The organism is Cytobacillus sp. Hz8 (assembly GCF_042263505.1).
Classification (GTDB): domain Bacteria; phylum Bacillota; class Bacilli; order Bacillales; family Cytobacillaceae; genus Bacillus_BE.
Map to the genome: position 1 here is coordinate 461373 of NZ_JBHKFI010000001.1, position 115343 is coordinate 576715.

At 35.9% G+C, this 115343-nt stretch carries 120 protein-coding genes, 2 pseudogenes and 4 riboswitches (2 of these 126 cut by a window edge); of the genes and pseudogenes, 79 read left to right on the forward strand and 43 right to left on the reverse strand.

The features are described 5' to 3' along the window. Nucleotides 1-21, forward strand: partial view of a DUF1836 domain-containing protein gene (locus ACE38V_RS02250; RefSeq protein WP_375839507.1) — the end only. Its footprint begins 573 nt before the window's first position; the window shows 21 of its 594 coding nt (coding positions 574-594); its start codon lies beyond the left edge, outside the window; its stop codon occupies nt 19-21. 81 nt (nt 22-102) lie between these two features. Here ACE38V_RS02250 and queF read toward each other — a convergent pair whose 3' ends face one another. The 5 genes from queF to ACE38V_RS02275 form a co-directional block, all read right to left on the reverse strand. Further along, a complete protein-coding gene (gene queF / locus ACE38V_RS02255) occupies nt 103-600 on the reverse strand; it encodes a preQ(1) synthase (protein ID WP_375839508.1) in 498 nt (165 codons plus the stop codon). Nucleotides 601-946: 346 nt separating this feature from the next. Beyond that, nucleotides 947-1549, reverse strand: coding sequence for a DedA family protein (locus tag ACE38V_RS02260; protein WP_375839509.1), 603 nt, complete (start codon nt 1547-1549; stop codon nt 947-949). 281 nt (nt 1550-1830) lie between these two features. Beyond that, complete coding sequence (locus ACE38V_RS02265) at nt 1831-1989, reverse strand: type II toxin-antitoxin system antitoxin (RefSeq protein WP_375839510.1); 159 nt, start codon at nt 1987-1989, stop codon at nt 1831-1833. 12 nt (nt 1990-2001) lie between these two features. After that, nucleotides 2002-2751: an SPFH domain-containing protein gene (locus tag ACE38V_RS02270; protein WP_375839511.1), complete on the reverse strand. Its 750-nt coding sequence runs from the start codon at nt 2749-2751 to the stop codon at nt 2002-2004. Further along, nucleotides 2745-2867 (reverse strand): DUF4006 family protein, encoded by a 123-nt coding sequence (locus ACE38V_RS02275; RefSeq protein ID WP_375839512.1) that lies wholly within the window; start codon nt 2865-2867, stop codon nt 2745-2747. The genes ACE38V_RS02270 and ACE38V_RS02275 overlap by 7 nt, the downstream gene beginning before the upstream one ends. A gap of 292 nt (nt 2868-3159) precedes the next feature. Here ACE38V_RS02275 and ACE38V_RS02280 point away from each other — a divergent pair, with 292 nt between their 5' ends. Further along, nucleotides 3160-5340 carry a malate synthase G gene (locus tag ACE38V_RS02280; protein WP_375839513.1) on the forward strand — a complete coding sequence of 727 codons (2181 nt, stop codon included), beginning with the start codon at nt 3160-3162 and terminating at the stop codon, nt 5338-5340. 124 nt (nt 5341-5464) lie between these two features. Then, nucleotides 5465-6235, forward strand: a complete 771-nt coding sequence (locus ACE38V_RS02285) for an IclR family transcriptional regulator (RefSeq protein WP_375839514.1) — start codon at nt 5465-5467, stop codon at nt 6233-6235. 285 nt (nt 6236-6520) lie between these two features. Here ACE38V_RS02285 and ACE38V_RS02290 read toward each other — a convergent pair whose 3' ends face one another. The 5 genes from ACE38V_RS02290 to ACE38V_RS02310 all read right to left on the reverse strand — a co-directional run bounded on the left by ACE38V_RS02290 (nt 6521) and on the right by ACE38V_RS02310 (nt 11141). Then, complete coding sequence (locus ACE38V_RS02290; RefSeq protein WP_375839515.1) at nt 6521-7696, reverse strand: ABC transporter permease; 1176 nt, start codon at nt 7694-7696, stop codon at nt 6521-6523. After that, complete coding sequence (locus ACE38V_RS02295) at nt 7693-8391, reverse strand: ABC transporter ATP-binding protein (protein ID WP_375839516.1); 699 nt, start codon at nt 8389-8391, stop codon at nt 7693-7695. The genes ACE38V_RS02290 and ACE38V_RS02295 overlap by 4 nt, the downstream gene beginning before the upstream one ends. Continuing rightward, complete coding sequence (locus ACE38V_RS02300) at nt 8391-9413, reverse strand: efflux RND transporter periplasmic adaptor subunit (protein ID WP_375839517.1); 1023 nt, start codon at nt 9411-9413, stop codon at nt 8391-8393. The genes ACE38V_RS02295 and ACE38V_RS02300 overlap by 1 nt, the downstream gene beginning before the upstream one ends. Nucleotides 9414-9655: 242 nt before the next feature. Then, nucleotides 9656-10165 carry a DoxX family membrane protein gene (locus ACE38V_RS02305; RefSeq protein WP_375839518.1) on the reverse strand — a complete coding sequence of 170 codons (510 nt, stop codon included), beginning with the start codon at nt 10163-10165 and terminating at the stop codon, nt 9656-9658. A gap of 250 nt (nt 10166-10415) precedes the next feature. Further along, entirely contained in the window at nt 10416-11141 is a 726-nt protein-coding gene (locus ACE38V_RS02310; RefSeq protein ID WP_375839519.1) for a GntR family transcriptional regulator, read from the reverse strand. A gap of 315 nt (nt 11142-11456) precedes the next feature. On the opposite strand from ACE38V_RS02310, the gene ACE38V_RS02315 reads away from it, so the two are divergent. The 5 genes from ACE38V_RS02315 to chbG are packed head-to-tail and all read left to right on the forward strand — an operon-like array spanning nt 11457 to nt 15524. Next, on the forward strand, nt 11457-11765 hold the full coding sequence (locus ACE38V_RS02315) for a PTS sugar transporter subunit IIB (RefSeq protein WP_375839520.1): 309 nt from the start codon (nt 11457-11459) through the stop codon (nt 11763-11765). 3 nt (nt 11766-11768) lie between these two features. After that, nucleotides 11769-13133 (forward strand): PTS sugar transporter subunit IIC, encoded by a 1365-nt coding sequence (locus tag ACE38V_RS02320; RefSeq protein WP_375839521.1) that lies wholly within the window; start codon nt 11769-11771, stop codon nt 13131-13133. Nucleotides 13134-13149: 16 nt separating this feature from the next. Further along, nucleotides 13150-13476, forward strand: coding sequence for a PTS sugar transporter subunit IIA (locus ACE38V_RS02325; protein ID WP_375839522.1), 327 nt, complete (start codon nt 13150-13152; stop codon nt 13474-13476). Nucleotides 13477-13487: 11 nt separating this feature from the next. Continuing rightward, entirely contained in the window at nt 13488-14801 is a 1314-nt protein-coding gene (locus ACE38V_RS02330; RefSeq protein WP_375839523.1) for a 6-phospho-beta-glucosidase, read from the forward strand. Between the two features lie 18 nt (nt 14802-14819). Beyond that, nucleotides 14820-15524 (forward strand): chitin disaccharide deacetylase, encoded by a 705-nt coding sequence (chbG, locus tag ACE38V_RS02335; protein ID WP_375839524.1) that lies wholly within the window; start codon nt 14820-14822, stop codon nt 15522-15524. A gap of 109 nt (nt 15525-15633) precedes the next feature. On the opposite strand, the gene ACE38V_RS02340 is transcribed toward chbG, so the two are convergent. Both ACE38V_RS02340 and ACE38V_RS02345 read right to left on the reverse strand, forming a co-directional pair. Beyond that, entirely contained in the window at nt 15634-16068 is a 435-nt protein-coding gene (locus ACE38V_RS02340; protein WP_375839525.1) for a hypothetical protein, read from the reverse strand. A 384-nt stretch (nt 16069-16452) separates the two neighbouring features. Further along, complete coding sequence (locus tag ACE38V_RS02345) at nt 16453-17733, reverse strand: ArsB/NhaD family transporter (protein WP_375839526.1); 1281 nt, start codon at nt 17731-17733, stop codon at nt 16453-16455. Between the two features lie 385 nt (nt 17734-18118). Here ACE38V_RS02345 and ACE38V_RS02350 point away from each other — a divergent pair, with 385 nt between their 5' ends. The 11 genes from ACE38V_RS02350 to ACE38V_RS02400 all read left to right on the forward strand — a co-directional run bounded on the left by ACE38V_RS02350 (nt 18119) and on the right by ACE38V_RS02400 (nt 28929). After that, complete coding sequence (locus tag ACE38V_RS02350) at nt 18119-19225, forward strand: ABC transporter ATP-binding protein (RefSeq protein WP_375839527.1); 1107 nt, start codon at nt 18119-18121, stop codon at nt 19223-19225. Then, nucleotides 19215-20006, forward strand: a complete 792-nt coding sequence (locus tag ACE38V_RS02355) for an ABC transporter permease (RefSeq protein ID WP_375839528.1) — start codon at nt 19215-19217, stop codon at nt 20004-20006. Before ACE38V_RS02350 ends, ACE38V_RS02355 begins: the two co-directional genes overlap by 11 nt. 10 nt (nt 20007-20016) lie before the next feature. Further along, the gene (locus tag ACE38V_RS02360; protein WP_375839529.1) at nt 20017-20820 is read left to right on the forward strand and encodes an ABC transporter permease; all 804 of its coding nucleotides are present in this window, start codon (nt 20017-20019) and stop codon (nt 20818-20820) included. Next, the gene (locus ACE38V_RS02365; protein ID WP_375839530.1) at nt 20817-21890 is read left to right on the forward strand and encodes an ABC transporter substrate-binding protein; all 1074 of its coding nucleotides are present in this window, start codon (nt 20817-20819) and stop codon (nt 21888-21890) included. The genes ACE38V_RS02360 and ACE38V_RS02365 overlap by 4 nt, the downstream gene beginning before the upstream one ends. 355 nt (nt 21891-22245) lie before the next feature. Further along, entirely contained in the window at nt 22246-22623 is a 378-nt protein-coding gene (locus ACE38V_RS02370) for a GntR family transcriptional regulator (RefSeq protein WP_375839531.1), read from the forward strand. A gap of 3 nt (nt 22624-22626) precedes the next feature. Continuing rightward, nucleotides 22627-23316 carry an ABC transporter ATP-binding protein gene (locus ACE38V_RS02375; RefSeq protein ID WP_375839532.1) on the forward strand — a complete coding sequence of 230 codons (690 nt, stop codon included), beginning with the start codon at nt 22627-22629 and terminating at the stop codon, nt 23314-23316. Between the two features lie 104 nt (nt 23317-23420). Then, on the forward strand, nt 23421-24149 hold the full coding sequence (locus ACE38V_RS02380; RefSeq protein WP_375839533.1) for a hypothetical protein: 729 nt from the start codon (nt 23421-23423) through the stop codon (nt 24147-24149). Between the two features lie 10 nt (nt 24150-24159). Beyond that, nucleotides 24160-25362: a hypothetical protein gene (locus tag ACE38V_RS02385; protein ID WP_375839534.1), complete on the forward strand. Its 1203-nt coding sequence runs from the start codon at nt 24160-24162 to the stop codon at nt 25360-25362. Nucleotides 25363-25628: 266 nt separating this feature from the next. Next, a complete protein-coding gene (gene dat / locus ACE38V_RS02390; protein WP_375839535.1) occupies nt 25629-26468 on the forward strand; it encodes a D-amino-acid transaminase in 840 nt (279 codons plus the stop codon). Nucleotides 26469-26504: 36 nt separating this feature from the next. Then, nucleotides 26505-27431: a dipeptidase gene (locus tag ACE38V_RS02395; RefSeq protein WP_375839536.1), complete on the forward strand. Its 927-nt coding sequence runs from the start codon at nt 26505-26507 to the stop codon at nt 27429-27431. 244 nt (nt 27432-27675) lie between these two features. After that, a complete protein-coding gene (locus ACE38V_RS02400; protein ID WP_375839537.1) occupies nt 27676-28929 on the forward strand; it encodes a methyl-accepting chemotaxis protein in 1254 nt (417 codons plus the stop codon). A gap of 80 nt (nt 28930-29009) precedes the next feature. On the opposite strand, the gene ACE38V_RS02405 is transcribed toward ACE38V_RS02400, so the two are convergent. Both ACE38V_RS02405 and ACE38V_RS02410 read right to left on the reverse strand, forming a co-directional pair. Continuing rightward, nucleotides 29010-29546 carry a hypothetical protein gene (locus ACE38V_RS02405; RefSeq protein WP_375839667.1) on the reverse strand — a complete coding sequence of 179 codons (537 nt, stop codon included), beginning with the start codon at nt 29544-29546 and terminating at the stop codon, nt 29010-29012. Between the two features lie 160 nt (nt 29547-29706). Then, nucleotides 29707-29757, reverse strand: a pseudogene (locus ACE38V_RS02410) (hypothetical protein); the annotation flags it as partial. A 230-nt stretch (nt 29758-29987) separates the two neighbouring features. Between ACE38V_RS02410 and ACE38V_RS02415 the strand changes: the two are divergent. The 6 genes from ACE38V_RS02415 (at nt 29988) to ytvI (ending at nt 36627) form a co-directional block, all read left to right on the forward strand. Further along, nucleotides 29988-31076, forward strand: a complete 1089-nt coding sequence (locus ACE38V_RS02415; RefSeq protein WP_375839538.1) for a CotH kinase family protein — start codon at nt 29988-29990, stop codon at nt 31074-31076. 341 nt (nt 31077-31417) lie between these two features. After that, on the forward strand, nt 31418-32416 hold the full coding sequence (locus tag ACE38V_RS02420; protein WP_375839539.1) for a spore coat protein: 999 nt from the start codon (nt 31418-31420) through the stop codon (nt 32414-32416). Between the two features lie 102 nt (nt 32417-32518). After that, nucleotides 32519-33184: a DUF2642 domain-containing protein gene (locus tag ACE38V_RS02425; RefSeq protein ID WP_375839660.1), complete on the forward strand. Its 666-nt coding sequence runs from the start codon at nt 32519-32521 to the stop codon at nt 33182-33184. Nucleotides 33185-33367: 183 nt separating this feature from the next. Next, the gene (locus ACE38V_RS02430; RefSeq protein ID WP_375839540.1) at nt 33368-34873 is read left to right on the forward strand and encodes a diguanylate cyclase domain-containing protein; all 1506 of its coding nucleotides are present in this window, start codon (nt 33368-33370) and stop codon (nt 34871-34873) included. A gap of 229 nt (nt 34874-35102) precedes the next feature. After that, nucleotides 35103-35402: a hypothetical protein gene (locus tag ACE38V_RS02435; protein WP_375839661.1), complete on the forward strand. Its 300-nt coding sequence runs from the start codon at nt 35103-35105 to the stop codon at nt 35400-35402. A 193-nt stretch (nt 35403-35595) separates the two neighbouring features. Next, complete coding sequence (ytvI, locus tag ACE38V_RS02440) at nt 35596-36627, forward strand: sporulation integral membrane protein YtvI (RefSeq protein WP_375839541.1); 1032 nt, start codon at nt 35596-35598, stop codon at nt 36625-36627. Nucleotides 36628-36656: 29 nt separating this feature from the next. On the opposite strand, the gene ACE38V_RS02445 is transcribed toward ytvI, so the two are convergent. Then, nucleotides 36657-36959 (reverse strand): hypothetical protein, encoded by a 303-nt coding sequence (locus ACE38V_RS02445; protein WP_375839542.1) that lies wholly within the window; start codon nt 36957-36959, stop codon nt 36657-36659. Nucleotides 36960-37404: 445 nt separating this feature from the next. Here ACE38V_RS02445 and ACE38V_RS02450 point away from each other — a divergent pair, with 445 nt between their 5' ends. Both ACE38V_RS02450 and ACE38V_RS02455 read left to right on the forward strand, forming a co-directional pair. Beyond that, the gene (locus tag ACE38V_RS02450) at nt 37405-37509 is read left to right on the forward strand and encodes a YjcZ family sporulation protein (protein WP_375839543.1); all 105 of its coding nucleotides are present in this window, start codon (nt 37405-37407) and stop codon (nt 37507-37509) included. A gap of 23 nt (nt 37510-37532) precedes the next feature. After that, nucleotides 37533-37667 carry a YjcZ family sporulation protein gene (locus tag ACE38V_RS02455; protein ID WP_375839544.1) on the forward strand — a complete coding sequence of 45 codons (135 nt, stop codon included), beginning with the start codon at nt 37533-37535 and terminating at the stop codon, nt 37665-37667. Between the two features lie 59 nt (nt 37668-37726). Here the strand turns inward: ACE38V_RS02455 and ACE38V_RS02460 are convergent, their stop codons facing one another. The 5 genes from ACE38V_RS02460 to ACE38V_RS02480 are packed head-to-tail and all read right to left on the reverse strand — an operon-like array spanning nt 37727 to nt 41312. After that, nucleotides 37727-38506, reverse strand: a complete 780-nt coding sequence (locus ACE38V_RS02460; protein ID WP_375839545.1) for a TatD family hydrolase — start codon at nt 38504-38506, stop codon at nt 37727-37729. Beyond that, nucleotides 38496-39251 carry an ABC transporter ATP-binding protein gene (locus ACE38V_RS02465; protein WP_375839546.1) on the reverse strand — a complete coding sequence of 252 codons (756 nt, stop codon included), beginning with the start codon at nt 39249-39251 and terminating at the stop codon, nt 38496-38498. The genes ACE38V_RS02460 and ACE38V_RS02465 overlap by 11 nt, the downstream gene beginning before the upstream one ends. Nucleotide 39252: 1 nt before the next feature. Continuing rightward, complete coding sequence (locus ACE38V_RS02470) at nt 39253-40014, reverse strand: ABC transporter permease (protein WP_375839547.1); 762 nt, start codon at nt 40012-40014, stop codon at nt 39253-39255. Continuing rightward, the gene (locus ACE38V_RS02475; RefSeq protein ID WP_375839548.1) at nt 40014-40304 is read right to left on the reverse strand and encodes a thiamine-binding protein; all 291 of its coding nucleotides are present in this window, start codon (nt 40302-40304) and stop codon (nt 40014-40016) included. The genes ACE38V_RS02470 and ACE38V_RS02475 overlap by 1 nt, the downstream gene beginning before the upstream one ends. A gap of 12 nt (nt 40305-40316) precedes the next feature. Next, a complete protein-coding gene (locus ACE38V_RS02480) occupies nt 40317-41312 on the reverse strand; it encodes an ABC transporter substrate-binding protein (RefSeq protein ID WP_375839549.1) in 996 nt (331 codons plus the stop codon). A gap of 70 nt (nt 41313-41382) precedes the next feature. After that, nucleotides 41383-41495, reverse strand: a riboswitch (TPP riboswitch). Nucleotides 41496-41664: 169 nt separating this feature from the next. Here ACE38V_RS02480 and ACE38V_RS02485 point away from each other — a divergent pair. Beyond that, on the forward strand, nt 41665-42297 hold the full coding sequence (locus ACE38V_RS02485; RefSeq protein WP_375839550.1) for a nitroreductase family protein: 633 nt from the start codon (nt 41665-41667) through the stop codon (nt 42295-42297). Here the strand turns inward: ACE38V_RS02485 and ACE38V_RS02490 are convergent. Beyond that, nucleotides 42257-43015: a thermonuclease family protein gene (locus ACE38V_RS02490; protein WP_375839551.1), complete on the reverse strand. Its 759-nt coding sequence runs from the start codon at nt 43013-43015 to the stop codon at nt 42257-42259. The two genes, ACE38V_RS02485 and ACE38V_RS02490, sit on opposite strands and share 41 nt — an antisense overlap. Nucleotides 43016-43243: 228 nt before the next feature. On the opposite strand from ACE38V_RS02490, the gene ACE38V_RS02495 reads away from it, so the two are divergent. The 5 genes from ACE38V_RS02495 (at nt 43244) to ACE38V_RS02515 (ending at nt 48612) form a co-directional block, all read left to right on the forward strand. Continuing rightward, a complete protein-coding gene (locus ACE38V_RS02495) occupies nt 43244-44824 on the forward strand; it encodes a peptide chain release factor 3 (protein ID WP_375839552.1) in 1581 nt (526 codons plus the stop codon). Between the two features lie 92 nt (nt 44825-44916). Then, nucleotides 44917-45064, forward strand: a riboswitch (yybP-ykoY riboswitch). Between the two features lie 70 nt (nt 45065-45134). After that, nucleotides 45135-45905, forward strand: coding sequence for a TerC family protein (locus ACE38V_RS02500; RefSeq protein ID WP_375839553.1), 771 nt, complete (start codon nt 45135-45137; stop codon nt 45903-45905). A 154-nt stretch (nt 45906-46059) separates the two neighbouring features. Beyond that, nucleotides 46060-46677: a hypothetical protein gene (locus ACE38V_RS02505; RefSeq protein ID WP_375839554.1), complete on the forward strand. Its 618-nt coding sequence runs from the start codon at nt 46060-46062 to the stop codon at nt 46675-46677. Between the two features lie 121 nt (nt 46678-46798). After that, nucleotides 46799-47554, forward strand: coding sequence for an RNA polymerase sigma factor SigI (gene sigI, locus ACE38V_RS02510; RefSeq protein WP_375839555.1), 756 nt, complete (start codon nt 46799-46801; stop codon nt 47552-47554). After that, a complete protein-coding gene (locus ACE38V_RS02515; RefSeq protein ID WP_375839556.1) occupies nt 47551-48612 on the forward strand; it encodes an anti-sigma factor domain-containing protein in 1062 nt (353 codons plus the stop codon). Before sigI ends, ACE38V_RS02515 begins: the two co-directional genes overlap by 4 nt. Nucleotides 48613-48652: 40 nt before the next feature. Here ACE38V_RS02515 and ACE38V_RS02520 read toward each other — a convergent pair whose 3' ends face one another. Then, nucleotides 48653-48853, reverse strand: coding sequence for an alpha/beta-type small acid-soluble spore protein (locus ACE38V_RS02520; protein WP_375839557.1), 201 nt, complete (start codon nt 48851-48853; stop codon nt 48653-48655). A gap of 212 nt (nt 48854-49065) precedes the next feature. Beyond that, the gene (locus tag ACE38V_RS02525; RefSeq protein ID WP_375839662.1) at nt 49066-49383 is read right to left on the reverse strand and encodes a DUF3905 domain-containing protein; all 318 of its coding nucleotides are present in this window, start codon (nt 49381-49383) and stop codon (nt 49066-49068) included. A gap of 182 nt (nt 49384-49565) precedes the next feature. Here ACE38V_RS02525 and ACE38V_RS02530 point away from each other — a divergent pair, with 182 nt between their 5' ends. Together ACE38V_RS02530 and ACE38V_RS02535 are read left to right on the forward strand one after the other, a co-directional pair. Continuing rightward, entirely contained in the window at nt 49566-49727 is a 162-nt protein-coding gene (locus ACE38V_RS02530) for a hypothetical protein (protein ID WP_375839558.1), read from the forward strand. Then, nucleotides 49728-49859 (forward strand): hypothetical protein, encoded by a 132-nt coding sequence (locus tag ACE38V_RS02535; protein ID WP_375839559.1) that lies wholly within the window; start codon nt 49728-49730, stop codon nt 49857-49859. Nucleotides 49860-49903: 44 nt separating this feature from the next. Here the strand turns inward: ACE38V_RS02535 and ACE38V_RS02540 are convergent, their stop codons facing one another. After that, nucleotides 49904-51661 (reverse strand): B12-binding domain-containing radical SAM protein, encoded by a 1758-nt coding sequence (locus tag ACE38V_RS02540; protein WP_375839560.1) that lies wholly within the window; start codon nt 51659-51661, stop codon nt 49904-49906. Nucleotides 51662-51852: 191 nt separating this feature from the next. On the opposite strand from ACE38V_RS02540, the gene ACE38V_RS02545 reads away from it, so the two are divergent. The 3 genes from ACE38V_RS02545 to ACE38V_RS02555 are packed head-to-tail and all read left to right on the forward strand — an operon-like array spanning nt 51853 to nt 54748. Then, nucleotides 51853-52569 (forward strand): (Fe-S)-binding protein, encoded by a 717-nt coding sequence (locus ACE38V_RS02545; RefSeq protein ID WP_375839561.1) that lies wholly within the window; start codon nt 51853-51855, stop codon nt 52567-52569. A gap of 32 nt (nt 52570-52601) precedes the next feature. Further along, nucleotides 52602-54029, forward strand: coding sequence for a LutB/LldF family L-lactate oxidation iron-sulfur protein (locus tag ACE38V_RS02550; protein WP_375839562.1), 1428 nt, complete (start codon nt 52602-52604; stop codon nt 54027-54029). Continuing rightward, nucleotides 54029-54748 carry a LutC/YkgG family protein gene (locus tag ACE38V_RS02555; protein WP_375839563.1) on the forward strand — a complete coding sequence of 240 codons (720 nt, stop codon included), beginning with the start codon at nt 54029-54031 and terminating at the stop codon, nt 54746-54748. Before ACE38V_RS02550 ends, ACE38V_RS02555 begins: the two co-directional genes overlap by 1 nt. Before the next feature lie 41 nt (nt 54749-54789). On the opposite strand, the gene ACE38V_RS02560 is transcribed toward ACE38V_RS02555, so the two are convergent. Next, nucleotides 54790-55833 (reverse strand): acyltransferase family protein, encoded by a 1044-nt coding sequence (locus ACE38V_RS02560; protein WP_375839564.1) that lies wholly within the window; start codon nt 55831-55833, stop codon nt 54790-54792. Nucleotides 55834-56139: 306 nt separating this feature from the next. Here ACE38V_RS02560 and ACE38V_RS02565 point away from each other — a divergent pair, with 306 nt between their 5' ends. The 4 genes from ACE38V_RS02565 to ACE38V_RS02580 all read left to right on the forward strand — a co-directional run bounded on the left by ACE38V_RS02565 (nt 56140) and on the right by ACE38V_RS02580 (nt 62078). Continuing rightward, nucleotides 56140-57153 (forward strand): 2-oxoacid:acceptor oxidoreductase family protein, encoded by a 1014-nt coding sequence (locus tag ACE38V_RS02565; RefSeq protein WP_375839565.1) that lies wholly within the window; start codon nt 56140-56142, stop codon nt 57151-57153. Further along, entirely contained in the window at nt 57153-59447 is a 2295-nt protein-coding gene (locus ACE38V_RS02570; protein WP_375839566.1) for a thiamine pyrophosphate-dependent enzyme, read from the forward strand. Before ACE38V_RS02565 ends, ACE38V_RS02570 begins: the two co-directional genes overlap by 1 nt. A gap of 188 nt (nt 59448-59635) precedes the next feature. After that, a complete protein-coding gene (locus ACE38V_RS02575) occupies nt 59636-61432 on the forward strand; it encodes a methyl-accepting chemotaxis protein (protein WP_375839567.1) in 1797 nt (598 codons plus the stop codon). A gap of 145 nt (nt 61433-61577) precedes the next feature. After that, on the forward strand, nt 61578-62078 hold the full coding sequence (locus ACE38V_RS02580; RefSeq protein ID WP_375839568.1) for a methylated-DNA--[protein]-cysteine S-methyltransferase: 501 nt from the start codon (nt 61578-61580) through the stop codon (nt 62076-62078). Between the two features lie 76 nt (nt 62079-62154). On the opposite strand, the gene mtnK is transcribed toward ACE38V_RS02580, so the two are convergent. Together mtnK and ACE38V_RS02590 are read right to left on the reverse strand one after the other, a co-directional pair. Then, the gene (gene mtnK, locus ACE38V_RS02585; protein WP_375839569.1) at nt 62155-63330 is read right to left on the reverse strand and encodes an S-methyl-5-thioribose kinase; all 1176 of its coding nucleotides are present in this window, start codon (nt 63328-63330) and stop codon (nt 62155-62157) included. A 94-nt stretch (nt 63331-63424) separates the two neighbouring features. Continuing rightward, a riboswitch (SAM riboswitch) is annotated at nt 63425-63578 on the reverse strand. Nucleotides 63579-63689: 111 nt separating this feature from the next. Beyond that, nucleotides 63690-64478: a carbon-nitrogen family hydrolase gene (locus ACE38V_RS02590; RefSeq protein WP_375839570.1), complete on the reverse strand. Its 789-nt coding sequence runs from the start codon at nt 64476-64478 to the stop codon at nt 63690-63692. Between the two features lie 110 nt (nt 64479-64588). Between ACE38V_RS02590 and ACE38V_RS02595 the strand changes: the two genes are divergently transcribed. From ACE38V_RS02595 to ACE38V_RS02620, 6 genes are all read left to right on the forward strand, one after another. Next, nucleotides 64589-65770: a pyridoxal phosphate-dependent aminotransferase gene (locus ACE38V_RS02595; RefSeq protein ID WP_375839571.1), complete on the forward strand. Its 1182-nt coding sequence runs from the start codon at nt 64589-64591 to the stop codon at nt 65768-65770. A gap of 83 nt (nt 65771-65853) precedes the next feature. After that, nucleotides 65854-65959, forward strand: a riboswitch (SAM riboswitch). Nucleotides 65960-66077: 118 nt separating this feature from the next. Beyond that, complete coding sequence (mtnW, locus tag ACE38V_RS02600; protein WP_375839572.1) at nt 66078-67298, forward strand: 2,3-diketo-5-methylthiopentyl-1-phosphate enolase; 1221 nt, start codon at nt 66078-66080, stop codon at nt 67296-67298. After that, nucleotides 67299-67961 carry a 2-hydroxy-3-keto-5-methylthiopentenyl-1-phosphate phosphatase gene (locus ACE38V_RS02605; RefSeq protein ID WP_375839573.1) on the forward strand — a complete coding sequence of 221 codons (663 nt, stop codon included), beginning with the start codon at nt 67299-67301 and terminating at the stop codon, nt 67959-67961. Next, a complete protein-coding gene (locus tag ACE38V_RS02610; RefSeq protein WP_375839574.1) occupies nt 67958-68599 on the forward strand; it encodes a methylthioribulose 1-phosphate dehydratase in 642 nt (213 codons plus the stop codon). Before ACE38V_RS02605 ends, ACE38V_RS02610 begins: the two co-directional genes overlap by 4 nt. 59 nt (nt 68600-68658) lie before the next feature. Continuing rightward, nucleotides 68659-69192, forward strand: coding sequence for a cupin domain-containing protein (locus ACE38V_RS02615; RefSeq protein WP_375839575.1), 534 nt, complete (start codon nt 68659-68661; stop codon nt 69190-69192). A gap of 425 nt (nt 69193-69617) precedes the next feature. Beyond that, a complete protein-coding gene (locus ACE38V_RS02620) occupies nt 69618-69848 on the forward strand; it encodes a Spo0E family sporulation regulatory protein-aspartic acid phosphatase (protein ID WP_375839576.1) in 231 nt (76 codons plus the stop codon). A gap of 157 nt (nt 69849-70005) precedes the next feature. Here ACE38V_RS02620 and ACE38V_RS02625 read toward each other — a convergent pair whose 3' ends face one another. Both ACE38V_RS02625 and ACE38V_RS02630 read right to left on the reverse strand, forming a co-directional pair. Continuing rightward, nucleotides 70006-71235: an MFS transporter gene (locus ACE38V_RS02625; protein ID WP_375839577.1), complete on the reverse strand. Its 1230-nt coding sequence runs from the start codon at nt 71233-71235 to the stop codon at nt 70006-70008. A gap of 262 nt (nt 71236-71497) precedes the next feature. Continuing rightward, nucleotides 71498-73024 (reverse strand): ATP-binding protein, encoded by a 1527-nt coding sequence (locus ACE38V_RS02630; protein WP_375839578.1) that lies wholly within the window; start codon nt 73022-73024, stop codon nt 71498-71500. Nucleotides 73025-73261: 237 nt separating this feature from the next. On the opposite strand from ACE38V_RS02630, the gene ACE38V_RS02635 reads away from it, so the two are divergent. Beyond that, complete coding sequence (locus tag ACE38V_RS02635; RefSeq protein WP_375839579.1) at nt 73262-73696, forward strand: MarR family winged helix-turn-helix transcriptional regulator; 435 nt, start codon at nt 73262-73264, stop codon at nt 73694-73696. Nucleotides 73697-73715: 19 nt separating this feature from the next. Beyond that, the gene (locus ACE38V_RS02640; protein ID WP_375839580.1) at nt 73716-75410 is read left to right on the forward strand and encodes a M3 family oligoendopeptidase; all 1695 of its coding nucleotides are present in this window, start codon (nt 73716-73718) and stop codon (nt 75408-75410) included. A 47-nt stretch (nt 75411-75457) separates the two neighbouring features. Here the strand turns inward: ACE38V_RS02640 and ACE38V_RS02645 are convergent, their stop codons facing one another. Next, nucleotides 75458-77596 (reverse strand): ATP-dependent Clp protease ATP-binding subunit, encoded by a 2139-nt coding sequence (locus tag ACE38V_RS02645; RefSeq protein ID WP_375839581.1) that lies wholly within the window; start codon nt 77594-77596, stop codon nt 75458-75460. Nucleotides 77597-77800: 204 nt separating this feature from the next. Here ACE38V_RS02645 and ACE38V_RS02650 point away from each other — a divergent pair, with 204 nt between their 5' ends. Further along, on the forward strand, nt 77801-78838 hold the full coding sequence (locus ACE38V_RS02650; protein WP_375839582.1) for a YkvI family membrane protein: 1038 nt from the start codon (nt 77801-77803) through the stop codon (nt 78836-78838). A 7-nt stretch (nt 78839-78845) separates the two neighbouring features. Here ACE38V_RS02650 and ACE38V_RS02655 read toward each other — a convergent pair whose 3' ends face one another. Next, a complete protein-coding gene (locus ACE38V_RS02655; RefSeq protein ID WP_375839583.1) occupies nt 78846-79457 on the reverse strand; it encodes a CPBP family intramembrane glutamic endopeptidase in 612 nt (203 codons plus the stop codon). A 300-nt stretch (nt 79458-79757) separates the two neighbouring features. Here ACE38V_RS02655 and ACE38V_RS02660 point away from each other — a divergent pair, with 300 nt between their 5' ends. Next, on the forward strand, nt 79758-79883 hold the full coding sequence (locus ACE38V_RS02660; protein ID WP_375839584.1) for a DUF6254 family protein: 126 nt from the start codon (nt 79758-79760) through the stop codon (nt 79881-79883). A 101-nt stretch (nt 79884-79984) separates the two neighbouring features. On the opposite strand, the gene ACE38V_RS02665 is transcribed toward ACE38V_RS02660, so the two are convergent. Continuing rightward, complete coding sequence (locus ACE38V_RS02665; RefSeq protein WP_375839585.1) at nt 79985-80176, reverse strand: YkvS family protein; 192 nt, start codon at nt 80174-80176, stop codon at nt 79985-79987. 266 nt (nt 80177-80442) lie between these two features. Between ACE38V_RS02665 and ACE38V_RS02670 the strand changes: the two genes are divergently transcribed. After that, nucleotides 80443-80637 (forward strand): hypothetical protein, encoded by a 195-nt coding sequence (locus tag ACE38V_RS02670; protein ID WP_375839586.1) that lies wholly within the window; start codon nt 80443-80445, stop codon nt 80635-80637. 250 nt (nt 80638-80887) lie between these two features. After that, nucleotides 80888-81487: a cell wall hydrolase gene (locus ACE38V_RS02675; protein WP_375839587.1), complete on the forward strand. Its 600-nt coding sequence runs from the start codon at nt 80888-80890 to the stop codon at nt 81485-81487. A 374-nt stretch (nt 81488-81861) separates the two neighbouring features. Here the strand turns inward: ACE38V_RS02675 and ACE38V_RS02680 are convergent, their stop codons facing one another. Then, nucleotides 81862-82149 carry a PilZ domain-containing protein gene (locus tag ACE38V_RS02680; RefSeq protein WP_375839588.1) on the reverse strand — a complete coding sequence of 96 codons (288 nt, stop codon included), beginning with the start codon at nt 82147-82149 and terminating at the stop codon, nt 81862-81864. A 610-nt stretch (nt 82150-82759) separates the two neighbouring features. Between ACE38V_RS02680 and ACE38V_RS02685 the strand changes: the two genes are divergently transcribed. The 6 genes from ACE38V_RS02685 to ACE38V_RS02710 all read left to right on the forward strand — a co-directional run bounded on the left by ACE38V_RS02685 (nt 82760) and on the right by ACE38V_RS02710 (nt 87434). Beyond that, entirely contained in the window at nt 82760-83026 is a 267-nt protein-coding gene (locus tag ACE38V_RS02685; RefSeq protein ID WP_375839589.1) for a phosphocarrier protein HPr, read from the forward strand. Further along, nucleotides 83026-84741, forward strand: coding sequence for a phosphoenolpyruvate--protein phosphotransferase (gene ptsP / locus ACE38V_RS02690; protein WP_375839590.1), 1716 nt, complete (start codon nt 83026-83028; stop codon nt 84739-84741). The genes ACE38V_RS02685 and ptsP overlap by 1 nt, the downstream gene beginning before the upstream one ends. A 173-nt stretch (nt 84742-84914) precedes the next feature. Next, nucleotides 84915-85697 carry an SDR family oxidoreductase gene (locus ACE38V_RS02695; protein ID WP_375839591.1) on the forward strand — a complete coding sequence of 261 codons (783 nt, stop codon included), beginning with the start codon at nt 84915-84917 and terminating at the stop codon, nt 85695-85697. Between the two features lie 62 nt (nt 85698-85759). Beyond that, nucleotides 85760-86218 (forward strand): hypothetical protein, encoded by a 459-nt coding sequence (locus ACE38V_RS02700; protein ID WP_375839592.1) that lies wholly within the window; start codon nt 85760-85762, stop codon nt 86216-86218. A 75-nt stretch (nt 86219-86293) separates the two neighbouring features. Then, entirely contained in the window at nt 86294-87169 is an 876-nt protein-coding gene (locus tag ACE38V_RS02705) for an NAD(P)-dependent oxidoreductase (protein WP_375839593.1), read from the forward strand. Nucleotides 87170-87254: 85 nt separating this feature from the next. After that, the gene (locus ACE38V_RS02710; RefSeq protein ID WP_375839594.1) at nt 87255-87434 is read left to right on the forward strand and encodes a hypothetical protein; all 180 of its coding nucleotides are present in this window, start codon (nt 87255-87257) and stop codon (nt 87432-87434) included. 27 nt (nt 87435-87461) lie between these two features. Here the strand turns inward: ACE38V_RS02710 and ACE38V_RS02715 are convergent, their stop codons facing one another. Continuing rightward, entirely contained in the window at nt 87462-88619 is a 1158-nt protein-coding gene (locus tag ACE38V_RS02715) for an aminotransferase A (RefSeq protein ID WP_375839663.1), read from the reverse strand. A 180-nt stretch (nt 88620-88799) separates the two neighbouring features. On the opposite strand from ACE38V_RS02715, the gene corA reads away from it, so the two are divergent. Then, on the forward strand, nt 88800-89798 hold the full coding sequence (gene corA, locus ACE38V_RS02720) for a magnesium/cobalt transporter CorA (protein WP_375839595.1): 999 nt from the start codon (nt 88800-88802) through the stop codon (nt 89796-89798). Nucleotides 89799-89910: 112 nt separating this feature from the next. Continuing rightward, nucleotides 89911-90816 carry a chemotaxis protein gene (locus ACE38V_RS02725; RefSeq protein ID WP_375839596.1) on the forward strand — a complete coding sequence of 302 codons (906 nt, stop codon included), beginning with the start codon at nt 89911-89913 and terminating at the stop codon, nt 90814-90816. 63 nt (nt 90817-90879) lie between these two features. Here ACE38V_RS02725 and ACE38V_RS02730 read toward each other — a convergent pair whose 3' ends face one another. After that, nucleotides 90880-91350, reverse strand: coding sequence for a YkyB family protein (locus tag ACE38V_RS02730; protein WP_375839597.1), 471 nt, complete (start codon nt 91348-91350; stop codon nt 90880-90882). Nucleotides 91351-91609: 259 nt separating this feature from the next. Between ACE38V_RS02730 and ACE38V_RS02735 the strand changes: the two genes are divergently transcribed. Then, nucleotides 91610-93739 (forward strand): sensor domain-containing protein, encoded by a 2130-nt coding sequence (locus tag ACE38V_RS02735; RefSeq protein ID WP_375839598.1) that lies wholly within the window; start codon nt 91610-91612, stop codon nt 93737-93739. A gap of 38 nt (nt 93740-93777) precedes the next feature. Here ACE38V_RS02735 and ACE38V_RS02740 read toward each other — a convergent pair whose 3' ends face one another. Together ACE38V_RS02740 and ACE38V_RS02745 are read right to left on the reverse strand one after the other, a co-directional pair. Further along, a complete protein-coding gene (locus ACE38V_RS02740) occupies nt 93778-94647 on the reverse strand; it encodes a metallophosphoesterase (RefSeq protein ID WP_375839599.1) in 870 nt (289 codons plus the stop codon). A 202-nt stretch (nt 94648-94849) separates the two neighbouring features. Further along, a complete protein-coding gene (locus tag ACE38V_RS02745) occupies nt 94850-95677 on the reverse strand; it encodes a C39 family peptidase (protein WP_375839600.1) in 828 nt (275 codons plus the stop codon). A 180-nt stretch (nt 95678-95857) separates the two neighbouring features. On the opposite strand from ACE38V_RS02745, the gene ACE38V_RS02750 reads away from it, so the two are divergent. The 3 genes and pseudogenes from ACE38V_RS02750 (at nt 95858) to ACE38V_RS02760 (ending at nt 98092) form a co-directional block, all read left to right on the forward strand. Next, on the forward strand, nt 95858-97075 hold the full coding sequence (locus ACE38V_RS02750) for an EAL domain-containing protein (protein WP_375839601.1): 1218 nt from the start codon (nt 95858-95860) through the stop codon (nt 97073-97075). Between the two features lie 87 nt (nt 97076-97162). Next, the gene (locus ACE38V_RS02755; RefSeq protein WP_375839602.1) at nt 97163-97402 is read left to right on the forward strand and encodes a hypothetical protein; all 240 of its coding nucleotides are present in this window, start codon (nt 97163-97165) and stop codon (nt 97400-97402) included. 191 nt (nt 97403-97593) lie between these two features. Next, a pseudogene (locus tag ACE38V_RS02760) lies at nt 97594-98092 on the forward strand (DUF3993 domain-containing protein). A 361-nt stretch (nt 98093-98453) separates the two neighbouring features. On the opposite strand, the gene ACE38V_RS02765 reads toward ACE38V_RS02760, so the two are convergent. After that, nucleotides 98454-98696 (reverse strand): glutaredoxin family protein, encoded by a 243-nt coding sequence (locus ACE38V_RS02765; protein ID WP_375839603.1) that lies wholly within the window; start codon nt 98694-98696, stop codon nt 98454-98456. A gap of 54 nt (nt 98697-98750) precedes the next feature. Further along, a complete protein-coding gene (locus ACE38V_RS02770; protein ID WP_375839604.1) occupies nt 98751-99704 on the reverse strand; it encodes an MBL fold metallo-hydrolase in 954 nt (317 codons plus the stop codon). 186 nt (nt 99705-99890) lie between these two features. On the opposite strand from ACE38V_RS02770, the gene ACE38V_RS02775 reads away from it, so the two are divergent. From ACE38V_RS02775 to ACE38V_RS02810, 8 genes are all read left to right on the forward strand, one after another. Then, nucleotides 99891-100127: a YkuJ family protein gene (locus ACE38V_RS02775; protein WP_375839605.1), complete on the forward strand. Its 237-nt coding sequence runs from the start codon at nt 99891-99893 to the stop codon at nt 100125-100127. Between the two features lie 90 nt (nt 100128-100217). After that, the gene (locus ACE38V_RS02780; protein WP_375839606.1) at nt 100218-100361 is read left to right on the forward strand and encodes a hypothetical protein; all 144 of its coding nucleotides are present in this window, start codon (nt 100218-100220) and stop codon (nt 100359-100361) included. A gap of 79 nt (nt 100362-100440) precedes the next feature. Continuing rightward, a complete protein-coding gene (gene cbpB / locus ACE38V_RS02785) occupies nt 100441-100884 on the forward strand; it encodes a cyclic-di-AMP-binding protein CbpB (protein ID WP_375839607.1) in 444 nt (147 codons plus the stop codon). An 85-nt stretch (nt 100885-100969) separates the two neighbouring features. Next, nucleotides 100970-101854, forward strand: a complete 885-nt coding sequence (locus ACE38V_RS02790; RefSeq protein WP_375839608.1) for a transcriptional regulator CcpC — start codon at nt 100970-100972, stop codon at nt 101852-101854. A gap of 69 nt (nt 101855-101923) precedes the next feature. Next, the gene (dapD, locus tag ACE38V_RS02795) at nt 101924-102634 is read left to right on the forward strand and encodes a 2,3,4,5-tetrahydropyridine-2,6-dicarboxylate N-acetyltransferase (protein ID WP_375839609.1); all 711 of its coding nucleotides are present in this window, start codon (nt 101924-101926) and stop codon (nt 102632-102634) included. Nucleotides 102635-102693: 59 nt separating this feature from the next. Beyond that, nucleotides 102694-103815, forward strand: coding sequence for an N-acetyldiaminopimelate deacetylase (locus ACE38V_RS02800; protein ID WP_375839610.1), 1122 nt, complete (start codon nt 102694-102696; stop codon nt 103813-103815). 77 nt (nt 103816-103892) lie between these two features. Then, on the forward strand, nt 103893-104342 hold the full coding sequence (locus ACE38V_RS02805) for a TlpA family protein disulfide reductase (protein WP_375839611.1): 450 nt from the start codon (nt 103893-103895) through the stop codon (nt 104340-104342). Nucleotides 104343-104514: 172 nt separating this feature from the next. After that, the gene (locus ACE38V_RS02810) at nt 104515-105177 is read left to right on the forward strand and encodes a potassium channel family protein (protein ID WP_375839664.1); all 663 of its coding nucleotides are present in this window, start codon (nt 104515-104517) and stop codon (nt 105175-105177) included. A gap of 57 nt (nt 105178-105234) precedes the next feature. Here the strand turns inward: ACE38V_RS02810 and rnjA are convergent, their stop codons facing one another. From rnjA to def, 3 genes are all read right to left on the reverse strand, one after another. Further along, nucleotides 105235-106902, reverse strand: coding sequence for a ribonuclease J1 (rnjA, locus tag ACE38V_RS02815; RefSeq protein ID WP_375839612.1), 1668 nt, complete (start codon nt 106900-106902; stop codon nt 105235-105237). Between the two features lie 3 nt (nt 106903-106905). Further along, the gene (locus tag ACE38V_RS02820; protein ID WP_375839613.1) at nt 106906-107118 is read right to left on the reverse strand and encodes a DNA-dependent RNA polymerase subunit epsilon; all 213 of its coding nucleotides are present in this window, start codon (nt 107116-107118) and stop codon (nt 106906-106908) included. 877 nt (nt 107119-107995) lie between these two features. Next, the gene (def, locus tag ACE38V_RS02825) at nt 107996-108550 is read right to left on the reverse strand and encodes a peptide deformylase (RefSeq protein ID WP_375839614.1); all 555 of its coding nucleotides are present in this window, start codon (nt 108548-108550) and stop codon (nt 107996-107998) included. A gap of 407 nt (nt 108551-108957) precedes the next feature. On the opposite strand from def, the gene ACE38V_RS02830 reads away from it, so the two are divergent. From ACE38V_RS02830 to lpdA, 5 genes are all read left to right on the forward strand, one after another. Beyond that, nucleotides 108958-109620: a YkyA family protein gene (locus ACE38V_RS02830; RefSeq protein ID WP_375839615.1), complete on the forward strand. Its 663-nt coding sequence runs from the start codon at nt 108958-108960 to the stop codon at nt 109618-109620. A gap of 590 nt (nt 109621-110210) precedes the next feature. Next, nucleotides 110211-111326, forward strand: a complete 1116-nt coding sequence (pdhA, locus tag ACE38V_RS02835; protein WP_375839616.1) for a pyruvate dehydrogenase (acetyl-transferring) E1 component subunit alpha — start codon at nt 110211-110213, stop codon at nt 111324-111326. Between the two features lie 3 nt (nt 111327-111329). Further along, nucleotides 111330-112307 carry an alpha-ketoacid dehydrogenase subunit beta gene (locus ACE38V_RS02840; RefSeq protein WP_375839617.1) on the forward strand — a complete coding sequence of 326 codons (978 nt, stop codon included), beginning with the start codon at nt 111330-111332 and terminating at the stop codon, nt 112305-112307. 105 nt (nt 112308-112412) lie between these two features. After that, nucleotides 112413-113714, forward strand: a complete 1302-nt coding sequence (locus ACE38V_RS02845; protein ID WP_375839618.1) for a dihydrolipoamide acetyltransferase family protein — start codon at nt 112413-112415, stop codon at nt 113712-113714. 3 nt (nt 113715-113717) lie between these two features. Then, the gene (gene lpdA, locus ACE38V_RS02850) at nt 113718-115130 is read left to right on the forward strand and encodes a dihydrolipoyl dehydrogenase (RefSeq protein WP_375839619.1); all 1413 of its coding nucleotides are present in this window, start codon (nt 113718-113720) and stop codon (nt 115128-115130) included. 101 nt (nt 115131-115231) lie between these two features. Here lpdA and ACE38V_RS02855 read toward each other — a convergent pair whose 3' ends face one another. Then, a protein-coding gene (locus ACE38V_RS02855; protein ID WP_375839620.1) for a small peptidoglycan-associated lipoprotein crosses the window boundary here: on the reverse strand, nt 115232-115343 show its end. Its footprint extends 272 nt past the window's final position; 112 of the gene's 384 nt are visible here — the last part of the coding sequence; the start codon falls outside the window, past its right edge; its stop codon occupies nt 115232-115234.

Here is a 115343-nt window from a genome sequence, read left to right on the forward strand (position 1 = left end):
CCAAGCACAAAAAAAGGTTAGACAAGTAGGAAATCCCTCTTTTGTCTAACCTTTTTCTATTATGGCGAAATTAACATATGAAGTTTTATGGTTCCTTTTTGATTACCGATTATCAATTTTTTCGGGATATAAATCATGATTCATCAAGCGGTATTCGGCCATTTCCTCGTATTTCGTATCTGGTTTTCCATAGTTGGTATAAGGATCGATAGATATTCCTCCTCGAGGAGTGAATTTTCCCCAAACCTCAATATAATGAGGGTCCATTAATTCGATTAGATCATTCATAATAATATTCATGCAATCCTCATGGAAATCGCCATGGTTTCTGAAACTAAATAAATAAAGTTTTAAGGATTTACTTTCGACCATTTTTTTGCCTGGAATATAACTAATATAAATTGTAGCAAAATCAGGTTGACCTGTTTTAGGACAGAGACTTGTAAATTCCGGACAGTTAAATTTAACAAAATAGTCACGATTTGGATGTTTATTATCAAAGACTTCAAGGATTTCCGGGGAGTATTCAAATAAGTACTTTGTTCCCTGATTTCCTAATAGAGTAATATCCTTTAATTCTTCATCATTTCTTCCTTGCATAAAAAATCCTCCCATGATGCTCCGAATGAAACAGGGGAGGCTAGAGCTCTTGAAATAATAAAAACCATATCATTCTCGGATATGGTTACATTCAAAAACCATAGTTTTTTATAGAGGGTTTCAGCTATGAACCTCTCCCGTTCAAAAGGGTTCTTATTTAATAGACTTATTACTAATCATAAAAAATGAATAAGCCTCTGTCAATCCCTTTCAATAAAACTAGACCATATTTAAGGGTCTTTTTGTGATAGGAATTGGACCATTGACTGCTAATAATAAAAAAATATTATATATAAACTTTTATACAAAATTCGCCATTTCTCGGGAAATGACAAATGTCCTACAGTCAGTTCTCATAAAATGTTTTGTTTTTTTTCATAAAAAAATAAGAAACAATTGCCAAAATGATAATGATTAAAGAAGCTATTAATCCGAAGTGATGAGAAAAATCTCTTATAGAAGTCCATTTTTTTCCAAGTTCTCTGCCGATCGTTATAAAAAAGAATATCCAAATAAATCCCCCAGAATAGGCATAAAACGCAAATTTACGATATGCAAGCTTACTAATTCCTGCTAAATAGGCACTAATATATCTCACTCCTGGAATAAAATAACCAATAATTAAAATGAAAGGTCCGAATTTTTCGAAAAGTTTATGGGCTGAATTTATTTTTTTATGATCAATTCCAATTTTTGATCCGTATTTTTGTAAAAAAGGAGCTCCAAGCCAAATTCCTAACAGATAGCTCACGGTAATTCCGATAAATGCACCTATACATGCACAAATTAGAGCTAGGCCATAGACTAAGTTACCTGTGAAAATATTGTATCCAACATAAGTGAGAAGAAATTCATCCGGTAAAGGAAGACCAATTATCCCTCCAACAAGGGCAAGAATGATTCCCCAATAGCCGAAATGGGAAATCCAGTAATTTAACTGATGTTCCATGTAAACAGCTCCTTAAATTTAAAGCATGATCTAGGATGAGTTCATACGAAGATTATTGTATTTTGATTTGCATTTTTATTCAATATTAATAGGCACAAGAGAGATTAATTCTTCAATAAAAATTGATTAAAAATGCATGAAGATTTTAATTTGCTATTATATCCAAATATTTGTAATTAATACAAAAAGGCCCCTTATAAGAAAGAGACCTTTTATGTCAATATCATAGGTTCGAGATCCTTAATCGCTGAAAAGGTGCGCCTTTGAAAGGAAAGAGTTTCTTATTCCTCTTTCTTCAATCTTCCTGCTTCTTTCAGAGCTTTTTTTAAAAGGATTTCAATTTGGGCATTAACACTACGAAATTCATCGTCAGACCATTTTTCCAGTGCATCATAAATTTTAGGGTCTATTCGGAGCAAAAAGCGTTTTTTTTCAGCCACATAATCACAACCTTAATAAATGCTACCTGTATTTACGATTGGCTGATTTCCTTTTTCGGAAACTAATGCAACCATCAAATTATTGACCATTTGGGCTTTCTTTTCTTCATCTAAATCTACAACCCCTTCAGCACTCAATTGGTCAATAGCTGATTTTACCATAGAAACCGCCCCATCAACAATGACCTTACGTGCAGCAAGGACGGCTTTCGCTTGTTGTCTTTGTAACATGGAGGAGGCAATTTCACTTGAATAGGCAAGGTGCATAATTCTTGCTTCAATAATTTCAACTCCAGCAACAGATAATCTTTTTTGTAAGTCCTCTGTTAACTCATCTCCGACTTCATCAGAATGTTGTCTGAGGGAAATTTCATAATCATTGTTGAAGTTATCATATGGATACTGACTGGCGATATGACGTAAACCTGTCTCGCTTTGTGTATGAACAAATTTATGATAATCTTCCACATCAAAAACCGCTTTCGCTGAATTGACAACCTTATAGACAACCACAGCTGCAATTTCGATTGGATTTCCTTCTAAATCATTAACCTTTAGTTTGTCGCTATTAAAGTTGAGGACACGCAAAGAAACCTTATTACGATTGGTTAATGGAATAGTAAACCAAAAGCCTGCATGTTTAATTACACCTAAATAATTTCCAAACAGAGTGAATACCTTTGATTGATTTGGTTGCACAACTGCAAAGCCTGTTGAACCGATGATAATTATTACTCCCAATACAATGGTTAAAATTAACATTGAGACATTTTCAGTATCGATAAATTGTTTAAAGGAAAGAAGCGTTGCAGCAATAAAATAATAAAAACGATAGCACCTACATAGCCATTAAGTTTGAAAATATTTTTTTCATTCATATGGAACCCTCCTGAAAATAAAATATTAATTTGTTATCATTATGATATCAAATTTATATCAAAAATGATAGGGTATTTTATTTTTTATTGAAATAAAAAATGAAAATTCACAAAATTGTTGAACTAGAAAATAATCCATGATATTATCTTTTTATAAATTATTGAAACGGTGTTTTGTAATAGCGAACAAGATGGTGATTTCTAACTGAAAGCTTATTACTTCATCCACTTCATAGACACATATAAACGTTGTTTCAACGAAATTTTTTGGGGTATAGGGGGAGTTTTTTCAATGACTGAATACGTAAAAGTAGGAAACTTACAGGTAGCAGGATTGCTTTATGATTTTGTTAATAATGAAGCACTGCCTAAAAGCGGAGTAGATCGTGAAAAGTTTTGGGCAGAACTAGAAGTTCTCGTCCATGATTTAGCACCAAAGAATAAGCAATTATTGCAATTTCGTGATGAGATTCAAAGCAAGCTTAATAAGTGGCATATTGAAAACAAAGAAAACTTTGATTTTGAAGCTTATAAAACATTTTTAGAAAGCATTGGTTACCTTGAAAAAGAAGTCAAGGATTTCCAAATATCTACTAAAGGTGTAGATAATGAAATTGCGCTTCAAGGTGGTCCACAATTAGTGGTTCCTGTTGATAACGCACGCTATGCCATTAATGCAGCTAATGCTAGATGGGGAAGTCTTTACGATGCTTTATATGGTACAGATGCTATCAGTGAAGAGGATGGAGCAACAAGAGCAGGTGCCTATAACCCAATCAGGGGTGATAAGGTTATTCAATTTGCAAAAGACTTTTTGGATCAAGCTGCTCCATTAAAGGGTTATTCTCATAAGGAAGCAGCTAAATATACAATTGAAAATGGCAAACTTGTCGTTAAATTAATTAATGGTGAGAATGCTAGACTTGCAGATGAAAATAAATTTGTTGCTTATCAAGGGAATGTTGAAGAACCAACAGCTGTATTATTGAAAAATAATCGTTTGCATTTTGAAATTCAAATTGATTGGAATCATCCAATTGGAAAAACAGATAAAGCCGGAGTGAAGGATGTCCTTCTTGAAGCGGCTACAACTGCGATTATGGATTGTGAAGATTCGATTGCAGCTGTAGATGCTGAGGATAAAGTGGATGTCTATCGTAATTGGTTAGGACTCATGAAAGGAGATATCACAGCCACTTTTGTTAAAAATGGAAAAACTATGACGCGGGCTATGAATCCGGACCGTGTCTACAAGACAGTAAATGGTGGAGAACTTACACTTTCAGGAAGATCGATGATGTTTATCCGTAATGTGGGTCATTTAATGACTTCAGATGCGATATTGGACAGAAATGGTGAAGAAATTCCTGAAGGTATTATGGATGCAGTGGTAACTAGTTTAATTGCTAAGCACACATTAATAAGAAATGGTAAATATCAAAATTCAAAAAAAGGATCTATTTATATTGTCAAACCAAAAATGCATGGCTCTAAAGAGGTAGCATTTGCTTCGGAATTATTTGACCGGGTTGAGGATTTATTAGGTTTAGAAAGAAATACAATTAAGATTGGTGTAATGGATGAAGAACGAAGAACTTCATTAAATCTTAAAAATGCCATTTATGAAGTGAAAGATCGAGTTGTCTTTATTAATACCGGTTTCTTAGATCGTACAGGTGATGAAATGCATACCTCGATGGAAGCGGGTCCAATGATTCGTAAAAATGAAATGAAAAATACTACTTGGCTTCAATCTTATGAAAAATCAAATGTCTTTGTAGGCTTAAGTGCTGGATTTCAAGGAAAAGCGCAAATTGGAAAAGGAATGTGGGCGATGCCAGATTTAATGGCTGACATGATTAAACAGAAAATTGGTCACCTAAAGGCAGGGGCCAATACGGCATGGGTACCATCTCCAACTGCTGCAACTTTGCATGTCTTACATTATCATCAAGTAGATTTTAAAGAGGTTCAAGATGGATTAATCAAGGAATGCCAGGATGTTAAAGATGATATTCTAAAAATTCCAGTTGCAAAAAATCCTCATTGGTCACCTGAAGAAATCCAACAAGAACTTGATAATAATGCACAAGGTATTTTAGGTTATGTTGTCCGTTGGGTAGAGCAGGGTGTTGGTTGCTCTAAGGTTCCTGATATCAATAATATCGGACTTATGGAAGATCGTGCGACTCTCCGCATTTCTAGCCAACATATGGCGAACTGGCTCCATCATGGAATAAGTACAGAGGAACAAGTTTTTGAAACCTTTAAGCGGATGGCAAAAGTAGTGGATGAACAAAATGCAGGGGATCCTCATTATCATCCAATGGCACCGGACTATGAAAATTCTGTTGCTTTTCAAGCAGCTTGCGATTTAGTATTTAAGGGCTATGATCAACCGAATGGCTATACAGAGCCAATCTTACATCAACGCAGAATTGAAGCAAAAGCAAAATTTGCCGTTAAACAATAATTGTCAAGTATTGGAGGGCATTTTATTTTTTAGAATGCCCTCAGATAGTAGATGAAGATATTTTAGGAACCTTCACTATTTCTAAAAATTGAACTTAAGAATCGAGCATTAGAGGTGATAAATAGTGGAAAGGGAAAATATGGTTAAATCCGTTAGTCGTGCATTGGACATTATTTCAATCGTGAGTATGAAAAAGGGCGGGCTTGGAGTTACAGAAATTGCGAATCAAATGGATATTAATAAGAGCTCGGTCCACCGAATTCTTTCAACTCTTACAGAATATGGATATATTGAACAAGATATTGAAACAGGTCGTTATAAACTGGGCTATAAATTTTTAGAAATTAGTTCAAAGCTATTAGATTCAATTGATCTTCGTACAGAGGCAAGACCATTTTTACAAGTGCTTGAAACCGTTACAAATGAAGTGATTCATTTAGTAGTCTATGATCAAGGTGAGGTTGTCTATATAGAAAAACTGGAAGGCAATGAAACATTAAGAATGCATTCTAGAGTAGGGAAACGGGCTCCAATGCACTGCACTTCAGTAGGGAAAGCGATTTTAGCTCATTTGCCAACTAATGTAGTTCTGGAAATTATCAATCGAAAAGGGCTTCCTGCTCATACAAATCATACCTTTACGGATAAAGAAGAGTTTTTTCAGGAATTAGCAAAAATAAAGGAAAATGGCTATGCATTGGATTTAGAAGAAAATGAATATGGAATCATATGTATCGCAGTACCAATTTATGATCACTTAGGTAGAGTTGTCGCAGCTGTTAGTATTTCAGGACCTTCAATAAGAATGATACCGAATAGGCTCGATGAATTAAAAGATAGATTAATCGAGATTGGAAGGAAAATTTCTGAACGACTTGGGTATGTGAACCGATAAAGCATTAAGCCCTCTTTTTAGAAGGATGGTAGCCTATTTTCTCTATATTGTTCCTGGTCATTTAAAGAAAACTCGCCGATTGGCGAGCCTTCAGGCGAAGACAGAGGCGTAGTTCACCGAAAAAAGAAAAGCGCTTTTTTCGGCTGCGAAGCATCTCTCGGAAGCCTCCCTTTGTGCACTTATACTTAATTCCTAAAATTGGCTTCTACGTCGAATTTTCATCATTGCTGCCAATTTATACTTTCTTTAAGTATAAAAAAATCAAGAGGATGATCCTCTTGATTCTTATTGATATCTTAATGCATCTAGTGAACTTAAATTTGCTGCTTTATTGGCTGGAAATATTCCGAAAATGATTCCGATAAGGACAGAGAAGGTTACGGCAATGGCTACAGAAATCCAAGAAACTGCCACAGCTAAATCTAAAATTCCAGATAAAAGCTGTGCGCTGCCGATGCCCAGTGCAACTCCAAGAATACCACCTAATCCACTTAATACAATAGCTTCAATTAGAAATTGTGTAAGAATGTCTATCTTCTTAGCCCCAAGTGCCTTTCTGATTCCTATTTCCCTTGTTCTTTCAGTCACTGATACAAGCATGATATTCATTATGCCAATCCCGCCAACAATTAAGGATATTCCGGCAATTCCAGCCAGAAGCATGGTCATTGTTTCAGTGACAGAGGAAAGTGCTTCCGCAATATCAGCTTGGTTACGGACATTATATTTTGTATCATCCTGATTAAATTGGTTGTACAATATTCGTTCAATTTTTGCCATTCCCAATTCTACTGTACTTTCAGATTTCATTAAAACATCAGCACTTGTAATAGTTGTTTGTCCAAGAAATCGTTGAGCAGTGGAGAAAGGAATGAGGACTTGATCATCAATTGAACCCTGCAATTTCTCTCCCTTAGAGGCAAGAATGCCAATGACCTTAAAGGAAGTTCCATCTATTTTAATTGTATTTCCGATTGGATTTGTAAAACCAAATAGATCAGAAGCCACATTAGATCCGAGTAATATGACTTTGTTTCGATTGTCTTCATCAATTGGCAAAATAAATCTTCCTGATTGAACATGGGTGTCTTTTACTTCTTCATAGGAAGGGGTAATGCCGATAATCGATACATCATCAGATGAGGTGTTACCGTTTTTTAAGGTACCACTACCTGAGACTGTTGGTGAGACTGCATTCACTTCAGGTAGATCCTTCAATGACATGAGTTCATCATAATCAACGACTTCTTCATCGGCATTTCCTTGGAGCGAAATGGAAACCATTGTTGTCCCTAAGCCAGAAACTTCATCAGCGACTGATTTGGAAGCACCTTGGCCAAGAGAAGTCAAAGTGATAACGGCAGCAACTCCAATGATAATACCAAGCATTGTCAAAATGGATCTTAATTTGTTGGCAATAATGTTTTGGAAGGCAATTTTTATTGCTTGACTTGTTTTCAATGAATCAATGCCTCCTCATGTTCTGATATTTTTCCATCCTGAATATGAATAATACGTTTAGCTTGTCTTGCGATGTCAAGGTCATGAGTAATTAAAATGATCGTATGTCCCTGTTTATTTAAATCCTTCATTAAGTTCAATACATATGCCCCTGTTTTACTGTCTAGTGCACCTGTTGGTTCATCTGCCAGTAAAATTGGAGGATTTCCAGCGAGAGCACGCGCAATGGCAACACGTTGCTGCTGCCCACCTGATAATTCAGTTGGTTTATGTCCAGCCCTGTCGATAAGTCCAACCTTTTTTAAGGCAGAGAGGACAATTTCTCTGCGTTCACTGTTATGCATTCCGCGATAAATAAGTGGCAACTCCACATTTTCATAGGCAGTTTGCTTAGCAAGAAGGTTAAAGGATTGAAAAATAAAACCAATTTTTTGATTTCGTACATCAGCTAATTGCTTATTTTTTAAAGAAAAGACATTCTTCCCCTCTAAAATATATTCACCTGAATCTGGCAGATCCAGGCAGCCAATCATATTCATTAATGTTGATTTGCCAGACCCTGAAGAACCTATTATGGCGATGAAATCCCCTTTATTAACAGTAAAACTAACATCATCAAGAGCCTTTACCGTTTCTCCGCCAAGGGAATAATATTTACATAAATGGTTAATTTGCACGATAGGCTGTTCCTTCATTATTTATTATTCCCTCCTTGGCTTCCACCAAATGAACCGCCTTGGGATTGCAAATTGCCACCTTTACGCATGCCTCCACCTGGGAATCCACCTTGTTGAACTTTACTTGTGCTAGAATCACTACTAATGGATGGTAAAATAACCTCGTCTCCTTCAGCTAGTCCACTAATAATTTCAGCTACTTCATCATTTTGCAAGCCAACCTCAACCTCTTGTTGGGTCCGTTGAGTTTGGGGTCCTAGCTGAGAATCGCTGCCACTACTTTCATTTTTGGACTTTATTGTTTTGGACTCTTGTGCATCGGCAATTCTTACATAATATTTATCCCCTTGTTTTTGAACCGCTTCAATTGGTACAGTAAGTACATCATTTTTACTATTTGTCGTAATCGTTGCTTCTGCGGTCATCCCAATTTTTATTCCTTTAGGATTACTTATTTTTACATGAACAGCAAACTTGGCTACAGAGCTGTCTGAATCTTCATTTGCTTCCTTTGCCACACTGGTTACAGTTCCTGTAAATGTTTTATCAGGGAGGGCAGAAACTTCCACCTTAGCCTTCTGTCCAACTTTTACTTTTGAAATATCTAGTTCATCAATATTGACAATCATTTCAAGATTATTGTAATTAGTGATACCAACCAATTCCGTTGCAGGTGAAACATTTTGATTTTCTTCAACATTTAATGAAGTAATTTCTCCAGAAAATGGAGCTTCAATCGGATTGATATCCCCGTTAAAGGTAATTAAGTCATCACCTTCTTCAACAGTATCACCTTCACTTACATGCACTTTATTTACTGTTCCATTTTTTTTTGCAGTCAATATTTCTTTATGAATGGCGGATATATTGCCTGTCCCACTTACAGTAACCGTTACGTCGCCTTTCTCCGCAATGGCGGTTTGTGTTTGGGCAACAACCGTATTTTTGCTTTCGTTCTTCTTATTGATAAAGTAATAGGTGCCGCCTCCGATTCCTATGATCAAGACAACAATTACGATATTAATAATCCATTTTTTCAATTTTCTACTTCCTTTCTTTTTAATGGAATAAGTCCTAGAGTAGAGCTTTATATTGTGAAGTTATACCGAAAAAGGTTCAGCTAAAGTTCTTTAATTAAGGATATTAGGCGGATATGAAAAAATTATGAACAGTGGTTAAATAAACTGTGAATGAATTGAGAAAAGTTCAGGCATTAATTGGGGGAGAAAAGAAGGGACAAAAAAACGGCCATCCTAAGATGGCCGTTTATACAGTTATTCTTTTAAGATCTTACTGGATCTCTTCCAGCAGCTTTATCTTTTCCAAATTGCTTGCGGATAAATGGAATTACATAATAATCAAGTCCAAATCTTCCTGCATTTGCTCCAGCCACAAGAATAAATATAGTTAATAATACCATTTGGCCGTTTGTACTTACTGTTCCAGAGAATAAGAAAGAAAAGTTCATAACGGCTGCAAAGAAGGCAGCTGCAGTTGTTAAACAACCTAAAATTAAGCCTAACCCAACTAAAAATTCACCAATTGGAATTAATGTACTAAATAAATGTGCATTTGGAAGAGCAAAATGTTCTAGAAATGCTCCCCACCAGCCTTGAACACTTGGATGGTCACCAGTTGCTCCTGCTAATGCTCCTTTTAAAAATCCTGATGCATCAAATCCATCAGCAAATTTATGATAGCTTGCGGTAATCCACTCATAGCCTAAATATAAACGGACTAGGAGCAATAGTGCAGAAGCTATAACGTTTTCTCTTAAAAATTTTACTACCATGATTTTCTCATCCTTTCACCTTAGAAAAGGTATTAATGATTACATCTATAAGATAACAGAATGGACAAGCTAAATGTTGAATAAGTGATTTAGTTCACAAAGTTGTAATAGCATATTGACAAACTTATGAATAGTGGTAATGTCTGAAAAATTAATAAAATATAAAAAAGGATGTATGATCAACATCCTTTTTACGCTGGATTAACTGTAATATTTGCTGATATTCATTCTTTTATTCAAGTGGGTTTTTTCAATAATTTCTTTCTATCACAAAGTTTACCAGATCAGAACGATAGATGGTTGTGGAATATTCGATAATGGAACCATCATTTAAGTAGGCATATGTTTCAAGTGAAAAGCAGGGAGATCCCTTACTAATACGTAATAAATTAGCAAATTCAAGATTTGCCATTACAAGTTCTAATTGCTCCACTGTTTTTTTTATGGGCAGCTGATATTGTGTTTGTAAAATATTATATAGTGATTTTTCACAAGCATCTTTGTTTAGACCGGGAGTCTTTTTCCACGGCAGATAGGCTATTTCATATTGCAAGGGTTCTCCATTCACATAGCGAATTCGAACAAGCTTATTGACAGGATCTCCTTCTGCAATATTAAATATTTTCTCAAGAAATCCACTGGCTGGAATGACATCCAGACTAACGACTTTTATTGCTGGCTTATAACCTTGCATCATGATTTGTTCAGAAAACTGCCCAACCGTTGCTGTTAAGTTTTGTTTGACTTTATTTGCAGCTACAAATGTGCCTTTCCCTTGCTTACGATAGACATAACCTTCTATTGTTAATTGCTGCAATGCTGTACGAATGGTTGTCCGACTTACCCCATATTTTTGGCAAAATTCTGCCTCAGTTGGTAACTTAGTATTTGGTTTAAATTCACCTGATGAGATTAAGTTGACAATAGCATTCTTAACTTGAATATGTAGGGCATTCTCTTCATTACCTATCTCCATCAAAAACCCTCCAAAAAAGTTCTTTTATAGTTTTATATCATAGATTGAAGAAGGAGCCAATATATATATACTAAAGTTGTAGTAACAAATTTAAATTTGTATTGATTTTGTAAGTTTCAGTTATTACAACATAAACAAAGCAGCAGGAGTTTTGACATACTTTTACTAAAGCGCTTACAAAATAAAAAAAAGGGAGGTAATGGAGAAAAAAACTTTATCTAATTATGTATATGATTTTTTTTGAAGTAATAAATAACAGAATTGTCAAAAAATAACTTGCAATTATTATTTCTTGTTATGTAAGGGGATGGAAGATTGAATATTTTACTTTGTTGTTCTGCAGGTATGTCTACGAGCTTATTAGTATCTAAGATGGAGCGAAGTGCAAAAGTGCAGGGGATTGATTGTAAGATTTGGGCAGTAGGGTCCAACGACATTTCCAATCATTTTGATCAGGCAGATGTTATTCTTCTTGGTCCTCAGGTTCGTTTTCTCCTTTCTAAATTAAAAAAAGAAGGAGAACGAAAGGGAATTCCAGTTGAAGCGATTAACCAAGTGCATTATGGACTTTGTAATGGGGAAGAGGTTTTACGGCAAGCAATAAATCTAATAAAGGGGAAATAGGACATGAATATAATTGAAAAATATATTATGCCATTTGCCAATAAGCTAGGAAACCAAAGACATTTGCTGGCAATTCGTGATGCTCTAGTTGGAATGATTGCAATTACGATTATCGGATCATTAGCTACCTTGTTAAATAATCTTGGTCAGGTTCCGGGGATTGGAAAGTATTATCAAAAATTGATGGAAAGTATTTTTGGACCGACCTGGGGAACTCTTTTCAGTGATATATGGTGGGGAACACTTGCATTTTTTACGATCTTTGCCGTTATTGGTGTCTCCTATAAACTTGCGAAATCTTATGGAGATGATGGATTTGAAGCAATGCTGGTTGCAGCAGCCTGTTTCTTTTTACTTGTTCCTCAGACCGGAAATGTAACGATTACTCCTGAAGGTGGTGACGCAGTTTCAGGTGGAGCGTGGGGGTTTATTAGTTGGAACTATTTTAATGCGACCGCTCTTTTCACTGGGATAATTGTGGCCATTGTTGCAACTGAAATTTTTGTACGTTTATCAAAAGTAAAGGGACTCATTATTAAATTACCGGATGGTGTTCCTCCAGCAGTTTCTCGTTCATTTGCGAAGCTTGTTCCGGGAATGTCTACGATTTTCATTGTCTCTTTATTAGGTCTTCTTTTACGTAAATTTATTAGTGATGGCATGTACTTTAATGATTGGTTAAATAAAGTATTAGTCACTCCTCTTACTGGCGCAGTAGATTCCATGCCATTTGCCTTATTAATTGTGCTATTAGTTCATGGTTTCTGGGCAATTGGATTGCATGGCCCCAATATTTTAGGTGGCATCACATCACCGCTTCTCGAAAAACTTGGTCAGGAAAACATTATTATGTATGCAAAAGGAGGAGCCAATTTAGATCAATATCATATCTTGGCTGGAAAGTTCTTAGATGCCTTTGTGTATTTGGGAGGATCCGGAGCGACTTTAGGCCTTATTATTGCTATGTTCATAACAGCTAGAAAAAGGAATAAACAAATTCTTGCTTTAAGTACAGGTCCTGGGGTTTTCCAAATTAATGAGCCGATTCTCTTTGGTCTTCCAGTTGTGCTAAATCCACTATGGATTATTCCTTTCGTATTAGGTCCCATTATTATGACGATTGTTGCATATATCAGTATCAGTCTAGGTCTTGTACATCCAATTGTTGCGGATATCCCTTGGGTTACTCCTGCTATTATCGGAGGTCTTATGGCTACGGGAGGACACATATCTGGTGCGATATTAGCGGCAGTTAATTTAGTCATTTCCATTGTGGTCTATCTTCCATTTGTTATCATTCAGGGTCGGATGGACTCGAAAAGAATTCAGGAGCAGACACAGGGTAATGACACTACCTTAAATATATAAGTGAGCGTGGGAAATCATGAAAAAAGAGGAGCTTTATCAGTTAGCATTTCAATTAATTTTACACAGTGGAAATGCAAGAAGCAGTGCAATGGAAGCTATGCAAGCAGCTAAAAAAGGGGATTTCTCTTTGGTAAAATGTAGATTAGCAGATTCAGATAAGGAATTAATTGAGGCCCATCAATTACAAACGAAGCTCATGCAAAACGAGGCAGCTGGTGAAAAGTATGATATTCCTATCATTCTTGTTCATGCCCAAGATCATGTAATGACAGCAATGACCTTAAAGGAAATGGCAGATGAAATTATCGAGCTATGGCAAGAAATAACTAGGCAAAGAAAGTAAGGGGAATTAGCATGAAACAAGGATTAAAAATTACCACAATTGGCGGAGGATCCAGCTATACGCCAGAGTTGATAGAAGGTTTTATTAAGTATCATCATGAGCTACCAGTTCGTGAAATTTGGTTAGTTGATGTCTTAGAAGGGAAGAAAAAATTAGAAATTGTTGGGAATTTAGCGAGACGGATGGTCAAACAAGCTGGTGTCCCGATTGAGATTCATCTTACTCTTAATCGGAGAGAAGCTTTAAAAGATGCGGATTTTGTCACCACTCAATTTCGTGTTGGAAGGCTGGAAGCAAGAGCCAAGGATGAAAAAATCCCTTTGGCTCATGGCGTACTAGGGCAAGAGACAAACGGACCAGGAGGATTATTTAAAGCATTAAGGACGATTCCGGTGATTCTAGAAATATGCCGTGAAATGAAGGAGCTTTGTCCAAAGGCATGGCTTATCAATTTTACCAATCCGGCAGGGATGATCACGGAAGCGGTTCTTCGCTATAGCCCGATTAAGCAGGTGGTTGGACTTTGTAATGTTCCAATCGGGATGGAAATGGGCGTTGCAAGATTATTGGATGTTGATCATGAACGGGTTCGTATTCATTTTGCTGGATTGAATCACATGGTGTATGGATTAGATGTTTTTGTTGATGGAATCAGTGTGAAGGATCAAGTTATTGATTTAATTACGAATCCGAAAAATACCATAACAATGAAAAACATTCATGCAATGGGGTGGGAACCGGAATTCTTAAGGGCATTAAACCTTTTACCTTGTCCTTATCATAACTATTATTACAAATCTGGTGAGATGCTTGCAAAGGAATTGAAGAATGCGAAAGACGGAGGAACGCGTGCAGAAATTGTCAAACAACTGGAGGAAGAATTATTTGAGCTTTATAAAGATCCGGACCTTGCTATAAAGCCTCCACAACTAGAACAACGCGGTGGTGCTTACTATAGCGAAGCAGCTGTTCGATTGATTCATTCGATGTATACAGATAAAAGGGATATTCAAGCTGTGAATACAAGAAATAATGGAGCAATTGCAAGTATTCCAAATGAATCCGCTGTTGAAGTAAGTTGTGTAATTACGAAGGAGGGACCAAGCCCAATTGTGATCGGGGATCTCCCCGTTCCGGTTCGCGGTTTAGTGCAACAAATTAAGTCTTTTGAACGTGTTTCCATTGAAGCAGCGGTTATGGGAGATTATGATACGGCACTTCTTGCGATGACGATTAATCCATTGGTTCCAAGTGACCGAGTAGCAAAAGAGATTCTAGATGAAATGTTAGTAGCTCATAAAGACTATCTCCCTCAGTTCCATTAATGGAAGGAAGATCATAAAATGATCCAATTAATTGTCAATGCAGATGATTTTGGGCTTTCTAAAGGAGTCAATTATGGCATTTTGGAAGTGCACAAAAATGGAATCGTCAATTCTGCCACCATGTTAATGAATGGATTAGGAACGAATCATGCGATTGAAATGGCGAAAGAGCATCCTTCGTTAAAAGTAGGTATTCACTTAGTTGTCACTTATGGGAACCCTTTATCTAAGAATGTCTCAAGTTTAATCAATCAAGACGGAAGATTTAAATCACAAGCGCAAATTTTGGCAGCCAATGATCTTGATTTAGATGAGCTTGAACAGGAATGGTCATCACAAATTGATGCTTTTTTGAAAACAGGGTTAAGACCAACTCATATCGACAGTCATCATCATATTCATGGATTAAAAGAGTTTTATCCAGTCGTTCAATATCTTTCCGACAAATATCAACTGCCAGTAAGAAATATTTCTCATGCGTTTACACATATTCTCTCTTTTTCAGATGTATTTTTGGATACTTTTTATGGGGAAGGAGTTACACCAGATTTTTTTAGAGGGCTAGCAGACACAAGTGAAGATGGAAGGATTGTAGAAGTCATGTGTCATCCAGGGTACGTTGATCATGAATTGCTGCGAGAATCTTCGTATAATATTGCCAGAATAAATGAAACATCGATATTAACAAGTATTCATTTGTCGGGAAAAATTAAACTGCTTTAAAAGAAGGCTACCATCAGTGGGGAGCTGTTTAATCTTGTAGAAAATAGTTAGCTAAAGAAGGAAGCTAGCTTTAGTGCTTACAAGTGTTTATTTCCACTGATGGTTTTTTCTAGGCATTGATTGGCGTAATTTCTACATTAATAACTCCAGCACTCGGGGATATGCCTAATGCTTCAAAAGCAACCCGATGAAGACTAATTTTATTAGCTGGGTAATTTGGTACTTCATCCACGACCGTTACTTCCACTTCGGTATATGGTGTGACTGAGATGTTTTTCACCTTTAGACGTTGCCCACATTGGAAGGGACTATTTCTTCCAACTGCAGCTGTCATATTATGATTGAATGACCACGGGATGCTGCATTTAGTGGTCATTCCACCCCAAGTCCATGTTGCCTTTCCTTTTATAGGAGTCTCAAGGGTCCGTCCATATGGGACATAAAAGTAAGGGTAGGGTGGTTGAGAATAGACGCTATACATCGGAGAGTATAATGGCTGACTGCAACAAACAGGATAGTGTAAAACTGGGTTATAATAGTACATTTATCTTCTTCATTCCTCTCTTCATTTTATGAATGATTGGGTATTATATTTTACATTATGAAGAAGGGTGAAAAATGAAACTTGTCTATGCCCTAGTATTTGAGAAGCCTCAGTTTAGCTTAAGACTATTTTCTTCAGCCCGATGAATCGTATGTAATTTTACTTCCCTTGGCAGAACAAGAAAATAAAAGAAGACGATGAGAATAAGTAAAATTCCAATGGCATAATAAAGAGTATTGATATTTACAATAGAAGGAATTAATAAAATCTAACGAAATGAGTGGATTCAAAAATTATGGGAAGATTATTAGCAGGAATAGAAATATTTTGATTTTGATAAAAATCTGAGCACAAAGGCTCAGATTTTTTTTATCATAAAGAAATTCAGATTAAATATCTCAAGTAAATATATATGGATGAAAGAATGATGGATAATATCATCAATGGAAATCCGTACATTAGGTATTTAGCAAATGTAATTTTATGCCCCTCAGCTGCTGCAAGGCCAGCAACTACCAAGTTGGCACTGGCACCAATTAAGGTTCCGTTTCCACCTAAGCAAGCTCCAAGTGCCAAACTCCACCAAAGGGGTTCCAAGTTGGATATCCCCATTGAACCCATCTCATGAATAAGAGGAATCATGGTGGCAACAAATGGAATATTGTCCACAAAAGCAGAAGCTAAAGCACTAACCCATAAAATAAGAAATGTGGTTTTATCTAAGCTCCCTTGTGTCAGATGTAAGGCACTTTTGGCTAATGAGCTGATAACACCAGTTTCCACTAAACCGCCAACGATGACAAATAAGCCAATGAAAAAGAAGAGGGTTGTCCACTCTACACGTTCAAGTGAATATTCCAGATGTTTCTCTCCAGTAATCATTAACAGTAAAAAGGCTCCAAATAAAGCAATTGTAGCCGATTCAATATGTATATATTGGTGGACAAAAAATCCGCAAATCGTAATCGTAATAACAAAAAGGCATTTTGTTAAAAGTAAAGAATCTGTTAATTCACTCTTTTCATCACTTTTCATTAACTCAAGCTTTAATTCGTTTGTTGTTTTAAGTTGCTTTCTAAAAATCAACGCAAAAATAGCAATGGTCACAATTAAAATGACAATGCAAATACCAGCAAGATTATTAATGAAATCTAAAAAGGAAAGCTCTGGCACAGCACTACCTATCATAATATTAGGAGGATCCCCAATCATTGTGGCCGTTCCGCCAATATTAGAAGCCATGATTTGTGATAATAAAAAAGGCATAGGATTTACTTTCAGCTTAGAAGTAATACTCAATGTAACAGGAATAACAAGTAAAACTGTTGTTACATTATCAAGAAAAGCAGAAGCAAATGCAGTTAATAAGGCCAATAGTATTAGGATTTTTAACGGATCCCCTTTAGCAATCTTCGCTGTTTTAATCGCTAAATATTTAAATACTCCTGTTTGAGCGGTAATCGACACAATTATCATCATCCCGATTAAAAGCCCAATCGTATTAAAATCAATATGATGAAGGGCTGTTTCCTGATCGATAACCCGAAGCATAATTAACATAATTCCACCAAAAATGGCGACGATAGTGCGGTGAATTTTTTCAGTAATAATGACAGCATAGGTGATTAAAAAAATTATGACTGCCAGAAGGGCTTGACTATCCATTTAATTTTTTCACTTCCTGAATGTAAAATTAGCGTGTCAAAGTATAGGATAAGTATACCACATAGGGATTATTTTCATTTTTTCAAGAAAGATTGATTTTTTTTTCGATATGATAAAAGAAAGTGGAGAAAAGTAAAATTGTGGAATTCACCATTTCCTCTTTTTTTTGAAATTGAAAAAATACAAAAGAAAATAAACTAAAACACTTGCTAATCTCTCGAAAGATAGGATAATAATTGAGAAGGATTTTGTCACATCTTGTCAATTATTGAGTGCGAGATTTTGTGAAGAATTCAAAAAAACGATCATTCATGTTTTATTTGAACATAATTAAGCATCGTTCAAGGTATAACCTTTTAATCTGTTAAGGGAAAGGAGAATCTAAATGGCAGAAAATCCAATTATTCGATTTGAAGGCGTCACAAAACAATATGATGATGATCCAGTCGTGTTGGATAATGTTAGTTTTGAAATTGAGCGAGGGAAATTTTATACATTACTAGGACCTTCCGGTTGTGGGAAAACCACGATACTTCGAATTATTGCCGGCTTTATAGAACCAACTAAAGGCAAAGTCTATCTTCATGGAAAGGTTATTAATAATATTCCCGCTAATAAACGTCAAGTTAATACTGTATTTCAGGATTACGCCTTATTCCCACATTTAAATGTATTTGAAAATGTGGCTTTTGGTTTGCGTATAAAAAAGATGAAAGAAAATGTTATTCGTGAAAAGGTGAAGGAAGCCCTGCGTTTTGTTAACCTTGTAAACTATGAGACAAGAGAAATTAGTGAAATGTCTGGTGGTCAAAGGCAAAGGGTCGCTATTGCCCGTGCAATTGTGAACGAACCAGAGGTGATTCTTCTTGATGAACCATTATCAGCACTGGACTTAAAGCTAAGGACAGAAATGCAGTATGAGTTAAGAGAATTACAGCGCAGATTAGGGATTACCTTTATTTTTGTAACTCATGATCAAGAAGAAGCGCTTGCGATGTCAGATGAGATTTTTGTCTTAAACAATGGGAAAATTGAACAAAGCGGAACACCGACTGATATTTATGATGAACCGATTAATCGTTTTGTTGCTGACTTTATTGGAGAATCCAATATTGTTTCAGGAAAAATGATTGATGATTTTTTTGTTGAATTTGGCGGAAAGGAATTTCAATGTGTTGATAGAGGATTTCATAAGAATGAACCTGTTGAGGTTGTCATTCGTCCAGAGGATTTGGAGATTACCACTTTAGGTAATGGAAAGCTTAGTGTAAGAGTGGATTCCCAGTTATTCCGTGGAGTTCACTATGAAATTTGTTGCTATGATGAGACAGGGAATGAGTGGCTAGTCCATTCAACGAAGAAGGCGAATGTCGGTTCAGAAATTGGGCTTAATTTTGATCCAGAGGCCATCCATGTTATGCGTTTTGGGGAGACAGAAGAAGAGTTTGATCGACGCTTGGAAGCATATGAAGAGGTCCATCATGCAAAATAGAACCAAAAACCTTTATACGATTCCCTATCTTTTATGGATTTTACTTTTTGTTATTGCTCCTATCCTTCTCATCATTTATTATTCTTTGTTTGATATTGAAGGACATTTGACGCTAGCAAACTATAAGAAATTTTTTACGCCTGTCTATATGAACATGACGGTAAGTTCGTTTTGGTATGCGTTTTTGATTACATTTTTTTCTTTACTTATTGCTTATCCAACCGCCTATCTGTTGACAAAAACAAAGCATAAACAGCTTTGGCTCTTGCTTATTATTTTGCCGACTTGGATTAATTTACTTTTGAAAGCATACGCTTTTATTGGAATATTTGGTACGTTTGGAATGGCTAATGCTTTTCTAGAATTGATTGGTATTGGAACAAAGCAAATATTATTTACGGATTTTAGCTTTATTTTTGTTTCTGTTTATATTTTTATTCCGTTCATGATTTTACCAATCTTTAACTCATTGGAAAAATTTAATTCTTCTTTGATTGACGCAGCAAGTGACTTAGGAGCATCAGGGTGGACAACTTTTCGCCGCGTTATCTTTCCATTGACGATTGACGGGGTAAAGTCGGGATGTCAGGCCGTATTTATCCCAGCATTATCCTTATTCATGATTACAAGATTGATTGCTGGGAATCGCGTCATTACGTTAGGGACGGCCATTGAACAACATTTTCTAGTCACTCAGGATTGGGGCATGGGGGCAACTATTGCCGTATTCTTAATTATTGCGATGGCAGTCATTATGATATTGACAGGAAATCGGAAGTGAGGGATGAAATATGAGAGGAAAAAGAACACTTGCCAATACCTATTTAATCATCATTTTCATTCTTTTATATGCTCCGATTTTCTATTTAATGTACTATTCCTTTAATAAAGGAGGTACTATGAGTGGATTTGATGGCTTTACATTTGAATGGTATAAAGAGGTATTTGCAGATACTCGTTTATTTATTATCTTTTTAAACACGCTTATTATTGCTCTTCTTTCTTCTGCTTTTGCGACAATCATCGGTGTATTTGGGGCATTAATGATATCGTCAACGAAAAAGCGAAGAATCAGAAATACATTGCTGACCTTTAATAATGTTCTTATTGTCAGCCCAGATGTTATTATAGGTGCTTCATTTTTAATCTTTTTTACGATTTTGGGTATCAAGCTTGGATTCACGTCTGTGCTTTTATCTCATATTGCTTTTAGCATCCCCATTGTTGTTTTAATGGTGCTACCGAAAATTCAGGAGATGAGCACAACATTAATTGATGCTGCCCGGGACTTAGGGGCAAGTAGTTTTCAAGTGATTACCAAGGTTGTTTTACCATATATATCACCAGGGATATTTGCTGGCTTTTTTATGGCATTAACATATTCACTGGATGATTTTGCCGTAACCTTTTTTGTAACAGGAAATGGATTTTCAACGTTATCTGTAGAGATCTATTCGCTAGCAAGACAAGGGATTTCATTAACCATTAATGCCCTATCGACATTAATCTTCCTATTTACGATTTTACTAGTTATTGGTTATTACTTTATTAATCAACTAAATCATCGGCCAAAAAGAATGGGGGCGAGAAAATGAAGAATCTCATTCGTGCGTTTGCTGCCATTATGATCGTTGCGGTGGTTTTGCTTTTTACCACTTCTCGGCTCAATTCGAGTCAAGGCTTTTCAAGCAAGGATACGTTAACTGTCTATAACTGGGGGGACTATATTGACCCGGATCTAATAAAGAAGTTTGAGAAGCAAACAGGATTAAAGGTGATTTATCAAACCTTTGATTCGAATGAAGCAATGATGACAAAAATAGCTCAAGGAGGAACGACCTTTGATGTTGCCGTTCCATCGGAATATGCCATTAGTAAAATGAAGGAAGACGATTTGCTTCTTCCATTAGATCATGCAAAAATTCCAAACTTAAAATATATTGATCCACGGTTCTTAAATTTATCTTTTGATAAAAATAATCAATATTCGATCCCATATTTTTGGGGGACGGTTGGGATTGTTTATAATCCTGAAATGCTCGGAGGAAAGAAAATTACAAGTTGGAATGACCTCTGGGATAAAAGTCTTAAAAATCAAATTTTGCTTGTCGATGGAGCCCGTGAGGTTATGGGGATGGGACTAAATAGCCTGCATTATTCTTTAAATGATACAAATGAAGAGCATTTAAAAGAGGCTAAGAAAAAGCTCGATCGCTTGACGCCAAATATAAAAGCAATTGTCGGGGATGAAATTAAGATGCTTCTTGCAAACGAAGAAGCCGCAATTGGTCTTGTATGGTCCGGTGATGCAGCGGAAATTATGTGGGAAAATGAAAAGCTAGATTATGTCGTTCCAAAAGAAGGATCCAATTTGTGGTTTGATAATATGGTGATTCCAAAAACGGCGAAAAATATTAAAGGGGCCCATGAGTTCATTAACTTCATGCTTGATCCAAAAAATGCTGCGCAAAATACGGAGTATGTTGGTTATTCGACACCAAATAAAAAGGCACTTCAGTATTTGCCAAAGGATATTTCTAAAGATACTCGATTTTATCCAGATTCAGAAATGACAAGTAAATTGGAAGTATATGAAAACCTGGGGAAAAAGATGCTGGCACATTATAATGAGCTCTTCCTTGAGTTTAAAATGCATAAAAAATAATAAGATTTATCGTGAAGAGGGCTGACTAAAGGGATCAGTCCTTTTTTTTGTACGTTAAGAAAGCATAAATTGGCAGCAAAGAAGGAACTCGACGTAGTGACCAATTTTAGGAATTAAGTATAAGGGCATAAGGGAAACTTCCGAGAGACGCTTCGCAGCCGAAAAAAGTGCTTTTCTTTTTTCGGTGAACTACGCCTCTGTCTTCGCCCTTAGGGGCTTGCCAATCGGCGAGTTTTCTTTAAAAGAAGGGTTGACAATTATGGTGTATTATATGTATAGTACACATATGGTGTATGAACCATGTAGTACACACACTAATAAAAGGAAATAGGCTTCTAAATTAGGAGATGTTGTGATGAACATTACATTTAATAACAGGGATCCTGTTTATTTGCAGGTTGTCCGTTACTTCAAGGAACAAATTGCCATCGGACATTTTGCTGCAGGTCAGGAAATTCCTTCTCGTCGCGAGTTAGCAGCACTGCTAAAAATTAATCCCAATACGGCCCAGAAAGCGTATAAAGAAATGGAGGAGCAAGGTTTGATTCATACAGAGCGTAATTTTCCCAGCCGAATCACTTCAGATGAGGCGATGTTAAGTTCAGTGAGAGAAGAGCTTATTCATGAGGCAGTAGAAACCTTCGTTCAAGCGATAAAACCCATTAAAGTTCCCGTAAATGAGCTGTTAGATATCATTAAAGAAAAGTATGAAAGGGAAGAGAAGGAGGGATGACTGATGATTCAGATCGAAAATATTTCTAAAAAATATGGACGGAAAAAAGTATTAGACGATGTTTCCTTTACAGCCAACAAAGGGGAAATCACTTGCCTAATCGGAATTAATGGTGTAGGGAAAACGACTATTTTAAAGGCGATTATGGGGCTGACTCCTATTAATAGCGGAGAAATCTTTTTAGATAACGAGAAAATCTCGAAGAAAAGCTATGAGAAAATCACCTTCATACCGGATGCATTTATCATGCCGCCCAATTTAACGATTCAAGAAGCAATGGAATTTATGGCTGACCATTATTTGAATTGGAATGAGGAACGGGCAGAGGAATTATTAAAGTTTTTTAAATTGCAAAAAGAAAATAGAATTGGGGAACTTTCCAAAGGAAATACAGCAAAAGTAAATTTACTTTTGGGACTAGCAATAGATGTTGATTATTTATTGATGGATGAACCTTTTTCAGGTATTGATATCTTTAGTCGAGAGCAAATCGCAGATGTGTTCACAAGCCATCTCATTGAAGATCGTGGGGTTATTATTACCACACATGAGATCAATGATATTGAGCATTTAATCGATAAAGTGGTTCTGCTTGATAATGGCAAAGTATTAAAGGAATTCGATGCAGAAACTGTCCGCCAAAACGAAGGGAAATCCGTTGTCGATGTAATGAGAGAGGTGTATCAATCTTGAATCATTATTTAAAACTATTAAATATGGAGCTTAATCGTACTAGTAAAATGTATTTTAGTCTTATGGGTCTGACGCTAGTATTTGAGTTTTTGGGAGTTTTGATTATGTCGAAAAGACATATGGGAGAGGCTAATCGAATGATTTATGAAGAAGGTCTTTCGAAAGCTGAATATATTAATCAGTTTGGGAAATTTAGCTTTTTAACTATATCAGAGTCATTATGGTTTTTGGGGCCAATTGCGCTTTGTGCTGCGGCACTTCTGATTTACGTTTTTATTATTTGGTATCGTGATTGGTTTGGAAAAAATACGTTTATCTACCGACTTTTAATGCTTCCAACCTCGAGAATGAACGTTTATTTGGCGAAGGCGTCTGCCATATTCTTGATGGTTTTAGGTTTAATAGCTTTTCAATTAATTCTTTTCCCGATTGATAATTTGATTTTTAAAGGAATCATCCCAAGTGAATTTCGCTATGCAACAGATGTTAGAAGTTTATTAACGATAAATCCATACTTTCAATTGATAATCCCGACCTCATTTGAACAGTTTCTCATGTCTTATGGGCTAGGCCTGTTAGCAGTTTTTGTTGTTTTTACAGCTATTCTTTTTGAAAGAAGCTTTCGCATCAAAGGGATTGTTCTCGGAGTATTATTTTGTATTGCCGCGATGGTTATTTTCCTTTCACCAGCTTTGATTCTTGGCTTGCTTCACATAGACAATTATCTTTATCCGGTAGAATTTTTCATGTTAGAGCTCTTTATGTACTTACTAATGATGGGTGCAACCCTTTGGGTGAGTCATTATTTAATTACGAAAAAAGTTACAGTGTGAGGTGAAAAGAATGCTTAAATACAAAAATTTAATGATGATCGCCATATTGATTGTTGGAAGTATTGGGACTTTTTATGTCCAATCAGCATTTGCCAAGGATGATTTACCACGTTATACCATTCATTCACTTAAAGGAGATAAAAATGCCGTTAAGGATATCCGTTTAATTGGGTCAATGGAAAGTGATGAACATTATAGTGAATCGGTATTAATTACAAATGATGAAACAAAATATCAGAGCGAAGCCTCTTTTATAAATCAGTTTTTTGGTGGTGGTATATTTACCTCTGGGAAAATTCTTTCTTTACAAAAAAAATATCATTCCTTTATGAGAGGGAAGACTGATCTGAATGGTTTTTATGAGGATCAAAATCGGCTCATATATGTAAAAGAGGAGCATTCAGGATCCCTTGGAACCATGTCACATACATTTGATATTGACATTCTTAATAAGAAGAAAAATAAAAGAGATTCCTTTCAAATCAATCTTCCAAATGGAAACGAAATTCATTTTATTGAGATTATAGATGTGAAAATCATCGATGATGAATTAAAGGTGGTTACCTCCAACTTTAATAATTCAGGCGAAGAGATTCGTGTCTATAGTATAGATCTCCCTAGTAAAAGTTTAGTGGGAAATAATGTGATAGCATCGAATATGAATGAGGATAGAGATATCGAAACGTTCTTTTCAGGATATCAGGAATTAGACGAAATGAGTTCAGTTCCTTCTGTATTTTATAATCTTTCTAAAACAAGAATGGTGCTTCAAGATAGTGGAGAATCAGTTCAGAAAGAAATAAGTAAGGAAACATTTATGTATGACCTTGAAAAAAATAAAAAGCGGACGATCCATTTTCCAACGAAAATCAATAAAGAGAATCTATTAGAACCACAATACTACTATGATAAAGGCAATATTTATATAGTGGGTGCAACGGACAAAGGGATTAAAGTGTTCATTTATGATTACATTCATGAAAAGCTTGTTAAGCAATATGATTTTCCATTAAATTCAAAAAATTCAAATTCGCCACTATTAGCTGTAAATAAAGATCAATTATTTATTGTGTCTAATCCGAATGAAAAGCAGGATCCAATTGAAATTAAGAGAATAAATGTATTAAATGGAAAAACTACTTTTCAAGGAGAAATAAAAGCTTCAAAAACATCCGAAAAATTGTTCAAAATCCAAGAGATTGAGATTAATTGATATCATGAAAAGGAGCCGCATGACTGGCTCTTTTTTGATTTTTTTCAACGATCTAATTGTTCAAAGGAAATTCCTCTAATGTCAAGAAATTTATATGAGGTTAATCATCCTTCAATGCAATGATTACCAAAGTACAACATAGCATTGTTACGCAGGAAAGTGGCTGAATGTGAAAATTTAGATAAATTATGTTCCTAATTTTTTTATTATTCAATATAATTAAGTCAGGTACCAGAAAATTCTAATAGGGTTAGGAAGCGATTTCGATGGAGATTGGATATTTTAACGGAGAGTTTGTTCCGCTTGAAAAACCAGTAATACCGATTGACGAAAGAGGGCATCAATTCGGTGACGGAATTTATGAAGTGATTCGCGTCTATAAGGGAAATCCGTTTATGCTTGATGAGCATATAGAAAGGTTAATTCGAAGTGGTGAAGCCATTAAATTACCATTTACACAGACAATCGATGATTTCAAACTTCTAATCAAACAAGCAATAGAGACATCTGGATTAAAGGAATGTTCCGTTTATTTACAAATTACCAGAGGTATTGCCGCTCGTGGGCATCTTTTCCCAGATGTTCCGGTTTCTATTACGATGACAGTCAGAGAAGCAAAACCAATTTCTGAGGATATTCGAAATAAGGGTGTATCAACCTTGTTATTAGAAGATGAACGATGGGCGAATTGCTATATTAAATCACTCAATTTATTGCCAAATATATTGGCGAAGCAAAAAGCGCATGAAGCTGGCTGCTTTGAGGCTATATTGGTTCGGGATGGTGTTGTTACAGAAGGATCTAGTTCTAATGTTTTTTATGTGAAAGATGGTGTGGTCTATACGGCGCCGCTCACGAGGCACATCCTTCCTGGAATTACACGTATTGCAGTTAAAAAGGTGTTAAAGACATTAGAATTGCCATTAATGGAACAGCAATTTCATGAAGAAGAGCTCTTAAATGCAGATGAAGTTTTTATTACAAGTACGAATTCTGAAGTACTCCCAGTTGTGAAAATTAATGAAACAGTTATTGGCAGAGGAATCCCGGGAGATATAACCTCGCAAATTTATCATCAATTTCAGGAGTTAGTTTCAGCTCTATAGTTTTACAGCATGAATTTGCGAAAGGAGTGTTAAAGGATGGAAATTATCGATTTTCATTGTGATGCATTACTTAAGCTCTCGAATGGAAAGGGTGAGTTAAGTTTTTTAGATTCTCCCGAATTACAAACGAATTTTAAACGTCTTAAAAAAGGAAAAGTGAAAGCACAATGCTTTGCGATTTTTATCGAACCGGAGATACCATCTGATCAGAAATTTCATGAAGCATTAGTCCAAGTTGAGTATTTTTATCAGGAAGTTTTAGGGAAAAATCCGGATATGGTGCAGATTAGAGAATGGTCAGACTTTGATCGATTACAAGAAAATCAAATTGGGGCAATGCTTACCCTTGAGGGAGTAGATGCGATTGGAAACAGTATAACGAATCTTCATACCCTTTTTCAGCTAGGAGTAAGGTCTGTAGGACTTACTTGGAATTTTGCCAATTTGGCAGCGGATGGAGCAAGTGAACCAAGAGGCGGAGGACTAACCTTATTTGGTAAGGAGATTGTACGCTTCAACAATGACCATCAAATCTTGACAGATGTATCCCATTTAAGTGAAAAGGGATTTTGGGATGTGATGGAGATTGCTTCTTATCCGGTAGCCTCTCATTCGAATACATGGAAACTCTGCAATCATCCTCGAAATTTAAAAAATGACCAAATTGAGGCTTTATTTGCGAAAGGGGGATTAATTTCCGTTGTTTATTTTCCTCCATTCATCACTGAAAATGAGCATGCTTCCATTTCAGATATCATAAAACATATCGATCACTTATGTTCTTTAGGTGGAATCAAACAGATTGGATTAGGTTCGGACTTTGACGGAATATCAACATTTGTTCATGGTTTAGAGGATGCTTCCAAGAGTCAAAACTTCATTAATGAGCTTTTGAAGTATTTTACGGAAGACGAAGTAAAAGGTTTTGCTTATCAGAATTTCTTAAATCATCGTCCAAAGTGAATGAAAGCAAGTCCATATGCTTCTAGTTTTATAAAACAGGGGAGAGTATTCCCCTGTTTTTTCATCTATTCGGATGCTAAAAATTAAATATAAGGGCTTTGCTCAAATTTTTAATTTGAATTATTGAAATATTCTTTCTTATTCAAGTATAATCAGTAAATAGTGACGATGTAAAAATCAACTTATTATGTAACCGCTATTATGAGGATTTAAGTAAAATGATCGAAAAGATGAGGAGAATCGTATGAGTCTATTAAGTTATATTATTCGCACTTCGCTCGTAGTGATTCCAGGTACTCTATTAATAGGACTTGGTGTTTGTTTTAGTAATCATATTGATGGGAGAGCATTCTGGATTAGTATTATTTCGATCGTAGCATTGGGGGCTATTGTTGGCGTTATTTCATCTATTGTAAACTACCGAAAATTCATTGCACCAATTGGGCAGATTAATGATGTTTTGGAAAAGTTGGCGTATGGAGATTTGTCCGGTAAAATTTCTGAAGATCATGTAGGAGAATTAAAGCCGATTGCTGCAGCAGTTAATCGGGCAACAGAAGCTTGGAGAAAGGTATTGCTTAAAGTAAATGAATCATCAAGCGAGGTTAATGATATTGCATTGCAATTATCCGTAAGTTCTGAGCAAACTAGTCTTGCAACGGAACATATTTCGGAAACAATCGAAGAAATAGCTGCTGGCTCGGAAAATCAGGCGAATGGTGTAAGAGTAACTTCTGAAATTATTACCCAAATGTCTAATAGCTTAGTTCAAGTCATTTCGGATACAGATATCGTATCGAAAAAAATTGCAGATTCTTCTGATAAGGCGAATCACGGATATTCTTCCATTTCATCGGCATCTAAGCAAATGAATTCGATTTATTCAAATGTTCAAGACTTAGCAAAGGTTGTGAAGGATCTTGGGCAACGTTCTCAGGAAATTGGAAAAATTATTGAAGTAATAACAGGAATTGCGGTGCAAACGAATTTATTAGCGTTAAATGCTGCCATTGAAGCTGCTCGTGCAGGGGAGCAGGGAAAAGGCTTTGCGGTTGTTGCAAATGAAGTCAGAACACTGGCGGAGAAATCGGCAGAATCTACTTATCAAATTAGTCAACTCGTTTCACACATTCAGGATGAGACTCAGGCAGTTGTTCAAACTATGGAAGCAGTGAACCATGAAGTGAAAGAAGGAATGGATGTGATGACTACAGCTGGTAATTCTTTTACTCAAATTCAAGAATCTGTCAATTTAGTCACTAACCAAATGGAACAAGTAGCGGTAGCTGTAGAGCATATGTCAGAAGGAGTGAATCATGTAGTAAACTCCATGAAGGATATTTCATCATTTGCCAATGAATCCGCAAGTGCAACCCAAAGTGTTTTAGCCACAACTGAAGAGCAGGTAGCTTCTATGGAAGAAATCTCTTCAACCTCTTCACATTTGTTAAATATGTCAAAGGAATTGAAGGATATCATTGATCATTTTAAACTATGATTTTCCTTCATTTAATAGTTTATAAAATGAAGAAAAGAAGAGTTCACATTTTAGTGGAATACTCTTCTTTTTCTTTGCAATCAACATTTTGAATCTTTCCTAGTCTTCCTCGTTTGATAAGTGATACTCCCACATATTTCCGTCACGCCAGAATCTTTTTCTGGTTTTATAGAAATCATAGGCTTTGTATTTCCTAGAGCGAGATCTTCTTCTTCCGCACTTACGGCAATATCTTGAGTCGCGTCTTGAACTTCTTCGAGACCTTCTAGAAGAACGGCGGGAACTTCGCCCAGTACTTCTACAAGAGCATCTAGAGTTTTGTCTTGTACTTCTGGAGCGTCTTGTGGATCGGGAAGAACGGCGGGAACTTCGCCCAGTACTTCTACAAGAGCATCTAGAGCTTCGTCTTGTACTTCTGGAGCGTCTTGTGGATCGGGAAGAACGGCGGGAACTTCGCCTAGTACTTCTACAAGAGCATCTGGAGCTTCGTCTTGTACTTCTGCTAGATCTGCGGGAAGAACGTCTTGTGCTTCGGAACGAACGACCAGTACTCTTTCTAGTGCTTCTACTTGATCTCCGAGAACTTCGTCTTGTACTACGGGAAGAACGATTAGCACTGCTCATTTCTACATAGAATTCACTAGCTGTTCTTGAAGTTCTTCGATATGAACGGGTTCTGCTTCTAGAGGTTTGATTGGTATTCCGATTAGATGTACGGCGATTCCTTCTTTTTTCAGAACGAGGATCTTGGAACATAAAATTCCCCAGTCCAGAAGAATTTGCTGTTTGAACAGCCTGCTGAATATCATCACGGGTGTAACGACCCATAAATATAATTCCTCCTTTAAGAAATGTGTAAGAGAAAAGGCATCATGGGTTGTTTTACATATCCTTTTAATATCCATACACCCTTTTCTTACTAACAGGGTACGTGCACTAGGATAAAAATGTATGAGTAAATAGCGTATTTTTCTAGAAAATAGATAGATGTCATATGTGGCAATACACTCGTTTTTTCATAGGAATATTGTAAACAAAAAAAAAGGGATGATTGAAATATGGGAAATAATCAAATTCCGCATTACCATCTCTTTATTCATCCGTTAGATATAACTGATTTGAGAAGAGATATTTGGTGCGATGACCCTGTTCCTGCAGTGATGAAGTTCAATAAAAGAAAATTTGAGATTGATATTGTTTACCGGGGCTCACATATTCGCGAGTTTGATAAAAAGTCTTATTTTGTTTCGTTCCACAAACCGAGTCTATTTCGTAAAGCAAAAGAATGGCATTTAAACGCAGAATTTAAAGATCCGTCTTTATTAAGAAACAAGCTATCTTTAGACTTTTTTGCAGAGATTGGAAATTTGGCACCTCAATCCAGATATGTATTTTTAGTCATCAATGGGAGAAAGGAGGGGGTTTATCTAGAAATTGAATCCGTTGACGAGTATTTTTTGCAAAAAAGAGGTCTTCCGAGTGGATCCATTCACTATGCGATTGACGGTGATGCTAATTTATCTTTAATGAGTGATCTCGATAAGAAGGTGAAAGATTCCTTATTATTGGGATATGAAAGGAAATTGGGAATGGATATGGATGATGATTCTTTACAAGAAATGATCTTAATGATTAATACGACATCAAGGGAAGAATTTGAAAAAAAAATACATGTAATTATGAATGTGGATAAGTATCTTCGCTGGTTAGCCGGTATCATCTTTACGCAAAACTATGATGGCTTTGTTCATAATTATGCTCTATATCGAAATAGAGAAAATGGTCAATTCGAAATTATCCCATGGGACTATGATGCTACTTGGGGAAGAGATGTGAATGGAAAGACGATGGAAGAAGATTATGTGCGCATTCAAGGCTTTAATACCTTATCTGCTAGAATTCTCGATATTGAGCATTATCGAAAACAATATAAAAATTTATTAGAAACAATATTAAAGGAATATTTCACCATTGAACACTTAAGGCCAAAAATTGAAACCATGTATGAGCTCATAAGACCATATGTTTTATTAGATCCATATAAGAAAGAAAAGTTAGATGAATTTGATCGAGAACCGGAATTTATCTTGAACTATATAGAAGTACGCTCAAAATATATTAAAAACCAATTGACTAAACTAGATTAACCACATTCCTCAGATAAAGAAAATGACTTTATCTCGCGCTCCACTTATATTCATATCCCTAGTAGGCAACCGTTGATTTTTATAGAAATAGGCAATCGCTATAGGTCAAGAAGCAATCGTGATACGTATATATGCAGTATATATAACCTATATGGTTAAATGAAACGCAAAGGCGACTGTGCGGTGAGGGAAAATGACTAATACGAAATAAAAATATTCATAGGCCCTTATGTATCGATATTCTGCACTTAACTTCTGTTTACTCATGATTCTTAAAACAGAGTAATAGTTCATTCACTTAGCCAAAAGGAACCGTTGCAAAACAATAAAGGAGGATATTAATGAATAATCAAAATGTGCAAGAAAATGAGCACCCTCATAATGATTACTCAACTTCATTTCATTCTTTCCTAGAATCACTTAGGGGAAAAATGGTGACGATTTATCGTGGAGGGCCTGAGTCCAAAACAGGGATCTTATTAGATGTTCAATCAGATTATGTAACTCTCTTTTCTCAAAATAATAACAACAATAACAATAACAACAATAATAATAATAATAATCAGAACAACCAAAACCAAAATAATCAAAACACCGTTATTTACTATCAGGCTGAACATGTCAAAAGTATTAGTGAGGATTCCAAGTCAAACTCCATGCAAATTTCTCAGGTAACTAATGAAGAAGTAGACTATTTGCAATCAGAGTCTTTTATTGGGTTAATTACACAATTAGTGAATGTTCAGATACAAATTAATCAGGGAGGCCCTGAATCTAAATATGGTACATTGCTTACAGTAGCTGGTGATTTCCTTGTTCTATATACAGAAGATGACGGTATTGTATATTATAATGTTCAACATGTCAAAAGTATTTGCAAATACCAAAATAATAACAATAACAACAATGGAAATGTCAATCAACAGTATGTAATCACTTATCCAGAGTATCATATCGGAACGGATTTCCATGATGTCTTTAAAAATATGACTCATAAATGGGTTTCCATTAATCGCGGTGGTCCGGAAGCGATGGAAGGGGTTCTCGTTGAAAACGCAGGTGGTCATTATACCCTTATCAGCAACCAAGAGGTTTTAAGGATCCATCCTTACCATATTAGAAGTATCAGTTCTGGTCCAAAGGGTGCGATGAAACAAAATAATAACAGTAATGAACAATCTAATCAAAACAATCAACAACAGGAGAATTCACAAGAAAATCAGAATAAAGATTCTTCTAATAAAAATAATGATTCTAAGAAATCATCCCGTCGCAGCAGATCTTCCAGTCGTGAACATGTCGTAAAAACGATTGATTATGTATGGAAAGGCAGAAGCTAAACCATAAATGAATTTAGCTCAATATAAATTCTACCTCAAATGGTGCATTAGTCTTCGCTGGTGCACCATTTTTGTCAAGAAGGGAGGGAGACTATGAGTGAAATTCAAGGAATCGGAAACTTTCTTGGGATGGAAGTGGAAGTGGAGATTTCCGGAAGGACCTATTTCACTGGGATACTCATTGATATCGGGTTAGATATTCTCGTCTTATTTGATGGACAGAAATTCCTATATATTCCATTTCTTCATTTGCATAATATAAAAGAAAATAAAATAAAGGAGATTGCGGAGAAGCCGCCTGAAGCGGCACCGTTGCAATTTGAGAAGGAATCGATTTCTTATCGCAAAATATTAACAAATGCTAAAGGACAATTTATTGAAATATTTGTTACGGGGAATCGATCTATTCATGGATATATTACGAGCGTATTGAATGATTATATCGTGTTTTATTCCCCAGTTTACAAAAGAGTTCTTATTTCTATGCAGCATTTAAAATGGTTAACACCATATTTTAATCAGCTAACACCGTATACATTGAATACAGAAGAACTTCCAATCGTTCCTTCAACCCTTCCATTATCACGTTCTTTTGAGGATGAATTGAAAAAGTATAAAGATCAATTGCTTGTTTTTGACCTAGGTGATAATCCGGATAAAGTTGGCTTAATGAAGAATGTTTCCAATAATATTCTTGAACTTGTTCTTGCTGATGGCCAAACGGTCTATTGGAAGCTTTTGCATTTAAAAACGGTGAATTTTCCATAAAAATTTGACAGTTTCAAAGGAGATTCCTTTTTGATGGAATTTCTCCTTTTTTTTTATTTTCTTACTTCTTTTTACTAATATGTGGGTAACTTGGGAGATGATTTCACAAAATAGTAATAATCTTATTGACAATTTGTGTGTTAATATTTAATGTAAGTTTTTTTGTAAAGTGAGAGGGAATATATGCTGTTATATATCTTCAAGGATTTGACCATAAACTTAACAATATTTACTTCTGTTATTTTTTTAACTTGGCTCCCGTATCGCGATAAAATCCAAAATATTAATCAGCGTAACTATGAAATGATCTTGAAGGAAAAAATCATGATTGGCATTATATTTGCTATATTAGGAACATTTATTATGTTTTGCGGTATTAAATTGGATGGGGCATTGATAGATTTACGTCATTTAGCTATTGTTGTAAGTGCTATGTTTGGAGGATTGCCAGCTGCAATCATCACCGGGCTATTAATTGGAATAAATCGTTTTTTCTTTATTGATGGTTTTAATATCCCATCTTATATTGGATTATTGAATGCCATTAATATGGGGGTTATGAGTGGTTTCATCGTGACTCTTAGCAAAAAAAATAGCTGGTTATACATGAATTTATACTGCATTTTCAGCACAACTTTGGTACTTTTCCTATTAATTCATGATTATCATAATCTACTTCCCATCCTTGTTTCCTTTTGGTTTATATCGGCAGTAAGTGGGCTATTAATAAATAAGCTAATAAATTATATCAAGCACACGGTTCGTCTTCAAGAACAAATGAATGAGACTTTACAAGAATTGCAAGATATGAAATGCGCCCTTGATGAAGCTTCCATTGTCAGCATGACAAATAAATATGGTGTCATCACATATGTAAATGATAAATTTGTTGAAGTCTCTGGCTTTTCACGTTCGGAAATTATCGGGAACACGCATCGGATGTTTAATAGTGGGTATCATTCAAAAGAATTGTTTCAAGAATTGTGGGATACGATTCAGGCAGGTCGGATATGGAAGGGAGAGATAAGAAATCTATCAAAGGATGGTCATTTTTCATGGTTTGAGACAACTATTGTGCCTTTTATGAAGGATGGGAAAATCAAACAGTATGTAACAGTAAGAACGGATGTAACAGACCGGAAAAACTTAGTGTGGAGAATGAAGAATCTTACCAACCTTGATGGATTAACTGAAATAACCAATCGGCGTTATTTTGATTATAAAATTCAGAAAGAATGGAATCATTCACTTGAAGGTTATCCTCTTTCATTTATCCTTTTAGATATTGATCACTTTAAAGCATATAACGATACTTATGGACATATGGGCGGAGACGAGTGCTTAAGAAGAGTTGCGAAGAAATTAGTTGAGATAGCGAGTGCTGATTCATATACGGTATCTCGTTATGGTGGTGAAGAATTTGGGATCATCCTTCCATACACAAAAGAAGAGGAAGCAATTGTATTTGCTGAAAGGGTACGAAAAGGGATTGAGGCTTTAGCAATAGAACACTTAACCTCAAAAACATCTAATATTATTACAATTAGTCTTGGGGTAGCTACTATCATTCCAACGGAGCAAAATACGATTGAAGAGTTAATTCAACAAGCTGACGAGGCATTATATTTTGGGAAAAATAACGGTAGGAATCGTGTACATCTTTATAATCAATCACATATGTATGTATAACCCAAGAAAGTTCATATGATAAAAGAACATGATATGAATAATTAGGAAATAACTAGATGATGATCTCTATATTGAATAGAGGTCATTTTACTTTATTCGGGCAAATACCCATGCCATTATAAGATTTATGCATATTCTTTAGTGTGAAATAAAAATAAAATGACAAAGAGGAGGATTTGTAATGAATTCAAATATGCAGTATATGCCCGAATTTCCTCAGCCAGAATTAATGGACGGATCTATGGAAAGAAGACCGTTCGGCTTTGGCTTCGGAAGACCATTTGGTTTTGGGAGACCATTTGGCTTTGGCTTCGGAAGACCATTTGGTTTTGGGAGACCATTTGGCTTCGGCTTTGGAAGACCATTCGGCTTTGGGTTTGGAAGACCATTTGGTTTTGGGTTTGGCGGATGGGGATTACCATTAGGATTTTTAGGTGGATTAGCTGCCGGGTCTTTACTTGCTCCACCATATTATGGCTATGGGTACCCATACCCATACCCATACCCACCTTTTGGATACGGGTTTTAATTAGGTCATAAATTGAATAAGGCTAAGTCCATCTACTCATGGCTTAGCCTTTAAAAGAAGATAAATATAATATAAACATTTTACATAATATTCACGGTCTAACATAGTGTTTAATGATACAATAACAATAAGTGTATCTTATTAAACATATTTTTTTTATAATCGTAACGGAGAATCACAGAGGAGTATCATAATGTGGAAAAAAAGAATTATCATCTTGGCTTCAATTATCATTTTGTTTTTGCTCATTCCTTATGGATTACCTTTAATCTTTGCTCTGGCAACAGCAGTATTGCTTGAAGGTCTTGTTTCATGGTTTCAGAAGAGATTTAAGTTCAGTCGATTGCAGGCAGTAATTTCAGCCTTTCTATTTTATTTATTAATTTTAATTATACTTGGGTATAATCTGTTTGCTACCATCGTTAAGCAAATAGTTAATTTGTCACAAAATACACCGACATATGTTAATGATTTTTACGTGACAGCCATTTTACCACTTATCAAAATGTGGGAACAGTATTCACAAACTCTTCCAAAAGATGTGATTAAATCTACGGAGAAAACGATTGAAAATAGCGTCAATTCGTTAGACTCCTTCCTTCAAGGAATCCTCCAAGCAATGATTAACTTGATTACGGCTATTCCAGGATTTTTGATTGAGTTCCTCATTTATTTGGTTGCATTATTTCTAATTAGTCTTGAACTGCAAAAAATTAAGACAAATATCAAAAATCATTTAACGTTGGAGACCACGAAAAAAGTAACTTTAGTTATTCATCAATTAACTAAAGCTGGTGTAGGGTTCATAAAAGCGCAAATTATTTTCAGCCTTTTAACCTTCCTCTTGGCTTTTATCGGATTGACGATCCTGAAGGCACCACATGTTCTTCTATTTTCCCTTATCATTGTGGTCGTAGATATACTCCCTATATTAGGAACAGGCTCTGTGCTTGTGCCTTGGGGAATTGTCGCGATATTGCAGCAAAATGAACTGTTTGGGTTTGGTTTAATTGTTCTCTTTTTAATCATAACCGTTGTGAGAAGAATTATAGAGCCAAAGGTGTATGCCTCTAATCTCGGGATTTCTGCGCTTGCCTCATTAATTAGTCTCTATCTTGGTTTTAAAATTTTGGGTCTAATCGGATTATTTGTTGGACCTGCGATTGTTATTGTCTTTGAAACTTTAAGGAAGGCAAATATCATTTCTTCCAATTTTAAAATTTAGTAAAAAATAGGGCAGGAAATATCCTGACCCTATTTCCATTTTTTGTAAATTATTTTTCCACCTGTCAAATCGAGAGTATTTCGCTCACCTTTGTAAAGCAACTTCCCATCCTCATTAATTATCAAATTTTCATACGTATAAATATCCTTTCCATTCGGCATTTCGATAATTATTTTTCTTCCCAAATCTTTATTTGGCGTATCAATTTTGATTAAACTTTTTAAATAAAGATGAATAGAAAAGAATCCAATGATTAGGACACTAGTAAAAATAAATAGAGTCTTATAGAAAAGTAGTTTCTTTTTTTGAGAATGTCGATCATATCTATTCATTTTCTCTTTTATCCCCCTATAAATCCGTATTTCTTGATAAACATATGCGTAACCGGATAAAAAATTGCGAAAATATGTAAATTGTTAAAAATTAGATTGATAGAAAGGGTGTTTTCAGTCTTATAAAGTGAAACTTCCATCAGTGGGTGTTTTCGACGCACAGGACGTGCTAGTGCAGAAGTTGTGATTGACGTCGCGCTTTTAGTCTGCCATTCAACCCCCACTGATGGTTAGTTTAACTTATCGGACCTTTACGGACAGTTGATCTCCCACTTATCTTCTTCGTATCTCAGAATCTTTAAGTGGGAGTCTTACTGTCCGTTAAGAGTGGGATAAAAGCGGTCGAACGCCTATAGACTTTTCAGAAAAAATGTGTGTTTGTCTAATCGCACATATTAGGTGAATGGAATAGGATATAGGGAATTCAAATAAGGGAGGTATGAGCATGTCAGGCGCAGTTGGTTATAATGCAGGATTTGCTTTATTGGTAGTACTCTTTATTTTGTTGATTATTATCGGTGCTTCATGGGGATTTGGAGGATTTCATTAAGCGTAAATAGGGGGGGTTAATGTATGCCATTCGGATATGGATATGGTGGCTTCGGCGGCTGTGGATACGGTGGTTTCGGTTTCGGTGCAGCGTTTGCGTTAATCGTAGTGTTATTTATCCTTCTCATTATTGTAGGAGCAGCTTGCTTTACTTGGTAAGAAGGAATGAACGAAAGCAGGGAATTCCCTGCTTTTGTTTGTAATCAATAGGTACATATTTATTTAATCATGTAAAATTTTTTCGTCTGTGTGAGTATTTGTGAATAAATGATTTCTTCTGATTTATTTTTTAGTTCTGCTAATTTTTGAATGGATAGTTTCATCATCAAAGGATTTGTTCTTTTTCCATGAAAGGGACCCTCAAATGGCCATGGCCCATCTGTTTCGATAAATATTTGTTCTAATGGGTAAGCGAGAGCTAGTTGTTGAATTTCTTTTTCGTAAATGAGGTCTGGAGTATAGGATATATAATATCCATTTTTAATCATCCGCTCTACTGTCATTTGATCCCCTTTGAACCAATGAAAATGTGCTTTTTGTATGGAGTATTGTTCTAATAAGTCACACACAAGCGGCGCATCATCGTAGACAGCGTGAAGGATTATGGGCTTATCCCATACTTTTGCAAATTTAATAAATTCTTTCAATATTGAAATATATGGTTCCAATGGAAATGAGTTTGTTCCTTCTTTTAATCTTAAATAATATGGAAGGCCGACCTCGCCAACGGCAACCATATGATTAGAATGCTGGCTCATCCAATTCATTAAGGATGATAATTCCTCATCGGAAGGAAGAGGTTGCTCGGGATGATAGCCAAAAGCGGTATGTACCTTTGGATAAATATTTGATAAGGATAAGTTTCTTTTACAGGAACTGAGATCAGTTGAGACGGTGATTAACGCCTCAACTGATAACTCATGGTTAAGGATAAACTTGATTTCGTCATCTTGATATTGATCTAAATGAATGTGCGAATCAACCATTTTATTTTCCAACGGAAACACGATCCTTTGCGGTTAAAGTATAATAAATGGATTTTTTCCATTCAAGAAATTGTTCCTCAAGCAAAAGCGTTTCACTTCGAGGTCTCGTGTAGGGAACATCGAAAATACGCGCAATGCTCGCTGGTTTATTGGTTAATACCACAATCCGGTCGGATAAAAACAAGGCTTCTTCAATGCTATGGGTAACAAACAAAATCGTCTTTCGATTGCTTTCCCAAATAGATAAGAGCCATTTTTGCATTTCCAATTTTGTGAATTCATCTAATGCAGAGAAAGGTTCATCCAGAAGAATGACGGATTGTGGGCTAAGCAATGCTCGAATGAATGAGACTCTTTGCTTCATTCCCCCGGATAATTCATCGGGATAGGCTTTCAAATAATCTCCTAGACCTGCTTTTTGCAGCATCTCTATTGCCTTATCATGATCAATCTTACCTTTAATCTCCTGGCCTAGGGTAACATTTTTTAAAATGGTTCTCCATGGGAAAAGAGATGGTGTTTGAGGCATATAGCTTATCAAACCTCTCTTGCCATTAATCATTTCTTTATTCAGGGTTATGATGCCATTATCAGGGGTTAGGGTCCCTCCAATGAGATGGAGCAAAGTACTTTTTCCACTTCCTGATGGCCCTAAAACAGAGATAAATTCTCCTTCATTTACCGTTAAACTGAAATCTTTCAAAACGGGCTGCTGCTGAAATCCAAACGAAACCTTGTTTATGGATAAGATGCTCACTTTAATGCTCTCCTTTCCTCTGCCAACGAATCCATCTTCGTTCAAACAGGGTAATAATAGCGATAAAGAGAAGACTTAAAATCATAATAATAAAAATGGCTACAAAAACCTTTGCTGTTTGAAACGATGATGAAGCTAATGTCATATATACTCCAATTCCTGATTTTGCTCCGAGCCATTCGGAGATTACCGCACCCATGACGCTATATGTAGCAGAAATTTTCAGTCCCGAAAAAATCGCTGGAAGGGCAAAGGGAAACTCAAGCTTTTGAAACAATTGGAGCCGTTTTGCTCCTGCCATAATCATATATGATTTCAATTCAGGTGTGGTTTGCTTAAACCCATCTAATGCTGCGACAGTAATTGGAAAAAAACATACAAGAGTGATCACAATTAATTTTGGCAATAACCCAAATCCAAACCAAATAATAAGGAGAGGAGCAAGGACAATAATCGGCACATTTTGCGATAATATAAGCAAAGGATAGAAGGCTGATTCAAATGCAGGAATAAGATGAAGCAAGATAGCCGTTAAAAAACCAATCCCTGATCCAATCAATAATCCAAGCAATGATAATTTAATAGTAGACACTAAATGAGGAAGGAAGCTTGTCCAATCATTGATCCCTTCTAGAAATATGGCACTAGGTGATGGAAGCAGCCATCCTGGTACTTTTGCTAACCGAACCGCCAATTCCCAAATAATAAGAATAAGGAGGAGAACCATAAATGGTCTCCATCCTTTTCGAAGTAAACTCTTCATTATCGATATTTCTCCGTTAATTGATCCATTGTAATTCCCTCTGGTTGGTAAAGAATTTTTACTTGAGAAATCACGTTTGGACTTCCGATTTCAATCATACGTTGATTCATCTTCGTAATAATGGTAAAGAGCTGAGATAATTCTCCTTCCATGGTTGTTTCCAAAGGATGAACTTCATAGTTGACTCCTGAATCCTGAATGACTTTAATAGCTTCATCAACATATGGAATGACGTTTTCCCCGTTTTTTGTTTTTGGGATGATTTGAATACTTATAAGTGCATTTGCCATGTCTCTCGCTCCTTATTTTGGTAAAAATTCATTTGTGAAAGCTTTTTCTGAATCAAGCTTTTTCTCTAATAATCCATGATCATACATCCATGTTGCATAATTATCCCAAACCTCCTTGCTTTGATAGCCCCATTCCTTTGCATCATCTTGATATTTCGGAGAAAGCCATTCCTGACTTTTCTTTACAAGGTTTTCATTTAAATCAGGAGCTGCCTTAATTAAGATTTGCGCAGAGTCATCGGGATTCTTGATCGCATACTTATATCCTTTCGCTGCAGCTTTCATAAATGCTTTAACTGTTTCAGGTTTTTCCTTTATCATCTTTTCATTAGAGGTTAAAACAGGAGTGTAGTAATCTAACTTCTTAGAGTAATCTGTTAAATAAATCATGTTCAGTTTTTCGCCGCGAAGCTCTGATTCAATTCCTGTCCATCCATAATAAATCCATGCGAAATCAATATCTCTCTTAACTGCAGTAAAGAAATCGGTGTCCCCTATATTGATAATATCCACTTTCTTTACATCTGCATGTTCTTGTTCCATAAGTGAGGTGATGACGGACTTTTCAATAGGTGAACCCCAGCCACCGTATGTATGTCCTTCAAAATCTTTTGGGCTTTTAATATTTTTGGCAACAGGTGAAGCAAAACCAGATGTATTATGTTGAATGACAGCAGCAATCGATACTAAAGGAACTCCTTGAATCCTCGCTAGTGTAACACCTTCCTGATAACTCACTCCAAATTCAGCTTTACCAGAAGCGACTAATTGATCAGCACCAGCTTCTCCCGGTTGGATAATATCAACATCAAGTCCCTCTTGCTCGAAATATCCTTTAGCCTTTGCTACATAAAGACCTGTATGGTTCGTGTTTGGTGTCCAATCAAGAACGACAGTCACCTTTTTCAGTTCCTTTTTCTTTTCAGCTGATTTGTTTGACTGCTCTTTGCCGGTACATCCGCTTAATAATAGAAGAAGCGAAATGATGGCTAGACCTATTTTTTTCATGATAATCTTCCTTCCGTTAGTAAAAAATAAAAGCACCCAGGCAATGAACCTGGGCGCAAATAAATAAACATAAAATAACTGAATATGTTTCCTACGCTGGTCTCATCCAGATCAGGTTCAAAGGGTCTACATCTTATATGGATGTACTCTCAGCCAGCACAACTGGTTCCCCTAATATTCTTACCTATTCAATTAATTTCTATCTCATTATAGCAGATTTAATCCATTTGACTAGTAAGGATATGAATATTTGAAAGGAAAAGTCATTATTCTTGACGAATGATTATGGAAATAGTAAGATGCAACTGTACTTACTAAAAGTAAGCAGTTGACTAATAGGAGGTAAAAAAACATGACGACAGTAGCAAATAAAACTTTATCAGAAGTAATTAAAGAACGCCATTCTGTTAGAAAATATGATCCAGAGTTTATGATTTCAAAGGAAGAAATTGAAGCAATATTAAAAGAAGCAACACTTGCGCCATCATCCAGTAATCTTCAACCTTGGCGCTTTATCATTTTTCAAGACAAAAATATTAAAAAAGAACTAAAAGCCATTGCCTATAATCAAGAGCAAGTAGAGACATCCTCAGCTGTGATTGCAGTATTGGGGGATAAGGAAATGTATAAAAATGTAGAAAAGATCTATCATAGTGCATTTGAAGCAGGCTTTATGGATGAAGCCAATATGAACCGTTTGATTCAAAGTTCCAATAACACCTACCCAGCAGCTCCTGTTGAAGCACGCATAAATATTGCTTCTTTCGATGCCGGCTTAGTGACCATGCAGCTAACATTGATTGCTAAAGATAGAGGATATGATACAGTCATTATGGGTGGTTTTGACAAGAATCAATTTGTAGAAAAGTACAATGTAAATGAACGCTATTTTCCCATAGTTTTAATTGCTTTAGGAAAAGCTGCTCAAGATCCATTTAAATCAACTAGACTACCACTAGAAGACGTTGTTCTTGAATATAAATAATAATAACAAGGGAAGGCGCGGTATTTGCCTTCCCATTTCTATTTTGGTGCTCTAAAGCCGGCAGCTTCTGCTTCGTTTTTGGTACAAAACCATTTTCTGGTTTTGTTTGCTTATATGACGGAGAATCGGGGGTATGATAAATTTTTTCTCCACGCGAATTAATATTTCCTTTAATCTTGCATTTTTGATTAGGAATTTTTTCCTCGTTTTCTGCCTGTTTCTTTTCCTCAGTACGGTAATTTTCCAATGACCAAATTCCTATTTCTTTTTCTTGAGCCTTTTTTTGAATGGCCTTAAATTCATCGACGTATTTTGTATTTGATGCATATACAACGACTCGAGCTAATCCTTCTTCGAGCAGAGTTTCATTATACATTTTTCCATTGAGATAGACATAGGCTAATAATCTCCCATACTGATCACGTTCACTTACATCAAGCTCTAATTGAACCTGTTGATGTAGTAATGTTTTTTTTGTAAATGCAGATGCCTCTGGTCCAAATGGTTGTACTGGTTTAGTTGGATGCTTTGTCTCAGGAGTATCCACAAGAAGCATCCGAATTCGCTCTTCCTTTCCATTTGCAAGCTTTACATCTATCGTATCGCCATCAACGACATAAACGACTTTCCCTGTAAATCCTTTCGAGTCTGTTGCTTGTGAACATGCAACAAGCAGAATCAAGCATAAGAAAAACATCATTGTGATCTTTTTTTTCATTAGCAATAGTTCCTCCAATTCATGACTATGATATCAAGGATTTAATGAAATGGGGAGTTTTTTAATAAAATCATTCAAATGGTGGATATTCGTCTACCTTTCTATATAGAATACTTTTTAGGGATTCTTCATGAGAAAATAAGTAAGGAACATTGCAAACTTTCCTTTAGAAAGATAAGATTAAAATTGCGGTTTATATTGTTTGCATGAAGAGAGGAAAAGAAATATATGGCAAAAAATATTAAAGAGGAAGTCTTATCTCGTCGGACCTTTGCGATTATCTCCCACCCGGATGCGGGAAAAACGACTTTAACGGAAAAGCTTCTGTTATTTGGTGGTGCAATTCGTGATGCTGGGACGGTTAAAGGGAAGAAAACTGGGAAGTATGCGACCAGTGACTGGATGGAAATAGAAAAGCAAAGAGGAATTTCGGTTACCTCGAGTGTGATGCAGTTTGATTATCATGGATGCCGTGTTAATATTCTAGATACACCAGGACACCAAGACTTCAGTGAAGATACTTATCGTACATTAACAGCGGTCGATAGTGCAGTTATGATTATTGATTCGGCTAAAGGGATTGAGGAACAAACATTAAAATTATTTAAAGTTTGTCGCATGCGTGGAATTCCTATTTTTACCTTTATCAATAAATTAGATCGTCAAGGGAAACAACCATTAGAATTGCTGGCTGAATTGGAAGAAGTTATGAATATTGAATCTTATCCAATGAACTGGCCAATTGGAATGGGAAAAGAGTTTTTAGGAATTTATGACCGTTTCTATAATCGGATTGAGCAATTTAGAGTGGATGAAACAGAACGTTATATCCCTTTAAACGATGATGGCGAAATTGAAGGAGATCATTCTCTAAAGCAATCTGGTTTGTATGATCAAACGCTTGAGGAAATTATGCTTTTGAATGAGGCAGGAAATGAATTTTCACGGGAGAGAGTTTTGGAAGGGTCGCTAACCCCTGTTTTCTTTGGTAGTGCGTTAACTAATTTTGGTGTGCAAACCTTCCTGGAAACTTATTTACAATTCGCTCCGTCACCTCAGGCACGCAATACATCTGAAGGAAGAATTGATCCTTTATCAGAGGATTTTTCCGGATTTATTTTTAAAATTCAAGCGAATATGAATCCAGCTCACCGCGACCGTATCGCCTTCCTTAGAGTATGCTCTGGGCGGTTTGAAAGAGGAATGACCGTGAATATTCCAAGAATGGGTAAGCAGATGAAATTGGCTCAATCTACTCAATTTATGGCAGATGACCGCAGTACAGTCGATGAGGCTGTAAGTGGTGATATTATTGGATTATATGATCCAGGCACCTATCAAATTGGGGATACCTTGACGGTTGGAAAAAATTCATTTCAATATGAACGACTGCCGCAATTTACACCTGAACTATTTGTACGTGTTACTGCAAAAAATGTTATGAAACAAAAGCATTTCCATAAAGGGATTGGACAATTGGTTCAAGAAGGAGCGATTCAGCTCTTTAAAACGGTTAAAACAGAGGAATATTTACTTGGGGCAGTGGGACAGCTCCAATTTGAAGTGTTTGAACATCGGATGAAAAATGAATACAATGTAGAAGTTTTCATGGAAAGATTAGGATCGAAAATAGCTCGCTGGGTAGAGACTGATGAGGTTAATGAGAATTTATCTAGTTCAAGAAGTTTACTTGTTACCGACCGTTATGGGAAAAAAGTATTTTTATTTGAAAATGATTTTGCGTTAAGATGGTTCCAAGATAAAAATCCTGATGTTGCCTTATATAATCCAATGGATCAATATCAATAAGCTGACTTGTGATTTCATTGCTTCATAAATATTACAGATTTTTATTGATAAAAGATATAATCTATAATACAATTAATGAGAACTTAATAATTCCTTTTATCAAAGGGGAGTAGCTTTTAGGGAAACCTAAAACAAAGTCGTCAATTCGTGGATTTAAATCCATCGGCTTTGTTGGCATTTTAACGATGTCTTGCAAGACCTTTGCCTGTTGGCAGAGGTCTTTTTTGTTGTAAAAATGCCAGAACAAGCCCAAAACCAACCTCTGTCAACAGGACATTCTCGGGAAAAATAGATTATGGAGGGAACGTCTATGGATTTAAGTATTTTGTTAGAATATGGTTGGGTCTTACTTATATTAGTAGGATTAGAGGGAATATTAGCTGCTGACAATGCCGTTGTGATGGCAGTTATGGTTAAACATTTACCAGAAGAACAACGGAAAAAGGCATTGTTTTATGGATTATTTGGAGCTTTTATCTTTCGTTTTGCGACCTTGTTTATGATTTCGTACCTTGCAGATGTTTGGCAGGTTCAAGCACTTGGAGCATTCTATCTTCTTTTTATTACTCTTCATCACTTGTATAATCGGATCAGAGGGAAAGAGAGTGAGCCCAAGCCTGTTGAAGGTAAATCATCCTCTTCTTTTTGGCTTACTGTATTAAAGGTGGAATTAGCTGATATTGCTTTTGCTATTGATTCTATGCTGGCTGCAGTTGCTTTAGCGGTTACTCTTACTCCATCTGGCTGGTTTCATATTGGTGGACTTGACGGAGGCCAGTTCTTGGTCATGTTCCTTGGAGGTTTCATAGGATTAGTGATTATGAGATTTGCTGCAAGTTGGTTTGTGACTCTGCTTCATAAACGACCCTCACTCGAAACGGCTGCCTTCTTAATAGTTGGTTGGGTCGGAGTGAAATTATCAGTACTTACGCTTGCTCATCCACAAATTAGTTTAATTGATGAACACTTTCCAGAATCTCTTACATGGAAGTTAATTTTTTGGATTATCCTTCTAGCTATTGCCGGAGGTGGATTCTTAGTATCCAATAAAAAACAAGTAGAAGTAGAAAGTCATTTATAAAAAAACAAAGCCTTACTGTGTGAGAATGCATACTCAGACAGTAAGGCTTTATTATTTAAAAAAATTTTTTGCTTACCCCCACAAAGAATAGAAATTCATCCGTAAAGTTTTAGTGAATAATGCGGCCGCAAAAATAACTTTATGAGGTGAAAGAATGAAACCACTATCAAAAAAGACCATCAAGAATATTTTACAATGTTCGACAGCTATTGTTATTGCAGGAGCATTTACTTATTCCTCGGCTTTAGCGTATGCCGCAGATGATACGAATGAAACCAATCTTCCAGTTGTTGAAATGCCAAGCTTAACAACTGATCTTGTAAGTCCTTCACCAAATGAAACGATCCTGCCAAATGGAGATTCTCAAGCAGAGAATGATTTACTTGAATCTCACCCACTTAAACCAGGTAATTTCTTATATTTTTCTAATATTGCTTTTGGAAATTCACATAAAACAATAGCTTTAACAGCAGCATTAAATAAGATAAAAAATCCGATTGCTAAGGCGGCGCTTGAAAAAAATATTGAAAAGGCAGTTGCCAAAATCCAAGCAAAACAGGAACAATTTAATAAAAAACATTTAGAGAACCGATCTAATGAAAAAAAACTAGCAGAACAAGTGCAGCAAGATGAGTTGGAAAAACAAGATAATGAGAAGAATATAAGGGAAAAAGATCAGCAAAAGGACCTGAAACAAAAAACAAAACAAATAGAAGCCCATCAACATAATGGAAAAGGGAATGGAAAGCACAATAGACATATGAAACATTAAACATTGTATGGATGATAAATAATAGAAAGAAAGTCAAAAAAGCTTTCTTTCCAATACCTCCCCCTTAAAATATCATGTCATTTATCGTATGATAGAAAAGACAGATTGAGAGGTGAGGCTATTGCTAAGTTTATTATTCCATACTTTTACAAAAAAGAGCGCGAAATCACTAGAAAAACAAGTCAAGCTCATTCAACAAGGCGATGTAGCTTTACAAGATCAACTGATAAATTCCTATAAACCATTTATTGCAAAAAATGTTTCTGCTGTTTGTAAGAGATATATAAGTGAATCTGATGATGAATTTAGCATAGGACTCATTGCATTTAACGAAGCAATCCAAAAATATAGTCCTGATAAAGGCAGTTCACTATTAAGTTTTGCAGAGGTCATTATTAAACGTAGAGTCATTGATTATATAAGAGGTCAGTCCAGACATCAAATAAATAGTGTACCAGCTTTTAATAATGAACAGCAGGAAGAGGAAGAATCTGCTTCCTTTATTGAAGAGGAATTATCCATTAAAGAATTTAAAGAGAAAGTGGATAATACAAAGAGAAGAGAGGAAATCTACCAGTTTTCTAATATGTTAGAAGAATTTGGTTTATCCTTCCAAGACCTAGTTGAGCAATCACCAAAGCATGCAGATGCCAGAAAAAATGCGATGATTGTGGCGAAAACTTTAGTTCAAGACGAAGAAATGAAATCCTTATTTATGGAAAAGAAAAAGCTTCCTATCAAACAATTAGAGAGAAAAGTGGAAGTAAGTAGGAAAACGATTGAAAGAAATCGCAAATATATCATGGCGATATCATTGATTGTCATGAGTGATTTTGTGTATTTAAAGGATTATATTAAAGGGGTGTTGGAAACGTGAAGACCGGGATCATAGTAGAAATCAATGAACGTTTTTTAACATTGCTAACCCCTGAGGGAGAATTCATGCGAGCCCGAAGGCATGATCGTCCATACGATCTTGGTGAGGAAATATCATTTGCCCCTTTTGAATTGGAGCAAAAAAAGCCTGCTTTTTTATCTTTTTTACAGTCTTTAAAAGGGAAGGCCGCTTTGACAGCGATGATTGCCCTGTTACTTGCGGTTGGCACCTTCCTTCCAATCTATCAAGGCACTAAGGTATATGCCTATATGTCTATTGATATGAACCCGAGTATAGAATTGGGTGTTAATGACAAACTACAAGTCATCGAACTTATACCTTATAACCAAGACGGTAGGAAAGTGATTAAAAGAATCAAAAGCTGGAAAAAAGAGGATGTCCAGGCCGTAACAGATGATATTTTAAAAGAGCTGGAGAAAACAGGGTATACATACAATAATAAAAAAATCATTATTACGAAGGTGTATACCGGCAAAAGGGAGAAAAATATCGATCAAAAATTAGATAAAGATATCGACACGATTAAGCATGAGGTTAATAATAAAAAAATAGACGTCAATGTTATGGAAGCTACAAAGGAACAACGGGAGAAAGCTAAAAAACAAGGAATGACAGCTGGCCGCTTCATTCAGAATAAAACCATTCAGACTAAGGAATCTCAAGAATCAGCAAAACCGACTTCCGAAAAAACGATTAAATCGAAGCAAAATACGTCAAAAGCGCCAAATGTGAAGATAAAGAAAGAAATTCAATCAAAGTCTAAACAGATTATTCAACAAAATCCCAAAAGTAATAATAAAAAGGCCATTACAGAGAAAAATAATAAGAAAAAATGGAATGTAAAAAAAGAGGGAATAGAAGGTTATCAGCGTAATCAGGAATATAGAATTCCAAATATTGAGCATAAGGTAAATTCCCATTATCATCGTGTAGAAAGAGAAGCACAGATATTTAAAAACAAAAAAATAAAGAAATATGATTATCGAAAACATGGCTTGAGTAATTACTATAATAATCAGAAGCATCATGAACATTAAAAAGAAAGTCCGGCTAATCACCGGACTTTTTTTGCCATATTTATTGATTGTTTTGTCCGGAAAGCTGAGATTGAGCTTGTTGAACTAATCGTTTTGTAATTTCACCGCCAACTGAACCATTAGCGCGTGATACGGTATCTGACCCTAAATGAACACCAAATTCCTGTGCAATTTCATATTTCACTTGATCTAAATATTGTTCAATGCCAGGAACTAATAATTTATTTGAGCTTCTAGCCATCTTTATGATCTCCTTTATATTTCCTAGTTCATTTAAACAGAGTATGTTTCTCTGTATTTGTAGTATGTCAATTAAACAAGGAATCATGAATGGAATGTTATTCATATTTTGCATTGAATTTTCTATATTATCATTATTCTAAAGAGAGAGTGATAATTGGATAAAAAATGATGAAAAGGAACAGAAGCCTGTGCATAAAGGCTTCTGTTTTTTTAATCGCTACCATGACTAACATCTTTTGTCGGGTGCATAAAAGGATATCCATTTGGTTTTTTTCGTTCTTCGAGCAAGGCTCTATTTTCAGAAGTATTCCAGCCAATATCATTTGTTGGATGAACCCATTCATCGCCAGACATAATGGCTGGGTCCGTATTTTCGTCCCAGTTTTCAAGAGGGGAGTTAGGTGAAGCGTAATGACTATCTCCAATGATGACCCCGTATTTGTTTTGAAAGGGGGGTTCTATTTTTATTCCGGTTCCTTTAAAATCCGGTGAATTTATTTGATGAGGTAAAGTATGATCAATTTCCATCGGAATATTCAGGTTTTTCCTTTTCAAGAAAATCATCCTTTAATTAATGTATTTTCTTTTATCTTTTCCGAAGAGACGTTCATTTTATAAGGAGAAAGGATTGGAAATATTCGGTGGTCGGAATGATGCATTTTGAAAATGAAAGTGTATAAAATAAAACGGAAATGAAGGAGGGAATGATTGTGGCAAAACGAAAGGCAGAATTTAATGCAGCAGTTAAGCACAGCAAGACTCCAAGAAAAAATATAGAGGATACGGAATTTTCTGCAGAATATATTCAAGGCGAATCAGGAATGAAAGGGGCAAATCGCAATTCTAAACAAGGAAGAAAGGGAAGATCATAGATGGGAAAAAAGAAAGCAAAAAACCAATCCAATGTGGAATTTGGGATGGAATTTGGAGATGTTAATGCCGCAAAACAAATGGAATCGCTGATAGCTAATAAATATCAGGAAAAAGGAAAAAAGAAGAAATAAATCAAAAGGTACCTTCTTGGCGGAAGGTACCTTAATTAACAATTTTATTTGGTTTTGACTTTAAAAGAAAAGCTATAAATAGCTGTTTTTTCATTTTTACTATCAAAATAGGCGAGAAGATAGGAAGGCTCTCGGATAAATTGACCTGAAAGACAATATTCGTCAATGTCGAAAGCAATCTCTTCTATTAAAGTATGTTTATAAAGTTCTTTTTCCTGTAAATGTAGATCTGCAAATTCTTGACCAAGAAGCTCTGGATTTTCGACAATCCTTTGATAAATTTCTGATCTATCCCGCTTTTCAAGGTTTCTTTGCCACCATGGCTTTCGAGGCTTATATTTGGCATGTTCAAGATAATCTAGTTTCATTAAACCTTCTACAATCGAAAGATTTTGAAAATGGATATTTTTCAGGAATGCAAATAATCTTCGATAAAGGTCCTCAAGCTGATGACCGATTTTTGACCAGCCTTGTTCCTCCCAATAATGACCAAAGTCTTGAAAGAAATCAAAAGCAGTTGGGAAACCCTTTGTGACTAAATACTCAACTGTTTGATCCATTCGATGGTCATTCCAATATTTTTCAAGTACATCCTCTACTTGTTTGATTCGAATCACATCTGAAAACGGAAGTACACGGTTACTTACGATTTCATATGGTGGAAAATCACTGGAAATGTATTGGTATTCGTCTGCTTGTTGTGTTAAGCCGGTGCCACGGAGCATTTTTAGAAATCCAAGTTGTAGTTCTTCTGGTCTTAATGCAAAGACATCATTGAAGGTTTTTTTGAAAGATGTATAATCCTCTTCTGGAAGACCAGCAATTAAATCTAAATGTTGATCAATTTTTCCGCCTTCTTTGATCATTGTGACCGTTCGTGTAAGCTTTTCGAAATTTTGTCTACGTTTGACCAATTCATTGGTATAATCATTGGTTGATTGGACACCGATTTCAAAGCGGAAAAGTCCAGGAGGTGCTTCTTCATTGAGAAATTCAATCACCTCTGGCCTCATGATATCCGCTGTAATTTCAAATTGAAAGACCGTTCCAGGTAGGTGCTCATCAATAAGAAAGCGAAACATATCCATCGCGTAGCTTCGGCTAATATTAAAGGTTCGGTCAACAAATTTAAAGACTCTTGCCCCATTGTTCATTAAATAAAGGATATCCTCTTTCACTTTTTCTTTATCAAAATACCTTACTCCCACCTCAATGGAGGATAGGCAAAATTGACAGGTGAAAGGGCAACCACGACTTGTTTCAATATAGATAATTCGTTTTGAGAGTTGAGCAAGGTCCTCTTGAAAACGAAATGGTGTAGGAATTGTTCGTAAATCAAGTTTGTTCTGTGGAAGCGTTAAGGTAACCTCACCGTTATGACGATAAGCTATTCCCCGAACTTGATCATAATGATGTTCTCCATGTAATTCCTGTAATAGTTGTTTAAAGGGTGCTTCCCCTTCTCCAATAATGACAAAATCAAAGTATGGGACTTTTTCCATCCATTCCTTTGCATTATAGGTCACTTCTGGACCTCCAATTGCGATGGAAATAGATGGATCAATTTTTTTAAGCATTTGTGCAACCTTTATTGTTTCTTCAATATTCCATATATAACAACTGAAGCCAACCACATTAGGTTTTTTCTTAAATAGATCTGTGACGATATTCATAATCGGATCTTTAATCGTATATTCGGTAATTTCAATGTCGAACTCCGGTTGAGCATACGCTTTAAGGAGACGGATAGCTAGATTGGTGTGGATGAATTTTGCGTTCAGAGTCGTACAAATAATGTTCATGGGATAACTCCTTCAAGTAGACAAGTATCAAGAATTACAACTTTTAATTATATCTTATTGTTACCAAAATGAATAGTTGATAACAACTATGGAAAATGCTATCAAGCTAGTGAAATCTATTGTTGAATGGAAATGTTTAAAGCGGTAAAGTAAGTATTATAGATTGAAGTTTAAGAGGAGATGGAATTATCATGAAAGTTACTCTTTTTGCCACTTGCTTAGTTGATATGTTTAAAAGCAATGTTGGTAAAGCAACAGTAGAATTGTTAGAGCATCTTGGGTGCGAAGTGGAGTATCCTGAATCACAGATTTGCTGTGGCCAACCAGCTTATAATAGCGGCTATGTGAATCAAACGAAGGATGCGATGAAGCAAATGATAGAAACATTTAGTGAATCCGAATATATTGTATCTCCATCCGGCTCCTGTGCATTTATGTTTAAGGAATATCCTCATATATTTAAGAATGATCCTATATGGGAGGATAAGGCGAAGGCACTGGCTGAAAAAACATATGAATTAACTCAGTTTATTGTGGAAGTTTTAAAAATTGAAGATGTCGGGTCCCGGTTTGAAGGGAGAGCCACGTATCATCCATCCTGTCATATGACACGCTTACTTGGGGTAAAGGATGCTCCAATTACGTTATTAAAAAACATTAAGGGATTAGAATTTAATGTTCTTCCTGGAAAAGAGAATTGCTGCGGCTTTGGGGGAACATTTTCTGTAAAAATGTCGCAAATTTCTGAACAAATTGTTGATGAAAAAATTCAACATGTTGAAGAAACACAGGCTGATTATCTAATCGGTGCAGATACAGGATGTCTGATGAATATGGGAGGAAGAATGGAGAGAAAAGGCAAGCCCGTAAAGGTGATGCACATTGCAGAAGTATTAAATTATCGATAACGAGCATTCGACAAGTACAGGAGGGATTCACGATGGCGACGAAAATGGAAAGTGTTCATTTTAAAGACCGAGTGGAAAAGGAATTGACTAATTCATTTATGCGCGGTGCTGTTTCAAGTGGGCAGGATCGCTTGAAAATGGGGCGTTTAGCTGCTGCAGAGGAGATCGGTAATTGGGAAGAGTGGCGTTCACATGGTGAAGAGATCCGTCAACATGTCCTTCAAAATTTAGATTACTATTTACTGCAGCTCAGTGAAAATGTGGCGAAAAGAGGAGGACATGTATTTTTTGCGCAAACAGCTGAGGAGGCTCGGGATTATATTCGTCAAGTGATCGAAAAGAAAGAAGCAAAAAAGGTTGTAAAATCAAAATCAATGGTTACAGAAGAAATCCAGTTAAATGATTGTTTGGAAAATGTTGGATGCAAAGTAATTGAAACAGATCTAGGAGAATTTATTTTACAATTGGATAATCATGATCGTCCTTCTCATATCATAGCACCTGCCATACATAAAAACAAAGAACAGGTGAGAGATATCTTTAAGGAAAAATTGGGTTATAAGAATTCAGAAAAGCCTGAAGAATTAACAGCTCATGCTCGGAAAACGCTCAGAAAAGAGTATTTAACAGCAGATGTGGGAATCACTGGCTGCAACTTTGCAATCGCGGAAACGGGTTCAATTACCTTGGTTACGAATGAAGGGAATGCAGATTTATCGACTGCTCTTCCCAAAACACATATTGCGGTCATGGGGATGGAAAGAATCGTTCCTACTTTCGAGGAATTAGATGTGCTGATTAGTTTATTAACAAGAAGTGCAGTCGGTCAAAAACTAAGTAGTTATGTTACGGTCCTCACGGGTCCAAGAGAAAAAGAAGATGTAGACGGACCTGAAGAATTTCATCTGGTCATCGTGGATAATGGAAGATCTGAAATTTTGGGAAGTGAATTTCAGCCAATTCTTCAATGCATTCGCTGTGCTGCTTGTGTCAATGTATGCCCTGTCTATCGACATATTGGTGGACATGCCTATGATTCTGTTTATTCAGGCCCTATAGGAGCCGTATTATCTCCATTATTATTTGGATATGAGAAATATAAAGAATTACCGTATGCCTCTACCCTTTGTGGGGCTTGTACGGAGGCCTGCCCAGTAAAAATTCCATTACATCAATTGTTACATAAACACCGGCAAGTAATAGTTGAACAAGAGGGACGTGCACCGATTTCAGAAAAGTTATTAATGAAAGCTTTTGGCTTAGGAGCTGCTTCTCCATTTATATATAAAATCGGCTCTAAAATGGCGCCGACAGCCATGAATCCTTTTACCGTAGGGGAAAAAATCTCAAAAGGGCCCGGTCCATTAAAAGCATGGACAGAAATTCGCGATTTTCCTGCACCTAACAAGGAGAGATTTCGTGACTGGTTCAAAAATCGCGAAAAGGGAGGGAAAAACTAATGGAAGAATTGGTGCAAAATCGAGATGCATTTTTAGCAAAAATTGCTCATCGACTTGGTAAGGCTGAAGTTTCTAGAAATTTAGAGAAACCAGCCTGGAAGTATCACCCCGAGGAGATTACGTTAAAATATGAGACCTCAAATGAATTAGTTGAAATCTTAAGAGAGCAATGTAAAGAAATTCATACCAAATTTGTCATGACGGAAAAGAATCAATTAAAATCAATCATAAAGGAAATTGTCAATGAATATGGTGGCGGACCCATTGTTACTTGGCAGGATGAAAAGTTTGCAGAATATGGACTTATGGAGCTTTTTAACGTTGAGTGGCCAAAAGAAAATATCGAAGTCCATATGTGGGATTATTCATTAAAAGAAGAAAATGTAAAGAAGGCAGAAAAGGCGAATGTGGGTATAACGATTAGTGATTTGACACTTGCAGAATCGGCAACGGTGGTTTTATTAAGCAGTAAAGATAGAGGGAGAACTGTAAGTTTCCTTCCTGAAACTTCTATTATGATTGTTCCTAAAAGCACGATAGTTCCAAGGCTAACACAGGCATCGAGCTTTTTAACTGAGAAAATTCAAAGCGGAGAGCTGGTTCCATCCTGTATTAATTTTATTTCCGGACCTAGCTATTCGGCAGATATCGAAATGATGCTTGTTTTAGGTGTTCATGGACCTGTGAAGGCTGCCTATATCGTCGTTGAAGATTTATGAGATTCACTAAGAAAAAGGATGGCAGATTGCCATCCTTTTTCTTAGTGACTTGTTAATTTCTTTTTATAGAAAGAAACATAAACCTTTGTTTTCACTAGAAATTCCTTTAATCTGGTCAATTTTAGTTCAATAATGGGTTGTGCAAAAGCGGTTAATAGATTGCTTGATAATAAAATAGTTAAGAGCAATGCAAAACCAACCAGCATGAAATAATTTGTTGGTGAATGAATATAATCTTGAACCTCGCTTGCTCTAAAAAAACGAACAATAAAACCGTGCAATAAGTACACATACAATGTATTTCTGCCAAGATTTGTGAAGAAGAATCTCTTTCTTGGCACAATGGCATAAAAACTAAAAACCATCAAAAAACTTAAGAGATAAAAACCAGATCGCATGAAAACGGCCATGTGATTCAGTATATTTAATTCATGATAAGATTTTCTTCCTAATAGCCATTCATAGTCAAAATCAGTTTGAAAATAGAAAAACGTACTAACTCCAACAATAATAAAGAACGATACGAACTTCATAGCTGGTTTTCTTAATCGGGTAAAATGCTCCTTTTGTAGAAAATAGCCTAAAAGAAAAAATGGAAAATAAACAAAGGTTCGCGATAAACTTAGAAATTCAGAAAACGAATCGAAAAAACCAATCCCTAATCCTATGATTAATGCAATGAACAAAGATATCGAACCTTTAAGTTTGGCAAAAGGATATAGCATGATATTCCAAAAAAACAAGCTGAGCAAATACCACAATGACCAATGTGGAGTTAAGGGGTCAACCACTAACTCGGATTGGTGATACAAATAATAGTAAAAAACAGAGTAAATCATCTGAAATATTAAATAAGGTAAAATAATTTTTTTGCTAATTTTCATCATATACCCTTTTTTTCGAAATCCCTTGGCAAAATATCCAGAAACGAGGATGAAGGCCGGCATATGAAAGGTGTAGATGACTTTATAAACTATATAGATGATCTCGCTGTCATGAATATAAGATTGTAATAAATGTCCAAAAACAACCAAAATGATTAAGATAAATTTGGCATTATCGAAATAGCTCTCCCTTTGTAACATAATTCCTCCCATGAAACTACTAAATCCTTCCGTCCATTTTTTATTCTTTTAATAATATACCACTTCAATGTGAAAGTTTTATTACAAAAGTATGAATCAAAATATTGGAAAAACGTCTGTTATAATACAGAAGAAAAACTGTTATATATTAGAATTATCTGTATTTTATTGTGCTTTATTAGGATTTTTTGATGTGTTTCATAAAAAATCACACAATGTTTGATTTTTATCACAGTAAATCTTATTTCGGTAATCTAAAATATTAATATAAGATTAATTATTTTTACATATTTTAGGAGGGGGAACATGTCCGTTTTACCGAAAAAAAATGAGTTAGGCTTTTTTGAAATTCGCTTGGAGTCCATTGGGGGTTTAGGTGCAAATTTAGCGGGTAAAATGTTAGCGGAAGCAGGAGTTTTAGGACTTGGACTAAATGGTTCTAACTTTTCTTCCTATGGTTCTGAGAAAAAGGGGTCTCCGGTAAAAAGTTTTATTCGATTTTGTGATGCTAATACTGAAATAAGAGCTCATAGCCCAATTGAGCAGCCACACGTCATTGGGGTTTTTCATGAAGCATTATATAAAACAGTAGACGTCGTAAGTGGATTGTTACCAGATGGAATCGTTCTCGTGAATTCAACAAGAGAATTCGATGAAATTAAATCTGATTTACAGCTTGAATACGGAACATTAGCCATTGTTGATGCGTTAAATATTGCGGTTGAGGAAAAAACAAAAGTTAATACAGCAATGCTAGGGGCCCTTTTCCATATTTGTGATTTTCTTGACCCAGATTCAATGAGAAATGTCATCAGGAAAACCTTTGAAAAAAAATACCCTCATCTAGTTGAACCCAATATTCGAACCTTCAATAGAGGTTATGAGGAAGTTCAATTTAAAACCTATGAAACGCCAAAAGATGCTGAAGGTAAAGCTTTTGTACGTCCAAAACCTATTTTAGGCTACGAAACACAGGAATTAGGTGGAGTGATGACGACTCAAGGAAATAGTATTTTAAAAGATTTAAGCGGTTCTCGCCAAGGGTTTTTACCAGAATGGCATCAGGAAAAATGTATTCATTGTGCTGAATGTGATACGGCTTGCCCAGACTTTTGCTTTGTTTGGGAAGCAGGGGAAGATAAGCGAGGCAGAAAGCAAATGTTCTTAAAAGGCATCGATTATCAATATTGTAAAGGTTGCTTGAAATGTGTTGAGGCTTGTCCAACAAGTGCTTTAGGAGATCTCCGTGAAATGCTTGGATATGCAGAAGCACATAGAGTGAAGCAAAACTTTCCTTATGTTACAGGAGGGGTTCGGTAATGGCAATAATGGAACAAGAATTACAAAACAACAAAATCGCAGAACAAATTACGACATTTGAGTCAGGTAATGAAATGGCTGCTACAGCTGCAGCACAAATCAATTATCATATTATGGGTTATTTTCCAATCACACCTTCAACAGAGGTTGCCCAATTTCTCGATCAAATGAAAGCTCGCGGGGAGCATGATATTAAACTTATAGCTGCTGATGGCGAACATGGCTCTGCAGGTATTTGTTACGGAGCTGCAGCAACAGGAGCCCGTGTGTTTAATGCGACAAGTGCGAATGGTTTCATGTTTATGCTTGAACAGCTCCCTGTTCAAGCAGGGACTCGTTTTCCAATGGTGATGAATCTTGTTACAAGAGCTATTAGTGGTCCGCTCGATATTCGTGGCGATCACTCAGATTTATATTTTGCTTTAAATACCGGCTGGGTCATCTTAACGGCAAGAACACCGCAAGCTGTTTATGATATGAACATCATGGCATTAAAAATTGCTGAGCATTCCAAGGTGCGTTTGCCAGTGATTGTGGCCTATGATGGATTTTTCACTTCTCACCAAAAACGAAAAGTAAATTACTTTAAAGATCGTAAAGTGGTGCAAGATTTTGTAGGGGAATGTCCAACAGATTACAATTTTGCCCGTGATCTTAAAAAACCGGTTACCATTGGGGCTCATATGAACGGGGAAGCATTAATCAATAACCACTTCCAACAATCAGAAGCGATGTATGCTGCAGGTGTTGTGTATCAAGAAGTGGCGGCGGAATACGCGAAACTTTCCGGAAGAAATTATCAAGTGTTAGACTTATATAAAATGGAAGATGCAGATGTTGCGTTATTCCTTCTAAATTCAGCTGCGGAATCAGCCAAAGATGTAGTTGATAAGCTTCGAGAAAAAGGAATTAAAGCAGGTATTATCAGTCCTAATATCATTCGTCCATTCCCAGCAAAAGAAATCAGAGAAGCTTTAAAAAATGTGAAAGCCTTATTAGTTGGAGAACGTGCCGATTCTTATGGTGCTAATGGTCCTAATTTAACCCATGAGGTGAAATCTGCACTGCAAGAGGATAAAAATAATCAAACCATTGTCTTAAGTAGAGTCTTTGGTCTTGGCGGTAAAGATTTTTATGCGGATGACGCTGAAAACTTCTTTAATATGGCGATTGATGCAATGGAAAAAGGATTTGCAGCAAAGCCGTTCGATTATTATGGTCATGTCCCAGGAGATCCAGAGAAAGTATTAAAACCTGTCATTCAACCTCAATCAGGTGATGCCTATAAGACGGGTTTAATTCAAGTTACAATGGATGAAGAAACCAATAAATTAAAGGTGAAGATTCCACCATTAAGAGCGCTTACTGAAAAACCAAAACGTTTAGCGTCTGGTCATGGAGCTTGTCCTGGCTGTGGCATTTTCCCTGGATTGGAATTGTTCTTCAAAGGGATTGAAGGGGATGTTGTTGTATTATACCAAACAGGCTGTGCCTATGTAACAACGACTTCTTATCCATATTCATCCCATAAACAAACGATGATTCATAATTTATTTCAAAATGGAGCTGCGACCTTATCTGGAACGGTAGAAGCCTTCCTTGAATTGAAGCGCCGTGGAGAAATTGAAGTATCAGAGGATGCAACATTTGTGATGATCACGGGTGATGGAGGAATGGATATTGGCATGGGTTCTGCTCTAGGTACTGCCTTGCGAAATCATAAGCTCATCATGCTTGAGTATGATAATGAAGGGTATATGAATACAGGATCCCAAATGTCCTACTCTACACCATTAGGCCATATGACAAGTACGACAAGTGTCGGGAAAACGCAAAAGGGTAAAGCATTCCATCACAAGGATACCGCTCAAATTATGGCAGCATCCAATATTCCTTACGTCTTTACAGGAACGGAAGCATTTCCTCAAGATCTTGTGAAAAAGGCAGCCAAAGCTCAATGGTATGCGCAAAATGTTGGTACTGTTTATGGGAAAATCTTAATCACTTGTCCACTAAACTGGAAATCAGAAGATCGTTTTGGCGGAACCATCATGGAAGCTGCCGTTAACTCATGCTTCTTCCCGCTTTATGAGGTTGAACAGGGAATCACGACGATTACCTATGATCCTGAAGCGAAAAAGAAGAGAATTCCTTTGACAGATTGGCTAAAATACATGGGAAAAACAAAACATCTTTTAAAAGAAGAAAACAAGGAAATATTAGATGATTTTGGTTCAGAAATTGAAAAGAGATGGCAACGATTAAAAGCAAAAAGTGAAAATCCACTTCTATAAAAGCGAGTTTATACAATCATTAAAAAGGCTGATCATATAGGATCAGTCTTTTTAATGATATTTTTTAACATTATGATAATTCAAAACATTTTTTCTTCTCCAAAATTACTTAATTTTCTAGTATAATAAATCTTAATCTAATTACATATTTTTTGAAATAAATGAAAATTAAAACAGGGGGGAAAGAATTGAAAAGGATTTTTCAATCAAAGTCTCATCAATCAAAAGAGAAAAGTAGTAAAAGTCGTGATAATAAAAGAACTTTTTCCTCTTTTCTATCCCATAATCGTTTATGGCTAAAATTAAGGCTTGGCCAAAAATATGGGGTTGCTCTTATGTTAACTATTGGTTTATTTACTATTTCTACATTGATTACATTTCTTTTGCTGACGATAGCAAATGCCAAGATGGAGGATGTCCGAAATACGGGGGAAAAGGCAGTTGCTATTACTGAAGCTGCAGCTGTATTTCATAATAAGGGTAGCATTATCGGCACCTATATCATCGATTCAAAATCAATTTATCTAGATAAATTTGATCAGGTGACGAAACAATTTGATGAGATTAAAAAAGAGCTTCAACCGAAATTGACTACGGCGGAATCCAAGGAAATCTTACAAAAAATTGATGCGTATGACCAAAAAATCACTTCTGTTTTTATTGATGATATTAAACCAGCCTTGCAAAATAATGAATCCTATAAAATTCGCATTGGCAAAGAGCAAGTGGATAATATTGTCTCGCAAACAGATAACAGTATTGATGAGCTTCAAACAACTTTTAAAACAGAACAAAAGGAAGCAATCTCTTCTGCCAAGTCTAGTTTACTCATTGCTATTATCGTCTTAATTATTTCTATTATTATTTCTTCTCTCTTAGGGATTTTAACAATTCTTTTAATTGGAAAGGCTATTTCAAAAAAATTATCTAATATTGTGAGCGTTTCGAATGAAATAGCTTCAGGCAATCTGAAAGTAGATTTTGTTGAATATCGCGGAAATGACGAAATTGCAGAGTTAAGTAAGTCCACAAATGCGATGAAGGAAAGGCTCCAAGGGATGATACAGGAAATTTCTTCTGTTTCTAATTTCGTTAGTGAAAAGAGTGGAGAATTAAATGTGTCCGCTAATGAAGTGAAGGCATCAAGTCAACAAGTTGCTTCTACCATGCAGGAATTATCGGCCGGTGCAGAGGAACAAGCTACCTCCTCAACGGAATTAGCTCACATGATGGAGGATTATCTATTAAAGGTTGAAAATGCTTCAAATAGTGGCGCTTTTGTAAAACAGGTGTCAGATGAAGTGCAATCATTAACCAAGCAGGGGAACGATTTAATCAAAGAATCTCAAGATAAAATGGAAAAGATTAATGTGATCATGAAAGGGTCTGTTGACAAGGTTAAGGAGTTTAATGAAAATACAAAACAAATTTCAAAACTAGGTCAAGTTATTCAAGAAATAGCTGATCAAACAAATCTATTATCATTGAATGCGGCAATTGAAGCGGCGCGTGCTGGTGAACATGGAAGAGGCTTTGCTGTTGTGGCAGATGAAGTACGAAAACTTGCTGAAGGGGTATCTCGTTCTGTATCAGACATTACGAGAATTGTTAAGGAGATTCAGGATGATTCAAGAGATATTGTGGATTCCCTTCAGGACGGCTACAGCTCAGTTGAAGAAGGAACAAGCCAGATAGAGGTTACTGGCCAAACCTTTAGAGAAATTTATCAGTCAGTTAATAAAATGACGAATAATGTAAATGAGATAGCCTTTAATTTAAAAGAGATCTCCGATGGCTCAGAAGCAATGGATAAAAGAATTGAAAATATTGCTTCAGTCTCTGAAGAATCGGCAGCTGGTATCGAACAAACAAGTGCTTCTGTCACGCAAACTAATTTTGCGATGGAAGAAATTTCAGGCAGTGCACAAGCTCTATCCCATCTTGCCGAACAGCTGAATTCAATGATTGCCAAATTTAGATTATAATCTTTTAGGGAAGGATTCCAAAAGTCTGGCTTTTGGAATCCTTTTTTGATACCTTGAGATTGAAAAGATTAATTATCTAAATGGATTAGTTATGCAATTTCTTGATTTTCTAAAATAGAAATGTATAGGAAGGTGGAGGATTTAGATGTATAAAAGAGAATATATGATGTTTGCTTCTGAGATTGATCAGATATTTGTTGTCGCAGAAAATGAAAAAATAGTAGAAATATATCTTGGAAAAGAAGATTTCCTTAATGCGGAAATAGTAGATGAAGTAGCATATAATGAAGAAAATCCTTTGTTGAAGGAGGCGGTCAAACAATTGGAGGAATATTTTCATGGGAAAAGACAGGATTTTTCTCTTCCTCTTGAAATTCAAGGGACAGCTTTTCAACAATCAGTTTGGCAGGAGTTATTAGCCATTCCGTTTGGAGAAACAAGAAGCTATCAAGATATTGCTGTAGCGATAGAAAATCCAAAAGCAGTCAGAGCAATTGGTCAAGCTAATAAAGCTAATCATATCCCGATTATTATTCCTTGCCACCGTGTGATTGGAAAAAATCAGTCTTTAACCGGATATGCAGGGACAAGAACGGATATTAAAGAAAAGCTGCTTTTATTAGAAGGAGCTCATTATAAAAATTAAAGTTAATCGGATTCATATAATGAGAGTGGAACCTCTTTTCATTTGAAGTTCCACCTTTTTACGAAAGAATTCTGCTTTAAAGAATGTCCTTAAAAACGTCTTTAATTGAGAGATATTGTTGATGGTTTAAGATTAATTTCCTGCCAGTTTCAAGTGCCCTTCTTTTAGCTACTAATTTAGATTCTAATGTTTCAATGCTATCTAAATCAGCGACATGAGCGAGACCAATCGTACGACGGATTATTTCACAACCAGCAAATCCAATGGCATCCTTGAAGTATTTTTGTATCAGCTGTTGAAGAAATCCATTTAAATGCTGATATGGTTCAATGGATTGGGTGTTCCATAAATGGGTGAATTTCTCTTGGAATACATTCCAAAATTGCTCGATTTCCGCAAAAATTTTCTCTTTCTTCTGCTCACATGCAATAGCCTGAAATAATAGATTTGCAATCACTTGACCTAAATCAAAACCAGCTGGCCCAAAATAGGCAAATTCCGGGTCAATAATTTTGGTCTCTTCATATGAAGCGAAAATACTTCCGGTATGTAAATCCCCATGCAGCAGAGCTTCCGTTTCTGTGAGGAACTTCTTTTTTAATAGAGCAACCTGTAGCTTTAAGGGCTCATCCTCCCATAATTCTTGTGTATCGTCCTTTAATTCCTCTTCAAATTCATTTGTAGGGGTATCATAGAAGGGATCCGTAAAAATTAAATCTTCTGTAATCTTACATAAATCAGGATTGATGAATTTTGCGACTAATTCCTTTTTCTTTATTGGATTAAGACCATAATCTGATGTGAAAAATAAAGAGTTTGCTAGAAATGTTCCTAAATGATTTGCAAGATGAGGATAATTTTCTCCTTGAATTAGTCCGCTTCTGGCAATAGTCAAATGGGACAAATCCTCCATAACAGTAATTGCCAAGGCTTCATTTGTATAATAAACTTCAGGAATAAAATTGGGGGTTAATGATTTAAATAGCTTTAATGCTTCAGCTTCAATTGTTGCCCGGTTTAAAGATAATGGCCAGCTTTCTCCAACCACTTTTGCATAGGGGAGGGCTTGTTTGATGATAAGGCTCTGTCCATTTTGACGATCTGTGATATGAAAAACATAGTTGAGATTTCCATCCCCGATTTCTTGACAAACTAAATTTGCTTCCTGATTGAAGATATTCAATTTTTTGGCTAATTGTATGGCAGTTTCCTCTGTTAATGGTTCATATGTTTCTTGCTGTAATAAAGTCATCTTTATCCCTCCTGTTTATTGGAGGCCTTTTCTATTCAGCAATAGAAAAGCCTCTTTCTCATCTGAAAGAGGCTTGAAGTTCACAGCTTCGCACCTCTTATCTGTCAGAAAGATTAACTTTCTGTTGGAATTAGCACCGTGCCTTCTGGATTTCTCCGGCGCGCAAATTGCGCCCCATTTCGCAATGGTATTATAGTCGGTTGCTGGGCTTCATCGGGCCAAATCCCTCAGCCTGCTCATGATAAGAGAGTATTTTTAATATTAATACTTTTGAAAAGTATGATAACAAGATTTAAAATAAATTGTCAATTGTTTTTTTGAAATTTAGATAATTTCGGATGAGGGTATACGGACGGGATTTAATAAAACTCAGGTCTTCGATCCTCAAAAACGGGAATCGTTTCACGCACCTCTGTCACTTTATGTAAATCAATCTCCGCATATAAAATTTCCTCTGATTCTCCCGCTTCAGCAACGATTTCTCCCCATGGATCAATCACTAATGAATGACCGGCAAATTGATTGTTCGGATCAGCACCAGAACGATTTACAGCAATCACATAACATTGATTCTCAATTGCTCGAGCAACGAGGAGGGCACGCCAATGGTTTAATCTTGGCAGTGGCCATTCTGCTACAACAAACAATGCTTTTGCCCCGTTTACTGTATGAGTGCGAATCCATTCTGGAAACCGAATATCATAGCAGATACATCCTGATAATTTTTCACCGTTTAATTCAAATAGTCCATGAGAATTTCCGCTCTTTAAAAATTTATGTTCATCCATTAGTCGAAATAGATGGAGCTTACTATACTGATGCACTTCATTTCCTGCTCGATCCACAACAAGGAGGGTATTAAAGACTCCGGTTGCCGTTTTTTTCGGGATTGAACCTCCAACAAAAGCAACATCGAACTTTTTTGCCTGTTTCTTTAAAAATTGTAGCGTAGTTGTAGCTTCCTCATCACTGATTTCATCCAACCTCGTTAAATCATACCCTGTGGTCCATAATTCAGGTAAAACGACTATGTCAGGCTGAAGTTGGGCTGCCTCTTCAATTAATTTTTCTGCCCTTTTATAATTTTGGGACGGATCCCCAAATACGATATCAAGTTGAATACAAGCTATTTTTATCGTCAAAATCAAATCACCTCGAATAAAAAATACTTTACAATTTATTAATTTAGTTATATCATTTGTGACTAGTTTTTCAATACATAATTTTTAGAATAGAGAGAAAGATGGTGGGTGATGAAATGACAAAATTTCCTCAATCTGAATTGTTAAACCATTTACCAAAACAATTTTTTGCTTCTCTTGTAGGTAAGGTTAACTTTTTTTTACAAGAGGGACATGATGTGATTAATTTAGGACAGGGGAATCCAGACCAGCCAACACCAGAACATATTGTGAAAAGGCTGCAAAAAGCGGCAGATGACCCTATTAATCATAAATATTCACCGTTTCAAGGCTTTCAATCTTTAAAAAGAGCAGTGGCGGAATTTTACATGCGAGAATATCAAGTGGAAGTGAATCCTGATAAGGAAGTAGCCATTCTTTTTGGAGGAAAGGCAGGTCTTGTAGAAATTCCTCAATGTCTGCTGAATCCTGGCGATACGGTTTTAGTGCCGGACCCGGGATATCCTGATTATTGGTCAGGGGTCGCACTTGCAAAAGCGAAAATGGAATATATGCCTCTGCGAGAGGAGCATGATTTTTTACCGGATTATACGGAAATCGATGAAGAAACACTGCAACAAGCGAAGCTTATGTTTCTTAACTATCCCAATAATCCAACGGGAGCTGTAGCGACATCTGCCTTTTTTGAAGAAACGGTTGAACTTGCTAGAAAGCAAGGAATTTGTATAGTTCATGACTTTGCTTATGGGGCGATAGGGTTTGATGGAGAAAAGCCTATTAGTTTTTTAGAAACAGAGGGTGCAAAAGAAGTTGGAATTGAGATTTATACTCTATCGAAAACTTATAATATGGCCGGATGGCGTGTAGGGTTTGCGATTGGAAATGAAAGTGTGATTGCTGCGATTAATTTGCTTCAGGATCATATATATGTCAGTTTATTTGGTGGTATTCAAGAGGCTGCAATTGCGGCCTTAACAGAGGATCAGGAATGTGTGCGAAAGTTAAATGTAATGTATGAGCGGCGCAGAAATGTTTTGATTGATGGTCTTCAATCGATAGGATGGCATGTTTTGGCACCTAAGGGTTCATTTTTTGCCTGGTTAAAGATCCCATCTGGGTATACCTCTGAGCAATTTGCCGATTTATTATTAGAAAAGGCTTATGTTGCTGTAGCACCTGGAATAGGATTTGGTCAATATGGAGAAGGTTATGTACGTGTTGGGTTATTGACCTCTGAAGGCCATTTAAGGGAGGCCGTTTCCCGAATCAAAGCATTGAATATTTTTGAAAAAAAGTGATTGACAATTTCATAATAAACTGACATAATCCAAATTAATTTCAATTATTTTTTGATAATCAACATTTTTAAGATAATTTCGTTTTCTTATCAAGAGCAGGTGGAGGGACGAGCCCGATGAAGCCCGGCAACCGACTTAAAACTTTTAAGCACGGTGCTAATTCTTGCAGCAATCGCTGGAAGATAAGGAGATGTTAGTTTGAATCGTGCTAACCTCTTCATATGTGAAGAGGTTTTTTTCGTTTAATTTGCATTGTTTATATGTGAAAAGATGGAATTGGATTTTGCATGGGGAAGGAAGAAGTAAAATGAGTGAAATCATTGCTACATATATTGTTCATGATTCCAAGCATCAACCAGAGAAAAAGGCAGAAGAAATTGCTTTAGGTCTTACCGTAGGATCATGGACAAATCTGCCGAAGCTTGATCAAGATCAACTTCGCAAACATAAAGGTCGAGTGGTTTCAGCTGAAGGACTTGGTGAAGACGAAAATCATCATTTGGTAGCAAAAATTAAAATAGCTTATCCAATTGTAAATTTTACACCGGATCTCCCGGCTATACTTACCACTGTTTTCGGAAAATTATCATTGGATGGAATAGTCAAGTTAGTTGACCTTCAATTCAGTGATGAATTAAAAACCTTTTTTCCTGGACCACGCTATGGGATAAAGGGAATTCGTGAGAAGATTGGCGTTGAAACCCAACCATTATTAATGAGTATTTTCAAAGGTGTTCTTGGTCGAGATTTGAATTATTTACTCTCTCAGCTTAGGGAGCAGGCTTTAGGTCAAGTTGATTTAGTTAAAGATGATGAAATATTATTTGAAAATGATTTAACGCCTTTTTATAAAAGAATTGTTGAAGGGAAAAAGGTTCTTAATCACGTATATGAAACTACTGGACATCGGACTCTTTATGCTGTGAATTTAACTGGAAAAACATTTGAGTTGAAGGAAAGGGCGAGAAGGGCAAGGGAGGCTGGAGCAGATTTACTGTTATTCAATGTTTTTGCTTATGGCATTGACGTTTTGCAGGAGCTTAGAGTGGATTCTGAAATCAATCTCCCATTAATGGCTCATCCAGCTGTAAGTGGGGCGCTCACTTCTTCGCCTAAATATGGAATCTCACATTCCTTATTGCTTGGTAAGTTATTGAGATATGCAGGAGCAGATTTGTCCTTATTCCCTTCCCCGTATGGTTCGGTGGCATTGGAAAGAGAAACGGCGCTAAGTGTTGGAAAGGAATTAACGAAGGAGGATCAATTTCTTTCTTCCTTCCCTGTACCTTCAGCCGGAATTCATCCTGGACTTGTTCCCCTGCTCATTCGCGATTTTGGAATTGATTGTGTCATCAATGCAGGAGGTGGAGTTCATGGTCATCCTGATGGGGCTCGGGGAGGGGGCATTGCTTTCCGTCAAGCAATTCAACTCACCTTGAAAGGAGAATCCTTGCAGGCGAACGCAGACCAATTTCCAGAGCTAAAAAAAGCAATTGATTTATGGGGATGTGTGGAGGTGATGAGCTAAATGAGATCAATAGCTGTTTTTTGTGATTTTGATGGAACCGTAACGGAAACAGATAATATCATTGCCATCATGAAATATTTTAACCCACCTGGTTGGATTCAATTAAAAGATGCAATACTCACGCAAAAGATTTCTGTGAGGGAGGGTGTTGGTTTGATGTTTTCATTATTGCCATCATCTATGAAGGAAGAAATTATTCAGTTTGCTCTTCATAACGCTAAAATTCGCGCCGGGTTTGCAGACTTTATTGATTTTTTAAAACAGGAAAGGATCCCACTGTATATTGTAAGTGGAGGAATTGATTTTTTTGTACACCCTATTTTAGAACCCTTTGTACCTATTGCGGATATCTTTTGCAATGGATCTGATTTTAGTAAAGAATCGATTGAGATTCTATGGCCCCATAGCTGTGATTCTAATTGTGATCATGATTGTGGATGTTGTAAGCCCTCGATCATTCGGGCGCTTGATGGGGATGAATTATACAAAATAGTGATTGGCGACTCCATCACCGATTTGCAAGCAGCAATTCAAGCTGATTTTGTATTAGCTAGAGATTTTTTGTTAGAAAAATGTCAAGAATTCGATATTCCTCATCGTCCATTTACAAGTTTTTATGATTGTATGAAAGAAATTCGAACTAAATTGGAGGTGGTCCGATGAGCGTGATAGAAGAAAAATGGAGTGAATTAGCAGATGTCAAGGAAGAGCTAGCTGCTCGCGATTGGTTTTTCGGTACAAGTGGAAATCTTTCAATCAAGACGAGTGATTTCCCCATCCAATTTCTTGTCACGGCCAGTGGATTAGATAAACGGAAACGAACGAAAAATGATTTCTTATTAGTGGATGAATGGGGAAAACCCGTTCAAGAAACTCATTTAAAGCCATCTGCTGAAACGTTATTACATGTTGAAATATATCGGCTTACAAATGCAGGCTGCTGCCTCCATGTCCATACGATAGAAAATAATGTGATTTCAGAGCTCTATGGCGATATGGGTGTAGTTGGTTTTAAAGGGCAAGAGTTAATCAAGGCATTTGGGAAATGGGAAGAGGATGCAGAGCTTGAAATTCCAATCATTCATAATCATGCTGATATTCCATCTCTAGCCAAAGTTTTTTCGCAACATATTCACGAAAATGCAGGTGCCATCCTTATTAGAAATCATGGAATCACAGTTTGGGGAAAGGATGCATTTGAAGCGAAAAAGATATTGGAAGCTTCTGAGTTCCTATTTTGCTATCATTTAAATCTGCTTCAATTGAAGGCAAACAGGTTGAAAACCGGGTTAAACTCTTAGAATCAAGTAGGGTAATTTCACATCCTACTTTCATAATAAACGAAAAGGGGAATGATCATATGGCTTATATTGTTTTGCAAGATTCAAAAAAAGAAATTAAAAATGAGGAAGATGTTATTGCTTTCCTTGAAAAGCAACAAGTGATTTATGAAAAATGGGATATTAGTAAACTACCTGCTCATTTACAAGAGAATTATTTATTAAAGGAAGTAGAAAAAGAAGAAATACTAGAATTATTCAGCAAAGAAATTAAGGAAATTTCTGATCGAAGAGGTTATAAGGCACAAGATGTTATCTCACTATCGGAGCATACTCCAAATATAGAGCAGCTACTTGAAAGTTTCCAACAAGAGCATCATCATACAGATGATGAAGTTCGTTTTATCGTCAGCGGTCATGGGGTCTTCATTATCCAAGGTCAAGGCGGTGAATTTTTTGAGGTGTTCCTAAACCCTGGTGATTTAATCTCTGTTCCTGAAAACATACGTCATTATTTTACTCTTCAGGAGGATCGAAAGGTAGTTGCAATACGCATTTTTGTCACAACAGAAGGCTGGGTGCCTATTTACGAAAAAAATCAAGTGAATGCTTAATATATAGAATTATGGAAAAAGAAACTGTTGCTAAAAAGTTGTCATCGACATTATTTAGTGACAGTTTTTTCTTTTGAAAAATTTCTGAAAATTGATTTATATAGAATTAAATCTTTGCGAATGACAAATGAGCAAAAATGAAAATGCCCGAGAAAAAGATTGGAAAATAAACAAATGAACAATGACCATAGTTTTTACTTTCTCATCAAATTCTGCGACCATGTGTCTATTAAATCTACGAAGAGAGTCGAATGATATCTGAAATCTATGTCATAATTGTAGGTATTTTCGTATATAGATTAGTGTCGATTGGAAAAACTTTTGAAATATTTTGTCTAATTTTGCGAATCTATTTACATTGCTAGAAATTCTTGTCATAATGCTTGTTGTGGATAAGGAATTGGCAAGTTTGGGAGGAAGAAAAGGTGTATCAAACAAGCAATGAAATACTCAAGCAAATTAAAATAAAGAGAGAAAAAATGATCATTTCGGCAGAAAAAAGCGGGTTTACAAGTGATGATACTTTAAAATATAGTCAAGAATTGGATCAACTTATTTTAGAATATCAGCGGAATTTTCAAGGAGAAATTTATGATAATGAAGTGAATATTTCTATGAGGCAAATGATGTTTGTTTGTCCAAAGATGTGCATTTAAATGATCGTTTGTGAGAAAAAGGATTTTGGATGGATTTACAAGAGAGATAATCATTTAGATATCTTTCTGTAATTCCTTAGGCGGATTATTTGCGAAAAGTGGAAAAAAATGCTTAAACAATTTTACAAAATGTAAATTGTTTAAGCATTTTTTTTCATTAGCTATTCCATTCCTTTAGCTTTTGATCAGATGGTAAAAACATTGTCGTGAGTCCAAGTAATGGTAAAAATCCAGTCATAATAATCGTTTTAGTAAGACCAATGGTGTCTGCTAAGCTACCGAGACCAACAGATCCGATGGCACCCATACCAAAAGCAAGTCCAACTGTAAGACCTGCCATCGTGCCAATTTTTCCCGGTACAAGCTCCTGGGCGTATACAACGGTAACAGAGAAGCTAAGCATCAAAATAAAGCCAGTGACAACGAGCATGATAATCGCAATACTTAATGGCATAAAAGGGATTAAGATCGAAAATGGCGCTGCGCCAATTAAAGATAGAAAGATAATGTTTTTGCGACCAAAGCGGTCTGCTAATGGACCTCCGAAGAAAGTCCCGACTGCACCTGAGACTAAAAAGGCAAATAACAGGATTTGTGATGCCTTAATCGATAGTGAATATTTGTCAATGACATAAAACGCATAGTAATTAGTAATCCCTGAAATATACCAGGAGCGAGCAAAAATAAGGAATAATATTAAGATTAAGGCAAAATAAATAGATTTGGATAATGCCTTAGTAGGTTTAGCACCTTTATTTTCTTTCTTTTTTACTGGCAAGAGTTGAAGTCTATTACTATACCAGTTTGCAATATAAAAAAGAAGTGCCACAGCAGCTGCTGCAACAATTGTAAACCATGCCGCTCCTTTTTGCCCTAGTGGAACGAGAATTAAAGCAGTAATAAGAGGAGCTAATGCCTGACCGGTATTGCCTCCAACTTGATAGATTGATTGAGCAAGTCCGCGACGGCTACCCGCTCCTAAATAGGCAACGCGTGAGCCTTCCGGATGAAACACGGCTGATCCAAGACCAATAAAAATTACGGATAAAAGGATGAGTTCAAATCTAGGTGCGAAAGCAAGACCAAATATTCCAAAAAGGGTGAAGGTCAATCCAATTGGCAAGGCAAATGGAAAAGGCTTTCGATCTGTAATACTTCCGAAAATAGGCTGCAATATGGAGGCAACAATATTTAAGGAAAAGGCAATCATCCCTAATTGAGTATAAGAAAGATGCATCGATTTTTCTAATATTGGAAACATTGCTGGAACTACTGATTGGAGGGAGTCATTTAGTAAATGACAAAAGCCCATTATCAGGAGAATCCGGTATGCCGTAGAACCAGTCTTGCTGGCAAGTGGCTGTTGTATTTTTGCAACTTGATTCATAAACGATACGCTCCTAATCATTAATGTTGTTAATATTTCGTAACCTGAAATATTAAAAGGAAAAGATAAGAATTATTATAACTCTAAATAAATCCAATTTTTATAAAAATCATCATTTTTTTATAGAATGGGAGAAATAGGTTCAATTGCTTAAAAAAAGCACCCTTGTTCACGATTTAATTGTAAAGAATACGAATTCGTGTTAGGATGCTTTTAATTTCAATCCTGCAATTTTGCTATAGAGAGCAGAGCTCAGATAAGTCTATAGACGAATATTCTCACTGAACTCAATCCAATTCACTAGAGGTAAAATGATTTCAATCTTTGTTCCTTCATTTACTTTGCTATATAGGAAAATATCTCCGCCAAATTCATGAAGAATTCTCTTGCAAACCACAAGTCCCAATCCGGTTCCAGATTCTTTCGATGTATAAAAAGGGAGGAATATCTTATCAAGTTCTTCCTTTGGGATTCCAACACCGGTATCAATAATCGAGATTTTGCAAAGATTTTTTGCGGCAGCGAGATGAATGGTCAGTTTGCCACCATTTTTCATGGATTCAAAAGCATTTTTTGTAATGTTAAGTAGAACTTGCTTCATTTGATCTCTAGAACATTTAACTTGCAGCGGAGTTTCAGGCATATGACATGTCCAGCTAATATGATAAAGGTTCGCTTCTGAGGAAATAAGCGGGGTTAATTCCCCAATAATTTCTCTGATATCAATATTTTCTAGTTTCTGAACAGTAGGCTTACCAAGAATTAGAAATTCACTCACAATCTGATTAATTCGGTCAATTTCATTTTGGATGATGGTGAAGTAGAATTGGTCATCAGGGCTATTGTATTTCTCATTTAATAATTGGACTAAACCTTTAATCCCAGTTAATGGATTTCTTATTTCATGTGCTGTACTTGCAGCAAGTGTCCCAACTAGTTCTAATTTATGAATTTCATTTTGTTTTTTTTCTTTTTCAGCTTGTCTACGCAGCAAGAAGTATTTTCCAAGTAGGAAGAGTATATTAAAAAGAATGAGAATAGTACTTATGGCAATGATAGATCCCAAAAAGAATTTCTTGCTATTTTGTTCTGCAATTTTAATATTAATATTCCATGGAAGACGATCGATGGGAACTGTTAACCAGTTCTTATTATGGTGTAATATGCCATCCTTTACATTAAATTTCATCATAATACGATCATTTGGGTTGGTTATGACTAATTTCGAATCAGGCGTAAGCACCCGCATCACGTTTAAGACATAGTCTACTCTTAGTTGAGCAATAAAAATATATTGTAACTGATTTTTTTTGTCTGTCACTGGATTAGCAATTCCGATGACCTTCTGTCCATTGGGTAAGGATTCTTCTTCATTGGAAATAATGATATCCTTTGATTGAACACAATCACGGATGTAAGATTTTGTTGCTTGTTTATTTGTGATTAGTGTCGGGTCAGACCCCGTAATAATTCTTCCTTTAGAATCAAGCATTAAGATGGACCCAAATCTAGGATCTGATTGTTGCGTCCTAACTAGAAGGGGCTTCATTTGTTCCGGTTTCTGAATGGTTGATTCTGAAGCCAAGGAAAGCATTTTTAGCGTTGTTACCGTTTCGCTGACCAATTGGTCCCAATGAGTTTCATGAATGGAAGCAATCCACTTCGCATGGTCTTTTCGAATTTCATAATCCTTTTCTTGTTTAAAATTTATATAAAAAAGGCTACAAATAGTAGAGGGTAAAATAACCAAAAGTAAATAAAAAACAAAGGTACGATTTATTATTTTCATATGCTATGCTCCATCATAATCGATATTGAATCATTATAACACTATCATGACAAATATTTCACTACCAAAGAGTAACGAACAATTTCAAAGGAAATCTCTTTTGGTGGTCCTCATTTTATTTAACAATAGCGGGTAGTCTACATCTGCCCTTTCAATCTAGACATTGTTTGGCAATCCATTATAATGAAGGAATAGAATAACCATTGAACGAACAATTGGGAAAAAGGATTTGATATTATGAGCTCTAATGAAATTAATCAATCATTAAAATTATTTATTGTTCTATCTCGGGCATATCGTGCGGTAAACGAAAATGTCAATAAGCTTATTCAATCGTATGGGGTTAATCCCACAGAATTTGCGGTCCTCGAATTGTTGTATCATAAAGGGGAGCAACCTCTGCAGCAGATTGGGGGAAAGATTTTATTAGCAAGTGGAAGTATTACCTATGTCGTTGATAAACTTGAGCAAAAGGGTTTATTAAATCGGGTAGCCTGTCCTAATGACCGTCGTGTGACCTATGCACAAATTAGTGAGGAAGGAAAGAAATTTATTGAAGGCGTTTTTCCCGACCATGAATCGAAAATTCATGAAATAATGTCAAATTTGTCAGTGGAAGAAAAGGATGTATTAATTGATCTTCTTAAAAAGCTCGGATTATCACAAGTTTAAGTTATGGAGGGATTACTAGATGACATTTGAAGAATATCAATACCAAAGACCTGTTTTAGCTGAAGTGGAAAAAAGATTCAATGCAGCTTTGCAAACATTTGAAAATGCTTCAACAATTGATGCACAAATTGAAGGAATGAAGCAAATTAATCAAATTAGAAACGAATTAAGTACAATGATGAATTTAGTAAGCATTCGTCATTCCATTGATACGAATGATGATTTTTATAAAGAAGAGCAAGATTATATGGATGAAATACAGCCGGAAATAGAAGGGCTGGAAACTAGATTTTATCACGCTTTAGTCTCATCAAAATTTCGCGTTGAGTTGGAAGATAAATTTGGTAAACAATTATTTTCTCTTGCAGAAGCACAGTTAAAAGTTTTTGCTCCAGAGATTGTACCCTTATTGCAAAAGGAAAATAAATTATCTACTGAGTATACGAAATTAATTGCTTCAGCTAAGATCCCTTTTGAAGGGGAGGAGCGAACATTAGCACAGCTTGGACCCTTTATTCAAGATAAGGATAGAGCTATTCGGAAGAAAGCAAGTGAAGCACGTTTCGGGTTCTTTGCAAAGCATGAAGAGGAATTAGATCGAATCTATGATGATCTTGTTAAAGTCAGAACAGAAATTGCACAAAGGCTTGGTAATGAAAATTTTATTCCTTTAGCCTATTACCGTTTGTATCGGACTGACTACAATGCCGAAATGGTTAAAAATTTTCGAGAACAGGTGAAAGAATATATTGTTCCTATCGCGTCAAAGCTTCGTAAACTTCAGGCTGAAAGAATTGGGGTAGAAAAATTAAAATATTATGATGAGGATTTCAATTTCAAATCAGGTAATGCTACTCCAAAGGGGACACATGAGTGGATCATTGAAAATGGTCAAGAAATGTATAATGAGCTTTCGAAGGAAACAGGCGAGTTCTTTGGCTTTATGCGTGAAAATCACTTAATGGATCTCGTTGCCAAGAAAGGGAAAGCCGGGGGAGGCTATTGTACTTTTATTGAGGATTACAAAGCTCCTTATATCTTTTCCAATTTTAATGGAACCTCAGGGGATATTGATGTTTTAACCCATGAGGCAGGGCATGCATTTCAAGTTTATTCCAGCCGTTTCTTTGATATTCCTGAGTATTATTGGCCAACATATGAGGCATGTGAAATTCATTCCATGAGTATGGAGTTTTTTACGTGGCCTTGGATGGAGCTATTTTTCAAAGATGAAGCTGATAAATATCGATTTGCTCATTTAAGTTCTGCCCTTCTATTCTTACCATATGGGGTATCTGTGGATGAGTTTCAACATTGGGTATATGAACATCCAAAAGCAACACCACAGGAACGAAAAAATGCGTGGAGAGAAATTGAACAGAAATATGAACCATACAAAGATTATGATGGTTTTACTTATTTAGAAAACGGTGGATTTTGGCAAAAACAGGGTCATATATATAATGATCCCTTCTATTATATTGACTATACACTAGCGCAAATTTGTGCCTTTCAATTTTGGGTAAAATCACGAAAAAATCAAGCGGAAGCTTGGGAGGATTATTTAAAGCTGTGTAAGCTTGGAGGCAGTCTTCCATTTACTGAGCTTGTAAAGGAGGCTAACCTCATTTCTCCTTTTGATGATGGCTGTATTCAATCGGTTGTAGGGGAAATTGAGGCTTGGTTGAATTCGGTTGATGATAAAGAATTATAAATGAAAAAGAAGGTTGACCTCAGGAGGCCAACCTTTTTTTGACTTTATTAGGATTGAAGAACAATTTGCTCATTTTCAATGATGGCTTGTAGCTTTTTGGAATCTGGGTTTTCGATAATCGTATCTGCGATTTTATCCTCAAGCTTTTCTTGGATCACTCTTCTTAATGGTCGTGCACCAAAAGCAGGATGGTATCCAAGTGTAGCTAATTTCTTTTTCACTTCATCTGTAACAGTAAGCTCAATGTATTGTTCTTTTAAAGATTCTTTAAGCTCATCAAGCATTAAATCAACAATTTGCAGTAAATGCTCTTCTTCCAAAGATTTAAATTCAATAATATTATCAAAACGATTTAGAAATTCTGGCTTAAAGTAGCTACCTAATTTTTGCAGGATTTCTGATTCATTTGATTCATGTCTTTTTTCAAAGCCGACTGTAATTTGTTTAAATCCTGAACCAGCGTTGCTTGTCATAATAATAACGGTTTCTTTAAAGTTGACGGTTCTACCCTGACTATCCGTTAAGCGGCCATCTTCAAGGATTTGTAGAAACATATGCTGTACGTCAGGATGAGCTTTTTCAATTTCATCAAGCAAAATAATGCTGTATGGATTGCGTCTTACTTTTTCTGTCAATTGTCCAGCTTCCTCATGACCAACATATCCAGGAGGGGAACCGATGATTTTTGAGACGCTATGTTTTTCCATATATTCACTCATATCAAGTCGAATAAGAGCATCCCTAGAACCAAATAATTCCTCAGCAAGAGTTTTTGTTAACTCTGTTTTCCCAACACCGGTTGGTCCAACGAAAAGGAAGGATCCAACCGGGCGGTTCTTGGATTTTAAACCAGCACGGCTTCTTTTTATTGCCTTTGCCACTTTTTGGACGGCCTCTTCTTGGCCAATTACTTTTTCATTTAGACGATTTTCAAGATTCTTTAAATTAGCTTGTTCATTTTCTTGAATTTTTCCTACAGGGATTCCTGTTTTCTTTTCAACTAGCTCTTGGATGTGGTGAACAGCTACAATTGGCTGGTCTTGATGACTTTGGTTTAATGTCTTTTCCAGTTTTGCTTCTTCATCACGCAGCTTTGCAGCCTGTTCATAATTTTCCTCTTTAAGCGCTGTCTCTTTTTCTTTAGCAATTTCCTTTAGTCTTTGTTCGACATTTTCTGTTGATGTATAGTTTGAGTTTAAATTTAGCTTTGATCCCGCTTCATCCATTAAATCAATCGCTTTATCTGGGAGAAAACGATCTTGGATATATCGATGTGACAGTGTCGCACAAGCTTGAATAGCTTCATCACTATATTTGACCTCATGGTAAGCTTCATATTTTTGTTTTAGGCCATTTAAGATATGAATGGTTTGTTCCACTGTTGGCTCATGAACGTATACAGGCTGGAAGCGACGTTCAAGTGCTGGGTCCTTTTCAATTTTCCGATATTCATTTAATGTTGTGGCTCCTAAAACCTGTAGCTCTCCTCGTGCAAGCACGGGTTTTAACATATTTCCGGCATCTATGGAGCCTTCTGCAGATCCAGCACCGACGAGTAAGTGAATTTCATCAATGAAAACAATGATGTTTTTTCGCTCTTTAAGCTCATGGATGATACGTTTCATTCTATCTTCAAATTGACCACGAATTCCTGTATTGGCCACTAATGAGGCAACGTCCAATAAATAGACTTCTTTATTCAAAAGCTTTTTAGGAACTTTTCCTTCGACAATTTTAGTTGCTAATCCCTCAGCAATGGCTGTTTTTCCAACACCTGGTTCACCGATAAGCACAGGATTATTTTTATTGCGGCGATTAAGAATTTCGATGACACGATCTATTTCATCCTCGCGTTCGATTACCGGATCAATTAAGCCGGCTTTAGCAGCGATATTTAAGTTTCTCCCAAATTGGTCAATTAACCCTTCTTTTCGTCTGCCTCCATGATTTGGAGGAATCGTTTCAGTTTGGTTCATTTCAGAGCCTAATTGGTTGAAGAATAAGTCTTCAAATGGTGGTGTGGAAAAACCAGAGAAACCGCTTAAGCTTGGTTGAAAAGCAGAACCAATTTTTTCTTTTTCGGAAAGATAACAGCTTTGACAAAGAAACAGCTGTTTTTCATTTCCATTCAAATTCATTTTTAGCTGTACATTTGCTTGATTTTGTTGACATTTTTGACAAAGCATTTGTTTTCCTCCTTTTCGAGTAAACCAAGTCCATTGGTTTTGTTCGACTTTGACTTTGACTATATTTGACCTTCTTTGATTCATATTATACGTTGACCTTTTTTGACTTTCAAGTATTTTGCTGAAATTTTTTCATTTTCCATTATAAAATGCTCGTCTTAGATAGTGTTTGATTTCATATATTGAAAGGAGGGAGGAGATTAGGTGAAGACAAATTGGAGTGCAGCTTTTCAAATTGCCGCAGTCTATGTTGGTACAGTAGTTGGAGCAGGGTTTGCAACCGGTAAAGAAATTGTTGAATTTTTTTCTCGTTTTGGATTTATTGGATTAATTGGGATATTAATGAGTGGATATATATTGATTTCTTTAGGATCGAAGCTGATGAGAATTTCTGCTCGTATTGGGGCAACATCTTATCAGGAATTTAATCTTTATCTTTTTGGGAGGTTTCTTGGCCCAGTCATTAATGTGATAATGCTTTTTATGCTTCTTGGGGTTACAGCGGTGATGTTATCGGGTGGAGGTGCAATCTTTGAAGAACAACTTGGCTTTAATAAATCAATCGGAGTACTCTTTACTTTAGGCCTATCATTGATTGTAATGTCTGTTGGGATAAAAGGCCTATTTGCTGTAAATACCGTAGTGGTACCCTTGATGATATCGTTTAGTTTTCTATTAATGATTCTTTCTGTAAAACTACCAGGATTTATGGAGCAACTTCTTTTTATTCCACCAGTAGAGGATGGGTGGAAATCAGTAATTGCTCCTTTTTCCTACACAGCCTTCAATCTTGGACTAGCACAAGCTGTGTTAGTACCAGTCGCTTCGGAAATAAAGGATGATCAAACTGTTAAATGGGGGGGAAGAATCGGAGGGATTCTTCTCACCTTAATTTTAATTTCCGGTCATATAACGCTGATCATGCTACCAAATCTTGAATTGTATGAGATTCCAATGGCCGTCATTATAAAAAATTTAGCCTCTGGGTTATATTGGATCTATATTGTTGTGATTTATAGTGAAGTCTTTACTTCCGTTATTGGGAATATATTCGGACTAGAAAGACAGATAAAATCTATTTTTTCATTGCCAAGCTTGGTGATATTTCTTCTGATTTATGTGATTACGTACTCCATAAGTTTAATTAAATACGGGACATTGCTAGCACATTTATATCCGCTCTTTGGCTATATTAGTATCATATTTATCATTTTACTATGGATGAAACCTTTAAAGGAATGAAGTCATCTTAATAAAATGGAAAAATGACAAATAGGAAAAGGTCAAATACTAAATGTGAAACAATAACGAGCGGAATGCTTTTTTTCCATCGATAAAGGATTGCCCATATAAATCCTGAAATAAGAGCAGCTAGTGGCAGGATTATACTTCCAGAATAAAATTGGACAGACGTATATAAAAGCGTGGAAAGAATGATGGCTGTCCAATCATGAAAATACTTTGATAGTCTTTTTTGGACAAATCCTCTCCAAAAGATTTCTTCTCCAGGAATAATGACTAATATGAGCACAATGTAGTGCCAAGCCATAGTTGGCGAAAAATGATGATAAAGAGATTTTATTTGTGATTGCAACGGAATATCCATCGCATGGATAAGTGTATTACCCAACCAGAAAACAAAAAATAGGATGATACCGGAAAGGCCGCCAATTATGATGACTTGATACATAGGTGCCTTTTTATCTATTTCATCTCTAAAAGTCGAATAACTGATTAAAAAAAGCATAGAAGCGGTGAAAATGTACCAAAAAACAACGGTTGTATGAAATGTCAACAAAATTAATAGATGAGCAATCAATAAACCAAGTAGTAAACGCAAATCAGTTGCACATTTCTTCATTAGGAAAACTCCTTTCAAACAATCAACATCTATTGTAGCAAAAAGTATGGAAATGCAAAATAAGACTTTTAAATCGTTCAATGAATGTTCTTAAAAAAAGGAGTGAAATGGATTATTAAGTAGAGTAACCAATATTCCGACTTCATACCATCGGACAAACGGAAAATGAAAAGAGGAAATCCCGTCATAAAAAAGTAAATTTCAGCAAATCCTATTCGGTGCCCAGTGATTTTTTGCGTGAGTCATGAAAAGAACTGGTTGTGTTTTCAAAATTATAAAGGAAAGATGAGGGCTAAAAATATGACAAAATCTCAAAGGGAACAGGAAAGGGAATGGACGGTAAGAAAGCAGGATCAACGCCCACACGGAGAGGTAAAATCTTTAAAGGAACTAACCAAAGAAACAGAAGCTAGTCCAAATAAATAATGATGAATTGGGGTCTTCTACTGTAAGTCGTATTCATTAGTAAGGATTAAAGCCTAGTATAGAAGTAATCTTCAGGTTTCCAGTAAGAAGACCCCCAAAATTCATGATTGGGCCGCTTCCCTTATAACTACATAGTTTTTATGGTTAACAACAGTTCTTTGATCCAATTCTAAATCACGATAATTTTCCATATACGTTAAGTCAACTATTACAGAATTTTCATTTACTTTTTCAACGACTCCTTTAAGTCCATCTCTAAATTCGATAATATCTCCAACTCCGGCTTTCTTCAAATGTCTCTCTCTCCTTTTCCTTCCAATTTTAAACTTTAATAATTTCAGTTTGACTACTTTCCCTTCATTTGTAAAGCAATTTGTGTATGAAATTTCTTGACTATTCCCTAAATAAGACAGGATGATAGAGTAGATACGAAAACTTACATTATATTATGATTTTGGGAGGCAAAATATTGTGGGTTGGAAAGGACTTTTTGTATGGAATAAATAGCTTCTCCATTAATCACAATATCATTTTTAGGCTAGAAAGGATGGGTTTTTAGATGAATCAAGAATTGGTGAATGAGGTGTTAGAAAAGCTCAAAAACGGAGAACTTTCTGAGCATTATGTTAAAAAAGAGGATTTCCTCTCATTCAGAGAAGTTTTAGTCAAACGTCCAGATTTCAAACATTTTCGCGGAATTGCAGGACACGGAGGGAATATTGTGTATCAATATTTACAGGAACCGAGAAGTTAAGGGATGTGACAAGAGCCGGATTATGTAACAGTTTTGATATGTTCTGTCACAATCGGGCCGATATTTACCAGTATTAGAAATACCTGTGTGTTTCTTCCTATATGGTTATTATTTCAAAAAGTCCTCCAAATCATTGCACAATAGGCGATTAGCTACTCTATATAGCGTTATCCATTTTTTGGTAGGTGCTTAAAAGTGTTACACTTGTTAGCCTAGTAGTAGAGAAACAGAGACTACTAGGAGGGATTACATGAATAAATTAAAAAAATTTGTAATTGCAGCTGGATTAATTATTTCGATGTCAGTTATTTCATTTAATCATAAAACAGAAGCAGCAACTACTCATAAAATTCAAAATGGCGATACCTATTGGAAAATCGCAACGCAGTATGCTGTTCCAATCATAGATTTAATGAAGATTAATAACGCAACAACCACGACTCTATATGCAGGGAAAAACATAGTGATTCCTAATTCTAAGATTTCAGCAGCCGACAAGGATTTGATGGCTCGACTAGTCCGTGCAGAAGCAGTGGGTGAGCCATATGCAGGAAAAGTAGCAGTAGCAACGGTTATTTTGAATAGAGTAAAGCATAAAGATTTTCCATCAACGATACGTAGTGTTATTTATCAAGTTGATTCAGGACATTATGCCTTTACTCCTGTTCAAAATGGTTCAATAAACAAGCCAGCCGATGCTGCTTCTAAAAAAGCAGTCAATGAGGCTATTGCCTTTAGTGGAAACGGCAATGGATCATTATATTTCTATAATCCTAAAACAGCCAAAAGTAGTTGGATTCAATCCCGTGAAGTTACAGTAACTATTGGAAATCATCGATTTGCAAAATAGAAATAAAAAGGACATCAATCAACATGATTGATGTCCTTTTTATTTCTAAGCTATTGTTTTATCCCACTCTTAACGGACATTTTGACTCCCACTTCAAGATTCTGAGAATACGAAGAAGATAAGTGGGAGATCAACTGTCCGTAAAGGTCCGACGAGGGATTAAGGTCCTACTCAGGCGAAGCCACAGGATGTGGCGTCCCTTGAGCGTGATAAGTGAAATAAGATTTTTCTTTGGTCAGCCCTTAGAAAAATCAATCAGGCTTTGCGTGACTAACCATCAGTGGGGGATGAATGGCAGACTAAAAGCGCGACGTCAACACATAAGTCTGCACACTTCACGTCCTGTGCGTCGAAAACCCCCACTGATGGAAGTTTCACTTTATATCTTGAATGCTTTTTCGGGAAAACTCTTTTAGTTCTTCTACAATTTCTTTTTTTGTCTCCTGGTCCTCTATGCCTTTAATACCATAGATAAACGAATGCACAATTCCTTTCTTCCAGATGGGAGTACCAAGAATATGAATGATCTTATCATTTAGAATAAAAGAAATTTCAAGTAGTAATTTTTTTTGATCTATAGGCAGGTCGAGGTTTGAAGAAAATTTAAGACCATTTGGACTGAGATCTAAAATGTTAGCTGTGGCTATTTTTGAATCTTCCATACTGCTGCCATCCATACTTACAATCTTGAATTGCCCCGGGACAGGTTTTTTAAATTGGAATCGGAAAGCTTCATCTCTTCGATAAATCATTAGGATCACCTTATTATTTTGATGAATGAAAATCCATCTTTATATTCATATGTATTTTTAAAAAATCATAGCTTTTTCATGAAGCTTTATCAAGTAGGAAATTACAAAAAATATCCAATTTAACAAAAAAACTAGAAACAGGTGCTAATTTCTGTAAAAATAATAACTGTAGCGGTCCGAAAATTATGACTATTTATGAAAAAATTTCTACATATTGTATATATGTACAAAGTATGTAAAATGTAAGCGATTAATAAAAAAATCCATAAAAATTTCATTGCTCAAATGGCATTGGAATGCTATTCTTTTTTAGAGATGTTAGTTGTCTGATGACTTGAGTATGGATTGAATAAAATGACTAGTTTTACATACATGATTCAATCAGTGATGGGAAAAATAACAAAGTAAGGCTAGAAATAGTTATTGTAGAATATTTACTGCTCATTAACGTATTATAAGTTATTAGACAGGCATTGATACATTTTAAATTTTTTTGGAAAATGAAAGGAGAAAAAATAATATGGTTGAAAAACAATTTAAAGTTATTGCTGAAACAGGAATTCATGCACGTCCTGCCACAATCCTTGTACAAGCTGCAAGTAAATTTAACTCAGATATTAATCTTGAATATAAAGGTAAAAAAGTTAATTTAAAATCTATTATGGGTGTTATGTCTCTTGGTGTAGGTAAAGATGCTGATATTACTATTTCTGCTAACGGAAGCGATGAAGCAAATGCACTTAAAGGTTTAGAAGATACATTGAAAAAAGAAGGTCTTGCAGAATAATGAGCTTTTTGAATGGTATTGCTGCTTCTAGTGGAATTGCAATTGCAAAAGCTTATCGTTTAGTTGAACCAGATCTTTCTTTTGAGAAAAAAACGATTGATAATATTTCTGAAGAAGTTGAACGTTTCCAAGCTGCATTGAATCAATCAAAATCAGAATTAGAAGTTATCAAAGAAAAAGCATTAGTGGACCTTGGAGCAGATAAGGCTGCCATTTTTGAAGCACATTTACTTGTTTTAAGCGATCCCGAATTAACTACACCGATAGAAGACAAAATTAAATCTGAGCAAGTGAATGCAGAATTTGCTCTGAAAGAAACAGCAGATATGTTTGTTTCGATGTTTGAGTCTATGGATAATGAATATATGAAAGAGCGCGCAGCGGATATCCGTGATGTTACAAAACGCGTTTTATCTCATTTACTTGGTATTGAGATTGTGAATCCAAGTATGATTTCTGAAGAAACAATCATCGTTGCTGGTGATTTAACTCCTTCAGATACAGCTCAATTAAATCGTCAATTTGTAAAAGGGTTTACAACTGATATCGGAGGAAGAACTTCTCATTCAGCAATCATGGCCCGTTCATTAGAAATTCCTGCTGTTGTTGGTACAAAGATGGCAACAAAAGAGATTAATAATGGAGACATAGTCATTGTGGATGGATTAAAGGGTGAGGTTCATATTAATCCAACTCCTGAAGTCATCGAACAATATAAAAATGAACAAGCTGCATTCGAAGCACAAAAAGCGGAATGGGCGAAGCTTGTTAATGAAAAAACCGTTTCTGCAGATGGACATCATGTAGAACTGGCAGCAAATATTGGAACACCAAATGATCTACCAGGTGTGATTAATAATGGCGGTGAAGCGATAGGCTTATATAGAACAGAGTTCTTATATATGGGAAGAGATCAGCTTCCAACGGAAGATGAGCAATTTGAATCCTATAAGGCTGTTCTTGAAGGAATGAAGGGAAAACCTGTTGTCGTTCGTACACTAGATATTGGCGGGGACAAGGAACTTCCATATTTAGACCTTCCAAAGGAAATGAATCCTTTCTTAGGCTTCCGTGCAATCCGTTTATGCTTAGAGCAACAAGATATTTTCAGAACACAATTAAGAGCTTTATTAAGAGCCAGCACATACGGTAATTTAAGAATTATGTTCCCTATGATTGCGACAATTGATGAATTCCGTTCTGCAAAGGCTATTCTTGAAGAAGAGAAAGCAAAGCTGCTTCAAGAGGGTACTCAAGTGTCAGAGGATATTCAAGTGGGAATTATGGTGGAGATTCCTTCCACTGCCGTTATCGCAGACCTGTTTGCTAAAGAGGTTGATTTCTTTAGTATTGGAACGAATGATTTAATTCAATATACAATGGCTGCTGACCGTATGAATGAACGAGTTTCGTATTTATATCAACCATATAATCCGTCCATTTTAAGACTTGTGAAAATGGTTATTGATGCCGCTCATAAAGAAGGAAAATGGGCCGGAATGTGTGGAGAAATGGCAGGGGATGAAACCGCTATTCCTGTACTCTTAGGGTTAGGATTAGATGAATTCTCCATGAGTGCAACTTCTATTTTAAAAGCCCGTTCTATAATTCGTGGACTTTCAAAAGCTGATATGGAACAATTAGCTGAAAAAGCAATCACCATGAGTACAATGAGCGAGGTAGTAGAAGCTGTCCAAGCTGCAGTTAACAAATAATAGATAAATAATCCGAATTAGTGCTATGAGAAGAAGGTTTTTCATAGTGCCTAAATTCTTATGGGATGTCTCAAATTGAGGCATCTTTTTTTGTGTGTAAATTCTGAATGCTTTTGTGTTATGCCAAATTTTAGTATAATATTCATATCTTTTATTTTAGAGGAGGATCAATAATGGATTTTCAGTTAACTGGGAAAACTGTGTTAATCGCTGCTTCTAGCCAGGGACTTGGGAAAGCAATTGCAGAGGAGCTCCTAAAAGAAGGAGCTAATGTCATGATTTCCGGTCGAGATGAGGAAAAGCTACAGCGAGTAAAGAAGGAATTATCGATTTATGCTGGTCAAATTTTATATACGAAAACGGATTTAACCAAGAAAACAGATCTATCACATTTAGTATCTGAGACGGTAGCTGCTTTTGGTACGATTGATGTACTTGTCAATAATGCTGGTGGACCACCTGCAGGCTCTTTTGATGAGATCACAGAGGATGAGTGGCAAAAGGCATTTGAATTAAATCTACTTTCCTATATCCGGTTGATTAAAGAATCTCTTCCTTATTTGCGAAAACAAGGAGGGAAAATTATTAATATAGCATCATCTTCGATTAAAGAGCCAATTCCTGGCTTAATTCTGTCAAATACATTTAGAACAGGCATTATTGGATTAAGCAAAACCCTAGCTGTCGAATTAGCCTCTGATGGAATCTTAATCAATACTGTTGCACCTGGAAGAATTGCAACAGACCGAGTTAAGCATTTGGATGAAGTAAATGCAAAAGCAATAGGGACTACGCGGGAAGCAGTGGAGGAGCAAGTCAAACAGTCTATTCCTTTAAAGAGGTATGGAACTCCTGAGGAATTTGCAAAGGTTGTGGTTTTCTTAGCATCGCAAGCGAATTCTTATATGACTGGAAGTGCATTTTTAGTAGACGGAGGGATGGTCAAATCTATTTAGTCCAGAATGGAGTTTAATGGAAATAAAAAAAGGATATGGTAACAGTGAAAGGAGAAATAATAATGAAAAATTTTCTCAAGATTACTTTTTCTGTTGCTATGATCTTTTTACTCTTTGGATGCTCAAAGCAGCAAAGTGAGACATTTATTAATCACTATTCAGAGGTCATCTTAACCCAAAATAATGAATTGCAGTTTCGGTTTTTATTAAATGAAGAGGGATTTGAAAAGAATTTGATGTACAAGCTAAGGATTATGATACATAATCAAAAATTAGCGTCGGCAATAGGGAGAAATGAAGTTATCTATGGTGAAAGATCTGTATTTAATGGTGAGTACCTTGAAGTCAATAAGAATAAAGGCAATTTAATCATAATGGAACCCATTCCATTGAAAAAAGATTTACATACGTTCGAATTAGAGAAATTAATCGTGAATGATCATGCAATTACAGTTGAGATTTACAATGATGATCAAATTTTAGCAAAAGCACCGTTGACTAATTTTTTCTCTAGATTATAAATTGCTTTTTGGTAATGGTTTGCTAGAGTTTATCATCAAAAAAATAGATAGTTACAGAATAGAGGAGATCTGGAAATGTTAACGACAGAGAATACAATAATTGGATTTATAGGCACGGGAGTAATGGGAAAGAGTATGGCTGGAAATCTTTTAAAGGCGGGATTTCCTGTACTTGTCTATTCGAGAACGAAGGAAAAGGCATTGAATTTATTAGAAAAAGGCGCTGAATGGGTTGATTCTCCAAAAGAAATGGCTACTAAAGCAAATGTTATAATCACAATTGTAGGGTATCCATTTGATGTTGAAGAAGTTTATTTAGGAGAAAATGGTCTAGTCCCAAATGGTAAGGAAAATACATATATCATTGACATGACAACTTCAACCCCATCTTTGGCAGTTAGAATTTATGAAGAAGCAAAGAAAAAAGGTATCCATGCAGTTGACGCTCCTGTGTCTGGTGGAGATGTTGGAGCGAAAGAAGCACGACTTTCCATTATGGTTGGTGGGGATGTGGAGGTTTTTCAAGCACTTCAGCCTATCTTTCAAGTATTGGGGACCAATATTATCTATCAAGGAAAGGCAGGTTCTGGACAGCATACGAAAATGTGTAATCAAATAGCCATCGCTTCAAACATGATTGGGGTTTGTGAGGCAATTGTCTATGCAGAAAAAGCAGGGCTAAATCCAGAAACGGTCCTTCAAAGTATTTCTTCTGGGGCGGCAGGAAGCTGGTCCTTATCAAATCTAGCACCAAGAATGATTAAAGGTGATTTCGAACCCGGTTTTTATATAAAGCACATGATAAAGGATATGAATATTGCTTTGGAGGAAGCAGAATCTATGGGCATGGAAGCACCTGGGCTTGCACTTTCACGAAAGTTATATGGGGAGCTAGCAAGTCAAGGCGAAGAAAATAGCGGGACACAGGCCTTATACAAGCATTGGAAATAGATAATGAAAATACAGGTCATTTGCGCATAGAAATGGTCATACTCCTCCAAAATATTAAAGAAGACTATTTGGAGGAGGACTTAAATTGGCTAAAAGGAATAAAAAAAATGATCCACAGCAAAAAAATAAAAAAGGATTTGACTCAAGTGTGTTAAATGAAGAATTTGCCCATGAAGTAGGAAGTGCAGCGACAAATAAAATCCATAAAGATAAGGCAAAAAAAGAAAAGATAGCAAAAAATAATGGAAAATATAAAGGACAATAAAGCCGTGAAAAAAGAGGTCTGAAAAATTCAGCCTCTTTCCTTTTGTTTTAAGTAGTTCTCGATGCGATTCAGTCCTTCGTCAAGCATTTCCATTGAGCATGCAAAGGATAGACGGAAATACCCTTCCCCTAAAGGAGAAAAGGAGCTCCCAGGTACGACAGCAACCCCAACTCGATTTACTAAATCTAAACAGAAATCAAACGAATTCATGGAAGAAATGGGTTGTTTAATAAAGAAATAAAATGCTCCATCAGGCTTAACAACCTCTAACCCCATTTCAACAAGTCGGTTATAGACATATTCTCTGCGTTTCACATATTCCTTTTTCATGACAATCGCATCATTCATCCCTAGGGTTAATGCTTCAATTGCTGCCATTTGGGAGATCGAGGTCGCACAGGTAACATTATATTGATGCACCTTTAAAATTTGCTGGGATAAATATTGAGGTGCAAATAATAAACCTATTCTCCAACCAGTCATGGAGTGAGATTTAGATAATCCGTTAATGACTATTGTTTTTTCTCTTAACATGGTACCTATCGAAACGTGAGGTTGATCAAAGACGAGTTCACTATATATTTCATCGGCAAGGATAAATATATCCAATTCCTTTAATAATAAAGCAATTTCCTCCAATTCTTCTTTGGTAAGGCTGACCCCAGTAGGATTTGAAGGATAAGGTAGAACAATGCAGCGCGTTTTTTCAGTTATGTATTTTTTGATCACATTTGCCGTAAAGCGAAATTGATTTTCCCGAATGTCAGCAAGAACGGGTTTTGCTCCACATAATCGGATGATGGGTTCATAGCCGGGATAAACGGGACCGGGCAAAATCACCTCTGATCCTTCCTCCAATATAGTTCTAAAGGCAATATCAATCGCTTCACTTGCACCAGTTGTTACTATGACTTCCGATTCCGGATCATAGGACAGTCCGTATTTTTTCTGAACAAAGTTTGCTGCAGACTTTCTCAAATGGATATCCCCGGCATTATGAGTGTAAGTCGTGAAATTTTGGTCGATTGCTTTTTTGGCAGCCTCTTTAACATGTTCTGGGGTTGGAAAATCCGGCTGACCAATCGTGAATGAAATCATATCTTTTGTTCCCGCAACCATATTAAAAAATTTTCGAATACCAGATATATCTATATTTTTTACTTTTTTGTTAATTAAATGTTCCAACATGTTTAGCCCTCCTATTTAATAATATTATTCTAACATGTTTCACAGAAGATATAATAAATTGTTTAAAGACTAGCTTCTTCTGCCATAAAGAGTTGTCATTTTCCTCAAAAAATAGTAAGTTGAGGTAAGTAAAGATTTTCATATATGAAAAATAATCATGAAATTTGGGTGTGGATAATGATTAGAACAATTGTTATTAAAGAGAATCATGAAGTCCTTTTTGATGTACCAATAGAGGACAGAAACCAATCCGATGTGAAATGGTTTTGGGTTGATTTTGATGTTCCAAACGATGAGGAAGCGTTGATGCTAGAAAAGATCTTTCATTTTCACCCCTTGTCTGTCGAGGATTGTATTGATGAATATATGCAAAGACCCAAATTGGATTTTTTTGAAAAATATATGTTTTTTATTGTTCATGCCATTAATCAAGAAACGTTATATCCAACAGAAATAGATGTATTTATAAGCGAACAATTTATCATTACCTTTCATCAAACATCTGTTAGAGAGTTAAATAATCTATGGAATCGATTAAAAAAAGATGAAAAATTACATGATTCCCCTTTCTATATTCTTCATGCTATTATCGATAAACTAGTGGATGATTACTATCCGCCAGTTTATCAGATTGAAGACCAATTAAATGCGATTGAAGAAAACTCCAAGGATGAATCTATTAATGAGTTAATGGAGTATTTATTTGAAATTCGTACGGAATTATCAAGGTTAAGAAGGACTATTGTTCCAATGAGAGATCTTATGTATCGCATGATACATTCAGAGCGGCTCAGTAATCTTAGTGAACATCGGGTATATTTTCACGATGTGCATGATCACTTACTTAAGTTAGTTGAAATGCTGGAATCCTATCGTGATTTTTCAGCTGATATTCGAGATAATTATCTATCAATCAATTCTAATTCAATGAACACGATCATGATGACTTTGACCGTTATAACCACGATTTTTATGCCATTGACTTTTATCGCTGGTATCTATGGGATGAATTTCAGACATATGCCAGAACTTGAATGGAAATTTGGTTATTTTTTTATTTTAGGAATAATGGGGCTTATTTCGATTATCATGATTTGGATTTTTAAACGAAAGGGTTGGTTTGGAATCGGAAAGAGATATAATAAACGGAAGCACCACCAAATTAAAATGCGCTAAATGGCATAAGGTCACAATTTTTTGCTTTTTTCATCTATATTTGGTTGAAGGAAAAATCTTCATTCATGATATAGTAGGAATATATAATTTTTTAGGAAGGGCGAAGCCAGGAATGGAAAAAAACAAAGGGATATTACTAGAAAGTGGTACAAACGAGCTTGAAATAGTGGAGTTTGGTATTGGTACCAATAAATTTGGCATCAATGTCATCAAAGTGAAAGAGATTATTAATCCTGTCGCTGTTATTCCAGTACCTCATGCTCATCCAAATGTGGAAGGTATTATCGAATTAAGAGGAGAGGTATTACCTGTTATCAATGTTGCGACAGCTTTAGGGTTTCCACCTTCAACCAATCCTGCTCAAGATAAATTTATTGTAGCAGAATTTAATAAACAAAAAATCGTATTTCATGTGCATAGTGTTACCCAAATTCATCGAATCTCTTGGGATCAAATTGAAAAACCTTCAGATATGTATCAAGGAGCAGATAGCCAAATTATTGGTGTTGTGAAATTAAATGGTGAAATGGTTCTATTACTTGATTTTGAAAAAATAGTTGTCGATATCAATCCAGAATCAGGGATCAATATTCAACAGGTTCAAAAGCTAGGGCAAAGGGAGAGATCAAATAAAAAATTAGTTGTGGCAGAGGATTCTCCCTTATTGCGAAAATTATTGCATGATACATTGGCGGAAGCCGGGTATCATAATGTTGATTTTTTTGAAAATGGTCGGGATGCTTTGAATTATTTGGAAAATTTGGTCGTGAACGGAAAAGACATAACAGAGAGTGTTCAATTGATTATTACTGATATTGAAATGCCGCAAATGGATGGTCATCACTTAACAAAGAGAGTGAAGGATAATCCAAAGCTTGAGAAGATTCCGATTATTATTTTTTCATCCTTAATAACAGATGATTTGCGTCATAAGGGGCAAATGGTTGGTGCAGAAGCACAGGTCAGCAAACCGGATATTGCGCAGCTAGTATTACTAATAGACGAATATATTTTATAATGCACTAAAATTTTGATTATGAAAAAAGAAGCTGAGTTATCTCTAGCTTCTTTTTTCATGATCTTAAAAATAACTTTCTCCTAGTTTCTTAAAAACAGGTTTTTGATAGTGAGATTTTTTATTAGCAGGATTATTGGAACTGTTTTCTTTGTATCCGGTATAAGAAATTAGAAGCTTTTTTGCTTGGCTAAGTGAGAGTTTTGATTTTGGATTTCGAACGCATTGATTTAGTTTACCAAGGTGGGGTAAGGAATCAAAATCAGTTTTAGAGGGTGGGAGGTGGAATGAATACTCTCCACATACAACTAATACATCCGATTGTTGTTGACTATATTTGGGGTTAGCGGAGAAATGTAAACCAACTTTTTTGGCTTTTCCTTCCATTAAAAGCTTTTGCAGGGCTTGATACTTAAGCTTATATAGATATTTTGGATTTGGCGCAGTCTTTGCATGTCGGTTCACAATGAAGATTGCTTGAGAGAGGTTTTCAGTTGTCGGTTTTAAAAAAGAGGGCTTGGAACTATCCTGACTCAATTTTGAAACTCCTTTCAGATATTCGTCATATTAGTGCTATTATTATACTCCTTTTTTATTAAAGTTAAAAGGTTATGATTCATGGTTTATGAAAATATCATGATAAATTTGAAAAACAATTCTACTATAACATATAGAATTTTAATGATAAAATAAGGTGGAAATGGTATTAGAAATGTAAACAATTGTAAAAATATAGCAAAAGTATTTTTTATCGAAATCTTACTTAACAACTTGTTATCTAAATGAGGGCGGAAAAATGGACCATTTAAAAAATGCATTAGCGGCAAAAATTCAATCTGGCAATATTGGATTCATTGCAGAAAATCTTATTTTCCAAATCATATATAGCCATATTAAAGATATGGTTTTCGTTATGGAAGTGGATGATGGACCATGTTTCCGTTATTTATTTACTAATCAAACAGGAAGTATTCATGCTGGATTATCCTCTGATGCAATTGGAAAATCCATAGAGGAAGTAATGCCAAAAGAGATTGCTGGTGTTTTGCAAACTTCCTATGAAAAAGTATTGTCTACAAAAAAAGAATATATTTTTATAGACGAGTCCCAGTTATCAAATGGAAAAAAGTTTAATGGAGAATCTGTCTTGACACCTATCGAAGATGAAAATGGGGATATTTGTTATATTGTTGCGGTAACGCGTGATATTACCCAAAGTGTTGTTGAGAAAAATCGTCTGATTTTAATTGAACAACGCTTTCGCTCTATTGTTGATCACAATTTAGATGGAATTCTTATTGTTGACACGAATGGCAAAGTTGAAGACACAAATCCATCTATCCAAAATATTTTTGGGCTTAGCAAACAGCAAATGCGGAAACGTTCCATTTTTGATATGGTTGCGCAAACTGATGTTGAATGTTTCCGAAAATTACTGGGTAGAACGAAAATGGGTGAGGCTTCAGAATCCTATGATTGTCGTTTTGTGCATCGAAAGGGGCATCATTTGACCTTACATATTAAAACTGTTCCAATTGTTATCCATTCTGAGGTAGAAGGTATTTATGTCATTGTTAGAGATTTATCCGATCAAGTAAAAAATGCAGAGAAAATTAACTTTATGGCATTTCATGACCAACTAACCGGATTATTAAACCGGAGAGCCCTTCTTACAGATACGGAAAAATTAATCCTGAAAGCTAAAGAAACAGGTGGAAAATTTTCCTTGCTTTCGATTGATTTAGATCGTTTTAAACAAATAAACGATTCATTAGGTCATTTAGCTGGCGATGAAATATTACAAAAGGTTGCGGAAAGGCTGATCGAATTTCGGTCTGATTCTTGTGAAATTTATCGTCAAGGCGGAGATGAGTTTATTATTCTCTTCTCAGAAATGGGGAGACAGGAAACAAGTCGACTGGCCAAAAATATTCTCACAAAATTTTCCAAGCCATTCTTTTTGCATTTTAATGAATATTATATTACACCAAGCATCGGGATAAGTGTATTTCCGAGTGACGGAAAGGATGTCGAAACACTCATTAAAAATGCGGATGAAGCCCTATTTCGAGTGAAGGAAAAAGGAAAAGCACACTTTCAATTTTATCGTTCAGAAATGAATTCTCTGGTGACAAATGTTGTCAAGCTGGAAACCAATTTGCGAAGAGCCATTGAACAGGAAGAGCTGATGCTTTACTATCAACCGCAAGTGGATTTTCAGACAAAAGAAATCAATAGCTATGAGGCCTTGCTACGTTGGAAGAATAGTGAATTTGGATTTGTTTCCCCAGGTGATTTTATCCCCATTGCAGAGGATACAGGATTGATATTACCAATCGGAAAATGGGTCATCGATACAGCCTGTCAACAAATTAAAAAATGGGAAGAAGCATATAATAAAAGAATTAAGATTGCAATTAATATTTCACCAAAACAATTCATGCAACCCAACTTGGTGGAAATCATTCAAAATTCAATTGCAAGAAATCATATCGATCCATCGCTTTTAGAGATTGAAATCACGGAAGGGGCAATGGAGGATACAAAGGAAACAGTACCTATTTTAAAACGATTAAAATGTTTAGGAGTAAAAATCTCGGTTGACGATTTTGGGACCGGTTATTCGTCGTTAAATTATATTAAACAGTTTCCAATCGATGTCCTTAAAATCGATCAGTCATTTGTTCGTGATGTCATTAAAGAAGAAAAAGATGCCGCTATCACATCCACGATTATCCATTTAGGGCAAAGTCTTGGAATTGAAGTGATAGCTGAAGGGGTGGAAACGAAAGAACAGGAAGACTTTTTAATTCAGGCAAAATGTCACAAGGGGCAAGGATTTTACTATTCCAAACCTGCTTGTTCGGAAGAAATTGAAAGAAGATTTTTTCAAAAAAGAAAAGCAGTGAATGAGTTTGAATATTGAGGGTTTAATAAAAGGGTCAAGGTTGATATCTGACCCTTTTATTTTTTTGCCAATGTAATAACGGTAAGCTCTGGTCGAGATAAAAAGCGAAAGGGTAGCCTTGTTGTTCCTAAGCCACGATTTACATACAGAGTGAGCGGATTTTTTTTCCCAATTGTAAATAATCCTTCAATATATTTTTCACCATATGGAGAAGTAACCAATGCTCCCAAAAATGGAATTTTTATCTGACCGCCATGACTGTGTCCACTTAATTGCAATTCTGCTCCGAAGGGATAGGATTGGTCAGCTAAATCTGGTGCATGGGAGAGAAGAATTTTATAAGCTTCTTTGGGGACATTTTGAAATGCCTTGTCCAAATCCGGTTTACCAAGCATGGCATCATCAATTCCGACAATGTAGATGCTGCTGTTTCCTAATAGTTCAATTTTTTTTGCCTGATTACGGAGAAGGGTAAAACCGGATTTTGTCATAATATCTTTATAAAGATTGGATCCGTAACCCCCATGATCATGATTTCCATAAATGGCGAATTTCCCAAAAGGAGCCTTTAATTCTTGTAAAATCGGAATGATGTTGGCTGGGTTTTTAAATTGATTCGGTGCATCCATTAAATCCCCATTGAAGAGGATAATGTCAGGTTCAAGTGCATTAATTTGTTTGGTTATTTTCTTTAATTGAGTGAGATTATATTGAAATCCTAAGTGGGTATCATTGAATTGAATCATTTTAAAGCCGTCAAAAGCACTTGGAATTTTGGAATGTTGAATGACCATTTTTTTCGTTTCAACAAACCGTGGTTCAATTTCATGTGCGTAATAATATCCGCCAGCACTGATACCTGTGACTGTAAGAAAGGAAGTGAAGATTTTTTTCATGAATGATCTTCTTGTGATTTTTTTGGGCATAGCAATTACCAACCTATCTAACAATGTACTTTCTAATACTAACAAACAAAAAATTAGAATTGAAGGATTTTCCCATATCTTTTTTGTCAATCTAAAGAATTTCACTATAGTAAGTCCATATGTATGCCCAATTAATTTTATTCATAAGAATAAAAAAAGAGTCATAACTCCTTTTCTGAGTTTGACTCGAAATTATTTCCACTCATTGATAGCTTACTGCTCTCTTTTTTAAAGCCTTCCAAGATGAAATAAATGTTTCTTTATTTACTTTTACTTGTTTTCTTCCTGATAATGGATCGTTCAAGTATACAGAGGTTGAATCATATCCCACTAAGGCGACGGCATGTAAATCAAGTGGTGTTTTAATGTACTGCTGATCATGCTTCCAGCCTTCCCAACGGTCTGGCAGACGATAATCTCCAGTTGTCCAGACTACAACAGGAAACCCCTTTGAAACGTGTGTAAGGATCTCTTCAAAACCTTTATTGGTCAAATTTACGGCTCTGCCGGGTAAATATTGATTGATTAAATTTTCGATTGGTTGATCGAATACAGCATAGCCAGCGTATTTTCCAGTCATATCACCCACAAATCCATCAGCAGGATTTCCCCATTTTAAAATATCGCCATTTTTTCCGCGAATTAAGGGATCAGGGTCTTTTTTGACCTTACGATAAAGCTCCATTTTATTTGTTTTTACACCGGCATATTTTAATACCATACTTAAGCTTGTCACTTCACAACCGTATTTTAATTCAGGATTCTGCTTAACTAATGGGACATTTAATAAAATTTGGCTTTTTTTGTGAGGTTTTTCAGGTTTTTGCTGAACCATCGTTTTTTCCAATCCATTTTTATCATCAATGATTTGGATATTTTGTTTTTGGATTGGTAGTGATTTAGTTTGAAACTGTGTCTTATTCTCGAAATGGCTCTTGGTTGAAGAATGGGTATTCACTTCATTCCAATTATTGAAATGGTCGCATCCAAGTAAAGGAAAAAGGGCAAAAAGAATGGAAAGTCTTTTCATTGATGAGCCCTCTTTCTATTTTACTTAAATATATTTTTAATCAACTGCTTATTTTTATGAGAGGAACCTGTTGCCAGTAATGGTGTGAATTTTCAGAAATATGGTGATATAATATAAGATAATTACTTGTGTAAAGAAGACATGTTATGCTAAAAACAACAGGAGAGGAGGATTACATTTTTGGATGCATTAGATATACTCACCAATTTGGAATATATTGTTCCTTTTTTTCAACCGATTTTTAGTGCTGATGAGCATCGAATTATTGGATATGAAATATTAGGAAGAATACAAACGGAATCGGGATACGAAAGTTTGGGCCCTTTTTTTCTTGATGAAACCATTCCTGAAGAGTACCGTCTTGAAGTGGATAATGTTGTTTTGAAAAAAGCATTAGAAAGAGCTGCTGAACTTGAAGACGATGTTTTGCTATTTATAAATAGAGATGCGGAATTATTAATGATGGATGATGGGGAGCAATTATTAGATATTTTACGCGACTTTGAACGTATTGGTATTACTTTAGATAGATTGGTATTGGAAATTACGGAGCGAAACTTTACTGGTGATTATGAACATTTATGTCATTTGTTTAATTATTATAGAACATACGGAATTAAAGTTGCGATTGATAAACTAGGTGAGGATAGTAGCCAATTAGATCAGATTGGGCAAATTTCCCCCAATATTTTAAAAATTAATTTGATGGCATTACGTTCCATGCATTCAACTACTGCTTTTCAAGATATTTTATTTTCCATCTCCATCCTTGCCAGAAAAATTGGAGCCATGCTATTGTTTGAAAATATCGAAACGGGCTATCAGCTCCAATTTGCTTGGAAGCATGGGGGGCGTTATTACCAGGGCTATTATTTACATAGACCTGATATTGATTTTATCAATCGTGATATTTTAAAAAGTAAATTAAAGAGCGAATTTCATCAGTTTATTATGTATGAAAAGAAAAAGCTTGAAGCCTTGTTTTCCATTACTGATCGCTTTCAAAAAAGAATTCAGGAGCTTTTGATGAAAAATAAAAATGTTGAACATTATGAGGAGTTATTGTTCAATTTGGCGAAAGAAATGAATCATATTGCTTTTCGCATGTATATATGCGATGAAGATGGATTTCAGCTTTCACCAAACATCTTAAAAAAAGATGACATGTGGATGATTCAAAAGGAATATACACAAAAAAATTGGAGCTGGCGCCCTTATTTTTTAGAAAATATCTTCAAAATGAAGAGTGAAAAAAAGGGAATCCTATCTGACTTATATTGCGATATTGAAAGCGGGGAAACGATAAGAACATTTTCGTATCCTTTAAATACAAAGGAATATTTATTTATTGATATTACGTATGAATTCCTTTATGAGCATGAAGAATTACTATATTGATGGTTAGGAGATATAAAGAGGGAGGAATAAATGAATAATTCTTGTGGAATTCTTTAAATAGAAATTCCTATAAAGGAGAAGAATCCCATGAGTACGTACACAATGATTTTGTTACTAATTTGCCTAGGAATATTGTTTATTTCCTTTATTTACACACTCCTTCTTATGAAGGAGCAGAAAAGCATTAAAGGAAATATGGATGGGCAAATATCAGAACAAGTGCAAGATCATCCTTATATAAGAAATCCAATTTTTGTGGCATATGCCATCTTTTTTGCTCTCCTGATTTTAACGATTGTTTTTGTATCGCTAACCTTTCATTATTAGGTCTCTCTTGGAGGGATCTTTTTTTTACAAAATTTGTCATAATCTGCAATATTGAGAGAATTTAAGTCAGTTTATGCCTATATTTTGCGAACGATTGTCCATAAATTTAGGCATACTACTTGGTACAATAATGATCGTAAGGAAGAAAATAATTAAAAGGGAGACAAAAGGTGAAGATCATTCTTAAATTAATGGTTATCGCTATTGCTTTGTTTATTTTTCCATATTCTGAAAAAGCAGAGGGAGATATCGAATCAAGAGAAATGGTAATAAATCTTCTAAAAGATGCGGCAAATGCACAGAGCTCCTTAAGTGAAAAGCCGAGAACGATGAGTGAAATTAGAGATATTTTATCCCCCTTTTACAAAAGAATATAGGAAGCTTTATTTAAAGGGGAATCTTATTTCAACAGAGGGAAAATATATGACCCTTGGATCGGATTTTGCTCCATTTGCCATCCCCTTTTTTGCCTTTACTGGCGAAACAAAGGTTGTCATAGAAGTAAATGAGATTTATGTGATTGAATATTTTTCTGGAAGTCGGATAGGTCCGATTACGTATCAAAGTCATTATGAAGGAATAAAGTTGAAAAAGGTTGATGGGAAATGGCGAGTTGCTGCTTATTTGCCTGATCGTATTCCTGAAAGAATCATAACAAAAGCGAATGTAACAAGTTTATCCCACTCTTAACGGACATTTTGACTCCCACTTTAAGATTCTGAGAATACGAAGAAGATAAGTGGGAGATCAACTGTCCGTAAAGGTCCGACGAGGGATTAAGGTCCTAGTCAGGCGAAGCCACAGGATGTGGCGCTATGAGCGTGATAAGTGAAATAAGATTTTTCTTTGGGCTTCAGCCCTTAGAAAAATCAATCAGGCTCTGCGTGACTAACCATCAGTGGGGGATGAATGGCAGACTAAAAGCGCGACGTCAATCGCTGCGTCTGCCCACTTCACATCCTGTGCGTCGAAAACACCCACTGATGGAAGTTTCACTTTATGAGCATATAGAAAAAGAGCATCTATTAGTGATGCTCTTTTTCAATTATAATCATGATTCTATCGATAAGGCTTCGTTGATTTTTTCAAGATCAAAACCGGTAATCACAAGATCATCATTGATGACAAAGGTTGGAGTGGAAAAAGATTGGTATTTATGAATCAGCTCATTTCTCGCGTTTTTATCTTTTTTAATATCCTTAATGGTGTAAGATATTCCTTTATCGGACAAATAGTGTTTGGCAAATTCACATGGTGGACAATCCGATTGACTATATAATACTACTTTTGACATTGATATCCCCCGAAATATTTGATGAATTAATCTTAGGTGATTCTCGCCATTAAATCAATCGATTTGTTTTTGAAGATATTCAATAAGTCCCATGCTCGATACTTTTATATCAAGTGCAATGATTTCATACACCTCATGATCATCAGATATTCCCTTATTATGAAGATGGTCTTTAATGGACGTAAATATTTTTTCAAAAGCAAGTGCATATTTTTCTTCTTGTGTCCGTCCCTCTTGGATGGCATGATGCCCTTCATCTATAAAGATCTTAAGCCAATATTGAACTTGCCGATATACCTCATTCGGGTTTGCGGATGAACCAAAATGTCCAAAATATATATATTGAAGTTTTTTGCTTCTAAATAATTCCATTGAATGCAGCATTTTATTCGGGTCGAATTGATTTGGTGAGGTAGTAGGTAAATAGAGCTCAACTTCATCTTTCTGTAATTGTGGATAGGAGATTCCGACGGTGTCTCCAGTAAACATTCCATTTAAGCCTGAGTGGTGAATACTGAAATGGTGATTAGCATGCCCTGGAGTGTCATAGAAGGTGAGTGTACAATTTTCTCCAATATGGAGAATTTCACGATCATGTTTTTGGATTAAACGATCTTCAGGAACGGGAAGGACAGGATTGAATAGACGGTCGAAATCATCGCCGTATACCACTCTGGCACCGGCAATTAGGCGAGATGGGTCAATTAGATGCCGGTACCCCTTTGGATGCACGATAACCGTTGCATTAGGGCAATGCTGCAAAAATAGTCCTACTCCACCTGCATGATCGAGATGAATATGTGTGACAATGATATACTTAATTTCTTCTGGGTTTATTGTTAGGGAATTTAGTCCCTCGAGAATATATGGGATACTGGGACTTGCGGAGGTTTCAATAATGGTTAATTCTTTTTCTTTTAATACATAGGTGCCAGTTCGATTTTCCATACTAAGATCAAAGTCATCAATTAAAAATAGTTTTTCAGCCATTTGAATTGGTTTTTTCAAAAAAATCTCCCCTTTTTTTCAGCTTTTGCTTGTACAAATACATGAGATTATTTTATTCTGTTAATATTGGCATGTAAAGCAAAATAATGAAAAATTCTGAATTTTATCCTATGCGGATAGAAACATGTCAAAAGAGAAACCTAATTTCTAATTAGAGTTTGGTTTGTTTTTGAAAGGAGAGGAACTATGTCACAGCTTCAAGGTATTATATCTCGATTAAAAAGTTTACAAGAACAATCTGTTGGTGGAGAAGCAGCACAACGTTTTTTTGAGGTTAATGGTGAAAGAAAATGCCAAGTAACTTTTCATCCCAAAACAGAAACATTTGAATTAGAGGTTTATCAGAATAAGGAAAAACCAAAAAGATATCAATTTGATAACATTGATATGATTACAATTGAAATTTTTGATTTAATTCAATAGGGGCTAAAAAAGGGAACCGTAAAAAGGTTCCTTTTTCTATATGGTTAGATTCTCATCCTTGCGCATACTATTCATGAGGTGAAGCCAATGATGATGCCAACTGTAAAATGTCCAAAATGCTTTACAGAATACGAAATGAATCATGTCCTGACAGCCCAATCTAATCAAAATGTGATTTTTACCTGTCCTAATTGTCAATATGAATTAAGAAATATTCAAACAAGTAAGGGTTAAGATGGCAAATAAAGAGCAAGGATAACGAAACTGTGATAAAATAAAATAGATCGTAAACAAATTAGAGGAGTTTTCGGCTATGAATAGTCTTCACAGTGGGGAATTTTTAAAACAGAATATTAGAGGGTTTATGATTCCATCTGAACGTGTTGCTCATGTGCAGATTGGAAATAACCTGGAGCATGCATTATTAGTATTAACAAAAAGTGGATATAGTGCAATTCCTGTGTTGGATCCCTTTTATAAGCTCCATGGTTTAATTAGTACACCTATTATTATGGACTCTATTTTGGGTCTCGAGCGCATTGAATTTGAGAAATTAGAAGAACGAAAAGTGGAAGAAGTCATGAACTGTAAAATTCCACGAATGAATATTTCTGTTACCGTTGAAGATAGTCTAGTCCTATTGATTGATCATCCTTTTTTATGCATTGAATCAGATGAAGGTTACTTCGAAGGAATCTTAACGAGAAGAACGATTTTAGATGAATTAAATAAATACTTACATCATGAAAATCAATAGGCCCTCCATTTGGGGGCTTATTTTTCTATCATAAGATTTAGCAGTGTATTGGTTTTATTAAAAAAATGATAATGAGGGAATTCTTTTGTCGACACTATCTGAATTTCAATTATTGGCCATATTAGCATCAGAGATGAATATGAGAAAAGCGGCTGAAAGGCTATTTGTATCCCAGCCTGCTCTTTCCCAACGTTTACAAACCATTGAAAAAGAATGGGGAACTAAGCTGTTCGTTCGTTCACAGAAAGGCTTATCATTGACTCCAGCAGGTGAAATGGTGATTGATTTTGTTAATGATGTACTTGCGAAGGAGGAAAGGGTAAGAGAGTCCATCTCTGCACTTAATTCAGAGGTTCACGGGACTTTAAAGATTGCTGTCGCTTCGATTGTGGGACAAAATTGGCTTCCGCAAGTGCTGAAAAAATTTGTTAATCGCTATCCGCAAGCCAAGATCTCATTAATAACTGGCTGGAGTAGTGAGATTCTACGACATTTATATGATGACCAAGTTCATGTGGGAATTATTAGAGGTACACCAGATTGGAAGGGAATTAAAATTCACTTGTTTGAGGATAGTCTTTATTTAGTGGATCAGGAAATTACAAAACCAGAACAGGTCTTGGAAACCAATCGCCCGTTTATCCAATTTAAAAGTGATTCAAATTATTATCAAGAGATACAGGAATGGTGGCACCGGCATTTTCAAACCTCCCCTAAACGGACCATTATTGTAGACCAAATTGAAACATGTAAACAAATGGCCTTTAATGGAATAGGTTATGCGATTCTTCCTGCGATTACGCTTAATGGCGCAGAAAAAAATATTTTTAAGATTCCTTTGCTTGATGGAGATGGAAGTCCACTTAAACGGGATACTTGGCTTTTAGGATATGAATCAGCCTTTCAATTAAAACAAGTTCAAGCTTTTGTCGAATTAATTAAAGAGCATATTAAAGAAGAAGGAAAATAGATTTTTCTTGTTTTCATTGCTTTTGTTTGTTAAAGTAATTTTAGCAAAATACATAGGGGGTCTGTCTTAATGAAAATGATGGATGCAAATGAAATAATCTCTTTTATTCAGAATAGTAAAAAAGCAACACCTGTGAAGGTTTATATAAAAGGTGATCTCGAAGGAATTAATTTTGGTAACGAAGCAAAAACCTTTATTACAGGGAATACAGGAGTTGTATTTGGTGATTGGACCGAAATAAAGACTGCATTAGATGAAAATAAAGAGAAAATCGATGACTACGTTGTCGAAAATGATCGTCGTAACTCTGCTATTCCATTATTGGATATGAAAAATATTAAAGCGCGAATCGAGCCAGGGGCCATTATTCGTGATCATGTTGAAATAGGTGATAATGCGGTGATTATGATGGGGGCTTCGATCAATATTGGAGCGGTTATTGGTGAAGGAACGATGATTGACATGAACGTCGTTTTAGGCGGCCGGGCAACGGTAGGGAAGAACTGTCACATCGGAGCTGGCACGGTATTAGCTGGAGTTGTTGAACCACCATCTGCGAAACCTGTTATCGTTGAGGATGATGTCGTGATTGGAGCGAATGCGGTTGTTCTCGAAGGTGTTTCAGTTGGAAAGGGAGCTGTGGTTGCAGCTGGAGCTGTTGTAATTGATGATGTACCTCCGTATACCGTTGTTGCTGGAACTCCTGCTCGTGTCATCAAGCAAATTGATGAAAAAACAAAATCAAAAACGGAAATTAAACAAGAATTACGTCAATTATAAGAGTCATAAAAGCGTGGAAGTTCTTTCCGCGCTTTTTTAGATACGAGAAGGGTGAACTTATGAGTCTATTTGTTAATATTCGAAGGGAACTGCATTTAATCCCAGAGTTAGGGTATCAAGAATTTAAGACCCAAGCCTATTTATTAAAATATATTCAAGATTTGTCCCAAGAGCGTTTAGAAATCAAGACATGGAAGACAGGGATATTTGTCAAAGTAAGAGGATTAAAACCGACAAAAATGATAGGTTACCGAACGGATATAGATGGGTTACCGATTTTGGAGGAAACCGGGTTACCCTTTACTTCGACTCATGTCAACCAAATGCATGCTTGTGGACATGATTTTCATATGAGCATCGCTTTAGGTGTTTTAACTTATTTTGTTCAGCATCCAATAAATGATAATCTTTTATTTATTTTTCAACCTGCTGAAGAGGGGCCTGGTGGGGCAGAAGCAATGCTGAAAACAGACATTATGAAGGAATGGAAGCCAGATATGATCTTTGCTCTCCATATTGCTCCGGAGTATCCTGTTGGGACTATTGCGATAAAGGAAGGATTATTATTTGCAAATACTTCTGAGCTATATATTGACTTAACCGGACTTGGTGGACATGCGGCTTACCCCCATTTATCCAATGACATGGTTGTGGCTGCTTGTGCCCTTGTTTCACAGCTTCAATCAATTGTCGCAAGAAATATTGATCCACTTGACAGTGCGGTCATTACCATAGGGAAAATAACAGGTGGGATGGTGCAGAATACCATTGCAGAAAGGTCCAGACTAGAAGGAACAATTAGGACGCTGTCTGTTGATTCTATGAAGAAGGTTAAGACACGGATTGAAGCTCTTGTAAAAGGAATAGAAATAGGGTATCAATGCCAAGCGGAAATTGACTATGGCTGTAAGTATCACCAAGTATTTAATGAGAAACAATTAACAAGAGAGTTTATGAATTTTCTGAAAACCCAGCCAGATATTCACTTGCATGAATGTAAGGAAGCAATGACTGGAGAAGATTTTGGTTATATGCTTGCTGAAATTCCTGGTTTTATGTTTTGGTTAGGAGTGGACTCTCAGTATGGGTTGCATCATGCAAAGCTGACTCCTCGTGAGGATGCAATCGATATGGCAATCTCCACAATTACTAAATATCTGACCTATAAGGGAAATGATTAACAAAATTAAGAAAATGTGGCTTAGAAGAAAAACGTATATAGACAGCACTTCTTCTAAGAGGAAAGTAGGGGGATAGGATGAGACTAAGAGAATCGATGCCAGAACTAACTGGTGCAACTTCATGGATCAATGGTGAGGTTACACGAGAACAATTAGTTGGAGAAAAGCCAACACTCCTTCATTTCTGGGCTGTTAGCTGTCATTTATGTAAATTAGGGATGACAAACATTAATGAATTCAGAGACCATTATAAGGACAAATTGAATGTGGTTTCGATTCATATGCCTCGCAAAGAAGAAGATATGGATGAGGCTTTGATTCTTTCATTAGCGCATGAAAATGGTATGATTCAGCCTATATTTGTGGATGGTGAACACAAGCTTAGTGATGCAATGGAAAACAAGTATGTACCTGCTTATTATGTTTTTGATAAAGAAGGTAGACTCCGCCATTTTCAAGCAGGTAGTGGTGGAATGAAAATGCTTGAAAAGAGGATTAATCGAGTTATAGATGAAATGGAAAAATAATAAAACGAATAATGTAGGGACAAGTTATCTTGTCCCTACATTATTAAGAGGTTCTATTTTGAAGGAATGATGGTTAGAGAAGACCATTTAATATTCAACTTTCATTTTTTAATTTATTTTTCTTATATGCTAAAATGTTAGTAATAATATTTTATTTTTCTTCGGAGGAATTATTGTGAAAAAGGAATTTGCAGTTATTGGGTTAGGCAGGTTTGGCGGGAGCATTTGTCGGACATTATCTGAGCAAGGTATGGAAGTATTAGTCATAGATACGAATGAAGATCGAGTGAATGAGTATTCCTTAATAGCATCACAAGCAGTTGTAGGGGATTCAACGGATGAAACGGTATTAAAAAGCTTAGGCATTAGAAATTTTGACCATGTAATTGTCGCTATCGGTGATGATATTCAAGCAAGTATATTGACTACTTTAATACTAAAAGAGCTTGGGGTTAAAAACATAACAGTTAAAGCGCAAAATGATTACCATGAAAAGGTCTTAAGGAAGATAGGGGCAGACCATGTTGTTCATCCTGAAAGAGATATGGGTCAAAGAATTGCCAATAATATTATTTCAAACAATGTTCTAGATTATTTAGAGCTTTCTGATGAGCACAGTATTGTTGAAATTGTTGCAAGAGAGAAGCTTGCGGGGCATTCCATTATTGATTTGGATATTCGGGCGAAATATGGGATTAACATCGTGGCGATTAAGAGAAACAATGATATTAACGTTTCTCCGCAGGCAAACGAAATCATAGAAGAGGACGATATTCTTATTGTTATCGGAGCAGATAATGATATTAATCGTTTTGAAAAGAAAGTGATGTTGTAATGGAAATTAAAAAAGGAAGGATCCATATCTTTTGCGGATCCTTCCTTTTTTATATCGTTAAACTTCCATAATGATTGGTAAAATCATTGGACGTCGTTTAGTTTTTTCGTAAAGAAATGGAGCTAATGTATCTGTAATTTCATTCTTGATCTCAGACCATTGCGTTGTTCTTCGTTCCATAACCTTATTGAGATGCTTTGTAATTAAACTTTGAGCATCATTAATTAAATCTCCAGATTCTCTCATATAGACAAAACCTCTTGAGATTAGGTCAGGACCTGCTGCAATCTTGAATTCCTTCATGTTAATACTGACCACTACAACCACAAGCCCTTCTTCTGAAAGAATTCGACGATCCCTTAAGACAATGTTACCAATATCTCCAACTCCGTTACCATCTATATAAACAGAGCCAGAAGGAATTTTTCCAGAAACCTGAGCACTATCCTCTGATAATGCTAGTACTTCACCATTATCCATCATGAAACAGTTTTCTTCTTTTACGCCACAATCGATAGCAAGTTTAGAGTGCATTAACTGCATGCGATATTCTCCATGAATCGGCATGAAAAATTTTGGCTTGATTAATCGAAGCATTAGTTTTTGTTCCTCTTGTCCACCATGACCAGAGGTATGGATATTGCTTAGTTTTCCATGAATAACATCCGCGCCTGCTCTGAATAACATATTAATTGTGCGTGAAACGCTAATCGTGTTTCCAGGTATCGGTGAAGAAGAGAACACAACCGTATCACCAGGATTAATTTGAATTTGTCTATGAGTCCCGTTAGCAATTCTTGAAAGAGCCGCCATTGGTTCTCCTTGACTACCCGTACAAAGGATCGTTACTTGGTTTGCTGGTAAACGATTTATTTGCTGTGCATCGATAAAAGTATCTTTAGGAGCTGAAATATAGCCAAGCTCTAAGCCGATATCAATCGCTGCTTCCATGCTACGACCGAATACAGCAACTTTCCTTCCATTCATAACAGCCGCTTCAGTCACTTGTTGAAGGCGATGAATGTTAGATGCAAAGGTCGCAAAAATAACACGACCTTCCACTTTCCGGAAAATATCATGAATGCTTTCGCCAACACGGCGTTCTGACATAGTGAAATCTGGTACTTCACTATTAGTACTGTCTGATAATAAGCAAAGGACACCCTCTTTACCTATTTCAGCCATTTTTGTTAAGTTAGCTGGTTCACCGACTGGAGTGAAATCAAATTTAAAATCACCGGTATGAACGATTTGTCCGGGAGGAGTTTTGACAACGATCCCATAAGAGTCAGGAATGCTATGAGTTGTTCTAAAAAAAGTGACAGAGGTTTTGCGGAATTTGATGATGTCATCTTCTTTGATTTCGTAAAGCTTTGCCTGTCTTAATAATCCGTGTTCTTCTAATTTATTGCGTATTAAACCGAGAGCTAATTTTCCTCCGTAAATGGGAACATTGATTTGCCGTAGAAGATAAGGAATACCTCCAATATGATCCTCATGACCATGAGTGACAAATAATCCTCTTATTTTTTCTTCATTTTTGATTAGGTAGGAATAATCAGGAATGACATAATCAATTCCAAGCAGTTCATCCTCTGGAAACTTAATCCCAGCATCAATTAAGATGATTTCATCTTGAAACTGCACTCCGTAGGTATTTTTACCAATTTCTCCTAGACCACCTAGAGCAAATACAGCAGTCTGATCATTTTTCACAAATTTCATACTTTATCCAATCTCCAATACTTTAAATTCTTCGTTTTGTTTTTCATATTCTAAAAATGCTCCTTTGAGTTCTGTAATAAACTCAACATTATATGGCTTGTCTTTTAATTTTCGACGAACATCTCGTTCTGATTCTGCTTCAATATAAAGAGATTTTGTATTCTCTCTTACAGGTATTTCTGTTTTCGTTTCTTGAAAATATACTTTAAAAATCATGATTAAATCGCTCCTTATTCCGTATAACTTTTTCTATTATATATAAAAATAACATTTATTTCATGTATTTGCATTTATTAATGAAAATTCTCCTCTTTTGGAAAAGTTTGGATTAATATATGTATAGGGATGAAAGGAAGGAAGAAGCCCTTCGAAGAAGAAGGGCTTTTAATATTATGCAATTGTTTTTTTTCTAAGTAAATCTCTCCACTGTTTTAAGAGCTTCTTTCTGAGGTTCTTTAACATAGTGGAACATCTCCTTACCGTTAATTTTATACGATAGTTGTCCAAAGTGAAAGTATGTTTTTAAATAAGTCTTCTTCTTTTATTTTACTACTATTATATGATAAAATAGATATTTTTCTCATGGTTAATGATGGAATTGAATATTATTGAGAAGTTTAAAAAAAAGTTCATCAACAAGGGCATATTCGGCATGTTTAATGAACTAAAGAAAACAGAGTCCGAATCAGAAGCCTTTGGTGAGAGTTTAATATGTAATTTGTTCGAAAAAACAATAATCTTTACGAAAAACAGCTTACTTACAGGACATATAATGTGATAATTAGCAAAAAAGCTGGATGGAATATTAATTCCTGCCAGCTTTTGTCTTTATCCCACTCTTAACGGACATTTTGACTCCCACTTCAAGATTCTGAGAATACGAAGAAGATAAGTGGGAGATCAACTGTCCGGAAAGGTCCGACGAGGGATTAAGGTCCTAGTCAGGCGAAGCCACAGGATGTGGCGTCCCTTGAGCGTGATAAGTGAAATAAGATTTTTCTTTGGGCTTCAGCCCTTAGAAAAATCAATCAGGCTCTGCGTGACTAACCATCAGTGGGGGATGAATGAAACCCCCACTGATGGAAGTTTCACTTTATCGTTCAATCGGAATGGCATTTTCTAATGGCCTAAATGGATCCTCTTTGTTTATATAGTCATAAAACATAATTCCATTTAAATGGTCAATTTCATGTTGAAAGCAAACAGCTGCAATGCCTTTTAGACGTAGCTTTATTTCTTTGCCATCGATATCAAAACCCTTTACTGTTACTCTTGCATGTCTAGGAACAAATCCAGGAATCGCTTCATCCACCGATAAGCAACCCTCTCCGGATGTTAGGTATGATTGCTCGACTGAATGACTCACGATTTTAGGATTGAAAAGTGCGTAACTTATTAATTGATTTTTTTCATCCTGAAGATGGACTGCAATCATTCTTTTCGAAACATTAATTTGTGGGGCAGCTAATCCAATACCTGGACGTAACTCATATTGTTCCGATATGGTCGGGTCTTGACTGTTTTTCACATATTCGTGAAGACTGCTTAAAATCTTTTGATCTTCTTCTGAAGCAGGGAGAGGAACCTCCTTTGCTGTTTTTCTAAGTACGGGATGACCATCTCGTACAATATCTTCCATCGTTATCATGTTGATAATTCCCTCCAATAAAAGTCATTTTATGAATAAGACGAATGAACTTAGTAGGACTCTGTATTTTACTTTTGTTCTTTTTGTTCAATTATCTGGACCTTATTCGTTCAATTGTTAAAAAATAGTTTATCAGACTTATGTAAATTTGTTAATGACCATCTTGCCATCAATAAAAACTCCAAAAGATTTTGTTCGATATACGTTCAGGATTTTCTTTATTATATGCAAATTGCCAGCTAAATGATGTTTCATATAATTTCATCATAAACCTTGTCCATTCATCATACAATGCAAATATGGGGGACAAGCTTACCGAATTACGCCTCTAAAATCACGTTTTTAATGTTGTCAAATATCTTGTTAATCGTTATAGTTTAAATCGTATTAGGTTAGGAGGAAAAGGCGTGTCGATTAAATTATATAAGCATCTTGTGATGTTATTAATATGTGGTGTCTTGTTGTTATCTGGTTGCTTTCAAAAACAAACAAAAGAAGAACAAATATATAACTTATTAGAATCTGTCGCCTCAACGGAACAAATGTTTGAGGAGCAGCAAAATCCATTAGTGGATCTTGAGAAAAACGAGAAAACATTGTATGACAAAATTATTGCATTAGGCAAAAAGGAACAGGGCAAAATTAATCAATTATCAGATCAAGCTTTGCAAAATATCAAAAAACGAAAAGAGCATATGCAAAAGGAACAGGATAGTATGGAAGCTTCAGAAAAAGAGTTTAAGAAGCTAGATCAATTATTAGAGGATATAAAAGATGAGAAAGAAAAGAAAAAGGCGGAAACACTGCGTCAAACGATGAAAGACAGGTATAAAATGCATGATGAATTGTATGCCAACTATAATAAGGGGTTGGAATATGATAAGGAACTATATATATTATTCAAAAATAAAAACACAACCATTAATCAACTAGAAGAACAAATCGTGAAGATTAATCAAACATACGAAATAGTCATTAGCAACAATGAAAATTTTAATAAACTGACAAAAAAATATAATGAAGAAAAAATAGCATTTTATAAAGAGGCAAAAATCAACGTGGAAAAATAAAAAAGGAATCGACTTAATGAGGTCGATTCCTTTTTTTAATTTAATAATGTTAGCTCTTGAATAGGTATAAGCTGAGTTTTTAAAAGAATGAAATTATGATATAAAATACTTTTTTAACATAATTCCAATTTAAATATCTTTATTATAACAGAAGCGTTTTTGTACTTATTTTTATATAACAGTTTTGAAAAATTAGAATGATACAGAAATAAAAATATTAAAAAACTATCCTCATGGTGAAAAACATAAAAAACTTAAAGTAATGTATTTGACGGGATAAAATTGTTGATGTAAACTTAAAAATGTAAACAATAGATGTGTTACATTATCATAGTAGAAAGACAGTGGTACAGTTTATTTGGGGATGTTGGATACAAACATTTTAGGATTAAATGACATGATTTGTGAAAAAATCGAAATCGTATTCTCAGTTTGGGTGCAGTAATACATAGTAGATGAAAATGAGGGTGCTTATTTAAAGATATTCCGAATCATGTTCTATACTAACGATTGGTTAGATTGGGTACCCTATTTTTGTATTTACATTTATTAACGAATTCATTTTTTTATAAGAAAGGAAAGGTGTATACATGGCTTCTAAAACAAAAAAGGCCTATTTAGATGCTGAGAAGCAATTTGGAACAATAGAAGAGCAATTTCAAACATTACAGATCTTAGATGAAGAAGGTAATGTCGTAAATGCAGATGCAATGCCTGATTTAAGTGATGAGCAATTACAAGAATTAATGCGTCGAATGGTTTACACGAGAATATTAGATCAGCGTTCAATTTCATTGAATAGACAAGGTCGCTTAGGTTTCTATGCACCGACTGCGGGTCAAGAGGCGTCACAATTAGCTTCACAATATGCTTTAGAAAAAGAAGACTTTATTTTATCTGGATATCGTGATGTTCCTCAAATGGTATGGCACGGACTACCTCTTTCTCAAGCGTTCTTATGGTCAAGAGGTCATTTTCAAGGAGGAAATATTCCTGAGGGTGTAAATGTTATTTCTCCACAAATTATTATTGGAGCACAGTACGTGCAAACGACGGGTGTCGCTTTAGGGATGAAAAAACGCGGAGTGAAGTCTGTAGCAATTACTTATACGGGTGATGGCGGTACTTCTCAAGGGGATTTCTACGAAGGAATCAACTTTGCTGGAGCATATAAGGCGCCTGCTATTTTTATTGTTCAAAACAATCAGTTTGCCATTTCTACTCCACGTGAAAAGCAAACAGCTGCTAAAACTCTTGCACAAAAAGCAGTGGCTGCTGGAATCCCAGGTATTCAAGTAGATGGGATGGATCCTTTAGCTGTATATACAGCAGTTAAAGAGGCTCGTGAACGGGCAATTAATGGGGAAGGTCCAACATTAATTGAAACTTTAACCTACCGATATGGACCACATACAATGGCTGGTGATGATCCAACTCGATATCGTACAGCTGATCTTGATAATGAATGGGAGAAAAAAGATCCGCTTGTTCGTTTCCGTAAATTCTTAGAAAACAAAGGACTTTGGAATGAAGAAATGGAAACTGAAACGATTGAAAAGGCAAAAGAAGATATTAAAGTAGCTATTAAAGAAGCGGATAATGCTCCAAAACAAAAAGTAACAGATTTAATGTCAATCATGTACGAAGAAATGCCACAAAACCTGAAAGAACAATATGAATTATATACAGAGAAGGAGTCGAAGTAAGCCATGGCGCAAATGACAATGGTTCAAGCAATTACAAGCGCGCTACGTAATGAACTGAAAAATGATCCGAATGTGTTGATTTTTGGGGAAGACGTAGGTGTGAACGGCGGGGTTTTCCGTGTAACGGAAGGACTTCAACAAGAATTTGGTGAAGATCGTGTATTTGATACACCACTTGCTGAATCTGGTATTGGTGGATTAGCTGTCGGCCTAAGTTTACAAGGATATCGACCAGTTCCAGAAATTCAATTTTTTGGATTTGTATTTGAAGTAATGGACTCTATTTCTGGTCAGCTTGCACGTATGCGATATCGTTCTGGTGGCCGTTACAATGCACCAGTAACCATTCGTTCTCCTTTTGGTGGCGGTGTTCACACTCCGGAAATGCATGCAGATAGTTTAGAAGGTCTTATGGCACAACAACCTGGACTAAAGGTTGTCATTCCATCTACACCATATGATGCAAAAGGTTTATTAATTTCCGCTATTCGAGATAATGACCCAGTTATTTTCTTAGAACATATGAAGTTGTATCGTTCATTCCGCCAAGAGGTACCTGAAGAAGAATATACCATTCCATTAGGAAAAGCAGATGTGAAACGTGAAGGTAAGGACTTAACGATTGTTACCTATGGAGCAATGGTTCAAGAATCATTAAAAGCTGCTGAGGAATTGGAAAAAGAAGGGCATTCAGTAGAAGTAATTGATCTTCGTACAGTAAGTCCAATTGATATTGAAACGATTATTGCATCTGTTGAAAAAACTGGACGCGCCATCGTCGTTCAAGAAGCACAAAAGCAAGCAGGGATCGCAGCCAATGTTGTAGCGGAAATTAATGATCGTGCGATTTTACATTTAGAAGCTCCAGTTTTACGAGTGGCTGCCCCTGATACAGTATTTCCTTTCCCACAAGCTGAAGGAGTTTGGTTACCAAACTTTAAAGATATTATTGAAACAGCTAAGAAAGTACTTACTTTCTAAAAAGGAGAGTATATGGAGAAATATAAAAATATTTTTTCCTCCTTTTCTATTTTCATAATAAATGACTACCTAATACTAATTGCATAAATAGGAGGTTGAATTCCATTGGCATTTCAATTTAAATTGCCGGATATCGGAGAAGGAATCCACGAGGGTGAAATTGTAAAGTGGTTTGTGAAGCCTGGTGATAAGGTTCAGGAAGATGATGTTCTTTGTGAAGTTCAAAATGACAAGGCAGTGGTAGAAATACCATCACCTGTAGAAGGAACAGTTGAAGAAGTTTTAGTAGATGAAGGTACGGTTGCTACTGTTGGTCAAGTGCTTATCACATTTGACGCACCAGGATATGAAGATTTAAAATTTAAAGGTGACGAACACGAAGAGGCACCAAAAGAAGAGGCGAAGAATGAACCTGAAAGTGAAGCTGGAAAAGCAAGTACAGCTGAAGCTTCAGCTCAACCGGCAGAGCCTGTTGACCCAAATCGCCGCGTGATTGCCATGCCTTCAGTACGTAAATATGCACGTGAAAATGGTATTGAAATCCGTAATGTTGCTGGAACAGGAAAAAATGGTCGTGTATTAAAAACTGATATTGACGCATTTTTAAATGGTGGTGCACAAGTGACTGCAGAGGCTACTAATCAGGCAGCAGAAAGTGTAGCAGCAGAAGAAAAAGTAGTAGCTCAACCAATCCCAATTGGTGAATATCCAGAAACTCGTGAAAAGATGAGTGGAATTCGAAAAGCTATTGCTAAAGCAATGGTAAACTCTAAGCATACGGCTCCACATGTCACGTTAATGGATGAAGTTGATGTAACAAAACTAGTAGCTCACCGTAAAAAATTCAAAGAAGTGGCTGCGAATAAAGGGATTAAACTTACTTTCTTGCCTTATGTTGTAAAAGCTTTGACAAGTGCATTACGTGAATATCCAGCATTAAATACTTCAATTGATGATGCAACTAGTGAGATTATCCATAAGCATTACTTCAATATTGGGATTGCTGCAGATACTGATAAAGGTTTATTAGTTCCTGTTGTAAAAGATGCAGATCGTAAATCTGTCTTTAATATTTCCAATGAAATTAATGAACTTGCTACTAAAGCACGTGATGGAAAACTAGCACCAAATGAAATGAAAGGTGCATCATGCACGATTACCAACATAGGTTCTGCAGGTGGACAGTGGTTTACACCAGTTATTAACCATCCTGAGGTAGCCATTCTTGGAATTGGCCGTATAGCTGAGAAACCAATTGTTAGAGACGGGGAAATAGTTGCAGCTCCGGTACTCGCTTTATCTTTAAGCTTTGACCATCGTATCATTGATGGTGCAACTGCTCAGCATGCACTTAACCACATTAAGCGCTTGTTGAATGATCCGGAAACTTTGTTAATGGAGGCGTAATAAATGGTAGTTGGAGATTTCCCAATCGAAACGGATACTCTTGTTCTAGGTGCAGGCCCTGGTGGTTATGTAGCAGCTATTCGCGCTGCTCAACTTGGACAAAAAGTAACAATTGTAGAAAAAGAAAACCTTGGAGGAGTTTGTTTAAATGTTGGTTGTATTCCTTCGAAAGCATTGATTTCAGCTGGTCACCGTTATGAACATGCTTTACATTCTGAAACTATGGGTATAACTGCTGAAAATGTAAAAGTGGATTTTACGAAGGTACAAGAATGGAAAACAAGTGTAGTTAAGAAGCTTACTGGTGGAGTTGAAGGATTACTAAAAGGAAATAAAGTTGATATTGCTCGTGGTGAAGGATATTTTGTTGATGCTAATAACATTCGTGTTATGACTGAGAATTCAGCTCAAACTTATACATTCAAGAATGTTATTATCGCAACAGGTTCTCGACCTATTGAACTTCCAACCTTCAAATACTCAAAAAGAGTATTAAATTCAACTGGTGCATTGAACTTACCTGAAATTCCAAAGAAACTTGTGATTATCGGTGGTGGAGTTATCGGGGTTGAACTTGGTACTGCCTATGCTAATTTCGGTACAGAAGTTACGATTCTTGAAGGAAGCGCTGAATTATTTGCTGGAGCATTTGAAAAGCAAATGTCATCTCTTGTAGCGCGTAATTTAAAGAAAAAAGGCGCAGAAATTGTGACAAATGCAATGGCTAAAGGCGTTGTAGAAAAAGAAGACGGTGTTTCGGTAACTTATGAAGCAAAAGGGGAAGAAAAAACAATTGATGCTGACTATGTTTTAGTAACGGTTGGCCGCCGTCCAAATACGGATGAGATTGGACTTGAGCAACTTGGGCTTGAAATGTCTGATCGCGGACTAATCAAAATTGATAAGCAATGTCGGACGAATGTATCGAATGTTTATGCAATTGGTGATATTGTCGCAGGACCTCAACTTGCTCATAAAGCATCTTATGAAGCGAAAATTGCAGCAGAAGCGATTTCTGGACATCCTTCAGAAATTGATTATCTAGGCATTCCAGCAGTTGTTTTCTCAGATCCGGAACTTGCATCAGTAGGCTATACTGAACAGCAAGCGAAAGAAGAGGGAATTGAAGTAACTGCAGCTAAATTCCCATTCGCTGCAAATGGACGTGCATTAGCCTTAGATAGTACAGATGGATTTGTGAAGATTGTTACTCGTAAGGAAGATAGTTTAGTGATTGGTGCACAAATTGCCGGACCAAGTGCTTCTGATATGATTGCAGAGCTTGGCCTTGCGATTGAAGCAGGAATGACGGCTGAAGATCTAGCAATGACCATTCACGCACATCCAACTTTAGGAGAAATTACAATGGAAGCAGCTGAGGTTGCTTTAGGAACACCAATTCATATTGTTAAATAATATTAAAAAGGAACCGATTCGTAATTTGAATTTGGTTCCTTTTTTATAGAATCAATATATTCACTTGCTCATTAAAAGTACGCAATAATTTTGAAGAAGGGCTATTTTTGTGTAAGAGCTTGTTCAACAGGTTCAATAATCCTTTCTTTTGGAATAAGTCCGTCAACGCTGAATAATACTTTGTTTTGGTAAACGACTACCATTGCAGGGCTT

Excerpts from the sequence above, each read along its gene's own strand:
- queF (WP_375839508.1), bottom strand. The coding sequence starts at position 600 with ATGCAAGGAAGAAATGATGAAGAATTAAAGGATATTACTCTATTAGGA.
- ACE38V_RS02260 (WP_375839509.1), bottom strand. The coding sequence starts at position 1,549 with ATGGAACATCAGTTAAATTACTGGATTTCCCATTTCGGCTATTGGGGA.
- ACE38V_RS02270 (WP_375839511.1), bottom strand. The coding sequence starts at position 2,751 with ATGTTAATTTTAACCATTGTATTGGGAGTAATAATTATCATCGGTTCA.
- ACE38V_RS02275 (WP_375839512.1), bottom strand. The coding sequence starts at position 2,867 with ATGAATGAAAAAAATATTTTCAAACTTAATGGCTATGTAGGTGCTATC.
- ACE38V_RS02280 (WP_375839513.1), top strand. The coding sequence starts at position 3,160 with ATGACTGAATACGTAAAAGTAGGAAACTTACAGGTAGCAGGATTGCTT.
- ACE38V_RS02295 (WP_375839516.1), bottom strand. The coding sequence starts at position 8,391 with ATGAAGGAACAGCCTATCGTGCAAATTAACCATTTATGTAAATATTAT.
- ACE38V_RS02305 (WP_375839518.1), bottom strand. The coding sequence starts at position 10,165 with ATGGTAGTAAAATTTTTAAGAGAAAACGTTATAGCTTCTGCACTATTG.
- ACE38V_RS02310 (WP_375839519.1), bottom strand. The coding sequence starts at position 11,141 with ATGGAGATAGGTAATGAAGAGAATGCCCTACATATTCAAGTTAAGAAT.
- ACE38V_RS02320 (WP_375839521.1), top strand. The coding sequence starts at position 11,769 with ATGAATATAATTGAAAAATATATTATGCCATTTGCCAATAAGCTAGGA.
- ACE38V_RS02325 (WP_375839522.1), top strand. The coding sequence starts at position 13,150 with ATGAAAAAAGAGGAGCTTTATCAGTTAGCATTTCAATTAATTTTACAC.
- ACE38V_RS02330 (WP_375839523.1), top strand. The coding sequence starts at position 13,488 with ATGAAACAAGGATTAAAAATTACCACAATTGGCGGAGGATCCAGCTAT.
- chbG (WP_375839524.1), top strand. The coding sequence starts at position 14,820 with ATGATCCAATTAATTGTCAATGCAGATGATTTTGGGCTTTCTAAAGGA.
- ACE38V_RS02340 (WP_375839525.1), bottom strand. The coding sequence starts at position 16,068 with ATGTACTATTATAACCCAGTTTTACACTATCCTGTTTGTTGCAGTCAG.
- ACE38V_RS02345 (WP_375839526.1), bottom strand. The coding sequence starts at position 17,733 with ATGGATAGTCAAGCCCTTCTGGCAGTCATAATTTTTTTAATCACCTAT.
- ACE38V_RS02350 (WP_375839527.1), top strand. The coding sequence starts at position 18,119 with ATGGCAGAAAATCCAATTATTCGATTTGAAGGCGTCACAAAACAATAT.
- ACE38V_RS02355 (WP_375839528.1), top strand. The coding sequence starts at position 19,215 with ATGCAAAATAGAACCAAAAACCTTTATACGATTCCCTATCTTTTATGG.
- ACE38V_RS02360 (WP_375839529.1), top strand. The coding sequence starts at position 20,017 with ATGAGAGGAAAAAGAACACTTGCCAATACCTATTTAATCATCATTTTC.
- ACE38V_RS02365 (WP_375839530.1), top strand. The coding sequence starts at position 20,817 with ATGAAGAATCTCATTCGTGCGTTTGCTGCCATTATGATCGTTGCGGTG.
- ACE38V_RS02370 (WP_375839531.1), top strand. The coding sequence starts at position 22,246 with ATGAACATTACATTTAATAACAGGGATCCTGTTTATTTGCAGGTTGTC.
- ACE38V_RS02375 (WP_375839532.1), top strand. The coding sequence starts at position 22,627 with ATGATTCAGATCGAAAATATTTCTAAAAAATATGGACGGAAAAAAGTA.
- ACE38V_RS02380 (WP_375839533.1), top strand. The coding sequence starts at position 23,421 with ATGTCGAAAAGACATATGGGAGAGGCTAATCGAATGATTTATGAAGAA.
- ACE38V_RS02385 (WP_375839534.1), top strand. The coding sequence starts at position 24,160 with ATGCTTAAATACAAAAATTTAATGATGATCGCCATATTGATTGTTGGA.
- dat (WP_375839535.1), top strand. The coding sequence starts at position 25,629 with ATGGAGATTGGATATTTTAACGGAGAGTTTGTTCCGCTTGAAAAACCA.
- ACE38V_RS02395 (WP_375839536.1), top strand. The coding sequence starts at position 26,505 with ATGGAAATTATCGATTTTCATTGTGATGCATTACTTAAGCTCTCGAAT.
- ACE38V_RS02400 (WP_375839537.1), top strand. The coding sequence starts at position 27,676 with ATGAGTCTATTAAGTTATATTATTCGCACTTCGCTCGTAGTGATTCCA.
- ACE38V_RS02415 (WP_375839538.1), top strand. The coding sequence starts at position 29,988 with ATGGGAAATAATCAAATTCCGCATTACCATCTCTTTATTCATCCGTTA.
- ACE38V_RS02420 (WP_375839539.1), top strand. The coding sequence starts at position 31,418 with ATGAATAATCAAAATGTGCAAGAAAATGAGCACCCTCATAATGATTAC.
- ACE38V_RS02430 (WP_375839540.1), top strand. The coding sequence starts at position 33,368 with ATGCTGTTATATATCTTCAAGGATTTGACCATAAACTTAACAATATTT.
- ACE38V_RS02435 (WP_375839661.1), top strand. The coding sequence starts at position 35,103 with ATGGACGGATCTATGGAAAGAAGACCGTTCGGCTTTGGCTTCGGAAGA.
- ytvI (WP_375839541.1), top strand. The coding sequence starts at position 35,596 with ATGTGGAAAAAAAGAATTATCATCTTGGCTTCAATTATCATTTTGTTT.
- ACE38V_RS02445 (WP_375839542.1), bottom strand. The coding sequence starts at position 36,959 with ATGAATAGATATGATCGACATTCTCAAAAAAAGAAACTACTTTTCTAT.
- ACE38V_RS02450 (WP_375839543.1), top strand. The coding sequence starts at position 37,405 with ATGTCAGGCGCAGTTGGTTATAATGCAGGATTTGCTTTATTGGTAGTA.
- ACE38V_RS02455 (WP_375839544.1), top strand. The coding sequence starts at position 37,533 with ATGCCATTCGGATATGGATATGGTGGCTTCGGCGGCTGTGGATACGGT.
- ACE38V_RS02470 (WP_375839547.1), bottom strand. The coding sequence starts at position 40,014 with ATGAAGAGTTTACTTCGAAAAGGATGGAGACCATTTATGGTTCTCCTC.
- ACE38V_RS02475 (WP_375839548.1), bottom strand. The coding sequence starts at position 40,304 with ATGGCAAATGCACTTATAAGTATTCAAATCATCCCAAAAACAAAAAAC.
- ACE38V_RS02480 (WP_375839549.1), bottom strand. The coding sequence starts at position 41,312 with ATGAAAAAAATAGGTCTAGCCATCATTTCGCTTCTTCTATTATTAAGC.
- ACE38V_RS02485 (WP_375839550.1), top strand. The coding sequence starts at position 41,665 with ATGACGACAGTAGCAAATAAAACTTTATCAGAAGTAATTAAAGAACGC.
- ACE38V_RS02490 (WP_375839551.1), bottom strand. The coding sequence starts at position 43,015 with ATGAAAAAAAAGATCACAATGATGTTTTTCTTATGCTTGATTCTGCTT.
- ACE38V_RS02495 (WP_375839552.1), top strand. The coding sequence starts at position 43,244 with ATGGCAAAAAATATTAAAGAGGAAGTCTTATCTCGTCGGACCTTTGCG.
- ACE38V_RS02500 (WP_375839553.1), top strand. The coding sequence starts at position 45,135 with ATGGATTTAAGTATTTTGTTAGAATATGGTTGGGTCTTACTTATATTA.
- ACE38V_RS02505 (WP_375839554.1), top strand. The coding sequence starts at position 46,060 with ATGAAACCACTATCAAAAAAGACCATCAAGAATATTTTACAATGTTCG.
- ACE38V_RS02520 (WP_375839557.1), bottom strand. The coding sequence starts at position 48,853 with ATGGCTAGAAGCTCAAATAAATTATTAGTTCCTGGCATTGAACAATAT.
- ACE38V_RS02525 (WP_375839662.1), bottom strand. The coding sequence starts at position 49,383 with ATGGAAATTGATCATACTTTACCTCATCAAATAAATTCACCGGATTTT.
- ACE38V_RS02535 (WP_375839559.1), top strand. The coding sequence starts at position 49,728 with ATGGGAAAAAAGAAAGCAAAAAACCAATCCAATGTGGAATTTGGGATG.
- ACE38V_RS02540 (WP_375839560.1), bottom strand. The coding sequence starts at position 51,661 with ATGAACATTATTTGTACGACTCTGAACGCAAAATTCATCCACACCAAT.
- ACE38V_RS02545 (WP_375839561.1), top strand. The coding sequence starts at position 51,853 with ATGAAAGTTACTCTTTTTGCCACTTGCTTAGTTGATATGTTTAAAAGC.
- ACE38V_RS02550 (WP_375839562.1), top strand. The coding sequence starts at position 52,602 with ATGGCGACGAAAATGGAAAGTGTTCATTTTAAAGACCGAGTGGAAAAG.
- ACE38V_RS02555 (WP_375839563.1), top strand. The coding sequence starts at position 54,029 with ATGGAAGAATTGGTGCAAAATCGAGATGCATTTTTAGCAAAAATTGCT.
- ACE38V_RS02560 (WP_375839564.1), bottom strand. The coding sequence starts at position 55,833 with ATGTTACAAAGGGAGAGCTATTTCGATAATGCCAAATTTATCTTAATC.
- ACE38V_RS02565 (WP_375839565.1), top strand. The coding sequence starts at position 56,140 with ATGTCCGTTTTACCGAAAAAAAATGAGTTAGGCTTTTTTGAAATTCGC.
- ACE38V_RS02570 (WP_375839566.1), top strand. The coding sequence starts at position 57,153 with ATGGCAATAATGGAACAAGAATTACAAAACAACAAAATCGCAGAACAA.
- ACE38V_RS02580 (WP_375839568.1), top strand. The coding sequence starts at position 61,578 with ATGTATAAAAGAGAATATATGATGTTTGCTTCTGAGATTGATCAGATA.
- mtnK (WP_375839569.1), bottom strand. The coding sequence starts at position 63,330 with ATGACTTTATTACAGCAAGAAACATATGAACCATTAACAGAGGAAACT.
- ACE38V_RS02595 (WP_375839571.1), top strand. The coding sequence starts at position 64,589 with ATGACAAAATTTCCTCAATCTGAATTGTTAAACCATTTACCAAAACAA.
- mtnW (WP_375839572.1), top strand. The coding sequence starts at position 66,078 with ATGAGTGAAATCATTGCTACATATATTGTTCATGATTCCAAGCATCAA.
- ACE38V_RS02605 (WP_375839573.1), top strand. The coding sequence starts at position 67,299 with ATGAGATCAATAGCTGTTTTTTGTGATTTTGATGGAACCGTAACGGAA.
- ACE38V_RS02610 (WP_375839574.1), top strand. The coding sequence starts at position 67,958 with ATGAGCGTGATAGAAGAAAAATGGAGTGAATTAGCAGATGTCAAGGAA.
- ACE38V_RS02615 (WP_375839575.1), top strand. The coding sequence starts at position 68,659 with ATGGCTTATATTGTTTTGCAAGATTCAAAAAAAGAAATTAAAAATGAG.
- ACE38V_RS02625 (WP_375839577.1), bottom strand. The coding sequence starts at position 71,235 with ATGAATCAAGTTGCAAAAATACAACAGCCACTTGCCAGCAAGACTGGT.
- ACE38V_RS02630 (WP_375839578.1), bottom strand. The coding sequence starts at position 73,024 with ATGAAAATAATAAATCGTACCTTTGTTTTTTATTTACTTTTGGTTATT.
- ACE38V_RS02635 (WP_375839579.1), top strand. The coding sequence starts at position 73,262 with ATGAGCTCTAATGAAATTAATCAATCATTAAAATTATTTATTGTTCTA.
- ACE38V_RS02640 (WP_375839580.1), top strand. The coding sequence starts at position 73,716 with ATGACATTTGAAGAATATCAATACCAAAGACCTGTTTTAGCTGAAGTG.
- ACE38V_RS02645 (WP_375839581.1), bottom strand. The coding sequence starts at position 77,596 with ATGCTTTGTCAAAAATGTCAACAAAATCAAGCAAATGTACAGCTAAAA.
- ACE38V_RS02655 (WP_375839583.1), bottom strand. The coding sequence starts at position 79,457 with ATGAAGAAATGTGCAACTGATTTGCGTTTACTACTTGGTTTATTGATT.
- ACE38V_RS02660 (WP_375839584.1), top strand. The coding sequence starts at position 79,758 with ATGACAAAATCTCAAAGGGAACAGGAAAGGGAATGGACGGTAAGAAAG.
- ACE38V_RS02670 (WP_375839586.1), top strand. The coding sequence starts at position 80,443 with ATGAATCAAGAATTGGTGAATGAGGTGTTAGAAAAGCTCAAAAACGGA.
- ACE38V_RS02675 (WP_375839587.1), top strand. The coding sequence starts at position 80,888 with ATGAATAAATTAAAAAAATTTGTAATTGCAGCTGGATTAATTATTTCG.
- ACE38V_RS02680 (WP_375839588.1), bottom strand. The coding sequence starts at position 82,149 with ATGGAAGATTCAAAAATAGCCACAGCTAACATTTTAGATCTCAGTCCA.
- ACE38V_RS02685 (WP_375839589.1), top strand. The coding sequence starts at position 82,760 with ATGGTTGAAAAACAATTTAAAGTTATTGCTGAAACAGGAATTCATGCA.
- ptsP (WP_375839590.1), top strand. The coding sequence starts at position 83,026 with ATGAGCTTTTTGAATGGTATTGCTGCTTCTAGTGGAATTGCAATTGCA.
- ACE38V_RS02695 (WP_375839591.1), top strand. The coding sequence starts at position 84,915 with ATGGATTTTCAGTTAACTGGGAAAACTGTGTTAATCGCTGCTTCTAGC.
- ACE38V_RS02700 (WP_375839592.1), top strand. The coding sequence starts at position 85,760 with ATGAAAAATTTTCTCAAGATTACTTTTTCTGTTGCTATGATCTTTTTA.
- ACE38V_RS02705 (WP_375839593.1), top strand. The coding sequence starts at position 86,294 with ATGTTAACGACAGAGAATACAATAATTGGATTTATAGGCACGGGAGTA.
- corA (WP_375839595.1), top strand. The coding sequence starts at position 88,800 with ATGATTAGAACAATTGTTATTAAAGAGAATCATGAAGTCCTTTTTGAT.
- ACE38V_RS02725 (WP_375839596.1), top strand. The coding sequence starts at position 89,911 with ATGGAAAAAAACAAAGGGATATTACTAGAAAGTGGTACAAACGAGCTT.
- ACE38V_RS02735 (WP_375839598.1), top strand. The coding sequence starts at position 91,610 with ATGGACCATTTAAAAAATGCATTAGCGGCAAAAATTCAATCTGGCAAT.
- ACE38V_RS02740 (WP_375839599.1), bottom strand. The coding sequence starts at position 94,647 with ATGCCCAAAAAAATCACAAGAAGATCATTCATGAAAAAAATCTTCACT.
- ACE38V_RS02745 (WP_375839600.1), bottom strand. The coding sequence starts at position 95,677 with ATGAAAAGACTTTCCATTCTTTTTGCCCTTTTTCCTTTACTTGGATGC.
- ACE38V_RS02755 (WP_375839602.1), top strand. The coding sequence starts at position 97,163 with ATGAGTACGTACACAATGATTTTGTTACTAATTTGCCTAGGAATATTG.
- ACE38V_RS02765 (WP_375839603.1), bottom strand. The coding sequence starts at position 98,696 with ATGTCAAAAGTAGTATTATATAGTCAATCGGATTGTCCACCATGTGAA.
- ACE38V_RS02775 (WP_375839605.1), top strand. The coding sequence starts at position 99,891 with ATGTCACAGCTTCAAGGTATTATATCTCGATTAAAAAGTTTACAAGAA.
- ACE38V_RS02780 (WP_375839606.1), top strand. The coding sequence starts at position 100,218 with ATGATGCCAACTGTAAAATGTCCAAAATGCTTTACAGAATACGAAATG.
- cbpB (WP_375839607.1), top strand. The coding sequence starts at position 100,441 with ATGAATAGTCTTCACAGTGGGGAATTTTTAAAACAGAATATTAGAGGG.
- dapD (WP_375839609.1), top strand. The coding sequence starts at position 101,924 with ATGAAAATGATGGATGCAAATGAAATAATCTCTTTTATTCAGAATAGT.
- ACE38V_RS02800 (WP_375839610.1), top strand. The coding sequence starts at position 102,694 with ATGAGTCTATTTGTTAATATTCGAAGGGAACTGCATTTAATCCCAGAG.
- ACE38V_RS02805 (WP_375839611.1), top strand. The coding sequence starts at position 103,893 with ATGAGACTAAGAGAATCGATGCCAGAACTAACTGGTGCAACTTCATGG.
- rnjA (WP_375839612.1), bottom strand. The coding sequence starts at position 106,902 with ATGAAATTTGTGAAAAATGATCAGACTGCTGTATTTGCTCTAGGTGGT.
- ACE38V_RS02820 (WP_375839613.1), bottom strand. The coding sequence starts at position 107,118 with ATGATTTTTAAAGTATATTTTCAAGAAACGAAAACAGAAATACCTGTA.
- def (WP_375839614.1), bottom strand. The coding sequence starts at position 108,550 with ATGATAACGATGGAAGATATTGTACGAGATGGTCATCCCGTACTTAGA.
- pdhA (WP_375839616.1), top strand. The coding sequence starts at position 110,211 with ATGGCTTCTAAAACAAAAAAGGCCTATTTAGATGCTGAGAAGCAATTT.
- ACE38V_RS02840 (WP_375839617.1), top strand. The coding sequence starts at position 111,330 with ATGGCGCAAATGACAATGGTTCAAGCAATTACAAGCGCGCTACGTAAT.
- lpdA (WP_375839619.1), top strand. The coding sequence starts at position 113,718 with ATGGTAGTTGGAGATTTCCCAATCGAAACGGATACTCTTGTTCTAGGT.